Below are 115,343 nucleotides of genomic sequence, written 5' to 3' on the forward strand. Positions count from 1 at the left end.
ACTTCGTAATTCTTTGTTTTTGATTCAAATTACAAACATTTTGGTGAAAATAAATATTTTCTAAAGAATTGCATTTTTCCCTTGCATCGTATATCTTTTTTTTTATTATTTTTACCTGAGACCTTAAAGAAATTAATCGGCTCACCAGGTGAGAAAACATTTGGGAAGCAAAGGGTTTGGGTTCTACGGGAAAAAAGGTTTTCATACATTGTACTCGTAAGATTTTTGAAAATTTGATGTAATAACTGTTTTTATACTCATACCAGAAGAATTCGGTGTGGCAAGGAACTGGTAATTACTGTCCGGGAAAGAAATACCAATAACATAAGGGAGGCGGAATTGTCCGCTAAAACACCACTTCACAAACTTCAACTTTGGGCAGCACTCTCGCTTTTTGCCCTCTCCGCCTATTCATGCTCAGAACCAGCCAGCCCCTTCGGGCAGACGGCAATTACCGTTGAAGCACTTGATGCCTCCTGCACCGAGGTATGGCTTGAGCTTAAGTTCAGCAATCTTACTCAGCCAGCGGATGTGGCAATCCAGAAAGATGGCAAAGATTACCACCGGATACTCTCACTCAACCGTGACACCCTCTTGGTATTTGAAGACCTTGTACCCTCCACCAATTACTCATACCGTGCAATAATCCGCCACGAGGGGAAGGATGATAAAATAAGCAATACTGTGCAGGTCAGAACAATGGATACCACCTCCCACAATTTTACCTGGCAGACCTTTACTTTCGGAGAAGTCGGGAGCAGTTCCCTTTACGATGTTGCTATAATAGATGAAAATAATATTTGGGCAGTTGGTGAAATTTACATGAAAGACTCACTGGGGAATCCTGACCCGAATGCGTATAATGCTGTTCATTGGGATGGGACAAATTGGGAATTGAAAAAAATTTATACGGGAAGTAGCTGTAATCCAGTTGATTATTCTCCATTAAAAGCAATCTTCGCATTTTCTGATAGTAACATAGCAATAACAAGCGGAGGGAGTATTGGTTGGTTTAATGGGAAAATTAATAGAGCCGATTGTGGTATTAGACCATTATTATCCGGAGCAATCAACAAAATGTGGGGCACATCAAGCAGTGATTTATATGTGGTTGGCAACGGCGGTAATATAGCCCATTACAACGGTACAAGTTGGCAGAAAATTGAGAGTGGTATAACAAATGATATTACTGATATTTGGGGAATCAGCGATGGTAATGATGGTTTTACTAAATACTTCGCTGCTGAGAATTATCTTATTAAATTGGACAACTTTAACAATTTGACATCTCATAGCATAGAGGAGAGCGGTTATATCCGTTCGATTTGGGCAAAGCAGGATTTCCGTATCTATGCAGCGGGTGATGGTATGACAATATTTAATGGTTATTTCTGGAATCGTGCAGATAACCCTGAATTACGTTTTGTTTATAGAATAAAAGGAGAAGATAATAATTCGATTGCCGGCTTAAGTGCTAATCGTCAAGTCTATTATTTTAACGGAATTAGCTGGGTTGGAGTTGCGTCTGAAGCAAGAAATTCGTTTCTGAAGTTAGATATAAGAAATCACTTGATAGCCAGTGTTGGTAGGCAAGGTGATAAAGCAATGATTACGATCTTTAAATAAGAGAAAACGGAGTGGAAGTGGAACCACCAATAATTCCTGATGCCAATTCAATAACATAGAGTTGGTAAAATTGTTCATGAAGAGAAAACTTCACGACCTGATTTAGATAGCGGGTAGAATCTTTTTAAAATAAAACAAGGAAATTAAAATGAAAAATCTGATAATCCTCATATTAGTTGCCGTACTTGGGATCCAATCCAAATATGTGGCGCAAAATAACATCAATGCAGAGCAAACAAAACAGATTTTGAGCAAAACAGATACAAGTGCACTAATCAATATTTTTACAGACAATTTGCTACAGTTAAAGCAGAGTAAAGAGGCTGCTGTTAGATATATGGAGAGCAAAGGATATGTAATCAAAAAATCATTCCCTGATGGCTCAGGAATTGAATTTAAGGAATTTCGGGATGGACTGCCTAGATATATCAGTACGCGGAACCGAATTGCTGCAAATACAATTTCGAGCAACAAAGTGTGGGGTGAAAGTAATTTGGGGTATAATTTAACTGGTGCTGGCATAAATCTTGGGATTTGGGATGAAGGTAGTCCATACACGGGGCATACTTCATTCTGGGAAACTGTCTTGGGACCTCGACATTCTTATTATATTGATACAACCGGTTCTGAAGACCCGGGTTTAGGATTAATTAGTGACCATGCAACTCATGTTACGGGTACGATAGTTTCTGACGGCGGATACGAAGCGAAAGGAATGGCTGAAAAGGCAGTGGTTCATTCCCGTGATTGGATTTGGGATGTGAATGAGATGGCATCAGCAGCGGGTGGCTTGGATAACAACCTGCCAGAACCGCTGATATTGTCGAACCATTCTTATGGTGAACCTCTCGGTTGGCATTTTACAGATTTAAAAAATCTGGGTTCTCAAGCATGGTACTGGATGGCTGCAGCATCGGCATACACAGACAATCGGTTCTCTAGCTATGAAGAAATAACAAAAACTTATGATAATATTGCCTATTTGGCTCCTTTTTATACAATAGTTTGGGCTGCTGGCAACGATCGAGGAGAAGGAGCTGAACAAGGGGCCACTCACTATCATTATGCAAATGGTGAATGGATTTCAGCAAATGATAACCATAGTAAGGATAACGGAATTAATGGTTACTGGACTATGTCGGTTGAAGGCGGTGCAAAAAATATTATTACAGTTGGAGCTGTGGATGACATTCCAAATGGTTACTCACATGCAAATGATGTTAAACAGGTAAACACATCTTTCAGCAACTGGGGTCCAACAACAGACGGTAGGATTAAACCAGATATAGTCGCAAATGGTGCTTCAGTATATTCAACCTTATACAGAGATGGGAGTGGTTCAGGTAATAAATTTGGATATTTGAGTGGTACCTCTATGGCAGCTCCTTGTGTTACCGGCTCAATTGCCCAGCTTTTGCAGCATTATAAAGCAACTCACAATAACAGTCTTCCTGTCTCAGCAACCGTAAAAGCAATCATTATTCATACAGCAGATGAAGCAGGGCAGTATCCGGGTCCTGATTATCAATTCGGTTGGGGACTGATGAATACATATAAAGCTGCCCAACTGATTTCATTAGACCAGCAAAATCCTTCGGTTATTCAGGAGTTGACTTTGTCAAATGGTCAATCCTATACAATAAATAATTTATATAGTGATGGAACTCAGCCAATAAGGATAACATTAGTTTGGAATGATCCTACACCTCAAAGTTTACCGAGCAGCCCTGTACTTGTTAATGACCTGGATGTTCGCTTAATCAAGAATGGCTCAACAACGTATACACCATGGATATTGAATCCAAATATTCCCGAAAGTGCAGCGACAACCGGAGATAATACGAGGGATAATGTTGAGCAAATCTTCCTTCAAACACCTGGGGCTGGTTATTATACGGTAACAATTTCTCCGAAGAAGAACTTTACACAAAATTTTTCTTTAATTATGACAGGATTTGTTGAGCCATATAAAACAATCATATTAAAACAGATAGGTTCAGACGACCAGCCATTTGGTCAGGCAGCATATTGGGAGAATATGATGTGGAACTATGTTGGCCCTTCTCAGCCAGTCACACTTCCATTATTAAATAAATAATATTTTTTGTCAACCCAGAATTTTAAGCCCGAAACTGCTGAAAAATTCTGGTTTTGGACAGATAATCAAGATCGAATCAGCTATAGAAACTGGGACACCATGACTATTTTATCTTCAACAGATGAAGTACTAAGTCAATTTCAGCCAGCAGTGAATGCATATATAAAAAACAATTGGGAAAACTTCCTTTCTGTGACTGAGAACGTCGATGACTTCCTCCAATTTAAGGACCCGTGGTTTGTTGATCACGAAGAGCAGCCGTATGGATTAAGAAGCAGAGGTTTGGATGCGCTTTTGGTTACAGTTCAATCACCATTAGATATTTCACTCTCTTCTGGGCATAAAGGCGTATTCTTGAATCAAGGGGCTGACTGGCAACCACCTTACTACTCCGTTAAAGCTACAGGCAACCAATATCTCTCCGTTCCGTCTTCCGGTAGAAGCCACTACTTCTATTTTTCGGGTTGGCAGGCAAATCCATCCGTTGGTGCGGAGTTCCAGTACCCAACACAAACAGAAACTCCGGTTGTATTTAAGCAGGACAATACTACTGTTAGTGCACTATATAAAGGCATACAGCTTTCGAATAACCCCGAAACCTATACCAACAACGGACAGCAGCACTTTGTAAGGGTTAAGAATAGTTACCTCTATTCTGCTTATGAGTCAATGGGTAAACTTTTCATTGAAGAAAAGATGCCAAACGGTGCGTGGACCCTTATGAACAATGGAAAACCGATTATTCAGGAACAGGTGTTTTCTTCTTCATTGGATTTTCTTAATAACGGAGCCAACGAAGATGATAAACTGCTGCTTGCCTACACAGCTCAGAACTCAGGATACCCTGTTCTTGGCACACTACTGCTCAATGGTTACACAGATGCAGTTATTCTGAATGATTTTGCTATCTGGCAGAGTGACAATATGCACACACCTTCTGAGTTACAACCAATTGTAGCAGTTAACGGAAGCACAAAGTTTATGATAGTCTTCAGAAGAGTGGACTCTGATAAAAAAGGTCTCTTCTTCTTCCCAGGCACCATAAATGGAAATGCTGTTACCTATGCTGACAGTTCGGGCTATCCTTGGTATATACACGGAACCAATCAGTATTCCGTGAATCCCACAATTAGTGTTTCCAAATCAGCTTCTAATACACCAGTTTACTGGATCGCCTGGCAGCAAAACTCCCCGTCCGGCAGTTCCTCTGATATATATTATAAGCAGATTACCGTTCACTCAAATGGCTCATTCACTCAGTATGGAGGTATGATGTCAGGAGGAAGCGGCTACCCCTGGAACCGTTACCCCACCATCACCTCAATTGGCAACTCCGCCCGTGTTGCCTGGCAGGGTTATGTCGGCTTTATTGAGGATGGTATGAATAAAACCGGGGCTGATGAGATGGAAGAGTCCAGAATAATATTCAAAAGTACAGACTGGTGGCAGTACTGGCAGTTTGGTTATAATGTTCACAAACCAAATATCAACCGTCACGATGCAGAGAACGGCTACATTTTTGGCTGGAGCCAGAATGGTGGTCAAGGCATTTATTTTGCAAATAACACAACCCTGAGCACTATTTCAACTGTGACAGGCCTTCAAGGGTATGATGTTCAGATTTCAAACGGCACAGACAAGAGCACAATGGTTGCAAACAGCTATAAAACCACACAGCAGCCATATTTCTTTACTTCCTCAAACGGGCTTTCATCATTTATGAAGGAACAGAATCTAAGAATCGGTTCAGGCAGAGAGGGAATTATCAGAAAGGGAGATGTTATCTTCAAATATCTGGTTGGTGATATCAGCCGTAACGGGCAGGAGATTTCATTTAAGGAGATACCAGACACCATTAATCTAAATTCCCTTGGCATAATTAATTCATATCTTGAAACAGAGCCGTTTACAGTCAATAGCAATACAGAGTTGTTATACTCAGTCGGCTTTATGGTCTCCGATTCTGTGCTTGGGGCTGAAGAACTGAATGGAGGTGACGAAATAAATTTCACCCTCACGATAAATGATGCAACAAGCGGTCAGCAGATTGCACTTCTGGATGAGGTTACCTATACCAAAAACGCACTGGGCAATTATGGAAATATTGCCTTCCGGGCAACTATGGAAGGAATGCCTGAGACACCGGTTAAGCTAAAACTGACAGTCCAGAGTAATTTTGAACACATCAGTTCACTTGCAAGAAGAATTAACATTGGAGATGTGGTCGAGAAGAGCAGCACAAAAACCATAGCAGTTGCCAGCCCATTGATAGTAACCGAATATTCGCTTTCACAAAACTACCCAAACCCCTTCAATCCGGTGACTGAGATAGAATTCGCGCTCCCTGAGCAGAGTGATGTCACCCTAAAAGTCTATGACATACTCGGTAAAGAGATTGCAACACTTGCCTCAGGCAATTATTCAGCCGGCAGATATACAGTTCCCTTTGACGGCACCAGCCACGCAAGCGGAGTATATATCTATAAACTCAGTTACGGTAAGGGGCAGAGTATTACCAGAAAGATGACCCTCTTGAAATAATTATGAAGTATGAAAATTGAATTATGAATTGGTTATAATTTGTAATTCTTAATATTTAATTAAAAAAAGCCCTGGTTTGCAGCCGGGGCTTTTTTGTTTTTCCATTTTTTTAACGCAAAGGGAAGCTAAGTTTAGCGCGGAGTAACGCGGAGTTTTAAACCCAGTCTCGCGCAAAGACGCTAAGATGCAAAGAAATACTTAAAAGTAAATTAAGCATGGCCTTTCAGTTCATACTTAAACTTCATTTTTCATATCATCTCGTTTAAAAGTTCCTGCCGGGGCTGTGCTATGATGACTTTATTAACAAGCAATCCCTTTTCAGAAACCAATGCCGCGCCTGCTTCAACTGCGGCTGTTACGGCTGCTACTTCACCTGTCATGGTTACAAATGCTTTCCCTCCGAGCGCCATTGCCAGACGCACTTCAATCAGTTTAACCGATGCAGCTTTTACTGCAGCGTCTGCCGCTTCAATGAGTGAAGCAACGGAGAAAGATTCAATAATGCCAAGCGACTCAAGCAGTTGCACTCCGGTATGTCCGGCAATTGCAGGGAATATATCCGGGTGAACATTGGGAATTACGAAATGGTCAATAACCCCAAAGTTAATGGTTTCAACCGCTGCATCCACCGCGGTTTGCACTGCTGCCACTTCTCCGCCTATCAGGGTCATATATTTTCCGGAGCAGATAGTGCGGGAAAGTACCATTTCAACATTGGAGGTTTTGAGCATAATATCCGCTGCCTGCATTCCGGCGGCGATGCTGGTCATTTCAATAAGTCCGAGTGAGTTCATTTGTATCATAGTAATATCTTTTTAAGCTTTTATGGATATATAATTCTGTGTCACCTCAGTAATCCTGCCGCTAATTGAAGCGTGAATTTCACTGCCGAGTTTGCCTCCTGAGATGTGTGCAATTTTTGCTCCGCGCGAAACGGTTTCTCCTTCTGAAACAAGCGGCACTGCTATTTCACCTACATGCTGTTTTAAGGGAATTTTAACTTTTACCGGAGCAGGTGATTTATCAGTAAAGGGGGTGTGCCCGTCATACTGCTCAAGCCGCAGTTTTTTAACAAGCTGCTTTAGGGGAACTCTGCGTCCCTCTTTCATCGGGTGAACTTTAACAGGTTTTTCCTGTATATACTTCATTCCGGCAGAACGCATTTCTTTTTTACTTTTGTCACATGCTTCTTTGGGGAACAGATCTTCCGGACAGGCGTAGAGTGTGCAGAGTCCGCAGGCACAGCAAAGCTCAGCCATCTGATTCCACACGTCTGAGCCGGTTTTTGAAAAGCCGAGTGAGCGCATTACCAGATGCGGCTGCACGTTATATCCAAGCAGGTAACGCGGGCAAAATTCCGTGCAATAGCTGCATTGGTCGCAGGCAGATTTACCGATGCGGTGCCAGTTTTTCTCCGGCTGATTTTTCCGCTGAATGATGTAGTGATTCATTGGCAGGACAATAATACCCGAAGAAGTTTTTGTTACTACTTCATCAAGATCCATGGTAAGCTGCCCCATCATCACGCCTCCGTTATATATAGCAAAGTCAGAGACGGTGGTTCCTCCTGCAAACTCAATCAGTTCGCGGAAAGTTGTGCCGACCGGAGTCCAGAATGTGGAGGGTTTCTTCACCGCGCCGGCTACACAGACAAATTTATCTGTCACCCCTTGCCCCTGATGCGCAAGCCATATATTATAAAACGATTCAACATTATTCACCACGCAACCAACCTGAAGGGGAATTCCGGCGGGGGGTATCAGCCGTTTGGTGGCAGCGTAAACAAGCTCATATTCATCACCGGCGGGATAAAAATCACCCAGAAAGGTAAATTCAATATTGGTATCCTTCAGATACGGTTCAATTGCTTCAATGGCTTTTACATTTTTGGATTTAAGACCGAAGAATCCTTTTTTTGCTCCGGTGCTCTCAATCATCAGTTTCATCCCCTCAACAATTTCGCGGGGATGGGCTTTCATCAATTCGTAATCTTTATGAATTAACGGCTCACATTCGGCGCCGTTTGCCAGGACAAATTCAACCTGCGACTGTGCTTTGATGTGAGTGGGGAATCCTGCTCCGCCGGCCCCTACCACTCCGGCTTCCTGTATCTGTTGTGCTAATGACATATATCCTTTAAAAAGTAGTTACGATCCGTTTTCTGCAAAATTAGGCAGAGCCGGCGGACAAAAAAAGCGATTATTGCGGACATGGGAAGATAATCAGAGGGTACAGCACATTTCACTATAATTGCGGAAGCATTTTACAGAATTTTTAGCCGGTGCCATTTGAGCGATATTGAAAAAAAGCGTTCGAAATTGAACAAAACAATCAGTCTCACCGATGACGAGAGAGCATACCTGAAGCGGGAGCTGATTTCTGAAGAACAGATTACCGAAGGATTTTCTCCCTCGGGCAAGATTATCTGCGGTGATGCATCACGGGTTTCAGCCAAATTGCCTCCTCAGTGTGCCGGCCTGCTGATACTTGATCCCCCTTATAATTTACGGAAGGATTTTCACGGGGTCAGCTTCAAAAAGAGCACGATATCTTCCTATACGGAATATCTGGACTCCTGGCTCCCCTCACTGATACCGCTGCTTAAGCCTGGCGCCACTATATATATATGCTCTGATTATCATTCCTCCACTTCAGTTCATCTGCTGGCCGAAAAGTATTTTACCGTGAGAAACCGGATCACCTGGCAGCGCGAAAAGGGGAGAGGCGCCAAAACCAACTGGAAGAATAGTTCGGAGGATATCTGGTTTTGCACTCTGGGAAATGATTATCAGTTTCATGTTGACCGTGTAAAGGAAAAAAGGGTTGTAATTGCGCCCTACAAGCTGGATGGAAAACCAAAGGACTGGGAAGAAACTCCGGATGGAAATTTCCGGCTTACACATCCCTCCAACTTCTGGAATGATATCAGTGTGCCTTACTGGTCTATGCCCGAGAATACTGATCACCCTACTCAAAAACCGGAAAAACTGCTGGCAAAACTGATTCTTGCCTCGAGCAATCCCGGTGATCTGGTACTCGACCCCTTTTGCGGCTCCGGAACTACACCGGTTACCGCGAAAAAACTGGGGAGGAATTTCTGCGCTTATGACAGCAGCGAAGAATACTGTCTTCTCACCCTTAAGAGACTGAAGATGGCTGATTCTGATTCCTCAATTCAGGGATACCAGGACGGGGTATTCTGGGAAAGAAATAGTCTGAAATTCAGAAAGGGAAATTCTGCAATAAAGGGTAAAACTGGTAATACGCTTTTTGATGATGAACAGGATTAATCCCTCCGAACTGCCCTGGCAGGTACTCCCCTCTCAGCCGTCTAATCCGTATATTTGCACTGAATTTTTATAAAAAGAGGAACACCATGGCTTCAAATCCGATGCTAAACCGTGCTTTTAATGAGACAGCAGTCCGCGGAGAAGGTCTGATGACTTTTAACGGATTTCTGAATAAAACATTTTTTCTACTCCTGTTGGTAATTGTGCCCGGAGGGCTGGTATGGAATCAGTTTTATCTTACCGGCAATCTGAGCAATATCTCCGGATGGATGATAGGCGGGGCAATTGCGGGGCTTATCCTGGCGATCGTTACTGCTTTTTTTAAGAGGATTGCATTTATTACTGCCCCTCTTTATGCAATAGCGCAGGGGCTGTTTCTCGGAGGCATTTCAGCATTCTTTGAACTCATGTATCCCGGAATCGTAATGCAGGCGGTCATGCTCACCGGCACTATTCTGCTGATGATGCTTTTCCTCTACCGGACCGGCATTATTAAACCAACCGCAAAATTTATGATGGGTGTGGCAGCCGCAACCGGCGCAGTCGGGCTGGTATATCTGGCTTCTTTTGTTCTCGGATTTTTCAGTATCAACATTCCCTATATTCACGGCAACGGATGGATTGGCATTGGTTTCAGCGCTGTGGTTATTGTGATTGCGGCCCTTAATCTGATCGTTGATTTCGCTCTTGTTGAAGAAGGGGTAAGAAACGGAGCCCCGAAATATATTGAGTGGTATGCTGCATTCGCGCTGATGGTCACACTCATCTGGCTTTATCTTGAGATACTCCGCCTGATGAGCAAACTCCGCAGCCGCTAACGGAAGAGCCCTTATTGTCATATTCAGTTATTTTTACAGGAAGCATCGAACCGGAAAAAAGAATCCGCACACTTGATGATATCCGCAGCTATTACCGCGGGGGTGAGTATATATCTGAAGTGAGTTTACTCCTTGAGGGGCTGAAAGAAAAACTGCTTCTTTATCCTCCGGCGGAACAGGCGATCATCCTGATGGATGTGGATGAAACCGCTCTGAACAGTTTTGAATTTATTTCGGGCACTGATTTTGATTTTTACCCGCACCTGTGGGAGGAGTGGATGCTTGAGGGGAGAATCCCAGCCAATGAGCCTGTTCTTCAGTTTTATAAGGAAATGACAGGCATGGGATACCGGTTCATCTTTCTCACCGGCCGGATGCATGTCTTCCGTGATGCAACCGAGCGAAATCTCCTGGCGGCCGGCTATGGATCCTATGTGCGCCTGATTACCCGTGAAACTGAGGATGACGGTCTTGAACCGGCTGTTTTTAAGACCAGAATAAGAAAAACTTTGTCAGACGAGGGATTTCGCATACTTGCCAATATCGGAGATCAGGAGAGCGATATTGAGGGCGGACTGGCCGAACACCCCCTCCGGCTGCCTAATTTTCTGTATCAAATCTGAGTTTTTCAGAAATTTCAGGCCATTTAACATATTTTTTTGTTCGTCCTGCTCTTTAATAATTGCCCGAAAAGCACGGTTTAATTAGATTTCAATTGTCTTATATTAGTAATTCTGAAAAAATTATTTTACGTAAATAAAAAGTTTGCCGGTCCGGGCACCCCTGAGGATGCCGGAACATCAAGTAGAAATCAGATAATTATTTAATAAATTGCAGAAATTTCAGCTTCCCCGTAAATATTACAGAAAGGCGCTCAAGAAATGAAGTCCGTCTTGTTTCCAAGTGTGATTGAAAATCACGATAACGCATTGCAGAGTGCAATTAATAATCTTGTTGACGGCATCAAGATTCATCAGAATGGCAGTCAGTATATTGTCGGCAATCTTGCACTTGAGGAGGGTGTTTCCCCCCATAAAATCGTAAATGCAAATCCGCAGGATACTGATTATCAGGTACTTGCTGGTTCAGGCCTTCTTCTCCTTTCTCAGTATATGAAAGCTCCCGTAACACTCACCGTTGGATTCCCCTATGCTACCTATAAAGCAAATCAGGATGCAGCGGTTCAGTATTTCAAAGGGAAGCATGACATAATGTTTGATACCTTCTCTTTTGGTAAAACCAGAACCAACAAAGTTGCTGTAGAAGTTGACCGGGTAGAAGTAATACCTGAGATTCTGGGATGCAGCCTGGCCATCAGAAACGAAAGAAAGGGCTCTCCTGAGTTCTTTGTTGTTTCCATCGGTTACGGAACATTTGAAGCGTGCCTTACCAATAAGAATGGTATCACCGAAAGAACGCTTATCAGCGGCCCCGGTATCCGCTACGCAATCAATCAGGCTATGCGCGAACTCAAAAAACAGTATTATCTTGATCTTCGCACCGAGCATCAGTTTGATAAAAATTTCCAGATGGGCAAAATCATCATCAACAGAAGGCCGCATGATATTACTGAAATCAGAGCCAAGGCCATTCAGAGTTATTATGATGAGATAATCTCTCCTTCACTCAGAAACGTCTGGAAGGATGACGATTTTATGCACACCAATCTTCTGTTCCTGACAGGCGGCGGTTCGCTATATCCCGAACTTCTTGAGTGTTTCAGGAAGGAGTTTGACGGAATTCTTGAAACCAGTCTGGTTGATGACCCGACCACAAGCGCCAGCCGCGGTTATGCTATCTGGTCAAACAGAATTAATGATGATAAATCTGCCGCAGCCGGGATGGACATCGGCAACGCGCAGACAGTTGTAACATTCTTCGAAAACAAATCAGAAAACGAAGAGTTTTAGTTTTTCATTCCTCTCCTGTAACAGGCCCTGTCAGGTCAACTTTACGGGAGAGGATTTTTTATCCTGCGGGGAAACAGAAAAGTAAGGATTCATGAGCTTATTTAGTATTTTTAAAGACAATAGCGCCGCACCATCTTCAGGCAGTATCACACATATTGCCGCGGGTACGGTATTGTCAGGTGACCTTAACAGCGAATCGCCAGTCTATTTCTTCGGAACCATTACCGGTAGTATTATCTCAGGAGGTGATGTATATATTGGGGAGGAAGCAGAAGTTTTTGGCAATGTTAAATCCCCGAATGTATATATGGCAGGGAAGGTGCTGGGAAATTTACACTGCGCCCGTACGATTTATCTGAAAAGTACAGCAGCGGTTCTGGGAAATCTCACCTGCGCGGAAGTTACCATTGAAAAAGGCGCTTTAGTAGCAGGATATCTGACCGTTGAATCAGAAAAACTGAATGAACTGAGGGCTAAATCAATCCGCTATCTTGCGGAGAAAAAAGTTGCATCTCTTATCAGTGAAATACCTGAAACCGTAGTATCAGACGCAGAAGTAATTTCTTCGGAAGAGATTCCGGAAAACCTTGCCACTGATGCACACCGCGAAACACGTATTCCGGATAACGGACATAAGCCGAATCGCAGAGTAAGATTATCCAAAGTCACAAAGGAAGAATCAGCCAGAGAAAAACAGAATCCCTCGGCAGAGGATTCTTATGATTACCCGAAGAATATCTGGTAATCAGAACTCTAAAAGTTTCCCCTGTTCTGCCGCATGAATTTTTACATGCGGCATTTTTTTTATCAGCATACTCCCCATCGCCAGAACAGCCCCTTCATCACCATGTACCAGGATAATTCGTTCAGGATTGATTCCCGCGGCTATCTTTATCAGCCCTTCTGCTGAAGAGTGGGCGCTGAACCTGAACCGCCTGATGCTGCATTTAACCGGAAGCGCTTTTGTGTGACCAGGGTAATATATATGATCCCCTTTTTTCGCGTTTGCTACCGCGTGCCCAGGCGACTCCGGGTCCATATATCCCGCGGTAAATATGGCGGAGTCTTTCTGCTGCAGGAAAAGAGGAGCAAGAGTGTAAGAGAGCGTTCCCTCATTCATCATGCCGCTTGATGCCATAACAATGCATGGCTCCTTAAAAAGATCCTCTTTTTTGTCGAGCGTGGTTATGTTCCTGTAACCGGTAGCTGTCACCTGGAAGTTCGGGTCAACCATATTCACCAGATAGCGGTGACGATCATAAAGCCGGTTAATCTTCATCCCGATTCCGTTAATGTATATATCAGTAAATGGCACTTTCCGTTTGTGCATCAGCTGCCAGATAGTGGTCAGGAGTTCCTGCAGTTTGCCGAGGGAGAAAACCGGCATCAGAACGGACCCCCCCTTATTAAACACTTTGTTCAGTTCAGCACCGAGCCGTTCCTTTTCTTTCTGCCATGGCTTATAATCTGTATCCGGAGTAAGGCCGTAGGTTGATTCCATAATCAGCAAATCAGCACGGAACCCCTTCCAGGAAGCGCCCTTAATTACTGCCTGGTCAAAAGGATTGATATCGCCCGTATAGCATATACTTCTGCCTGCGCATTCCAGGAAAACCATTGCCGAGCCGAGTATATGCCCTGCATCCCGGAAGGTAAGGGTAATTTCTTCATTCAGCTTATGTTTATGTCCGGCAATCTCCAGCGGTTTATCATAGGGGAGTACGATAATACTTCCGGTGAGCATCTCTATTTCATCATGGGAGAAAAGCTTTTTTGCTTCAATAGGGTCAAGCTCTTCCCTCATGATGTTGAGTGCGTTATGAAGTGTCAGTTCCGCAATATCTCTTGTCGCGGGTGTGGCAATAACCTGAATGTATGGATGCAGCTTTACCAGAAAGGGGAGGGAATTAAGATGATCCTGATGAGCGTGGGTAATTATGACATAATCTACCGGGTCATTTTCGATCAGACTGAAATCAGGGAGGGAATCATAGCCCTCTTTGCGGGGATGCTGACCGCAGTCGAGGATGATGCCTGTTCCAAAGAAGTTAATATAGTAGCTGTTAGCCCCGATTTCCATTGCTCCCCCGAGCGCTTTAAATTGTATCATGCAGAAGTATTGGTAAAAAAGTTTATCAGTTCGCCGGAATTCTTTAGATTGAAGCAATAAAAATAATGAAAGTATGATGAAGATAGGAAAATATGAGATTGTTTCGGTTGAAACCGGAAGATTTTCGCTGGACGGAGGGGCAATGTTTGGCATTATCCCCCGGCCGCTGTGGGAAAAATCCAATCCGCCCGATGAAAAGAACCGTATTGCCATGGCTGCAAGGGTGCTTCTGCTGCGTTCATCATCCAGAACCATTCTGATTGATACCGGCATGGGGGTGAAATGGGAGGAAAAATCCAGAGTAATATATAACTATCATTTTGAAGAGAATCCTCTTTTCAGCGGACTGAAGCAGTATGGGGCAGCACCTGAGGATATAACCGATGTGATTCTTACTCATCTCCATTTTGACCATACGGGAGGTTCAACTCTCAGAAGAGGTGAGCAGCTTCTGCCTGCATTTCCGAACGCAGTATATCATGTGAGAAAAACCAATTTTGAATGGGGGATGAATCCTTCTGACAGGGACCGCGGCAGTTACATAAAAGAAAATTTTGAACCGCTCATGAAGGAAGGTGTTTTAAGACTGATTGATCAGGAAGAGTACCGGTTTGATGAAGAAATTTCACTCCCTGAATTTAACGGACACACTTTCGGACAGCAGCTTCCGCTGATATCGGACGGGAACACAACACTTTTCTTCTGCGGAGATCTTTTTCCTACCTCATCACATCTGCCGCTCCCGTATATCATGGGCTATGACCTTCAGCCGCTTGTGACTCTCGCCGAGAAAAAGGAGATTCTCAGGCGTGCAGCTGATGAAAACTGGATTCTTGTCTATCAGCATGATCCCTTTTTTGCCGGCTCAAATGCCGTACTCTCAGGCAAAGGATTCCATGCCGCAGAGATGCTGAAGGAGCTGTAGGAGGTGGAAGAAGGGTATATTAAAATCTGCCTACTTTCTGAACTGCAGGAGGGCAGGGGAAAACGGATATATATGGATGAACATCCTCTGGCGGTGTTTCTGGTGAAGGGCAGGGTCTATGTGACGGACAATATCTGTCCGCATCAGCATTCAAATATTTTGCATGAGGGATTTCTTGAACAGGGATTTGTCGTCTGTCCATCACACGGGTGGTCATTTTCTCTGGAAACCGGAATGCAGCCGGATGGCAGAAGGGGGATTACTTCGTATCCAGTCCATGTCAGGCAGGGGGTGATCTATGCAAAGTTTATCCCTAAAAAGTATTCCTGGTAAGTGATGGAACTCAGCCGGGAAGATATTATCCGAAGACTTGCCGCGGAATTCGGTTTTGAGTTGTGCGGTTTCGCGAATGCTGAAGAACTTGAGAAAGAATCCGTTCATCTTGGTGCATGGCTTGAGCGCGGATATCATGCCGGAATGGCGTATATGGAACGGAATCAGGACAAACGGAAAAATCCCGCGCTTGTGCATGAAGGTGTCCGTTCGGTTATCTCCCTAGGGATGATATATAACACACCCGATCAGCATGAACACAGGGAAGGGGAAGGCAAGATTTCACGGTATGCGTGGGGGGATGATTATCACTATATCATGTGGGAGCGGCTGGAAAAAATGTGTGCCGCAATCCGCGGGATATATCCGGAGTTTACCTTCCGTTATTATGTGGATACAGGTCCTGTCATGGATAAAGTATGGGCAGTGAGAGCAGGTTTAGGGTGGATGGGAAAGCATACCAACATTATCAGCCGGGAAAAAGGAAGCTGGTTTTTTATCGCGAATATTTTTACGAATCTTGTTTTAGCTCCGGACACACCTCTTGAAGATTTCTGCGGGAGCTGCACCGCCTGCATTGATGCCTGCCCCACCGGTGCTATAGTGCAGCCCTGGCAGGTAGATGCGGGCAAATGTATATCCTATCTCACCATTGAAAATAAAGGGGAAATTAGTTCGGAATTTGACGGAAAGTTTGACGGCTGGATTTTTGGCTGTGATGTCTGCCAGGATGTCTGTCCGTGGAATAATAAATTCGGGGCGCTCAGCTCAGAAAAAGGATTTCTTCCCAGACATGGTGAAACAAGTCTTTCTCTTCAATATATTTCTGATCTTGATAACGGAAAATTCCGTGACCGGTTTAGCGGCAGTCCCGTGCTGAGAACAAAACTGAAAGGTCTGAAGCGGAACGCGGATTTTCTGAGCAGGAAGGACACAAATGAAGGGGGAAGGAAGTGAATCCTTGAAACGGGTTGGGTATCATATTATCATTATATTTAATTTTTTTGAAAGATCATAATGAGCGAAAATCATCACAAAGTACTTATTATCGGTTCCGGCCCTGCCGGACTTACCGCAGCACTCTATAATGGCCGTGCTAACCTGAGTCCTGTAATCTTTGAAGGACTTCAGCCAGGCGGACAGCTTACCATTACCACTGAGGTGGAAAATTATCCCGGATTTGAGCATGGCATTCAGGGGCCCCAGTTAATGGATATTATGCGAGCCCAGGCAGCACGCTTCGGGGCAAAGTCATTTTATAAAGAAGTAACAAAAGTTGACTTCAGCAGACATCCGTTCGTGATTGAATCTTATGATGAAGTGCATACTGCTGACGCGGTTATTATCTCCACCGGGGCTTCAGCAAAACTTCTGGGACTGGAGAGCGAAAAGAAATTTATGGGTTACGGTGTTTCTGCCTGTGCTACCTGCGACGGCTTCTTTTTTAAAAACCAGAAGGTGCTTATTATTGGCGGCGGGGATACTGCAATGGAAGAAGCATCATACCTGACAAAGCATGCCGCGGAGGTTGTTCTGGTTCACCGCCGGGATGAGTTCAGAGCTTCCAAGGTTATGGTTGACAGAGTGAAGAAAAATCCGAAGATCAGAATTGTGACCAGCAAAGTTCCCGTTGAAGTTCTCGGAAGCGAAGAAAACGGACGCAAGGTTATGACCGGTGTAAAATTGAAGGATACCAAAACAGGTGAGATAACTGTTGAGGAAGCAAACGGCCTTTTTATCGCTATCGGACATCAGCCCAATACTTCGCTCTTTAAGGGTGTCCTTGATATGGATGAAAACGGCTACCTGATCGTAAAACCCGGCTCAACCGCCACCAACATTCCGGGCGTTTTTGCGGCCGGAGATGTGGCTGACAGCAAATACCGGCAGGCAATAACCGCAGCTGGTACCGGATGTATGGCTGCTCTGGATGCAGAGCGCTGGCTGGAAGCAAACGGCCTCGGCCACTAATTTTTCCCGTTTTACCTTAAAAAATGATCCCCCGCCTTGTTCAAAGAGGCAGGGGATTTTTTTATTATCCCTTATGATCTAATCATGAAGATTTTTGAGGCGGGGGAATGGTACTTGAGAAAATGTGATCTGTGAGGTACGCATCAGCTCTCTTCCGGTTTATCACTTCATTATCAAAAAAAATTATTTATATTCAATCAGTGTCTCTTTTAATTTTCTTTCAGATGGTTCATGGCGGCAGAATACACGAAACCGTTTCAGAAAGGAACTTCACCATGCAGCAGGATAAAAAATGGGTACACAGCAGAGTCTTCTGACCATACTTGCAATGATGCTGCTGACCATGCTATCAGTACGGATGAATTCAAACATCCTCCGCACGCAGGATATTACGCAGAATTCCAAATTCGGACTTACTGCCATTTCACTTGCTACATCACGGATTGAACTTGCCACGCGTCTCTCATTTGATGAAAACACCTATAATAATCCGCTGACCAGCACCGCGCTGCTTACTTTTCCGGTTTCTTTTGGCGCTGATTCGGGTGAGACGGATCACACATTGTTTGATGATATTGACGATTATCATAATTATTCCGAAACAGATTCCACGCTCCCATCTGCTGTATATACTATCATCTCCAAAGTACGCTATCTTGAGCCGGTGAATCTTACCGCTTCATCCACGCCAACCTGGCACAAGCAGTTTTCCGTTTATGTAAGCAGCCCGAGCATGCAGGATACCGTGATGATGTCAACCGTTCTCAGTTACTGGTACTTCAGGTAGCAGTATGGGTACTACAACGATTCTTGATATTATCGGCGCACTGGTGATCGGGGGAATTATGATGGCATCACTTCATTCTGTCAATCAGAATGTGCTGACCAATATGTATTATTATAACTCTGATATCATCAATCAGTCTAATCTGGTGAGTGTGGTTGATTTTCTTGAAAGAGATATAAAACGGCTTGGATACAGTTCAGATCCTGCTCTGCTGCCCACCCCCGCTAAGTCAATCCTTGTGGCAGATACCTCGCGCATAAAGTTCGCGGGCGATATAGATAACAACGGGGTGATTGATACAGTAACCTATTATATAGGGCCGCTCTCTGATCTGGCCTCAACGCCCAATCCCCGGGACAGAATTCTCTACCGCCGTATTGATCCGGGAGCCAGGGTCACACCAAATCCGGGTGTTACTGAATTTTCACTGCTGTTCTTTGATGCACTTTCAGATACGCTTCCTCTGCCCCTGCCGGCTTCAGAGACAGGAAGAATTGCCGCAATTCAGATATCGGTTCGGGTAGAGAGCGCTAATTCAGTAGATGAGCAGTATGCGCTTGCGTTCTGGAGGCAGATACGTGTATCAGCAAGAAATCTGAAGAACAGATAGGAGTATATATCTATGTTTGGCAAAGCATCCATAATCCTGGTTATTGGTTTTTCGATGATCTTCATGCTCTATCAGCAAAATCTGATTACATCGCAGTCAGGCTCAGTCATCACCTATTCAGACTATTATTCAAAAATTGCAGCAAGAGACCTTGCCGTGGCGGCGGCTAACCTTGCCTGCAATCAGATATTTATTGATCCCGAATGGGAGTCAAACTATTCAGGAACATCATTTATGGGGGGTAAAATATCCATAACGGTTAAAGATTTAAGTTCAACCAAAAAAGAAATAACAGCAATCTCACAGACCAGTGCGTATAAGGATACAATCGTAATTGTTCTAAGTACAAGTAATTTCGGAAGATTTGCCTACTATGCTGCAATTGCACCCGGTAATATCTTTTATGTAACTGGTGATACCGTGTGGGGACCAATGCATGTGCAGGGATTTCTTAACGTGAACGGTTCACCGGTATTTATGGGTAAAGTTACTGCAAGCAAAGGAATAAAATATGGTTCGCCGGGCAGTACGCCTATTTTTAACGGCGGTTATGAAGGCGGGGTGAACCTGACCATCCCGGAAGATCTTAATGATGTATATGCGGCTGCAACGGCTTCGGGCAAAGTGTTTTCCGGTTACAATGATGTGTGGCTGGAATTCCTCAGTAATGGAACTGTAAACTATAAAACTTCGCTTGCCGCGGCCTGGACAAATACTTCACTCAGCAATTTAACTGCAAACGGTGTAATTGCTGTTGATAAAGGGAATTTGCATATAAAAGGCAAGGTAAAGGGAAGAGTTACTGTTTATGCGGGAGCGAGTTCAGGAGGCGGGAGCGGTAATATATTTATTGATGATGATATCACGTATGTGGGCAACCCCCTTGATCCTTCATGCACGGATATGCTTGGAATAGTTGCATCGAACAATGTGCTTATTGCTGATAAACCGGAAACAAAAGGTGATGTAACCATTCACGGCAGCATTTTTAATTTTGGCGGGGGCATTACCGTTGAAAATTTAAACAGTATCGGCAAGCAGGGAGTAATACGGCTGGTTGGCGGGCTTATTCAAAGACAGGGTCAGGTGGTAAATATATATAACGAGAATGATAACGTTATCTTAAAGGGTTACAGTCTGAATATCAGATATGATAGCCGGTTGCTGCTCAATACGCCGCCGGAGTTCCCCGCAACGGGGAGTTATGAAATTCTCTCCTGGCGGGAATAGTCTTTAACCCGCTCTGATGCCGGGTTATTTCAGTCTGACGATTCCATTTTTTACCGTCAGAAAATTTTCCTCCTCAAGCTGCGCGAGTATATCTTCTTTTTCCGGATGCTGAATTCCCGAGAGGAGAGACTTCTTTTCTGCTGTTTTTTCTTTAAGCAGTGTTTTTAGTATATATCCCCGCGCCTCGCGTCTCGAACCCTTAAAGCTGCTTTGTTTGGTTAATGGAGGGTAGAGTTTTTTTACTCCGGCGGAAAGGGATGCACCGTAATCCATCAGTGCATTATGCCAAAGGGCTGACTTACCGCGGGGTATAAGCTGTTTCGCGATTACTCTCAGCTCATCATTACTTACGCTGTTATCCAGTCCAAGTTCGTGCAGCAAAACCCGCCGTATATTAATATCAACAACCGGAACGGGTTTATTAAACGCAAACGCAAGAATTGCAGCGGAGGTATATTCGCCTATTCCGGGGAGCTTCTGTAGCAATTTTTCCTCCTGCGGAAATTTTCCGTCATAGATTCTGAGTAATTCCTGAGCTGCCGTACGGAGCCGGAGCGCCCGTGAGTTGTATCCCAGTCCTGACCAGAGTTTCAGGAGAACAGGTGTTTTTACCCGGGCTAATGACTGAAGATCAGGGAGTTTTGAAATAAACCGTTCATAATATTCACGTACCCTGCCCGCCTGAGTCTGCTGAAGCATAAACTCTGATACCAGAATATGGTATGGGTTGTTTGTGTTCCTCCAGGGCAGATCACGCCCCTCCTTTGCGTAAAAGGAGAGGATTTTCTTCCTCAACTTCATCAGTGATGTTTTGTCTCTGACAGCGCCCTTAATTCTATGTGCGGATTTAAATTCTTTTGTGATTTTTTGCTTCATTTGGTCTTCATCACACGGGTTTTTTTATCTGAACAAATTTAAGTAACATTCCGTTGTGAAAATCTGATTTCACTGTCAGGAATTCTATCAGACTTCATGGTTAATCAGCAAAGGGGCTGACTCTCGGGTTATTTTCGTCAGTATAAATCAATCCCTTTGCCGGTACACTGCTTTCTTTCACTTGATTAAATAGGTTTTTTTCATGCAGGAACAGAAAAGCCCCGGTAAGGAGGCTTTGAAATCCGCGTATTCATATACGCTTAATTTTATGGGTTATATCACGGAAGATGAGATTCATAATCTTCCGGATAGTTCCGGTGTATTCTGTGTTTATGAGGCCTCACGGCCCGATCACAGCCCTGGTATGGTTATGGAACGGCTGCTTTATATCGGCGAGGCGGGCAATTTAAGGAACCGTTTACTTAACTGTGAACATATGAGTGTCTGGCAGTTTTCCGTTAAAGCGAAAAACCGGCTGGCTTTCTCATATGCCCTAATTGACTCTTTCAACCGGCTGCGCGTTAATGCAGCACTGGTCTTTTATCATAAACCCCCTTTTAATAAAGAATATCTGGAGAATTTTCCGTTTCATCCGACCATTGTGAGAAGCAGAGGAGAAACTTCCCTGCTTGATACGATGTTTTCGGTGGCGAGAAAGTAAGACCCCTCGACTCCGCTCGGGGACCGCCCCTCCTCCGACAAGTCGGAGCGGGGACCGGTTGAGTACGCTCGGGGACCGGTTGAGTGCACTCGGGGACCAGTTGAGTACGATTGGGGACCGGTCTTTTGACAAGCCGGGGATGTCCCTTCTTACTTATTGTGAGGGCTTTGTGTCCTGAATAAGTCTCAAACCAGATCAGAATTCCCCTTTAAGAACTCTCCGGATATTCGGATATTTACGGTTCAATTTTTTTTCATTTCAGGAAACCCACACTTTGGCAGTTGAAGTCAATAAAATAATTTACTCCATGATAGGGGTAAGCAAATATTATAACAAAAAAGCAGTCCTTAAGGATATTTACCTCTCCTACTTTTACGGGGCAAAAATCGGTGTTCTCGGTCTTAACGGCTCGGGGAAAAGCAGTCTCTTAAAAATCCTTGCCGGAGTTGATAAAGAGTTTAACGGCGAAACTACGGTTTCCCCCGGTTACACAATCGGCTATCTTGAACAGGAACCGCAGCTTGATGAAACCAAGACCGTAAAGGAAATCGTCCAGCAGAGTGTGCAGAACATTGTTGACCTGCTAAGGGAGTTTGATGAAATTAACGCAAAGTTTGCCGAGCCGATGGATGATGACGAGATGACTAGGCTCCTCGAAAAACAGGGAGAGGTTCAGGAAAAACTTGATGCAAATAACGCATGGGATCTTGATGCACGCCTTGAAATGGCGATGGATGCACTCCGCTGTCCGGACGGAGATACTCCGGTAAAAGTTTTATCAGGCGGAGAAAAGCGCCGTGTTGCACTCTGCCGTCTGCTGCTCACCAAGCCGGATATATTGCTGCTTGATGAACCAACAAACCATCTTGATGCTGAAACTGTTGCATGGCTTGAGCGCCATCTGCAGGAATATGCAGGAACAGTTATTGCAGTAACCCACGACCGTTACTTTCTTGATAATGTAGCTGGATGGATTCTTGAGCTTGATAACGGTGAGGGAATTCCATACAAAGGAAATTACTCCTCCTGGCTTGAGCAGAAGCAGCAGCGTCTTGCTCTTGAAGAGAAACGGGAGTCTGAACGCCAGCGGACGCTTGCCAGAGAGTTGGAATGGATTCGCATGGCACCAAAAGCACGTCATGCAAAATCAAAAGCAAGAATTACCGCTTATGAAAACCTGCTCGCGCAGAAAAACGAACAGCGTGAAAAAGAACTTCAGTTATATATACCGCCCGGGCCGCGCCTCGGCAATACCGTAATCAATGCCGAAGGTGTGATGAAAGCGTATGGAGATAATATCCTGGTTGAGGATATGAATTTCTCCATTCCGGCAGGAGCCATCGTTGGAATCATCGGACCTAACGGAGCAGGTAAAACAACTCTCTTTAAAATGATTAACGGTGTTGAGAAACCTGATGCAGGAAATCTTATAGTAGGTGAAACAGTAAAACTCGCTTATGCAGATCAGAACCGCGAAGCGCTTAAAGCTGATAAGTCAATCTGGGAACTGGTTTCAGGCGGTGAGGATATCATAACACTGGGAAACCGTCAGGTGAACTCTCGTGCTTATGTGGCACAGTTTAACTTTTCCGGAGCAGACCAGCAGAAAAAAGTTTCTGTGCTCTCTGGCGGAGAAAGAAACCGTGTGCAGCTTGCGCTTATGCTCAAAGAAGAAGCAAATGTACTTTTACTTGATGAGCCGACCAATGATCTGGATGTGAACACCATGCGTGCCCTTGAAGAAGGCATCGAAAACTTCGCCGGCTGCGCACTGATTATCTCTCACGACCGGTGGTTCCTTGACCGCATTGTTACTCATATTCTGGCTTTTGAAGGGGAAAGTAAAGTAGTCTTTTTTGAAGGCAGCTACTCTGAGTATGAAGCTAAGCGCAAAGAGCGGCTCGGCATTGATGCAGACCAGCCCCACAGAATAAAATACCGCCACCTCACGAGACAATAGGTCAATGAATTATGAAGTATGAAGTATGAATAGGTGAGCACAATTCACCAGATTGTCGCTAATGTCTTCGGAGTCCTTTAAGTCCTTCATTTTTAGAGCCAAGTATAAATAACAAATAATAACCCCCGGCAGCCACAGCAGTCGGGGGTTTTTATTTTGATATAAAATTTAGTGCATCCTGAACCGGCTGCGGTCAGCCCAAAACACCCCCTAATTCCATTTCCCCCTCCCTGCAAATTGAGTATATTTGCAATTCACTTTTTACGAGTTTATGGAAAATATTCGGAATTTCTGCATAATTGCCCACATTGACCATGGTAAATCCACCATTGCGGACTGTCTTCTTGAGCATACCGGCACTATAACCGCCCGGGAAGCCAAGAACCAGATTCTTGATGATATGGACCTGGAAAGGGAACGGGGGATTACCATTAAATCCCACGCTATTCAGATGCAGTACAAAGCGCGGGACGGTAAAAACTATACCCTTAACCTGATTGATACTCCGGGACACGTTGACTTCGCCTATGAGGTCTCCCGTTCTCTGGCTGCCTGTGAAGGGGCAGTTCTGATTGTGGATGCCTCTCAGGGGGTGGAAGCTCAGACCATCAGTAACCTTTATATGGCCATAAACTCCGGTCTGGAAATTGTGCCGGTTCTGAACAAAATTGACCTCCCCAGCGCTGAGCCGGAAAGAATTAAGCATCAGGTGATTGACCTGATCGGCTGTAAGGATGAGGATATCGTGCTTGCCAGCGCAAAAGCAAAGCTCGGCATTGAAGATATTCTTGAAGCAGTGGTTAAAAAAATACCCGCACCTAAGGGCGACCCGGCCGCACCGCTTCAGGCGCTGATATTTGATTCCATATTCGACTCCTACCGCGGAGCAATTGCATATATACGGATCATGAACGGTACTCTGCGCGAAAAAGACAAACTCCGTTTCTTTGCGCATGATATACAGCATGAAGCTGAAGAGGTTGGCGTACTTGGTCTTAAAAAAATCCGTACGAATGAACTGAGCGCGGGCAATGTGGGCTATCTTATTTCCGGCATTAAAGATGTTCATGATACCAAAGTGGGTGACACCATAACAACGCAAAAAGACGGTGCGCCTGCTCCTCTGCCTGGTTATCAGGAAGTAAAGCCGATGGTATATAGCGGGCTTTTCCCCACGAACTCAGAAGATTTTGAAGATTTACGTGATGCTCTCGAAAAGTTTAAACTGAATGATTCCGCTCTGGTCTCACAGCCGGAGTCATCAGCAGCACTCGGGTTTGGTTTCCGGTGCGGATTCCTTGGTCTGCTTCACATGGAAATTGTGCAGGAGCGGCTTTACCGTGAGTTTAATCAGTCCATTATCACAACACTTCCTAACGTTGAGTATATCGCGTACAAAAAAAGCGGGGAACAGGTCATAGTTGATAACCCTGCTGATATGCCCGCCGTTGGAGATCTTGAAATAATTGAAGAGCCGTATGTAAAGGCACAGATTGTGTGCCCGAGTGAATATGTGGGCAATATCATGAAGCTTGCGATGGACAAGCGGGGGCAGTATAAAAACACTTCATATCTTGATCCGACCCGTGCTGATCTGACATTTGAATTTCCGCTGGCTGAAATCATTTTTGATTTTTATGACAAACTGAAATCCACAACACGCGGTTATGCATCGTTCGATTACGAACTGATTGGCTATAAAGAATCTGATCTGGTGCGTCTTGATATACTGCTCAATGGCGAGGCGGTTGACTCCCTCTCCATGATTGTGCACCGCTCCAAAGCGTATGACTGGGGCAGGAAAGTCTGCGACAAACTGAAAGATTTGATACCCAAACAGATGTTTGAAATTTCCATTCAGGCGGCTATTGGAACTAAAGTAATATCAAAATCCACCGTTAAAGCGCTCCGTAAAAACGTTCTTGCCAAATGTTACGGCGGTGATATATCCCGTAAGCGCAAACTGCTTGAAAAACAGAAAGAAGGAAAGAAGCGGATGAAACAGGTGGGCAACGTTGAGATACCGCAGGAGGCATTCCTGGCGGTTCTGCAGATAGAGGACTGATGGAAGACCGGGCTGACCTTCCTGAAGAAAAGCCCGTCAGGAGCAGGCACTTTGGTCTGAGCGTGAGGGAATATATACGCGTGACCATTATTGCAATTATTCTGGTTATTTTCCTCAGAACATTTGTGCTTGAGGCATACCGCATTCCCACCTCTTCCATGGAAAACACACTGCTTCCCGGTGACCTTATACTTGTTGAGAAACTTTCATACGGGCATCTTAACGAATTCGAAATTCCTTTTACCAGTATTAAATTCCCCGTTTTTAACCTGCCCGATTTTTCACAGCCGGAGCGGAATGATGTGCTTGTGTTTCAGTATCCCGGTGACAGGGATGAATACATTCCCTCCCGTCAGGAAAATTATATAAAGAGAATCGCAGCACTACCGGGAGATATTGTTGTTATCCGCAAAGACACGGTTTATATTAACGGCCGGCCTCTGGAAACCCCCGAAGGTGTATTTTATAAAAGAGAAAAAAAGGAATGGCGGGATGACAGGATTTTCCCTCCGGGCAAGGAGTGGAGCAGTCTTTCCTACGGTCCTTTGTTTGTCCCAAAGTCAGGGGATACCCTTCATTTGAATCCTTTTACCATTGATGAGTGGCGTGTGTTTATTAACCGTGAACTGCGCAGACCGGCGGTCTCAGTCGAAGGGGGCAAAGTACACATTGACGGGTATGAAACAGAAGAGTATATTGTAAAGAAAAATTATTACTTTGTTCTTGGTGATAACCGTGATGACAGTATGGACAGCCGGTACTGGGGATTCGTGCCTGAAGACCATATCATTGGCAGGGCATTCATGATTTACTGGTCGCTTGACCCTTCTGCATTTTCAATTATGGATGCACTCCGGTCAGACCGGATACTAAAAAAAGTTCATTGAACGATTAAAGCAAAACAACAATGAAATCACTATTGTATTCAACTCTGCTCCTGATTCTTATATTGAGCAGCGCTGCAGAGGCGCAGAGACCGGGCGAAAAATATTTTATCTTCTTCCGTGATAAAGGGGTTGCTGAGAATACCCTTATGAAAGGTTCGGATATTTTTAATGAGGCGCTCAGCCGACTCTCCCCTGAGGCCATCGAAAGAAGGAAATTAGTTCTGGGTGAGGAAAATATCATCAGTTATGAAGACCTGCCCCTGCGATCAGAATATATACAGCAGCTTGAATCAGAAGGAATCAACATCCATCACCGGCTCAGGTGGTTTAATGCGGTGAGTGCGTATCTTACCCCTCAGCAGAGAGCCAGGGTGAGCGGTTTTTCTTTTGTTGAAAAACTTGAAAAGGTGAAATCCTTTACCTCAGTCCGGATGCCAGATACTCAGGAAGATAATGTATATCAGCCGGGATTGAATAAAAATTTTATTGAGTACGGAGAATCGTATGTGCAGCTTCAGATGAATGAAATTCCGGCAGTGCACAGAAAAGGAATTACCGGGCAGGGTGTAATGCTGGGGCTCCTTGACACCGGCTTTGACTGGCAGCTTCATAACTCGCTTAAAACCCGGAATGTTGTGAGCGAATATGACTTTGTATTTAATGATAACGTAACAGCAAATCAGGAAGGGGATGTGGCCTCGCAGCATAATCACGGCACGTATGTTTTTTCAATTGCCGGTGGTTATCAGGATAGCGTTATGATAGGAGCTGCATATAACGCATCATTCCTGTTAGCCAAGACTGAAGATGTCCGTTCAGAAAGAAATGTTGAAGAAGACAACTATGCAGCAGCACTTGAGTGGATGGAAAACCGCGGTGTAAGAATTACCTCCTCTTCACTCGGTTATAACACTTTTGATACAAACCAGGTTTCATATACATATTCTCAGATGGACGGCAAGACAACCATCGTAACCCGTGCTGCAGAACTTGCATTCAGCAAGGGAGTGCTCACTATAACTGCTGCCGGCAATGAAGGTAACGGATTATGGAAGTATATAGTTGCCCCGGCGGACGGATTTAACACGATTGCCATTGGAGCAGTTACCTCGCTCGACTCAGTTGCCTCCTTCAGCGGTATTGGTCCGACCCCGGACGGCAGAATGAAACCTGAACTTGTTGCTGTGGGGGTAAATACGTATGGTGCAAGGGCCTCTACTCCGAATCAATATCAGTCAAACAGCGGCACTTCGGCGGCTACTCCTATTGCTTCAGGAGCCGCTGCACTGGTCTGGTCAGCGTTCCCGCATCTGACTAATAAGCAGGTAAGAAATTTACTGATCAGCACGGCAGGCAGTTTTAAGCGGCCAAACTTTTACCGGGGTTACGGACTTATCAATGTAAAAAAAGCACTTGAACTTCCTGCAGTAAAAAATACACCTGGCGGCATTGTAGCCGAGAAAATATTTTTTGATTCAGTTTATGCCAATTACGGAGCATATATATTTATTTCAAAGAATAACCGAGATTTTGATTCAGTTCAAATGATTTTTGACGGAGGTTTTAAGTATCAGGCGGCACTTCCTGCGGTTGGAATTAATGATCCCCTCTATTTTTATATAAAGTATGAGTCAGCAGCAGGTGAGTTGACCACACTTCCCGCGGGCGGTACCTGGTATTCACCTGATCCGGCCGTATCTGATGTCGCTTTTGAACCCGCAGCACGGATTCAGGATTTCTCTCTTGAGCAGAATTATCCGAATCCCTTTAACGGTTCTACGGCATTTCAGTTTTATACTGCATCACCAGTCGAAGGAGAGGTTGTTGTGTATAATATCCTTGGCCAGAAAATTAAGACGATCTACTCAGGGCAAATCAGATCAGGTTATAGCACCTTCTTATGGAGCGGGCTGAATGATCATAATGTCCCTGTTTCTTCCGGAGCATATATCTATGCTGTCAGGTCAGCAAAAGCCAATGCGTATAAGAAATTAATGCTTCTTAAATGAGCGGCTTTCTTACAAAGGAAACAGAACACTATTTAGAGGAGCTTTTCAGGCAAACCGACCCTCTGCTTAAGGAGATGGAGCAGTTTGCGCATGAGAAGCGCATCCCTATTATTGAACCTGGCGGGGCTGCTTTTCTTGACATATATCTCCGCTCCCTTAAACCAAAAAACTATCTCGAACTTGGCACTGCCATTGGTTATTCAGCGATCATAGCTGCCAATGCACTGCCCGATGATGCTCAGATTGTAACAATCGAAAAGAGTGCTGATAATCTCGTTCTGGCACGCAAATATATAAACAGGTCGGGTTTTCAAAACAAAATTACCATTGCTGAAGGGGAAGCAAAAGAACTGCTGAGGGGTTATCTGGCTGAGTGGGACTGCATCTTTATTGATGCTGACAAGGAAGACTATGATGAACTCTTTGAACTTTCACTTCCGCTGCTGCGTAATGGAGGAGTGATTTTAATTGATAATCTCCTCTGGCACGGATATACAGCTTCATCTGAAGTTCCGGCTTATTATTTCAGGAGCACAGAAATCATAAGAGCATTTAATAAAAAGCTTGCCTCGGGGGACGCATATCATTTTACCATCGTTCCTGCGGGGGATGGAATTGGCGTTGTTATTAAAAAAAGCGGACAGAAATAAGCATGAGTTATACGATTACAGACAGTAAATCTTTTATGGACGGGCTTGAAACTTTTTCCGGAGGAAAGCTGAAGGAAAAAGAAATGGTTAAGTCCATGCTTCACTATTCGCTCAGTTCTGACTCACTTAAGCTCTTTGAGGATTGCTGCTTTACTACTAAATATATCAGCGGACTTATGCGTGTGTTAAAGAGTGCAGCCACCATGAGTGATGTAAAAAACACTGACAGCATTAAAAGTGATTTATCAAAAAACTTTGAACAGTTTACTTTGCAGGTAAAAGAGATTATAGGTCTGATGCCGGAGGAGACCCGGGATACAGTAACGCAAACATATCTTGAAATGACTACGGAATCATTTACAAGATTGAACAACCTGATAGCTGATCTTAACTGGGCTAAAATGTATCTTAATGACCTGAAGAGAAGCGTGTAAAATCAGGTTTGGCTGCTTAGTGAGCAGTGTGTAATCATCTTCACGACTCTTGTCATTGCTGTCCTTACTGTCCTTAAAGTTCTTCAAGGCATGAAGTTTTTTAATAATACCCAAACTCTTCCATATCTTTGAACTTTACCCGTCCGGAAAAACTTTCTGTTAGCTCAGTTCTTAAAGAATCTGTCTGGTCAGATCTTATCCAAAAAATCTGTTCTACTTCTTCAAGATATATCTCATCTTCTTTCCGGACGGAATATCTGCCCGAAATCCGGTAAAAGTTACTGATGAACTCATGCGGAAAAGTGATCCTCATTTTCGCATATAAATGATACTCCTTGGTGCCGATGGTGGAAAGGGCATCAAGTGCGGACTGGTAATATGCTTTACCGAGCGGACCGACTCCAAGTTTCGTGCCTCCGTAATACCGGGTTACCACAACCAGTACTTCAGTAAGGTCAAAATGATCAATCGCCTGAAGAATCCGGACACCTGCTGTACCGCCTGGTTCACCGTCATCCGAATATTTCACCCCCTCTTTAAGGGTTTTTACCGCAAAACAGTGGTGGGTGGCATCATAATACTTCTTCCGCAGAGCGGTAAGATGAGTCGGATAACTTTCCCCGCCGAAGAGGGGAAACACCCTTGCGATGAATTCTGACCCCTTTTCTTTCAGCGCCAGCTCAGCGAAACGATCAGCGGTGCGAAATTGTTGAGGTTGTAACGGATTTTGTAAATACTCAGACATAGAATGAAAAATTACAGAATTATTTGTTTGATTTTGATAGAATGTCTGAGTAACATATAAGTTTAAATTTTATCGCATTGAGCATTGGAACAGGAAAAAATTATAATTAAGGGGGCGCGTCAGCACAACCTGAAAAACATTGACGTGGAAATACCCCGTAACACTCTGACGGTTATCACCGGGCTTTCAGGGTCAGGCAAGTCATCGCTGGCCTTTGACACCATTTATGCCGAGGGACAGAGGCGCTATCTTGAATCACTCTCCCCTTATGCCCGGCAGTTTCTTGACATGCTTGAAAAACCCGATGTTGACCAGATTGAGGGACTAAGTCCAGCTATCTCAATCGAGCAAAAGGTGACCGGCGGAAACCCCCGCTCAACCGTAGGAACCGTCACAGAAATTTATGATTACCTCCGTCTGCTTTATGCCCGCGTGGGAACAGCCACTTGCTACAACTGCGGCAAACCGGTAAAAAAGCAGTCTGCTGCACAGATTCTCGAAAGCATACAGGATACCATGAACGGAAGCAAAGTTGCCATTCTTGCTCCGGTTATCCGAGGAAGAAAAGGACATTACCGTGAATTGTTTGAAGAGATAATGAGCGATGGCTTTACCAAAGTCCGGGTTGACGGTGAGTTCCATGAGATACACAAGGGATTTCAGGTTGACCGATATAAAGTGCACAACATTGAAATAGTGGTTGACCGCATTAAAGTGGGTAAAGAAAGTACGACCCGTCTGACTGAATCAGTTGAGGTTGCGCTCAGTCAGGGGAACGGCGTGATGATGCTTAATGACGGAAATGAAGACCGGGTGTTCAGCAGATTTCTTGCCTGCATGGAGTGCGGCATAAACTATCAGGAACTTGCTCCTAATTCATTTTCATTCAACTCTCCTTACGGTGCATGTCCGGAGTGTGACGGATTAGGTGAAAAGAAAGAGTTTGACCTAGAGCTTATCATCCCAGATTACGCAAAATCAATTGAAGAAGAAGGTATTGCTCCTTTAGGGAAGCCAAGACCAGTCTGGATATATTCGCAGCTTCAGGCGGTGGCGGATGTTTTTGGATTCGACTTTAAAACACCTCTCAAAAAGATGAGGAAAGATCAGCTTGAAGTAATTCTTCATGGCACAAAAGAAAAAATTGCATTTAAATATAAATTCGGGAGCGGCAGAGCGGTAACGTATAATCACAAGTTTAACGGCGTTATCGGTTATCTGCAGAATCATTTTAATTCAACCTCATCAAATAACATCCGCGAGTGGGTTGAGTCGTTTATGAATACCGTGCCGTGCAGGGAGTGCAAGGGCGGGCGGCTCAAGAAAGAATCTCTTTCAGTAAAGTTCAACAAACTGAATATTGGTGAGGTCTCATCACTCTCAATAACCAGATGCAGAGAATTTTTCAGCAAAATAAAACTGTACGGCAATGACAATATTATCGCCGCACCGATTCTCAAAGAAATTAATACACGGCTGGACTTTTTACTCAATGTCGGCCTTGACTATCTCACCTTGGACCGGAGTGCTCGGACGCTTTCCGGCGGGGAGTCGCAGAGGATACGGCTTGCAACACAGATTGGCACGCAGCTTTCAGGTGTGTTATATATACTTGATGAGCCGAGCATTGGTCTGCATCAGAGCGATAATATCAAACTGATAAACTCACTCAAGCGGCTGCGCGATCTGGATAACACGGTTATCGTGGTTGAACATGATAAAGAGACGATTGAGAATGCAGATTACCTGGTAGATTTGGGTCCCGCCGCAGGTGAGCATGGCGGTGAGATTTGCGCTCAGGGGACAGTACCGCAGCTGATGAAAATAAAACAAAACCGATCAATAACGCTTGATTACATGAAAAATCAGCGGCGCATTGAGCTAAAGAGCCATCAGCGGAAAGGGAGCGGAAAATTCCTTACCCTTAAAGGTGCAAGGGGAAATAATTTAAAAAATATTGAACTGAATATCCCGCTTGGCACGTTAACGTTAATCACCGGACTGAGCGGTTCAGGTAAGTCATCACTCATCAATGAGACGCTCGTTAAGATTCTGATGCGGGAGCATTATGATTCCAAGACGGTGCCGCTTCCTTATAAAAAAGTGGAAGGTCTTGAAAACATAGATAAAGTGATTGAAATTGACCAGTCACCAATTGGCAGGACTCCTCGTTCGAATCCTGCAACTTATACGGGATTATTTACACATATACGCGACCTATTTGCTCAGCTTCCTGAATCAAAAATGCGCGGATATGCTACCGGACGCTTTAGCTTTAACGTTTCCGGCGGAAGATGCGAGGCATGCGGCGGTGACGGACTTAAAAAAATTGAGATGAATTTTCTTCCCGATGTATATGTCACCTGCGACGTCTGTGCCGGCAAGCGATATAACAGGGAAACACTCGATGTTCTCTATAAACTTAAGTCAATATCCGATGTTTTGGAAATGACTGTTGAAGAAGCACTCCACTTTTTTGAAGACCTGCCGCGCATAAAAAGGAAGATTCAGGCAATAGCTGACGTCGGGCTCGGATATATACGGCTTGGTCAGCAGGCAACCACCCTTTCCGGAGGAGAGGCACAGCGGGTTAAACTGGCTACCGAACTGAGCAAAGTAAGTACAGGTAAGACGATTTATTTTCTTGATGAGCCGACAACGGGGCTGCATTTTGAAGATGTGCGTGTTCTGCTTGAAGTGTTAAACAAATTAGTGGAAAAGGGAAACACGGTTGTAATTGTAGAACATAATCTTGACGTGATTAAAACAGCGGACTGGATTATTGATATGGGGCCCGGCGGCGGTGAAGCCGGCGGAGAGATTATTGCAGAGGGAACTCCCGCACAGATTGCAAAGAATAAAAAGAGCATAACGGGAAAATACCTGGTAAAAGAATTAGTAATTAGCAGTTAGTAATTAGTAATTTTTTTTAATTTGTCATTGAATATATTGTCACTAATATAAGTGTAGTTTGGTGTCGCCCCTCTGGGGCTTGGGCTGGTTTTATCTGACTTTTCTATTGATATTTCGCCCCTGACGGGGCTGCACTTAGCGCCGTAGGTGCGTACAGTTAATAGAAACCGATATATAACAAACAATCTGAGCTCCGTTGGTGCGTTATATTAATAACAAACGCAAGTCTAAAAATATAAAGCACCATAGGTGCGACATCGCTTGCGGCTCACTATTGGCACGCAGATCTTAAACGGATGCAAAGCAGCGTGGAATATAAACGGATCAGAAGATAATTAACAATCATTAGGCAATTTGTAAAGGATTTATTTGATGACTTTTAATTTTTAATTTTTCATTTTAAATTTAACCCAGTGTCCCCAGAGTCCCCAAAAGTTAGCAAGGTAGCCAATTAAACAAAAAAGCTGCAACTAAGCTTTTTTAGTTGCAGCTTTTAATGTTTATATAAACTGTATCAATTCACACTTCATATTTCATAATTTATAATTATGAAATTACTTTGCCATCATTGCAGCAATGGCTGAGGTGTTTACGATATCTTCAACGCTGCATCCGCGGCTGAGATCGAAGCAGGGTTTTTTAAGGCCCTGCACAACCGGCCCTACCGCTTCAGCTTTTCCAAGACGCTGGGCAATTTTATATCCGATGTTTCCTGCCTGAAGATCAGGGAACACAAGCACATTTGCGTGGCCTGCAACTTCACTGCCCGGGGCTTTTTTCTTTCCGATTGATCCAACAATTGCAGCATCAAACTGCAGCTCACCGTCAACTTTAATTTCCGGCGCTTTTTGTTTAACAATATCTGTTGCTTTACGGACTTTATCAATCAGTTCATGCTCGGCGCTGCCTTTGGTGCTGAATGAGAGCATGGCAACAAACGGTTCTTCACCGGTAAGTATCTGATGATTGCGTGCAGTGGAAATGGCAATATCGGCAAGCTGCTCTGCATCCGGATTGGGGACAACCGCGCAGTCTGCAAAACTGTAGGTAATCTCAGGATAGACCATAAGGAAAAAGCTGGAGACAATCGAAATGCCGGGAGCCATTCCCACGCACTGAATAGCTGCGCGAAGCACATCACCGGTTGAGGCGAATGATCCGGCTACGGAGGCATCAGCCATTCCTTCGGAGACCATCATTGCCCCAAAGAAAAGATCCCTCTTCATTGTCTCTTTTGCCTGCTCAAAGGTAACCCCTTTTGCTTTTCTTTTATTATAGAAGATGTTGGCAAAATCGGTCAGCTTGTCGGACTTTTCATGATCTATGATTCTTACCCCCTGAAGGTTTATTCCTTTTGCTGAGGCATCATCCCTGATTTTATTCTCATTTCCAAGAATGATAACCTGCACGGTTCCGTTTTTTGTCAGGATCTCAGCGGCTCTGAGCACCCGTTCATCGTGGGACTCGGGGAGCACGACAGTTTTTTTTACTTTTGAAGCTTTTTCTCGTATTTCGGTTAATAATTTCAGTTCTTCCATGGTATTTGTCTATTAGTCTGTTAAAAATCGTTACAAATGTAGTCAATTTCACTCATTTTTTGTGCCAATAACCAGTTTACATTCATCCTCTTTTTTAGACCTTTCATCAAATCGTTATTGAAATAAAAAATCCGGCTGCTTATTTTACCTACCGGTAAGTAAGAAATTTTATGGAAAATTTAGATACGAGGCAAAAAATCCTCCAGGCAGCCGTGGATCTCATCTCTGAAAAGGGATACCACGATGTTTCTGTACGGGAAATTTGTGCCAGAGCCGGAGTCACCAAGCCGGTGCTCTACTACTATTTCAAGGATAAGGAAGATGTTCTTGCGGAACTCATACAGGAGGGAAACAGACGCTTTCATCATCTGATTGACAAACACATCCTTCCTGATTCCCCGTTTATAAAGCAACTTGAAGGATTGTTTGAGGTATATATACGCTATACCGAGGAAAATTTCTCTCATATAGCCATTGCCATTAATGTTGAACTTTCTCCCCTGCCGGAGCGGATTAAAACCCTCAGCCGTGAAAAAACCATAGAAGTTACTGAGCGTATTTTACCTGTGTTCCAGCAGGGAGTAAAAGAAGGGGTATTCAGTCCGTCCGATGATCTTAAAATGCTTGCCGTCAGCTTTACATCTCCGCTGAGTGTGTTTATCCTTCAGAGTGTCCTGCATCATGATCCAATAGCGCGGATGAAGGAAGACCTCACCGGATATTTTCAATTCTGGAAAAAACGCTTTCTCCGGGAGAAAGTGTAACAGGAGAAATATATATGCTAAAAATAACCGCCCTTCTGCTCATGCTGGCTGCCGCACTTCCGGCACAGGAGGGAAAAATAATCACGCTCACCTGGGATGCGGTGGTGAACCAGTCCCGGCAGGAAAATCTTTCACTAAGAATTAAAAAACTGCAGTATGAACAGCAGGAATATAAACTGTGGGATGCTTACGCCCTGTTTCTCCCCACGGTGAGGTATCAGGCCGCAGGTGTTTCAAATCTTGAACTGCCGACAATCGTCTTTATGGGGCAGCAGTTTACCATGGGAACCAAATATACCTTCCAGCACTCGCTTGATTTCACTCTTCCGCTTTTTACCGGCGGCTCACGGTATATAAATCTGCAGCTGCAAAAAACCCTCAGAAAATCCATGCTCGAAGAACTTAAGGGAAAAGAAGAGGAAGTTGTTCTTCAGGCTCTTCAGGCCTACTTCGGGGTAATGCTTTCGGAGGGGATATACAACGCTTCGGCTGAAGCGGTAATTACCGCGGAAGAAAATCTCAGGCAGGTTCAGATGTTTTATGATGAGGGATCAGCAACAGAGCTGGATCTGCAGAGGGCAAAAGCAATGTATTATTCGGTGCTGCCTCAGAGAGAAAGTGCTGCATCAGGGAAAGTGCTCGCCTTGCAAAATCTGAAGATGCTGCTTGATATTCCGGCTGAAGACTCTGTTATCGTACCGGACAGTCTTACTGTCAGAGATTTTATGCAGGCATTTGACGAGACGGGTCTGCCGGAGTTCAGAAAACTTTCTCTCAGCAGCCGGGCTGAGGTTTTAATGATGCAGGAACAGGTACACGCATCGCGGGAGGCTGAAAACCTTGTTATCTCATCTGCACTTCCCGTAATTGCATTATCGGGGAATCTTGCACATCAGGCATTTTCTGATGACAGCAGGATAGGTCCGGATGATTACTCCCGTTCAAAAGCGCTTACCCTTTCAATATCATGGCCTCTGTTTGAAGGGGGGCGAAGATTCATCAATTATCAGAACGCACGGCTGCAGACCGAACAGGTAGAACTTCTTCAAAAGCAGACGGAATATATGATTACCCTGGAGACTGAACAGAATTACTATAAATGGCAGGAAGCCAAAACCAGTCTCACAAGCAATGAAGAAAGCATGAAACAGGCAAAAGAAAGCCTGCGTCTTTCACACCTGCTCTACGCTGAAGGGATGAGCACACAGCTAGATGTTCTGAACGCGCAGCTTTTTTATCAGAACAGCAGGGTGCAGTATTTACAGGGGTTGTATCAGTACACTGTAAGCCAGCTTAATCTGCTCCGCTCCGCAGGAAAACTATTTACTGTATGGAATAACAATGAACGCTAAAAAATTATCACTATGTATTTTAACAGCCCTTTCGCTTGTTCTTCCCGCCGGATGCGGAGGAGAAGAAAAAGAAGAAAAAGAAATTTCCGTTCCGGTTAAGATTTATACCGTCCGCCCGGAGGATCTTTCCCAATATATAAAACTCACCGGAATGGTAACCGCAGCCAAAGACCAGATGGTGTTCAGCAAAACATCCGAACGGATTGAAGAACTGCTGGTAAAACCGGGAGACCGCATCGCTGAAGGGCAGATTATCGCAAGGCAGTACAGTGCACTATTTAAGCAGACAGCGGATGCCGCGAAAGCCGGAGCGGATAATGCAAGAGCACAATATATACTGGCTGAAGCCAACTTTAAAAGAATGGAGCGGCTCTGCTCGCAAAAGGCGATTAGTCCTCAGCAGTTTGAGCAGGCCGATATGCAGTTTAAGGCTGCAAAGGCGGGTCTTGATGCTGCTGAAGCGCAGTATCTTTCAGCAAAGGAGCAGCTTGAGAACTGCTCAGTTAAAGCACCGTTTGGCGGCATTGTTGCTGCTGTATATGTAGAGCTTAATCAGATGCTCCCAGCCGGTCAGCCGGTTGCCCAAATTATTGATCCGCGCATGATGAAGGCAAAAATACGTGTTTCGGCAAAGGATATCCAATCAGTGAAAAAAGGGTATGAGGCTGATATTGTGGTTCCTGTACTTGCGGGAAAAACTTACAAAGGGAGAGTGGTTAACCTCGATCAGGCAATAGACCCTGTGACCAAGACCTTTGAAGCTGAAATTGTGATTACCAATCCCGATGCAGATTTAAAATCAGGTCTTTATGCAGAGTTCCTCATCATCTCCCGTACAATCAAGGACGCAGTGATTGTTCCGGAAAACTCGTTACTGAGCCAGACGGCTGTAACGATTAATAAGGAAAAAGGCACCCAGCAAAACAGCCGCCGCTATTTCCTTTTTACCGTTGAGCAGGGGCGTGCAAAAATAAAAGAAGTTACAGTAGGGTTAACAAGTGCAGGCAGAGCAGAAATAACAAAAGGACTCTCGGTAAATGAACAGGTGATAGTTGTCGGCAATAATATTGTGCAGGATGGCCAGTCAGTTTCAGTGGTAGAGTAAGGAGTTAGACAAAAATGCTTCTCTCTAAATTTTCCATAAAAAGGCGTATCACGATGGTAATGTTTTATGCCATTGTGATTGCATTCTCCTTTTTTGCTTTTACTCAGCTCAAGGTTGATTTCTTTCCTGATATACAATTCCCGATCGCCGGAGTAATCACCAGTTATCAGGGAGTTGGTCCAAAAGATATAGAGACGATGGTTACCCGTCCGCTGGAAGAAGCGATATCTTCTGTTAAGAATATTGAGAAGGTTAACTCTCAGTCTTATACCGGCGGCTCGATCATAACGCTTGAGTTTAAATATGGTACCGACATGAATCAGGCGGATGCAGACATCAGGAAGAACATTGATCTGATAAGAGACTATCTGCCTGCCGAGGCTTCTGATCCGATGGTGTTTGTATTTGATCCCTCGCTCAGTCCGGTAATGTTTATGGGATTGAATTCGGATTATCTGGGTCAGTCAGAACTGCGGAATCTTGCCGTGGAAAAAATTGAGCCGATGCTGGAACGCATTCCCGGTGTAGCTTCAGTTTCCACCATGGGGGGGCTTGAGCGGCAGATAAATGTATATATGAATCCGGTCCTGCTGGCTTCATTTAATATCTCACCGAATGAAGTAACAATGGCGCTCAGATCCGGCAGAGGGATTTCGCCGGGAGGTTCACTTAAAACCGGAGAGAAAAATTACCAGCTTACCCTCATGAGCGAATATACTGATCTTGAACAGGTGAGAAAGACAACTGTTGGCATCAGAAACGGACTGCCAGTCAGAGTTGAGGATATTGCCGAGGTTGAAGATGGCTTTAAGGAATCATCTACCGAGGTGCGCGCCGACTATAAAGAGGGTATTTCAATTATCATAAATAAACAGTCTGACGCAAATACCGTACAGACCACTCAGTATATCAGGCAGGAACTTCCGAAGATTAATAAGGCGCTTCCACAGGGGACTAATCTGATGGTTATTTTTGATCAGGCGGACTTTATCTCGCGTTCGGTAAATAACCTCCGAAACTCGGCGGCAATTGCATTTGTCCTGGCATTTCTGATTATTTATATATTCCTGCGAAACGTAAGGGGCAGTATAATTATGGGGATATCCATGCCTATTTCCGTAACAGCAACATTTGCAGTACTCTATGCCAGCGATATAACACTGAATATTATATCCATGGCGGGCCTGGCACTTGCGATTGGTATGCTGGTGGATAATTCCATCGTTGTTCTTGAAAATATCTTCCGCCATAAAGAAATGAAGAAATCACGTGCTGACGCGGCAGAAGACGGAGCCAGCGAGGTAGGTATGGCTATTACTGCTTCTACACTGACTACGGTAGCGGTATTTCTTCCTGTGCTCTTTGTTCCCAATATCACCGGGCAGTTGTTTAAGGATTTGGTACTCACCATAACTTTCAGTCTTCTGGTCTCTCTTGTTGTGGCACTCACGCTGGTCCCGATGATGGCCTCAACCATGCTCGAAGTTGAGCATCCTGATAAAAATACCTTGTTTGGTCGTCTAAAGCGGAATCTCAGTGTAATCCTTGAGCGCGTTACTGAGATATATCATACTCTGCTCATGAAATCACTTTCCTTAAAGAAAACCATACTTGCTGCGGTTACCGTCCTGTTTTTTGTATCTGTGACGCTTGCATATTTTTCAGGGGGTGAATTTCTTCCTAAAAGTGATCAGGGATTTATCAGTCTGCTCATTGAGGCTCCCGCAGGTTCACCAATTGAGAAATCACGGGTGATAACCTATGAACTGGAAGATATGATTCAGGAAACAATATATCCTGAAGAAATTGACAATGTATCATTCTGGTTCGGAAGCAGGGAAGGGCTTGCAGCATTCGGGGCAACAGAAAGCACTATTGAGGCATTTATTAAACTGAAACCGGCAACTCAGAGGAGCCGCTCCCAGTTTGAAATTCAGGATAGTCTTCGTGCCCGGTTGGACCGGATTCCAGGAATTACGTATATGTTTCAGGAAGGTGGTGCCATTTCAAACGAGAAAGCGATTGAGGTGAAAGTCATCGGCTATGATATAGACGGGGCGAAAGCTGTAGCAGAACAGATCAAAGAGAAAATGGCTAAAACTGAGGGTTTCGTAGATATCGGGCTTAACGTAAAGGCCAGTACACCGGAACTGCAGGTGCATCTGAATAATGATATGCTTAACGCTTACCATCTTACCACGATGCAGGTAGCTTCCAATATATCTACTGCAATACAGGGCACGGTTGCAGCCCGGATGAGAGAAAAAGGAGATGAATACGATATCCGCGTGCAGTTTGGCAAAGAATTCCGTAACAGGAAAGAGTCCTTGCAGGAAATTCAGATCAATCTTCCGCTCGGAGGAGCAGTAAAACTGGGTGATCTGGCGGAAATCAAAGAAGAAGCCGCCGCCCCGACCATCTTCCGTGAAAACCAGAACCGGTTTGTTTCTGTCGGAGCCGGACTGTCAGGACTTGAACTTTCAAAAGCAACGGAAGAGATTGAAAAAATAATCAGTCAGACTCCTGTACCGTCTGACTTTCAGGTGGTAATAGGCGGAACCGCTGAAGATCAGCAGGAGGCATTCTTTTACCTGATGCTTGCTTTTATTGTAGCGGTTTTGCTTGTATATATGATAATGGCCGCGCAGTTTGAGTCGCTTGTCGACCCGGTCATCATCATGATAACGGTGCCTCTTGCGGTTATTGGTGTGTTTCCGTTTCTTTTCATTACGGGAACATCGGTCAGCGTTATGGCATTGGTCGGCCTGGTAATGCTTGTTGGTATTGCGGTGAACAATGGTATTGTACTGATTGATTACATCAACAAACTGAAGCGCGGAGGAATGAGCCTGCTTGATGCCGTGGAAAAGGGCGCGGTTGCAAGAGTCCGCCCGGTGCTTATGACTGCTTTGACCACCATACTCGGCATGGTTCCCCTTGCTATTGAACTTGGGGAAGGAGCGGAAACCTGGTCGCCGCTGGCCCGTGCGGTTATTGGCGGACTCACTGCCACAACGTTGCTTACGCTGATCGTGATCCCTATAATCTATATCATATTTGAACAGACAGGTGAAAAAGTGAAAGCATATATACGGCGAAAAAGAAGTATGAATTATGAATTCTGAAGTATGAATTATGAATTCTAAAGCATTGATGAGCTAAAAAATGCAGTTTACTTAAACACATTTTTGGGTGGAAGCAATTGTCATCTTTAAAACCCTGACAATTTTACGGCCCTGACCGGAGATTTTTTTACGGTCAGGGTTTTCTGTTTGGGGGAGTTTTACCCCCTAAACGGCTCTTTTTCCCCTAAAATACCCCCCTTTTTTCGTATCTTTCGCATTGCTTTTTTTATTGTTTATTAAGCCGTTAACACATACATTCACGGTTCTATTTAAATATGATACAGGAAAATTTAGTCCGTTTACGGGCTGAAATTGCAGATGCCTGCCGGAAATCGGGAAGGAATCCGGAGTCGGTTAAACTGGTCGGGGTTTCAAAAATGTTCCCTGTTCCGGTTCTTCAGGAGGCATATGATGCCGGTCTGAGAGTGTTCGGTGAAAATAAACCTCAGGAGTTCCGGGATAAACACCCTCAGCTCCCCGCAGATATCGAGTGGCATCTGATAGGCCACCTGCAGAGCAATAAAGTGAAATATGTTGCCGGCAAGGTTGAACTGATCCACTCTGTGGATTCTGTATCGCTGGCGGAAGAAATTAATAAAGTGGCGTCCAGGTCGGGCATCGTTCAGAAAATTCTGATAGAGGTGAATACCAGCGGCGAGGAGTCCAAAATAGGGCTTCACACCTTTCAGGAAGTCAGTGAATTAGCCCGGAAGATAGCCGGAATGAGTTCACTCGATTTGCGCGGACTGATGACCATTGGTCCCAATACCGCTGATGAGGATGCGATCAGAATGGCATTTGCCGGACTGAGGGGAATGACTGAGAAACTCAATCAGGACGGTTTCCGGCTGGTTGAACTTTCGATGGGGATGACGCAGGATTTTGAAATTGCAATTGAAGAAGGTGCCACCATTATCCGGATCGGTACCGCGCTCTTCGGAGCCAGAAATTATAAATAAAGGATCATGAGAACAACACCATCAAATATCAGGCAGCAGGAGTTTAATAAAACTCTGCGCGGGTATGACCCCGAGGAAGTGAAGGGCTACCTGAATGGTCTGGCTGAGGAACTTGATGAGATTCTCACCGAAAACGAGCGGCTTAAGGGGCAGCTTAACGATGCTCTGCAAAAATTAGCCGAATACCGGAAAATGGAGAAAAGTCTCCAGGAAACTGTTGTCCGAGTGCAGGAAAACTCACAGCGGGCTCTGGAATCAACCCGGAAACAGGCATCCCTGATTATGAAGGAAGCTGAGATAAAAGCTAATCAGATGGTTGAGCGGGCAAGGGAAACGGCAAATGAAATCCGGAATTCCATTATTCACCTCCGTGAGGAGCGTGATCTGATAGTTTCGCGGCTAAAGGCCATCGTTTCCTCGCAGGCTAATCTGCTTGATTTGAAGGTTGAAAAAGCGGGAGAAGAAGTAAAAACCGAAAAGAAAACTTCACAGACCCGCCAGATAGAAATTAATATTGATGATTTACTCGATAAACTGTTATGAAGCCCCTTTCACAGAAATTGGCTGACACCCTCGAGGTGATCAGAAAGCGCAGTCAGGAGTCTTTTCCCGTCGGAATCATTCTGGGCACCGGCCTTGGCGGACTGGTAAAAGAAATTACCGTTGAGCATGAGATTGATTATGCTGAACTTCCTCATTTTCCTCTTTCTACCGTTGAATCTCACAAAGGTAAACTGATTCTCGGTAAAATTCGCAGCCGTAATGTAGTTGCGATGCAGGGAAGATTCCATTATTATGAGGGATATTCCATGCAGCAAATTACTTTTCCGGTAAGGGTCATGAAGCGTCTCGGCGTTGAGAATCTTTTAGTCTCAAACGCCTGCGGCGGTATGAATCCTCTTTACCGCAGAGGGGATATCATGCTCATGAATGATCATATTAATCTTCTTGGTGATAATCCGCTTATTGGACCCAATGAAGATGAGTTTGGTCCCCGTTTCCCGGATATGAGCGAACCCTATTCTCAGAAGCTTATCGCACTTGCGGAGGAAGTCGCGCTTGAAAACAAAATTAAACTCCACAAGGGTGTCTATGTTGCAGTCCCGGGACCAAATCTTGAGACAAGAGCTGAATACCGTTTCCTGAGGACAATAGGAGCGGATGTGGTAGGAATGTCAACAGTGCCGGAAAATATTGTGGCGAATCACTCGGGTATTAAAGTTCTTGGCCTGAGTATCATTACTGATGAGTGCTTTCCTGAATCGCTGCAGCCGGTTCATCTTGAAGACGTAATTGCAGCCGCGATGAGCGCTGAACCCAAAATGACTCTGATTATGAAAGAAGTAATAAAGAGACTCTGATGGATAATAAACTGGCATCGTACGCAGCCCCTGTTGCCCTTTCTCTCCTGATGTTCTTTTCGAACTTCATGGATACGGATATATTCCGCATGGGAGAAAACAACTTTGCGATCTGGTTTGTGATGTCAGTATTCTGTTTTGTTGCCGGCTGGTTCATTGATAAAACATTTACCTGGCAGCGGGGCGGCAAACTGCTTTTCGGGCTGATTGTTGCGACTACCGTTGCAAGCAACATTCTGATTATCTGGTTTAGTGAGTATTTTACATCAGGCAGTCTGATGAGTGAAAATATCATTCTGTTCAGTCTGCGCAATGTGTTCCTCGGCTCAATGGGTTTTTTTGGAATGAGTGTGGCTGAGGTTCTGCGTATGGAGCAGGATCTGCGCATTACGCGTGAAAAACTGAAAGTATATGAAGCGACTATTAAGGATGTGAAGAAAGAATCAGAGCTGATTATTAAGGATGCAGAAATTAAGGCAATGAAAATAACAGCTGAAGCTGAACTGATTGCTAAAAGCGCCGAGCTGAAAAAAGAACGGATTGAAAAAGAACTCAGAGAGTTCATTCAGATTGAAAAAGAATTAATCAAAAAATACGAAGGTAATAGTTAAAGGTCCCTGTCCCTCTATGTTTAAGCATAACCCTGAAAAAATATCGTATCCTCAGATTGAACAGCAGATAAGCGAATTCTGGAAGAAACATAACATCTTCGAGAAGAGCATTACTGAAAGAAGCGAAGAAAAGTCATATACATTTTATGAAGGCCCTCCCACAGCAAACGGCAAGCCGGGTATTCATCATGTAATGGCACGCTCACTGAAGGATATTATCTGCCGTTATAAAACGCTGCGCGGATTTCAGGTGCACAGAAAAGCAGGTTGGGATACACACGGCCTTCCCGTTGAAATAGAAGTTGAAAAAACCCTCGGCATAAAGAGCAAGGATCAGATCCCTGCTTTTGGAGTGGATAAATATAACGCTGCCTGCCGGGAATCGGTTTTCACCTATAAGGATTTATGGGAAAAGATGACCGAACGGATGGGTTACTGGATCAACCTGGATGATGCATATATTACCTGCACCAATGAGTATATTGAATCGGTCTGGTGGTCGCTGAAGACCCTCTTTGAAAAGGGACTGATATATAAAGATTATAAGATTGTTCCGCAGTGCCCCCGTTCTGAGACCGTTCTTTCCTCTCATGAACTGGCGCTTGGTTACAAAATGACCAAGGACCCCTCAGTCTATGCACTCTTCAGAATGAAGGAGAGTGAAGACTATATCCTTGTCTGGACGACTACTCCCTGGACGCTTATTTCAAATGTCGCGCTGGCATTCGGTTCAAATGTTGATTATGTAAAAGTCCTTCACAAGGAAAAGAAAATCATCCTCGCAAAAGCCCGTCTTTCTGTACTTGACGGAGAGTATGAAATACTTGAAGAGTTCAAAGGGGCTTCAATGGAGCATAAGGAATACGAGCAGCTCCTGCCGTATATACCCGCTCAGAAGAAGGCGTTTTATATTGTTCTGGGTGATTTTGTAAGCACTGAAGACGGTACCGGTATAGTTCACATCGCACCGGCATTCGGCGCCGATGACTATGAAATCTCTAAGAAATACGGCCTGCCGATGATGCAGCCGGTACGTTCGAACGGAACGTTTAATCATGAAGTGCCTGATTTTGAAGGAGTGTTTTTTAAGGACGCAGATAGCGGCATCCTGAAGAAGATGAAAGCCGAAGGAAAGCTCTATAAGAAAGAAACCATTGAACACTCATACCCCTTCAGCTGGCGGTTTGATGATGTGCCGGTTCTCTATTACGCCAGGGAATCATGGTTTATAAGAACCACTTCGGTTGCTGACCGGATGGTTGAACTGAATGCTACAATTAACTGGTATCCTCCTGAAACCGGAAGCGGAAGATTCGGCAACTGGCTGGGGGAAAACAAGGACTGGGCTCTTTCCCGCGACCGTTTCTGGGCAACACCGCTGCCGATATGGCTGAGTGAAGACGGAGATATGTTCGCTGTCGGAAGTATAGAAGAACTGAAACAGGGTTTTATATATGAAGGCGATAAGAAGATTCCGGTCAGTGAAGTTCAGGAGATTGATCTTCACAAACCGTTTATAGACAAAGTTTTCTTTGAAAAGAACGGTAAGATTTATAAAAGAACTCCTGAACTGATTGATGTATGGTATGATTCGGGAGCAATGCCCTTTGCTCAGTACCACTATCCGTTCGAGAATAAGGAATGGTTTGAAGCCAACTTCCCGGCGGATTATATATCCGAAGGAATTGACCAGACCCGCGGATGGTTCTATACCCTCCATGCAATCTCAACCATGCTGTTTGACAAGGTTGCGTACCGCAATGTTCTGGTAAATGATCTGATACTGGATAAGGACGGACGCAAAATGTCCAAATCGAAGGGAAACACGGTTGATCCCTTTATGCTGTTTGACAAATACGGTGCTGATGCTACACGCTGGTATCTGATTATAAACAGTCCGCCATGGAAACCAACACTGTTTAATGAAGAGGACCTTGCGGAAAACCAGCGGAAGTTCTTCGGAACACTGATGAATACCTATTCTTTCTTTGCAATGTATGCAAATATTGATAAGTTTACCTTTGCGGAAGAACTGATTCCGTACGAACAGCGTCCGGAAACTGACCGTTGGATAATTTCCAAGCTCAACACGGTAACCGCTGAATATCTGCGGCTGATGGATGAGTATGATATCACCAAGGCAGCACGACTTGTCTCGAACTTTACTATAGATCAGGTTTCAAACTGGTATGTTCGCCGTTCGCGCCGCAGGTTCTGGAAATCGGAAATGAACCAGAATAAGCTTGCCGCGTATCAGACGCTGTATGAGGTTCTGGAAAGAATAACCAAACTGATCGCGCCGATTACGCCGTTTATCGCTGAGGATATATATCAGAGTTTAAACAGCATTACAAAGCATGAAAAGTATGAATCGGTTCACCTGGCATTGTTTGAGCAGCCGGAGTATTTTGATCTCGCGCTCGAAGAAAAAATGGAAACAGCACAGCAGGTGGTCTCCATGACCCGGGGTATGAGAGCAAAACTGAATTTAAAGATACGCCAGCCACTCAGGAAACTGATGGTTGCCGTTGATCCTTCAAAGGCAGACGCTCTGCGCACCATGGAAGAGGTGGTGCTGGAAGAACTGAATATCAAAGAACTTCAGATTCTTTCAGATGATTCAGGTATTGTAAGCAAATCCGCGAAGCCGAACTTTAAGGCAATCGGACCTAAATTCGGCAAACAGGTAAATCAGGTTGCAGGTATGATTAAGGAACTTCCTGCTGATCAGGTTGCAAAACTTGACAAAGGAGAAAGTATAGAGATTCTCCTGAATGGTGCTGCCATTACGGTCACTCCGGCTGATGTTGAGATTATCAGTTCGGATATTAAAGGATGGTCAGTTGAGTCGGATAACGGTGTAACCGTTGCTCTTGACACGGAACTGACTGAAGAACTTATCGCTGAAGGACTTTCACGCGAGTTTGTAAACCGCGTTCAGAATATGAGAAAGGATGCCGGTTTTGAAGTAACCGACCGCATCCGCATTATATATACTGCCGACGAACAGCTGGTGAAAGCTGTTGAGCAGTTTAAGGAAAATATTGCATCTGAAACCCTTGCCGCTGAAGTGCTGCAAAGCGCTGAAGCTAACGGCGGATACCGCCAGTCATGGGTGATTGATAAACTAAATACTGAAATAGAAATACACAGAATTTAATACAGAGGCGGCTGCAGCATAACTGCATCCGCCGGTTTATTCATTCATAATAAATAAACGGAGTTTGACATGGCTAAAAAAGCAGCTTCCTCCAAAGAGACAGTAAAATCCAAAGCAGCTAAAAGTCCCGAAAAGACTGAGGTAAAAAAATCATCGGCGGCTAAATCAGCGAAATCCGCTGCGAAAACACCGAAGTTGAAAAAAATTGCGGAGGAAACCGTCCCGAAGAAGAAGTCTGCGGTACATGCCATGGCTGAAAAAGCAAAAGGTTCAAAAACAGCAATGAAAGAGACAAAAAAAGAAACAAAGGAAACAAAGAAGAAAACTGCGGATGAGACTGAAAAGCCAAAAGCCGCAAGAGCTTCTAAGAAAACCGCTGAGCCGAAAGAAACAAAAAAATCGGCGAAGAAAACGGAAACCGCGGCAGAAGCCCCAAAGGCACCGGAACCGGTAAAATCTGAAGTTCCTCCCAAACGCCCGATCGTGCTCACCAAAAAGTATGAAAAAGAAGATCTGGAGTATTTCAGAGCTTTGATACTTGATAAACGGGCTGAGATTGTACGCCAGATTCAGAATCTGCAGGAACAGATGAAAGACCCTACAACCGGTGAATATATAAATGAGAATTCCCCCTATTCACTCCACATGGCGGAGCAGGGTACCGATGCCATGGAGCGGGAGAAAACGTATTTATATATACAGCGCGAGACAAAGTTCTTAACCTATCTGGATGATGCACTCGAAAGAATTGATGCCGGAACCTACGGCGTATGTATTGAGTGTATTGATGAGCCAAAACATCTTTGCCCGACCTGTCCTCTTATTTCAAAACAGCGGCTGGAGGCAGTGCCTCACAGCAAACTCTGCGTTGAAATAAAGAAACTGCAGGAAAAAACCAGAAGATAAGAACGGTATAAAGGGTACTTCAGCGTTTGCGTGTATTATATCTGACATTAGCCACGGTTTTTATTGACCAGGCAGCCAAATTAGCAGTTAAAGGATTCAGAATACCGTTTCTTGATTTTGAATACTTTGGTATGTATCATGGGCAGTCCATACCCGTTCTGGGTAACTTCTTCATGCTTACCTTTGTTGAAAATCCGGGAATGGCATTCGGCATTGATCTGAACTCAACAGCCAAACCATGGTTATCCATCTTCTCGGTTGTTGCCAGCATCGGTCTGTTTTTCTATCTTTACTCAGTAAGGAAACAGAGTCTGAGCATGAGAATTGCTCTGGCTCTTATCCTTGGCGGAGCGATCGGTAATCTTATAGACCGCTGTTTTTATGGAGTGTTCTATGGGTATGCACCATTACTCTATGGCAAAGTTGTGGATTTCTTCAATTTTAATTTTTTTGATGTAACGCTCTTCGGACAGACCTATGACCGCTTCCCGATATTCAATATCGCGGATGCTGCAGTATCAGTAGGAGTATTTATCCTGTTGATATTTTACAAGCAGCATCAGGAAGAACTTGAACTCCGGGAAGAAGCTGAAAAAATCCGCGCTGAAGACGCCAGAGCATCCGCTGTTGCTGATGAACCTGCACCTGAAGACGCTTATTATGACGGAGAAATTCCGGAAGATTTAAAGGAAACAAACCCGGGTATAAACTACGGAAATCCCGACCGCGAAGGCCGCGGTGAAGTAGAGATACCGACCACCTCTGACAATATACAAGTTGTGAAGCCGCAAAATGGCGAATCTGATAACAGAAAAGATATTCAGATTTAACCTCCCTGACGGAAAGAAAAAAGAAAGAATTGATCTTTTTCTTGCCAACTCCATTGAGAACGCAACACGTACCAGGATTCAGAAACTGATTGAAGCGGGCTATGTAACCGTTAACGCAAAGGTTATTAAGTCCAATTATAAAGTAGCTCCGCGAGACTATATTGAAGTCAGTATTCCGGTATCTCCCCGCCCTGAATTTCCCGAACCTGAAGATATACCCATCGAGGTAGTATTTGAAGATGAATATATTATTATTGTAAACAAAGGGCCGGGCATGGCGGTGCATCCCTCACTGGGGAATTACAGCGGAACTCTGGTGCACGCTCTGCTGCACCACACTCAGAAGCTCAGTGCTGCCAACACTCCGGGTAGACCCGGAATTGTTCACCGGATTGACAAAGATACCAGCGGACTTGTGATTGTGGCAAAGGATAATTACACCCATTCCCATCTTGCATCACAGTTCAGCCGCCATACCATTGACCGTGAGTATCAGGCGATTGTGTGGGGACTCCCCGATGCTGATTCCGGAACAATTGATACCTATATATGCCGCAGCAAAAAGGACAGGAAAAAATTTACAGCATCCGTAGATGAGGGGAAACGGGCTATTACTCATTATGAAGTTCTGCAGCGGTTTGAGTTTGCATCACTGGTTAAACTGAAATTAAAAACCGGACGTACCCATCAGATACGCGTCCATATGGCGCATATAGGCCATCCCGTCTTCGGTGATGCTTTTTACGGGGGCCGGGCTGTTATATACGGATCGCAGCTGCCAAAAATAAAGCAGCGGGTTGCCAACCTCCTTGATGTGGTTCAGAGGCAGGCGCTGCATGCTAAAACGCTTGGCTTTGTGCATCCGGTTACCAAAGAACACCTGATATTTGACTCCAGACTGCCTAAAGATATGCAATACTTGCTGGATGAAATATCATCAACCTATAAAGAAGACTATGATACAGATATATAATACCCTTACCAGAAAAAAAGAAGAGTTTCGCCCGATAACCGGCGGAGAAGTGAAGTTTTATGTTTGCGGCCCGACTGTATATGATTATTTTCACATAGGCAACGGACGTTCCTTTATCAATGCTGATTTCATCCGCCGCTACCTTGAATATCGCGGTTATAAAGTTACTTTTATCATGAATGTAACTGATGTTGATGATAAGATTATCAAAAAAGCCAATGCCGAAGGTGTGGAATCAGCCGTCATTGCGGCTAAATATACTCAGGCATTTTTTGAAGACCTGGCAAAACTGGGAGTAAAACCCGCGACTGTGCATCCTAAAGCTACCGAGCACATGAAGGAGATTATTGATATTATAAAAAGGCTTGAAGAAAAGGGAGTTGCTTATAATGTAAAGGGTGATGTGTTTTATGATATATCCAGGTTTAACGGCTACGGGAAACTCAGCGGCAAAAACATAGATGAACTTGAAGCCGGATCCCGTGTTGAAGTGAATGAAATAAAAAAGCACCCGCTGGATTTTTCACTATGGAAGAGTGCAAAACCGGGAGAGCCCTTCTGGGAAAGTCCCTGGGGAAATGGACGTCCCGGCTGGCATATTGAGTGCTCGGCAATGAGCTCGAAGCATCTTGGCGAAACGTTTGATATACACGCAGGGGGAAGTGACCTCATTTTCCCTCATCATGAAAATGAAATCGCGCAGAGCGAGGCATGCTTTGGAAAAACCTTCGCGAATTACTGGATTCACTTTGGTTTTCTGAATATTGATAATACAAAAATGTCCAAGTCGCTTGGCAACTTCTTTACCGTTCGTGAAATCCTGGAAAAGTATCCGGCCGCAGCAATCCGGCTCTTTTTTGCTCAGACACACTTTTCCGTGCAGCTCAACTTCACTCAGGAAGCACTGGAAGCCGCGGCAAAGGGAAGTGAAAAGATGCAGAATCTGAAAGACTCACTTGCTTCGTACATACAGACGGCTCCGGAAAACGGGTCAGTATTCCCGGTGGATGAATACCGCGCAAAGTTTAATGAAGCGATGGATGATAATTTTAATACGCCTAATGCTGTTGCATTACTGTTTGATTTCATCCGGGATGTAAACCGTCATCTGGACAAAGAAGAAAAGCTTTCAAAAGTTTCAGCGGCAGAAGTGCTTAAATTTTTTGATGAAACTGCAGGCGGTGTTCTCGGTCTTTTTGCTGCCAGGGAAACTGGAAACTCCGGCAGAGAGGATGATGTTATCCGTCTGCTGCTTGAGATACGCAGCGATCTGAAAAAGGAAAAAAACTACCGGCTTTCCGATGTCATCCGTGACCGGTTAAAAGAGATTGGCATAGAGATCAGAGATTCTAAAGAAGGCACCACCTTCCGTAAACTCTGAAACAGAAAATGAGCACTCAGCATATTACGCACTTTGAACTTGACGGCAGGGAACTCCCCTGCAGAATACGCCGCAGCACAAGGGCGAAGTATATATCGCTGAGAATCACTCCGGCAGGGGAACTGGAACTGATTCTCCCCGGCAAGGCCCGTCCGGAAGACGGTCTGAAACTGCTGGAAAAGAATAAGGAGTGGGTGCGTGCCAGAAAAAAGCTTCTGAAAAGCGATGCTGATGAGTATTATTACCTCGGAAAAAAACTTTCGGTGCTGCGCTCTTTTTCAGAAGACATCACTGATCATGAGATCCGACTGAAGGGAGAACAGTTTCTTATTAAAAGTCCGGCGGCATCACGGATGAGCGTGCAGTCGGTGTATAACGGATTTATCCGATACCGCGCTGAGCGTTATCTCCTTCAGAGGGCTGAGGAACTTGCCTCAAAAAATGGTTTTGAAGTAGAGCGGTTTACCCTGAGAAAACAAAAATCGCGGTGGGGAAGCTGTTCATCTTCAAAAAGAATTTCACTCAATGTGAACCTGATGAAATGTCCCGAAAACATTATAGATTATGTGATATTCCATGAACTCTGCCATCTGCGGTTTATGGATCATTCTGAAAGATTCTGGAATGAAGTGCGCAAGTATGTTCCCGATTACCGGAAACTGCGGCGTCAGTTAAAATTTTACGCGAAAGTGAATTAATCATGTCTGATATACAGGATCAGCCCAAACATAAAGCCGGTTACGCTGCCATAGTGGGGCTCCCGAATGCCGGAAAATCAACTCTGATGAATGCTCTGCTGGGACAGAAGCTTTCCATCACGAGCAAAAAACCCCAGACTACCCGGAAGAAAATTGCAGGTATTCTGAGCGAGGAGATGTATCAGATCATATTTCTTGATACACCCGGTATTCTTGATCCCAAATATCTGCTTCAGGAGAGGATGAGCCGCTTCATAGAGTATTCTGTTTCGGATGCTGATATACTTCTTTTCATCTTTGACGCGCAGGGTGTTAAATCCGCAAAGCGGCTTTTTGAAGAAAACTTTAGCGGTATTCTTGAGCGGAGCAGAAAAAAGAAAAAAATTCTGCTGCTGAATAAAACCGATCTGGTTACACCTGAGATTATACAGGATGGAATCCGTTTTGCGGAGGAGAACTATAGGTTTGATGAAATTATTCCGGTTTCAGCGCTTGAAAAAGTCGGGCTTGAACTGGTGCTTGAGAAAATTCTTCACTACCTCCCGGAACACCCGAAGTATTTTGATGATGACCGGATTGCCGAAGAAACCGAGCGGTTCTTTGTGTCGGAAATTATCCGTGAAAAGATTTTTGAGCTTTATAAGGAAGAAGTTCCCTATAGCTGCGAAGTTGGCATTGAGGAGTTCAAAGAGCGGGCTGAGGGGAAAGATTATATATCAGCCGTAATTTTTGTTGAAAAGGAGAGCCAGAAACCGATTCTGATAGGCAAGCAGGGACTCCTGATTAAAAAACTGGGAGAGCTTTCACGTGCTGATATTGAAGCGTTCCATGGCAAGCCGGTATATCTTGAACTGCGTGTGAAGGTGCGCGAAAACTGGCGTTCAGATGAGTATCTTTTAAGGCAGATGGGTTATGAACCCTGATCAGCAGCAGAAAACACCTCAGTTAAAGGCAGAGTTTTTCCTTCTGCTGACCGCGCTACTCTGGGGCGGAACATTTTCCATGATCAAGAGTGTACTGGATGATGTTTCTCCCATGGTGTTTGTCTCAATGCGCTTTGCCCTGGCATCGGTTATTCTCTTCTCTATTTTCAGGTCATCATTCACCAATCTGAAGAGGCACAACTTTACTGAAGGAGCAGTTCTCGGATTTTTGCTTTTTGCCGGTTTTATAACACAGACTATCGGACTCAAAGATACCACGGCTACTAAATCAGCATTTATCACTGGAACCTTTGTTGTGCTTACGCCAATATTTCAGGTAATCATAGAGAAAAGAATGCCTACATTGGTAAACATCATAGGCATCATTGTGGTCTTTACCGGAATTGCATTTTTATCTTCAGCCGGGGAGTCTCCACTGTCGGTATTTACTGAACTCGGCAGCAACTTTACGTTTGGTGATTTCCTGACGTTCCTCTGCGCGGTGTTTTATGCCTTATATATAGTCTATCTTGATATGATCAGCGCCCGGCACGATTACCGTTTCCTTACATTTTTCCAGATACTGGTAACCTTTGTGCTGGCAGTCTTCTCAGCATTCGTTCTTGATTTCAGCGGGATTGAAACCGCGGAACTTACACTTAATAACGGCGTTATCGGCGCGGTACTTTATACAGCTATTTTTGCAACGATTATTACCACGCTGCTCCAGACAAGATTCCAAAGGGCGGTTACTCCGACCAAAGCGGGCATTATATTTTCATTTGAACCAATTTTTGCTGCTATTTTTGCGTACTTCTTTTTGTCTGAAGTCCCCGGTATGCTGGGTGTGATCGGCGGAGCGCTGATTGTAGGCGGAATCATTTTTACTGAAGTTGCAGGCCGGAAGGAGAGCTCAGACTGATGAAAAATATTGTAGGATATACGGTTCTGGTTGAGGGGCTTGTTCAGGGTGTTGGTTTCCGCTATTTTGTGAGAACCAATGCAGAGCGTTATAACATTAAAGGATTTGTAAAAAACCTGAACAGCGGTGATGTTTATATCGAGGCAGAAGGAACGGAGCAGACAATGCAGGAGTTTCTTCAGCAGGTTAAACGCGGGCCAAGGGTAGCACATGTACGGAAAATGACGGTGGAGAAAATGGAAGAACTGAAAAATTTTACGAAGTTTGAGGTAACGTTTTGAATATACGTATTGGCAACGGATTTGATATACACCGCACGGCAGCGGGAAGAAAACTCTTCCTCGGCGGTGTGCAAATTCCATCTGAATTCGGGCTTGACGGTCACTCGGATGCGGATGCACTGCTTCATGCTTTGTGTGACTCCCTGCTCGGCGCTCTCGCGCTCGGAGATATAGGACTCCACTTTCCGAATACGGATGAACGGTACCGGGGCATCGACAGCAAAAGACTCCTCAGCCATGTCTATGAACTGGTTAAGGAAAAAGGCTACCGGCTGATAAATACCGATATTATGGTTATATGCGAGCGGCCAAAGCTTCTTCCGTATATACAGCAGATGAGGGAAACCATAGCCGCTATTCTGGAATGCACGCCTGACCGTGTATCGGTGAAAGCAACCACCAACGAAAAGCTGGGGTCGCTTGGACGGGGTGAGGGGATTGCGGTATATGCTGTATCACTCCTTGAACAGGCCTTCTGATGTTTGAGTATCTTCTCACTTCAGTCTCGCAGCTTCCACCGGCATCAATCTATCTAATCCTGTTTGCGCTTCCGCTGATTGAGAATCTTTTTCCCCCTTCCCCGAGTGATGTGATTGTTGTTCTTTGCGGATCGATAATCGCCACCGGAGGCATAGATTATCTCCCCGCGCTTATAATAACGATACTCGGAAGTGAAACGGGATTTCTTATTCTGTACTATCTCGGAGTGCAGACGGATAAAAAAATCATTCAGGCCGGTAAGCTTCGTTTTATTTCGAATGAGTCGCTTCTCAGCGCGGAGAACTGGTTCAGGCGGTTTGGTTTCTGGCTGATTATTTTTAACAGATTCTTCCCCGGGCTTCGCTCAGTGATTGCATATTTTGCCGGAGTGAGCGAACTGCCGGTGCGCAATACGGTAATCTATTCCACTATCAGCGCGTTTCTCTGGAATACCATGCTTATCACCATGGGCTTTTATCTTGGTAATAATATCGAAGCGATTGACAGCTTTTTCTCAACCTATACCAATATTTTCCTTGTACTGCTTGGCGGGGCAGTTGCTTACTGGCTGGTGAACTATATCCGCAATAAACGGAATAAAAAGGCTGGAGGAGAGGAATCGAACCATGACTGAAAACAACGTAATCAACGTTGGAAAGGAAGATAAGTCAAAACGGAAAGCAAGAATCCGGCTGGTACTTTCCGGCGCGCTTTTCGGACTGGCATTTTCGCCGGTGCCGTTTCCCTTTACTCTGTTCTTTTTTCTCTATCCCTTCCTCAGCATCATTGAAAAGGAGGAAAAGGGTAGGGAGATCTATAAATCATTTTATCTGATGATGCTCTCGGCATCGTTTGTACTGGTTTACTGGGTCGGAGCGTTTACCGAAATGAAGGATCATTTTCTGATGATATCGGGAGTGGTTCTTTTCTTTTTTAACGCGATGTATCTTTCTTTTCAGGCACTGCTTTATATACCCGTGAGAAAGCGGTTCGGCAGCAGAACCGCAATTCTGCTTCTGCCGGTATTCTGGTCGGTGAATGATCTTTTTTATATGTGGGGGGATTTTAGTTTTCCCTGGATAAGCGCCGGACACGCCGCCTCGAATTTTAATTCCTTTATTCAGATCGCGGATATTATCGGCTCTCCCGGCATCGGACTGCTGGTGCTGTATATCAACGTATTTTTCTACTTTGCCGTAAAGAAATTCAGAGAAGGGGGAGGATACGCCAACCGTTTCTCCTGGGCGACGGGGGTTCTGATTATTATTCCGCTTCTCTATTCTGCGTTTCCTCTGCCTCAGTCATCAGGAAAAACACTTTCGGTCGGTTTAATTCAGCCGGATTTAGACCCCTATGATAAATGGGCTGGTGATAATCTGGATGCTATTATGGAAGATTATTTCTCCCTGTCCGACCAGGCAATTCAGGGGGGGGCTGAGATGCTCGTCTGGCCGGAGACAGCACTGCCGGCTTATATATTCAGCGGTGCGTATCCCGCTGAAGCACAGAAGATTTATGATTATGTTGAGCGGACGCAAATACCCCTTCTGACCGGTATGCCTGACCTGGTTTATTACGGAAAAGAAAACGCGCCGCCTCATTCGAAGTTTAATGAACAGATGGATTATTACTACCGTACGCACAACGCGGCGTTTCTGATTCAGCCCGGAGGCAAACCGGTGCAGCGTTACGGTAAGATGAAGTTGGTCCCCTTTGGCGAGAAAATACCCCTGGCGGATAAAATTCCTATTATCGGAAAATTCATTAAGTGGGGGGTAGGTATCTCCGGCTGGAACGAGGGGATAGATACCACCCTTCTGACAGTAACACGGGAATCTGAATCAGGCAAAGAACTTTTGTCTGATTCAGTATCAATCACCCCCCTGATCTGCTATGAGTCTGTCTATCCGGTGCATACTGCTGAGTTTTCGAAGAGGGGTGCAAATCTCATAGCTGTGGTGACTAATGACTCCTGGTACGGCAATACCAGCGGACCCTATCAGCACCGGGATTTTGCAAAACTACGCGCTGTGGAAAACCGCCTTCCGGTGATCCGGGCCGCAAACGGGGGAATAAGCTGCCTGATAAACAGCAGAGGTGAACTGAAAGCTTCCCTTTCCATGTACACACGTGACTACCTGGTCGTGGACGCAGAACTGGGTGCAGGAGGCACCATTTACAACCGATACGCTGAAGTTATCCCTTGGATGCTCTGGATTATTGCGATATCAGCGGTTCTGATGAGTTTTTTCAGCCGGAAGAAGGCGGAATAATAAGGATTTTAAGAAAAAAAACAGCATTTTTAGCGGGCTACCCCCTCTTGATTACGAGTCAAAAACTTTGTAGTTTCGCTAAGTTAAAACAGAAAAAAGGGTTCATTTTTTACTGTTTTAGAGTTTTCAAAAGAAAATGTAAATAGCGGTGAATCACCCGTAAACTGGTTCTCCCCCGGCAAGGTTCAGGCCGGGAAAACAGACTCTCCGCAGATTTACACTTAACATATTTTATATACACTTTTTCCGCAGAGAGGTTCGGATGAAGAAGTTTTTATTTATAGTTGTTGCTTTATTCTCTAGTCTTTACCCCCAGTGGGGTCTTTTTGACTTAGACCGTAGTTGGATAAGTATTAACTTTGACGGATCGGTAAGTGCTTATCGTATGTGGAATGGTGGAGTAGCCAATCCTGGATTTAACGAAGCCAATCTTGGTACATTCACATCAAATACACAAACTTTAGCAATTGCTAACTGGGATATCAAGACTTGGAGAAATTTTGGTAGCGATGTAACGGGTGTAGATATGAAATATAGAGTTTATAAGCAAGGATCTACTCCTGGTAGTTACTCTAGTACTGGGGGGGGGTGGATTCAGGATATAAATAGTTCAGATCAGAAATGGGGAAAATTGACTAGCACATCGATTAACATTTCGAGCTTGGAATCCAGTGCTACTTACGTAATCGAAGTATATATTGAAGTTTATGGAACGAATCCAAATGAAACAAAATATGATAATGGTACAAGTGGTAGTAACTATAAAGCTACATTTACCACTACCTCTGCTTTTCCCGTTGAACTCACTTCCTTTAATGGCAAAGTTGTAAACGGAAAAATTAACCTCAACTGGAATACAGCAACCGAAGTGAACAACTACGGATTTGAAGTTGAACGTGCTAAGGCAGTAAGCGGCAGCCAGAATGTGCAGTTTGCAAAGGTTGGATTTGTTGAAGGCAACGGCAACAGCAACTCACCAAAGAGTTATTCCTTCACTGATGCAAATGTTACCGCAGGCAAATATATCTACCGTCTGAAACAGATTGACACAGATGGCCAGTTTGAATACAGCCAGGAAATTGAAGTATCGGTTGATAATCTTATTAACGGCTATGTGCTTGAGCAGAATTTTCCGAATCCGTTTAACCCGTCAACCAGCATTAAGTTTGGTTTCCAGACGGACACCAGAGCAGAGGTCAAGGTATATAACGTAATCGGAGCTGAGGTTGCAACCCTCTTCAACGGTATGGCAGATGCAGGCAGAATTTACGAAGTAACCTTTGACGCAAGCGGTCTGGCAAGCGGAACCTACTTCTATAAATTAGTCACACCGGACAAAACCGATGTCCGCAAGATGATTTTAATGAAGTGATATTATTCATATAAACAGAAAACCCCGCCAATAAGAGCGGGGTTTTTTGTTTTATAGGGTGCCAACTCTTGGCGCTTTGTGCGAGTTCTTAAATTTAGTCAATTCATACTTCATACTTCAAAATTGATACTTGTTTTTCAGGTACTGCGTTCTGTAAGTGAAGATCTGTTCAACCTGTTTCTTTACAAACCAGCCGCCGAAAAGGTCGCCGATAAATCCGAGCGGTAACTTATAATGCACAATGTCAGTCATTTCCACACCGCCTTCAACCGGTTTAAAAATGTGCTGATGATGCCAGAATGCATAAGGCCCAAAGCGCTGTTCATCAACAAAGAATTTCCTGTCCTCAATGTGAGTAATCTCGGTTACCCAGTGAAGCGGTATGCCGAGTACGGGGTGGACTTTATACTCGATAATCAGTCCCTGATACATTTTATCAGGTACTTCTGATAGTATCTTGAAATTTAGATGTTTTGGGGTTACTTCGTTAAGATTTCTCGGGGTGGCGAAGAACTCCCATGCTTCCTCAAGGGAAACCGGAATAGTGATAGTTGATTTTAGTTTGTGAATTTTCATTGCGTTTCTAATTATTGTAATAGCTATCGATGTAACATTTTGATGCGGAAGAAGGTTTCAGAAGAAGAGATTTTTAACGCAAAGTCCGCTAAGTTTCATTTTGTTTTCGTACAGACAGATGACAATCTGTCTTTGAGTTATGAAGTATGAATTTATCCACTTTAATTCGTACAGACAAATGACAATCTGTCTCACCAGCGCCATGATTTTTAAGCTCGCAAAATGGAATGCGGATTATACGAATGCTTCTCAGCGCGGATTTATACGGATCGAACCCCGGGAAAATCTCCCGCAGATTTCGCAGATGACCGCAGATAAAAGATTGATTCGAACAGACAGATGATAATCTGTCTCCCCCCGAAAAAATAGCACAAAGACGCGATGCAAACAAAAAAGCCGGAGCGTTTTACGGCTCCGGCTTCATTGATTCTATTATCAGTGGGTCAGATTAATAGCGGTAGTATTCCGGCTTGTATGGTCCGTCAACAGTTACTCCGATATATTCTGCCTGCTTGGGGTTCAGCTCTTCGAGCTCAACTCCGATCTTTTTCAGATGGAGGCGTGCAACCTGCTCATCCAGCTTCTTTGGAAGAGTATATACTTTATTCTCATAAGAAGCGTGGTTCTTCCACAGTTCAAGCTGTGCAAGCACCTGATTGGTGAATGAGTTGCTCATCACGAATGAGGGATGCCCCATTGCGCAGCCAAGGTTTACCAGGCGGCCTTCAGCAAGCACGATGATATCCTTGCCGTCAACGGTGTATTTATCAACCTGCGGCTTGATGGTATCTTTAGTGTTACCGTAGTTCTCGTTCAGCCATGCCATGTCAATCTCATTGTCAAAGTGACCGATGTTGCAGACAACAGCTTTATCTTTCATTGCCTTGAAGTGCTCTCCGGTAACGATATCACAGTTTCCGGTAGCGGTAACAATGATGTCGCATTCAGGAATAGCGGTGGAAAGTTTCTTTACTTCATAACCTTCCATTGCTGCCTGCAGAGCGCAGATGGGGTCAATTTCGGTAACGATAACGCGGACACCTGCATGACGCAGTGAGTCAGCGGAACCTTTGCCTACATCACCGTAACCGCAGACAACGGCGACTTTGCCTGCAAGCATCAGGTCGGTAGCGCGTCTGATAGCATCAACCAGTGACTCGCGGCAGCCGTATTTGTTGTCGAACTTTGACTTGGTCACGGAATCGTTAACATTGAATGCCGGCATCGGGAGGGTGCCGTTTTTCATTCTTTCATACAGGCGGTGAACACCGGTGGTGGTTTCTTCGCTGAGTCCTTTAATACCTGCAACCAGTTCCGGATATTTGTCCAGAACCATATTGGTCAGATCGCCGCCGTCATCCAGAATCATGTTCAGGGGTTTGCGGTCTGGCCCGAAGAAAAGGGTCTGCTCAATGCACCAGTCAAACTCTTCAGCGTTCATACCTTTCCAGGCATAAACGGGAATGCCTTTTGCAGCCAGAGCGGCAGCGGCATGATCCTGAGTTGAGAAAATGTTGCATGATGACCAGGTTACATCAGCGCCGAGCTCGATGAGGGTCTCAATCAGGACGGCTGTCTGAATGGTCATGTGGAGGCATCCGGCAATGCGGGCGCCCTTAAGGGGTTTAATCTTTCCGTATTCTTCGCGCAGAGCCATCAGGCCGGGCATTTCAGCTTCTGCCAGAGTGATTTCCTTGCGGCCCCACTCTGCCAGGGAGATATCCTTCACCTTATATGGCAGATAGGTTACTTCTTTATCGAGTGTTGAACTCATTTCTGTCCTTCTTTTTCGTTGTTATTAAGCATATTTTCTAAACACCGGAACAAGGTCAAGTTGTTCCCAGGTGAAGTCTTTATCGTTTCTTCCGAAGTGTCCATAAGCAACTGTCTTCTGGTAAATCGGTCTTCTCAACTTTAATCTGGTGATAATTCCTTTCGGAGTCAGATCAACTTCTTTGTCAATCATTTTAGCGATTTCAGTATCGGGGATAACTCCGGTGCCTTTGGTATCAACAAAGATGGAAACCGGCTGTGCAACTCCGATAGCATAAGCAAGCTGAACCAGGCACTCTTTTGCGAGTCCGGCAGCTACTACGTTCTTTGCAACGTGGCGTGCTGCGTAGGTTGCGCTTCTGTCCACTTTTGAGGGGTCTTTACCTGAGAATGCACCGCCGCCGTGGGGAGCCCATCCGCCGTAGGTATCAACAATGATTTTTCTTCCGGTCAGGCCGCTGTCTCCGTGAGGTCCGCCGATGACGAAGTTTCCGGTCGGGTTTACAAAGTATTTTGTCTTTTTGTCGAGCAGGCGGGCAGGGATTACTTTCTTGATGATGTTTTCGATCACATCAGCTTTAATCTGTTTCTGCTTTACTGAAGGGTCATGCTGGGTTGATACTACAACCGCATCAACACGGACCGGCTTTTTATTATCATCATACTCAACGGTCACCTGTGATTTTGAGTCAGGACGGAGGTATGGCATGGGGGAGTTTTTCATGCGGCGTACATCAGCAAGCTTTTTTACGATCTGATGTGCGTAGGTAATCGGCATCGGCATCAGTTCTTTTGTCTGATCGCATGCATAACCGAACATGATACCCTGGTCTCCTGCTCCGCCGGTGTCAACGCCCATGGCGATATCGGGGGACTGAGTGTGAAGGGTATTGATAATACCGCAGGAATCAGCTTCAAACATATATTCAGCTTTTGTGTAGCCTATTTTTTTAACGGTATCGCGTACGATCTGCTGCAGATCAATCCATGCTTTGGTTGTAACCTCACCGCCCACAACTACAAGGCCTGTGGTCACGAAGGTTTCGCATGCGACGCGCGCTGCCGGATCCTGCGCCAGGATGGCATCAAGCACGCCGTCTGATATTGCATCACTTACTTTATCGGGATGTCCTTCAGAGACCGACTCAGAGGTGAAGAGAAATGACATGTGTTTTCCTTTTTGTTATATATATTAATTGAAATCTATCTCGGTGGAATCGCCTGAATTCAGCTTGCGATACCGCCCTTTAATAATACTGTTTGAGCCGAGCAGGGAGTCCGTAAGGATGGAACTTCTGATCTCGGCATTGTCCGCCACGATGGAATTTTTTACGATCGAATCGGAGATGGTAACTCCGTCCCCGATAGAAACATAAGGTCCGATAACCGAGTTTGTTACCATGGCTGATTCGGATATATAAACCGGTTCATTGATGACCACCCCCGGCAGTGCATATTGTTTTTCATTCTGTGAAAGCAAGAAGCGATTGGTTTCAAGCAGAGTTTCCGGCTTTCCGCAGTCATACCATCCTTCAACGGCAAAAGCGCCCATCGGCTCACCCCGGTCAATCATCATCATCAGTGCATCGGTAAGCTGAAACTCACCCCGGGTGCGGATATTGTTGACGATAAGATTGTGCAGGCACTCCGCCAGCAGTTTAGGATTCTTAATGTAATAAAGTCCTACAAGAGCAAGATTAGAAACCGGCTCCTGAGGTTTTTCAACAAGTTTATAAATCCTCCCGCTGTTCATCAGGGCAACACCAAAGCGGCGGGGGTCTTCAACGGATTTAACTCCAAGCGCGCTGGTCTTTAAGCTGAACACATTCGCCAGATTCACATCAAAGATGGTATCGCCGAGGATGATAAAAAGCTCTTCATCATCAAAGGTCGGAGCGGCTGTATATATAGCATGCCCCAGCCCCTCAGGCACTTTCTGCTCAACGAATGCAGCATCTATCTGCGGGTAGTTTTTACTCACGTAGTCCTGTATCATATCACCCAGATGGCCCCAGATAAAGGTTGCTCTGGTTATTCCTTCAGCCAGCAGCTTGTCAAGGATATGACCAAGTATCGGCTTACCCCCTACATTGAGGAGAACCTTCGGCGTGGTATGGGTATGTGGCTTTAATCTGCTGCCGATTCCGGCAACCGGTATGATAGCCCGCATGCGCTCCTTTATAATAAAGACAAAACTCAAATTTACCGAAATTCCCAGTCAGGAACAAGACAGCTTTCATTAGTAATTAGGAGTGAGTAATTAGTAATTCAGGTATGTACAATTAACAATGTACAATGTACACGGAGCCGGGAAAGGTCTTAAGCAAGTAAGCGGGAATTCCTTTTCAAATACCGGCTACTAAGCAAACCAAAGATATTGAATTATCATTCACGCCACCATCCCAGGAGTGTCCCCACTGTCCCCAACTATAATCTTCTGCTGAATTTCTCAACTTTTTCTCATTTCCTGAAAAAGAAAATAAGGCGAAAAGAGGTAAAAATGCCCGTTTTTTGAAGATTTTATACTTGGTACAATAATTGCACTCAGGGTGCAGATAATGAACTAACTTATTAACCGGATGATGAAATGGACAGAAAAAAAGTAACCATTGACGGTAATGAAGCCGCGGCGTACGTGGCTTACAATACCAATGAAGTAATAGCAATTTACCCGATCACCCCCTCCTCAAATATGGGCGAGTGGTGCGATCAGTGGTCCTCAGAAAACAAACAGAATATTTGGGGTGAAGTACCATCAGTAACCGAAATGCAGTCAGAAGGGGGAGCAGCCGGAGCAGTTCACGGAGCACTCCAGAGCGGCGCACTCACCACTACCTTCACTGCATCACAAGGCCTCCTCCTGATGATTCCAAACATGTACAAGATTGCCGGCGAGCTAACCCCGACCGTTTTTCATGTATCAGCAAGAGCCCTCGCTGCCCAGGCCCTTTCAATCTTTGGCGATCACAGTGACGTAATGTCAACCCGCCAGACCGGATTTGCAATGCTCGCCTCCAACTCAGTACAGGAAGTTATGGACTTCGCTCTGATTGCTCAGGCAGCTACCTTAAAAGCACGCATTCCATTTCTTCACTTCTTCGATGGATTCCGCACCTCCCATGAAGTGATGAAAATTGAACAGCTCACCAAAGAAGACATGAAATTCATGATGGATGAGCAGCTTATCTTTGAGCATCGTCAGAGAGCACTCAGCCCTGACCATCCGGTTATGCGCGGTACCGCACAGAACCCTGATGTCTATTTCCAGGGAAGGGAAACCGTTAATCCGTTCTACAATGCATGCCCCGGCATCGTTCAGGAAACTATGGATAAGTTCGCCGGACTTACCGGAAGACAGTATAACCTGTTCGAATACTATGGTCCGCAGGATGCTGAACGCATCATTATCGTTATGGGATCAGGGGCAACCGCGATCGAAGAAGTGGTTGATTATATGAGCGCGCGGGAAGAAAAAGTCGGTGTACTTAAAGTCCGTCTTTACAGACCTTTCTCAATCAAACATTTTATTAACACACTCCCCAAGACCACAAAGTTCATCACCGTACTCGACCGCTGCAAAGAGCCGGGCGCTGCTGAACCTCTCTATCTTGATGTGGTGAATGCAGTAACAGAATCATTCAACGAAGGAACCCTCCCGTTTGCATTCCCGAAAATCACCGGCGGCAGATACGGCCTCTCATCAAAGGAATTTACTCCTGCGATGATTAAAGCTGTTTATGATGAAATGAAAAAACCGGCACCGAAGAATCACTTCACGGTTGGTATCATTGATGATGTTACCTTCACCAGTCTTGATTTTGATCCTGCATTCTCCGTTGAAGCTCCTGAAACATTCAGAGGCAAGTTCTACGGACTCGGCGCTGATGGTACCGTCGGTGCTAACAAGAACTCAATCAAAATCATAGGCGAGGGCACTGACTACTATGCTCAGGGTTACTTCGTCTATGACTCAAAGAAATCAGGATCAACAACTGTATCACATCTCCGTTTCGGTCCTAAGGAAATCAAATCATCCTATCTGATCAGCACATCAAACTTTGTTGCATGCCATCAGCAGGTATTCCTCGAGAAGATGGATATGCTCAGCGATGCCATGGAAGGCGCAACATTCCTTCTTAATACAAAAGTTGCTCCTGAGCATGTCTGGGAAACACTTCCTGAAAAAGTTCAGACTGATCTCATCAATAAAAAAATGAAGCTCTTTGTAATTGATGCTTATAAAGTTGCTGATGAAGTAGGACTCGGCGGAAGAATCAATTCCGTGATGCAGACATGCTTCTTTGCTATATCAAAGATTTTTGATAAAGAAGCCGCAATAGAACTGATTAAAACTGCTATCAAGAAAACCTATGGCGCAAAAGGCGATAAGGTTGTTCAAATGAACTTCATGGCGGTTGATAAAACGATTGAACATCTCTTTGAAGTTCCGGTACCTGAAAAAGTAACCAGCAAGATTGCTCTTCTGCCGGCAGTATCCGGGAAGAATGTTCCATCATTTGTAATGGATGTAACCGCAAAGATTATCGAAGGCAAGGGTGACCTGCTGCCGGTAAGCAAAATGCCGATAGACGGTACATATCCTCTTGCAACTTCAAAGTGGGAAAAAAGAAATATCGCTCTCGAAGTTCCTGAATGGGATGCAGATGTATGTATACAGTGTAACAAATGCGTTATCGTTTGCCCGCATGCAACCATCCGCTCCAAGGTATATGATCCGGCAGCACTTGAAGGTGCTCCTGAAACATTCAAGGCAGTGAACTTCAAGTCAAAGGAATACGGCGAAGGCATGAAGTATTCGCTTCAGGTAGCAGTTGAAGACTGTACCGGATGCGGACTCTGCGTTGATGTCTGCCCTGCAAAGAATAAGAGAGAGCCGAAGTATAAAGCAATCAACATGGTTGAACAGCTTCCGCTGCGTGAAAAAGAGCGTGCTAACTGGGACTTCTTCCTCTCCATTCCTGATATTGACAGACGGCATATCAATACAGCCAATGTCAAAGATTCACAGTTCCTCGAGCCGCTGTTTGAGTTCTCAGGCGCATGTTCCGGCTGCGGAGAAACTCCTTATGTAAAACTGGTGAGCCAGCTGTTCGGTGACCGTGCGCTTATAGCAAACGCAACCGGATGTTCCTCTATTTACGGAGGCAACCTGCCAACAACTCCCTGGGCAGTGAATAAAGACGGCAGAGGCCCTGCATGGTCAAACTCACTCTTTGAGGATAACGCTGAATTCGGACTTGGTTTCAGACTCGCGGTTGACAAACACAACCTGCAGGCACAAAACCTTCTCAAAAAGCACGCATCACTGCTGGGCGAAGCCCTTGTTCAGTCAATTCTGGATGCTCCGCAGAAAACCGAATCCGATATATATGAGCAGAGGGAACGCGTTGCTGAACTCAAAGGCAAACTCGCCGGCATCCTCAGCAACGGTTACGATCCGGCAATAAAAGGCGAACTGGAGCACATTGTTTCTCTTGCTGATTATCTGGTGAAGAAATCAGTCTGGATCATGGGCGGTGACGGATGGGCTTATGACATCGGTTACGGCGGACTTGATCATGTGATTGCATCCGGCAAGAATGTAAACATCCTCGTCCTTGATACTGAAGTATACAGCAACACCGGCGGACAGTGCTCAAAGGCAACCCCGCGCGGAGCAGTCGCCAAGTTCGCTGCAGGCGGCAAGCCCGGCAACAAGAAAGACCTGGCTCTGATGGCAATGAACTACGGCAATGTATATGTTGCCAAGATTGCAATGGGTTCAAACGATGCGCAGACCGTAAAGGCAATCCTTGAAGCTGAAGCATACGACGGACCTTCCATCATCATCGCATACAGTCACTGTATTGCTCACGGTATCAACATGGCAACCGCTATGAAGAATCAGAAAGCCGCAGTTGACACTGGCTACTGGCCGCTCTTCAGATATAATCCTGAAACCGAAGAAGGAAAGAATCCGTTTAAGCTGGATTCAAAAGCTCCGAAGATGGCATTCAGAGATTATGCATACATGGAAACCCGCTATAAGATGCTCACCAAGAGTCATCCTCAGGTAGCTGAACAGCTTATGAAGGAAGCTCAGGAGGATGTCGTCCGTAAGTGGAAGATCTATGAAGAGATGGCTGCAGAACCGGCCGCAAAAAAAGATGAAGTTAAATAAGTAAATCATTTGTCCGGACAACGGGGCATCCATCATCATCCGGAGCCCCGTTCCGGAGATATATAAAACTATTGCGAGGAAACAATGAGTGATCTTAAAACAACATATCTGGGACTGGACCTGAAAAATCCGCTGGTCCCTTCGGCCGGGCCTCTTTCACGCGATCTGCAGAATATCCGCCACATGGAAGATGCAGGAGCGGCAGCCGTGGTCTTTTATTCCATTTTTGAGGAACAGCTTGAGCACGAAAGTCTTGAACTCTTCCACCACACAACACATCATGCTGAAAGCTATGCTGAGGCGACATCCTATTTCCCTGAAACCGTAGAGTTCAAGTTTGGTCCGGATGAATATCTGAATCAGATCCGCCGCGCAAAGGAATCGGTTTCGATTCCGGTGATCGGCTCTCTGAACGGAAAATCAGTCGGCGGCTGGGTTGAATACGCAAAGCAGATTCAGCAGGCAGGCGCTGATGCTCTTGAACTGAATATATACCGCCTTGCAGCGGATATGAACCTGAGCGGTGCTGAGGTTGAAAAAGAATATGTGGAAATCGTAAAAGCTGTAGCCGGAGGAGTAACCATCCCTGTTTCAGTTAAGATAGGCCCGTTCTTCAGCAGCATACCGAATATGGCAAAGCAGCTTGAAGAGGCAGGTGCTAAAGGACTGGTGCTCTTTAACCGTTTCTATCAGCCGGATATTGATCTGGAAAATCTTGAAGTAGTGCCGAATGTACTGCTCAGCACCCCGATGGCAATGCGACTTCCGCTCAGATGGATTGCGCTGCTGCATGGCAGAGTAGGTCTTGATCTGGCTGCAACCAGCGGTATCTATACCGAAAAAGACGTGCTGAAGATGCTCATGGCTGGTGCTAATGTAACCATGATGCTCTCTTCACTGCTCAAATTTGGTATTCATCATATTGCTGATGTTCTGGCAAAGATGAAATACTGGATGGAAGTAAATGAGTATGAATCAGTAGAACAGATGAGAGGCAGCATGAGTTATATCAAGTCTCCTGATCCGTCACAGTTTGAACGTGCTAACTATATGAAAGCGCTTCAGTCATATAAATAATCATAGCTGATTATTTTAGGAGCCCCTGGCGTTAACACATCCGTCAGGGGCATTTTTATTTAATGAACAATTTACAATGAAAAATGAAGAATGCTCGAAGCTGGCTTTAGCCGGCAGGTTAAAATTAATGCCTGATCTCATTTATAAGATTTATCCCCATAGCCCCAAGTTTCCTCACTGTTCCCATAAGTTTTCGCACCCACCCAGTTATAAACAAAAAACCCGCCTTATTGAGGGGCGGGTTTTGAGCTCAATATATTAAGAAACTTTACTTCTTCCACTCAGCAAGAAGTTTTTTCATATCTTCAAAATCAAACGGAGCCGGTTTCATTGCTTCACCCATGCGGATTGCTTTTTCCATAAACATAACCGCATCTCCTTTTTTGCCCATCTTCTCAAGGATTCTTGCCTTCATCCGTACATTCCAGTAGCTTTCCTGAACGCCGATAGATTTATCAATCCAGTTGAGTGCTTCATTCAGGTCCATTCCGTTGTTGAATATATATGATGCATAAGAAAGGGGAGTGTTGGCTGAGAAATTTTTATTCACTCTTTCTTTGATAAGATCTCTTGTCTTAAACTGAACAGTGAAACTCACTTTCAGCTTTTCCCATGAAAGACTGATCTCGGCAGTGCTGTCGGTCAGTTCAGCCACATCAAAAGCGAGGCGCTCGGTGTGGTCGGCAGTAACTACCGGAACAGCGGTCAGGCGCATGGCATCATTTTCCTGTTTGTAGCCGTAACTGCCATTCAGATTATTGTCTTTGCTGAGGATAAGAGTCCACTCTTTTTCACCGGGTATGGTGTGGAATCCGTAAGTAGCCGCGGGAAGTTCTTTGCCATTGATGGTTACCGGATCGGAGAACTTAATAGTGGTGTTGGCATTAGCTCCGGCACGCCACATCTGGCCGTAAGGTACCAGTCCGCCCCAGATTTTGCGTCCTTTTACAGCAGGCCGGGACCAGGTAACAACTACCTCAGAAACTCCAACATTCTGGCTTAAAGTGGCTTTTGGGCTGGAAGCAGGAGTAATAAGCTGAGCAAAGGATGGGTCAGCTGCCAGAACGATCAACGCCAGCAGCACTCCGGAAAAAAGATTTTTCATGTGTGCACCTTCTTTTAGTTTTAAAAATTTCAGGCGGAAATATAGCCCTAAAATAGCTTTTTCCTAAGGTCATTGGGGAGAACCATGCATGGTTAGTAAGTTCATCAGGTTCTATAACAAGGTACGTTTTATACTAATTCCTTGGATAAGCACCAGCCGGTCAGTGATTGAACTTTGCGTTCCTTTGCGATGTACTCTGCGTACTTTGCGTTGAAACTCTTTTAGTGTCTCGGATTGCGGGTTTAGAATCCCATAGTTTGCATTTCATTCATACCCCATTTTCCGTAAATTGAGCCATTCATTTTTCACTTATTGAGGGCACACGATGCTTTTGCGTTTTTTTATCGCTTTGTTACTTATTCCGTTTTTCTCCGCATCCGGACAGGTTCAGCAGAGAGTTCTTGAATCTAACGGGACCAAATATCTCAGCGGAGAGCTTATTATTAAATTAAAAGTTGCACCGGTTTCCTCAATGGGTAAGGTTCAGCTGCCGCTAAGTATTGCTGAACGGTTCAGCGTGCTGGGAGTTAAGGATGCGGCTCAATTTTACCGGGGGAGCGGAATTGAAGCAAAGAACTCCGGATTTGACCGGATTGTGGTTATCCGCTATGAGAACACTTCAATTGACCCGCTTTATTTTGCGCAGAAGATAAAATCGCTTCCGGAAATTGAATGGGCAGAACCACGGTACATATACGAAACCTCCTACACTCCTAACGATCCTTCCCTCAATAATCAGTATGCTCTCACACGGATTCAGGCGGCCGCTGCATGGGATATTTCCAAAGGAGATACCTCAGTTTTTGTTGGCATTGTTGACACCGGAGTTGACTGGGATCATCCCGATCTTCAGGCAAATATGAAAATCAACTGGAATGAAATTCCCAATAACGGGCTGGATGATGATAATAATGGTTTTGTGGATGACCGCATCGGCTGGGACTTTGGCGGACTGAACGGAACTCCTGATAATAATCCGATGGAAGACCGCCCCGACCATGGGTCTCACGTTGCCGGTATATCAGCAGCGGTTACTGATAACGGAGTTGGCATTGCATCTATCGGCTTTAAGGTAAATTGGCTCGCGGTAAAAACATCACAGGATGATAACCGTAATCCGCAGGGGCAGCCATATGTAGTTTACGGCTATGAAGGAATTACTTATGCCGCTGATATGGGGGCTCAGGTGATAAACTGCAGCTGGGGCGGAAGCGGTTATTCAATACTGGGACAGGAAGTGATTAACTATGCCATGATAAAAGGTTCTCTGGTGGTTGCTGCTGCCGGTAACAGCAACTCCCCGGCTGCTCATTATCCTTCAGGATACCGGGGCGTTCTCTCGGTTGCATCAACCGGTTCAAGCGATCTGAAATCCGGTTTCTCCAATTACGGAACCACGGTGGATGTTTCAGCCCCCGGTGAGGGTATATACAACACCTGGCAGAATGACGGTTATGCATATTTAAGCGGTACATCAATGGCTTCTCCGCTTGCGGCCGGACTTGCAGCGCTGGTCTTCTCACACTTCCCGGGTATCACCCCGGAGCAGGTGGGTGAACGGCTCCGCGTAACAGGTGATGATATCAGCACGCAGAATCCTTCATATATAAACCAGCTTGGCAGAAGAATTAATGCCCTTAAAGCACTGAATACGGCAAACCCTGTTTCCGCGCGCTCAGTATCATATATATTTGAGGATGCTTCGGGTGACGGTATTATTACCAGCGGTGAGCAGGTAACTCTTCGTGTGGCATTTAAAAATATTCTTTCTGCAGCTTCATCACTCGTTATTGGTCTTGAAAATAAAAACGGCACGGCAAACGTGGTAAATACCACACTCTTTGCAGGTAGCGTTGGTGCAGGAGTTGAATTCACTACCGGAACAACGCCCTATACTTTTACCGTAAATAATGTTGGGGCAAATGCCGAGCTGTTATTTGTGCTTAATTATCTTGAAAACAATCAGGTTATCGGATATGAATGGCTGAGCGTTACGGCAAACCCGACTTATGCAACTCAGGCAGTAAATAATATCGCTCTCACCGTAACCAGCAAAGGCACCCTCGCCTATAACAACTATCCGACCAACACCCAGGGGAACGGATTTAAATATATGGGGAGCCAGAATCATATGTTTGAGGGAGCATTGATTCTTGGGACAAGTGCAACAAAAATTTCAGACGCAGCACGAAACAGTTCCGGCAGCGTGCAGGTTGCAGATTTTGCTGTGGAATCCCCGTTCATTATGCAGATACCCGGCGCTGCCGCGGATGCACAGGGGAGCTCACGATTTAATGACAACAATGCCGGCGCTAATAAAATCGGTATCACCACAACGCTTACTTCATTCTCCTATTCAACAGCTCCCCACGATGATTATATCATCCTGCGTTATGAACTGAAAAATACCAATGCTTCAGCGGTCACGGGACTTTACGCAGGACTATTCTTTGACTGGGATATGGTTGACGGCAGCGGCGCGGATGATTATACCGCATGGGATACCGCCGGCTCTCTCGGTTATGTATATCATATCGGAGGGAACCCAAATACCTATACCGGCGTGGGGCTTGTTTCAGCAGGCAGTGCCGGCTTCCGGGGTATTCTGAACCCTGGCGGTGACCCGGGCGGCTTCAGTATATATGACGGTTTCACGGATGCTGAAAAATGGCAGTCAATTTCAGGCGGACTCGCAAAGCCCCAGGCAGGAGGGGGTGATATTTCCCATGTCATCTCTGCCGGTCCTTATAATATACCTGCAGGAGAAAGCGTTACCGTTGCCTTTGCGATAGCAGCCGGACAGAATGTAACTGATCTTCGCAACGAACTTGCTTTAGCAAGGAGCAAGTATCAGGAGATTCTGACCTCAGCAGAGGAAGTGATTACTCAGCCGCTTACTTATGAACTGAGTCAGAATTACCCGAATCCTTTTAATCCTTCAACGGTTATACAATTTCAGATTCCTGAAGCCGGAAATGTATCATTAAAAGTATATGATATCACCGGAAGGGAAGTAAAAACGCTGGTAAATGAATATATGCAATCCGGAACCTGGCAGGCATCATTTGACGGAACCGGTCTTGCAAGCGGAGTGTACTTTTATGAAATTAAAGTCAATAGCTTCATTCAAAACAGAAAGATGATTCTGTTGAAATAATTTTTAGGTTGCTCTTTTAAGAGATGTTGCAATCGCTCAGGTGGATGAGTTTATATATCCGGAAACTTTTGCGGTTGCAACATTTCGGGGAGGTAAGGAAGGATGGGTATACAATATTAACAGCAAGGGCATGAATGATTGAGACAAATTATCCATTTACTATTCGTCAGTTGGTATACAACTCCTCAGACGCAGGTACTTTTCAAATGGTAAATAATCTTTATCCTTATGAAGCAACTCAAAATTGTGTTGTATACAAAAGGTGGCAATTATAACGTCCACAGTTTTCCTGATGGTAATTCCTTGTTTTCTTAAAAATCTGAAATTTTTGGCGCTTTTGATTGCCATTTTAGTACCACCTATTGAATAGACCGGGAAGCTTGAAAGTGCTCGGAGGGCGGTGTTATAAGCCCTGTCTTCTTTGAATCCCTGCAAAACCTCAAGTAATACGTAGTCGCCCAAACAAACAACTCCTGATTCAAGTAGTGAATCCAAAAAATCAGTGTGAAGGTTAGAGTTTCCATTGAAATAATCTATCCAGACTGAGGAGTCAACAAAAATCATTTTGCTGATCTCATATCGTCAAGATCACCTTCCCAATGTAATTTACCTCTAAGTTCCCTTATTTTGGATTGTGCTTTAACTGATATGAGGAGTTTTAGTGCCTGCTCAACGACCTCTCTCTTAGTTTTTAAACCAGTACTTTTAAGTGCACGCTCCATCAGTTTGTCGTCAATAACAATATTTGTTCTCATGATTCTACTTCCTTGTGTGTATTAATTGACGAAATATACACATCCTGTTTAATTCATGCAAATCCTTAATTTTACTCCAAACAAAAAACCCCGGCTCACACAGGTGACCGGGGTTTTCTGTTTATTGTATTTTAATCAGTTTAGTTTGCCTGAACGATATCCCTCACACGGTCGGTGATGGTCTTAAAGTCAATCTTTCCGCTGCCGAGTTTTGGCATTTCCGGAAGGACGACAAACCGGCTTGGCATTTCAATATTGGAAAGATGCTCAGCCATTTTTTTCAGGGTTTCTTTCTCATCAATCTGCTGTGTTACTGCAGCAACGATCCTTGCTCCGCGTATCGGGTCTGGTACTTCCACTACGCAGCACTCGGTATCAGGCGGCAGGAGTTTTTCGAGAACGCTTTCAACCTTGATGAGTGATACTATCTCTCCGCCTATTTTAAGGAAGCGTTTCAGGCGGCCTACATGCCAGATATATCCGTCGGAATCCATGTAGCCCATGTCACCCGTATCATACCAGCCATGGCGGATGCTGAGTGAGGTTTGTTCAAAATCATCGAAATATCCTTTCATCACATTGTCCCCTTTAACAAGGATTTTTCCGATTTCGCCTACTTTGCACTCCTCTCCGGTTTCATAGTGCTCAATGCGGACTTTTACTCCGTCAATCGGTCTGCCCACACTGCCGGGTCTGTTAAACTCGTGGGTATTTACGGTAATCGCCGGTGAGGTTTCTGTAGCGCCGTAAGCTTCCAGCAGAACTTTATTATGCTTGGTCATGAATGCTTCACGGAGAGCATCGGGGCATTTATCAGCGCCTGAGAGCATTATTCTTACGGTATCAAAATCACCCGGTTTTGAGGCACGCAGATAACCCCAGAAGAAGGTCGGGGTTCCTGCCATAAGAGTGACTTTTTCTTCGCGGACGATATCGCACACTGTTTTGAAGTCCAGCGGGTTTGCGTAGGTAACAAGAGTGATTCCCATAGAAAGCGGAACCCAAAGGTTTGCGGTCTGACCGAATACATGGAAGTAGGGGAGATTCGCAAGGAAGATATCATCCGATGAGAAGGTATATGCTTTTATGAGAGCGTTATAATTCTGGCTGATATTCTTGTGGGTAAGCTGCACACCCTTCGGATCTTTTTCGCTTCCTGAGGTGAAGAGAATCATCAGATTATCATCTTCACTTCCCTGATGGATGCTCTTGATTATTGCTTCTGCAGGCATGGCTGCTTTGAGTGCAGCGCCAAGTTTATCAAAAAGTGAAATGCCATCCCGGATGTCCTCTAGGTAAACCATTCCGTCTATGTGCGGGCATTTTATTTTTTCAAGAAGCGCGCGGGAAGTGATAATGGTCTTAAATGCGCATTTCTTCTGTGCGTATTCGCAGTTTTTATCTGCCTTTGTTGAATAATTAATCATCACCGGCACTCTTCCGCTCATGAGCGTTCCAAGTATGGCAAGAACTGATCCGGCTGAATTCGGGAGCATAATCCCCAGGAACCCGGGATCGTACTGCTGGAATTTTTTAGCAAAGATGAGAGAACCAATAAGCGCCCGTTTATATGGCACCCGTGCATTGGTTGTACGGTCGGCTATTGCCAGCTTTTTTTCATATTTCTTGGCAACTCTGACGAATTGGTGGTGGAATAACATTCCTCGACTCCTTTTTATTATTTTTGTTAAAGTTCATCTGACAACTGAACTACATGAGAGGGGCGGACATAGCTATCCTATTGAAAGAAGACCCTCCTGCCGGAAATCTTCAAATCCGGCACAGCCATATTACTTATTTCGGCTGAATTACCAAAAATAATAGTGCAAAACAGCCAAAGTGAATAAAAAAATTATCCTGACAGGGGTAATGTCATTAATTATATCTGCCCGGCATTGCCTTTGTTTATTATCAAAGGCGATATGGTATTTTTTATCAACTGCCCGTTTTTTAATTAAAAGCGATCTCTTATAAAACCTTGATTTACAAAGACTTATGGGCTCCCATCAGCTTTCGTCATATTGCCGATTTAACTTTTATTTAACGCAAAAATTTCTTAAATAGTAATCATTGATTACGTAAATAATGAGGTTTTTCTATGAACAATATTAAATATGAAATAAAGACCCGTACCGGAGAAATCCGCTTACCGGAATCACTCGGTTTTGGACAGATTTTTACCGACCACGTCTTTGAAATGGATTACTCCCCCGCCAGCGGCTGGCATAATGCAGTTATAAGACCCCTCTCTGAAATGTCTATTCATCCTGCCACGATGTTCATCCATTATGGACAGGCACTCTTCGAAGGAATGAAAGCATTCCGTCATAAAAATAATGACGTTATGCTCTTCCGTCCGGACAAGCACTTTATCCGGCTTAACAATTCTGCAAGAAGACTTTGCATGCCGGAGATTGATGTTAATTTCGCGACTGACGCTCTCAAGGAGCTGGTTTCCATTGAGAAGGAATGGATTCCCAGAAAAGAAGGAGAAGCCCTGTATATCCGTCCCTTTATGTTCGGGCTTGATCCGGTACTCGGTGTTAAACCGGCACAGAACTATAAGTTTATCATAATGCTTTCTCCGGTTGGTGCTTACTATCCGGAAGGATTCAAACCGGTAAAGATTCTTGTGCAGGATGACTACGTCCGCGCGGTTCGTAAAGGTATGGGTGAAGTAAAAACACCCGGAAATTATGCTGCAAGTCTTCTCGCAAGTGAAATGGCCCGCAAGCAGGGCTACACACAGGTGCTTTGGCTTGACGGTGTTGAGCAAAAGTACATTGAAGAAGTCGGAACCATGAATATCTTCATCACCTTTAAGGATGAAGTAGCAACACCAAAATTAACCGGAGGAATACTGCCCGGCATAACAAGAATGTCTGTTCTTCACATGCTCAGAGACTGGGGCATGAATGTTAATGAACGGCTGATAAGTCTGGATGAATTTATCACCCGCTTTGACAAAGGTGAGGTTGAGGGTGTATTTGGCACCGGAACAGCCGCAATTATTTCATCAGTCGGTGAACTGAAATATAAAGACCGGAAAATGGTTATTAATAACGGTGAACCCGGCACATTAGCACATAAGCTGTTTGACACTCTTACCGGCATGCACTCCGGAAAAATTGCAGACCCATACGGATGGCTGGTACCGGTTCAGCAGGAGGTTACCGTCTCTTAATGCGATTTCGTTTTTTTGTTGTTCTTGTTTTTTTTGTTGCGGTTGCATACAGCATAAATGCCCAGCAGCAAAAGAAACCTAAAAATATCATAATTATCATCGGGGACGGCATGGGGCTGAATCAGGTAACTTCGGAAATCATCTTTAACAGAGAGGATACTCCTTTCAAGAAGTTTACGGATGTTGGAATGTCAGTTACCTGTGCAGCCGATGCTTTAATTACTGATTCCGCTGCCGGCGGTACGGCAATCGCGACCGGTCATAAAACCTATAATGGGGCCATTGCGGTTGATACCATTAAACAGCCGGTTGAATCCGTTTTTACGTATGCTGTCATGAATAAGAAAAAAGCAGCAGGACTGGTTACCACGGCCCCTATTACCGATGCAACACCGGCGGTATTTTTCGCCCATGCTGAAAGCAGAAAAATGCATACCGATATTGCTCAGCAGCTGGTGAATGCTCCCGCTCACGTAGTCATTGGCGGAGGAAGAAAATACTTCCTGCCCAAAGATCAGGGCGGGGTGAGAACTGACGGAGTGAATCTTATTCAATCCCTTAGCGATAAAGGATATTTTTATTCCTCAGAGTATATCACCGAAGGATATAAACCAAACTCAAAACTCTGGATGCTGCTTGATACCAATTCCATTTCAAAAGCTGGCACCCGGCCTTACAAACTTGGTGATCTTGCTATGACCGCTATAGGACAGTTAAAAAATCACAAAGATGGTTTTGTCCTGATGGTGGAAAGCACACACACCGATTATGCAGGGCACGCAAATGATCCTGTTCATCTGAAAGCAGAGATGGAAGAGTTCGCGGACCTGGTTAACCGGATGCTTGCATATATCGAGAAGGATGGAAACACTCTGCTGGTTGTAACTGCTGATCATGAAACGGGCGGAATGTCACTGGTGCATCCGAAAGATAAATCCCAGCCGATTGAATATGCTTATACCACAAAAGGTCATTCAGCCGGAATGGTTGGCGTCTGGGCAAAAGGACCGGGGAGTGATATCTTCAGGGGAGTCTATGAGAACAACGAAATAGGAAAAAAACTCTTCTCCATCGCCAGAAGCTGGAAATAATTCTTTAACGGAGGCCGCACCCCGCGGTCTCCGGTATTATTATTTGCCCGGCAGTACACATAACTTTATACCCTTTGTCCTAATAACAAATCAGCATTTACCTGATTTAACCCCTTCTTCTCTTAGCTCCCCGGCTTGAATTAACGCTTGCCTAATTTGTTTTTGCAGTAAAACCGTTAATCACAAAATTCACAAACGATTTATTTATTTATAATTAAGTTATGTAGAGTTTGATGGTTAAGTGGTTTGAACTGCGTCCGATTTCCACTCAAGTCTTTAATAAGTACTTAATCTCCTTTCTGATAATAATGATAATTATTATCGGGATTCTCTATGCGCTCAAAGTTAACGGATTCAAATCGTTTTCAGAGAGTACTTTTCTCTCTTATCAAAAGCAAACATCACTTCTCGATTCTCTTTCTTCCGCTGAAAAGTCATTGTTCAGCGAATACCTCAGAGCAGCAATAGTAGAAGGCAAGGCTGATATTTCACAAACCAAACCAGCCATGATCAGTGATCTGGATAAGATTGACAGTTTGCTGGCTCAGATTTCTGTAAAATTAAATAAAGAATATGCGCGGACGTTACATAAGAAGATAAAGAGTTCTTTTACTGATTTCAGAGCGAATATCGGAACTTTGGATTCTCCTGCTAATGATATCCAGAGTAAGGAGATTCTAAGATTACATTATGCTGAACTTTCAAAAAATTATCTGTCCCGCCAAATCAGCCTGAATTACCTCAAAAAAGAATTTCTTTCAGAATGCTTACAGGAACATTCCAGCGCGAATGCATCATACATGGTATCCTCCCTGTGGTTTCTTTTACTTGCGGCATTTATCATTTTGATCTTCTTATTTCTTGTATTCTTAATCGGGAAATTGCATGCTGAAATGCAGCAATTAAGTTCAATCCTTAAAAATGAAGTTGTAAAAAGAAAAAGAGATCAGGAGGAAAATCTTAAAACCAGAGAAAACTATGAGAAAACAGACCGGCAAAGAACAGAATTTATTGAAAAGTTTTGCGGGTCTTTAACAAAGTCCTTAGCTGAAGATTCAGCACAATCAAGGACTGTAACCGGCTTTACAAGAACAGAAAAAACCGGAAAAATAAAAGAAACCGCGCACCCGTCAAATCAAAGATTAATACATACCATTAATCTTGTTTCGAAAATATACAGGAAAAACACATCGTTCTTTCTCGCAAAATTCGTATCACAGGATATTGTGCCCATCTTGAACGAACTTGCCCATAATTTCAGAAAAGCTGCAGAAGAAATGTCGCTGCAGTTTACTTATAAAACCGATTATTCAGAAGTCATCATTGAGACGGATAAAGAAATTTTCACTCTGGTTTTCGAAAGTCTGATACATAATGTGTTTTATCAGATGAGGGAGGGGAGTGTCATACTTGAAGTACAATCCGCAAGAACATACCGGGGAGGCTGTGAGATAATCATTTCAGTTACAGCCGCCGGGGCTCAAATTGACAATTTTCATGGGGATGGTCTTTGGAGCGGCAAAACGGAGGTAAGCAATAATGCAGGAAGCCTGAGCAGTGATCTAGGAGTGGGACTGCCTGTAATTAAAAAATTTGTTAAAAGACTGGGGGGTAATGTGACTATGACGCGGAAGGAAAACCAAAGTATTGTTTTTAATGTGAGGTTTGATGTTAAGGAAGAAAATCTGACTGCGTCAGATGAAACAGTAACTCATATTAACCCGGATCAATGGCAGATCCTTGAACCCAGGGATTATAAAAAACTGTCCATCCTTTATGTTGAGGATGACGAATTAATCGGAAATTATGTCGCATCGCTTCTATCCGGTATATCGAATATTGATCTTGCGCCAGATTCACAGACCGCACTCAGCCTTATCAGAAGTTCAATATACGATATTATCCTTATGGATATACATCTTGGAAATGATTCCGCGGACGGATTAACGCTCACAAAAAAATTACGGAATTTAGAGGCCTATAAAAACACACCGATTATTTGTATCACCGCTTTTACCATGCAGGGCGACAAAGAAGCATTTCTTGAGCAGGGATGTTCCCAGTATCTGGCCAAGCCATTCAGCCCGGAACAGTTATTCCGTGAGATTGATAAGGCAGTAAGACAAATGGCGCTGGTGCATAGCAAATAATATGATGCCGGGTGTGTAAATAAAATTCGCTGATATCAGTATAAAAATGTTATGTCATTTCTCGTAGTGAATGATTATTTGCGGAGTATTTTTCCCGTTTACCTCTCTCAAAGATGCGTTCATTATTTGTCGCAACATGCTGTTGCCTGCATCATCCTGTGACACTTTACCTGCTTTCTTTTTGAAAACGTGACAATTCCTGTTTTTTTAACATTAATCCTTAAGGTTTGTGTGTGCTTGCACTTCCATCGTATTTTAGAACGTTGATGGGTAATACCCGTCTGCTTAAATATTCATATGTCCTGCTTGGTCTGTTAATTATGACTTTGTCAGCCCTGCTGATCTTCTATACAAATAGTGTAAGTGATCATAATAAAGCCGGGAGTATGGAAATACAAATAAACTCCAGATTAATGGATTCCCTCGAATACTATGAAGATCTTACCTTCCAAAGGGCTCTGAATGCTTTGCTCGAGAAGGATAGCGGCATTTCATTACTTTTTGACGGGGTGTTTGAAAACTATTTTATAAGTATGGAAAATCTTTTACGGGATTTTACAGACGCGGAATTAAAGGATGAAACGAGATCCTTTTTACAAAATACTCAAAGTAATCAGAAGCAATTGAGAGAAAAAATATTTGCTTTATTGCTTGAGCAGCAGTTTTCGAATGACAAATCATCAGTAGGATATTATGTCGGCAGATTATCCGAAATACATTTTACGCATAAAGCTGCAACGGAAGAACTGCGCGGAAATTATCTGGCCAAATTTTCTGAATTAAATGCAAAATCCGCTGATATGTTCACATTGTTATCGGCATTTTTGTATGTGATCGGTGTTCTCATCTTATTGCTTTTCATAATTACCGGACTTCTGTTAAGACGGATATTGATCGCAAATCAACAGCAGAATATACTTCTGGTCAATGAAAAGTTGAAACTGAAAAACATTCAAAGAGAATTAATTGAGGCTAAATCTGATTTACTCGAAACAGAACGCTATAAATCTGTTTTTTCGACAATCATCAGCAGTGAATTCAGGATAAAGATGGCGGAAATTCTTGAATGCTCGGAGCAATTAATTAATGATACGGACAGTAAAACAACTGAAACCGGGCAATTAATAAGACATTCTGCAAGCAGCTTAGTTCAAAAATTTAACCACAATCTAAGAGTATGGCAGATAAGTTCAAATTACCGGAAAATTACCTATGCAATGCAAGATGTAATTGAGATCGTTAAAGAAGTAAAAATCAAACATGAGGATTTTGCCAGGAGTAAGCACCTGCAATTTTCTCTGATTACAGATTACCGCGAAGTGAATCTGGATACCGACAGAGAAATGCTTTCTCTAGTGATCGAGAATCTTGTTCATAATGCCATCAATTATACAACCTCTGGCAGTGTGGAACTTGGGGTTAAAACGGCCAAATCACTCAGAGGCGGTATCGAAGTTATACTATCAGTCAGAGACACGGGAATGGGGATATCACCGTCTGTTCTGAGCAGCATATTCGATAATGTCCCAAACAAAAATGCGGATGATGATAATCTGATTTTTGGTTTGCAGTTAAGCAAAAAACTGGTGGAATATCTCGGAGGGAAATTTCTCATCAAAAGCATCCCGGATTTCGGGTCACTTTTTGAGGTCAGATTCGGTGTCAGCCCCGAGGGTATTATCCCTGATAACAAGCCTGTAACTCATCTTGAACCTGAAATTACACTGCTTCTTGAACCGCTCAATAACCGGAAACTACGAATACTTTATGTTGAGGATGAAAGCTTAATCGGAGATTTTGTTTCAAAAATTATTGCTCCGATTGCATCAATTGATATTGCCGTTGATTCTAAGACTGCATTGCAGTTTGCCTTAAGAAAAAAGTATGATATGATTTTTATGGATATCAATCTTGGACCCGACTCGCTTGATGGCATGTCTGTTACACGCGAAATCCGTGAATATGAATATTATAAACATACTCCGGTTATTTGTATTACTGCCTTTGATCAGCCGGGGGATAAAGCTGCCTTTCTTGAGTTTGGGTTCTCTCAGTATTTGCCCAAACCCTTTACAGCCCCGCAACTATTTGCGGAAATTGAAAAGGCAATAGAAGTTATTAAAAGACATGAACAGGAACTGAAAATGGAAAGCGCATTTTTACGTATCTCTGCCGGAACAGAATGACTTAACAAATTATAATAGTGACGTAACCGGTTTATCTGACTCTGTAAATGATGTTTATTACTAAAAGAGGTTTATTATGTCCGATCTGTTAAAGCTGTTTAAATATTCGCGCATCGTTAAGTACTCTTATCTCACCGTTCTTGCTTTGGTGCTTGTAAGTTATACCGCTTCTTACCTTGCGGTGTCGGGGATAGAAGAGCATCATAATGAGCAGGAATTAATGTATGCGACGATTCCTGAAATTCTTACTAAGGCAGAACAGTCTGAGGAGCAAGTATATATGATTGCTCTCTGCGAGCTGATGGAGGGACATACTACATACAGCGAGAACAACAGACAAATGATTACTATTGAGTTTGAACGCCAGGCGAACCTCTGGTCGCAGATTTACACACTGTCGGGTTCATTGCATTTACAAAAAATATCAGACTCAACTCAAACAGCAAGGGTTTCATACAGAGAAACTATAAGACAGCTTTTAGCCAAGAATACTCCGGGAATAGATGCTGATCAACGTATAATGCTCGCAGGAAGCCTTTCTGCAAAATATTCCGAGATGCGCAAAACTTCGGAAGATTTACGAAGTCTTTATCAGGTTAAACTTGCCTCGCTTCATGAGAGTGAAAGAGAACATCTCGCGGGACATATAGCATGGTATAACGTGCTTGTACTGATCACTATTCCGGTACTTATTTATCTCGGATTTGTACTCAGGAGTGTGTTCAGGGGTCTTGAGATGCAAAATCAAAAACTGACAGGTGAGATATCAGAAAGGAAAAAAATTCAGGATGAACTTACAATTGCAAAAGAAACTGCCGAAGAAGCAAACCGCCTTAAAACTGCAATACTGGCAAATATGAGCCATGAGTTAAGGATACCCATGACCGGAATTCTGGGATACGCGGAACTTATTCTGATGGAAGCACCGAATGACGATATTTGTGAAATGGCTGAAAGACTGAAGTACTCAGCAAACCGCCTTATGACAACTCTCAATCTGATAATAAATCTTTCCCGTGTTGAATCCGGCAGACAGGTGGTAATACATACAAAAGAAGACCTTTTGGAAATTATTCGTCTTGTCTGTAAGAAGCAAAATGATTTTGCCTCAGGCAAATCACTCTATCTCACAATTAAAACTGATTTTATTGCTGTATTCTGCGAAATTGACCGGCAGATGGTTTTCCAGATTATTGAAAACCTGGTCAATAATGCCATTAAATATACTGAGAAAGGAGGAGTGGTAGTTGAATTATCGTCCGAACAAATTACTGATAATTTTCATGAGGTAATTATCAGGGTCACAGATACCGGTATTGGTATCAAACCGGAACATATTAATCAAATTTGGGAGCACTTCAGGCAGGCCAGTGAAGGTTACACCAGAAGTTATGAGGGTAACGGTCTGGGTCTGACATTGAGTAGAAAATATACTGAGCGCCTTAACGGACGGATATCGGTAAAAAGTACCCCTGGTGAGGGTTCAACATTCGAACTGCGTTTTCCTGCTCTTAAGGAAAATATCGTAAAAAGAATAGTTATGCGTCCTGTATTTAAGGAAACTGATACCGGTCTGAAAGTGAACCGGAAACCGCTCCTTCTTCTGGTGGAGGACGATCAAATGTGTGCTGATCTGGCGGCAAGAACTGTTGCTCAAATTTGCAGGATTGATCTTGCTCCTGACTCAGTGACCGCCCTGACGCTTATCAAGAAACATAAGTATGATATTATCATTATGGATATTAATCTTGGTTTTAAATCTCTTGACGGAATTACCACTACGCAGTTAATCCGGCAAATTGAGGGCTATCAGGAAACACCCATCATTTGTGTTACAGCGTTCACCATGCCTGGAGACAAAGAAGCATTTCTTGAAAGCGGATGCACGCAATATCTTGCAAAACCTTATACATCAGAACAACTCCTTGCCGAAATTGAAGCCGCAATGGGTATAATAAAGGCACAAGAACAATATCAGGGAAGCAGCCGGAGAATCGCGAAGGATTAAACAGGTGATGCTGTTTTTTGCCGGAGGCCGCACTCCGCGGTCTCCGGGTTTTAGATAATTTTTATGTATCTGCCCTATTTATTCTTCTTTAGTCTTCTGTTACTATCGCCTGCCTCATATGTCTTGCCTTATAGAAGCCGAAAAATTAGTTTAAGTAAGCTCGTATTAAATTTATAATGCAAAGGTCAGTTCAGGGACTGAACTGCTCTCATAATCGTGATAGGCATGAAGACAAGAATTTTCCTTAACGCTTCCAGCTCCATTAAATATTCTTATTTGCTCCTCCTCCTGATGATTCTGGCGGCAGGCCTTCTTTCTTTCTATATCCTGAAAGAATTTGATAAACATATCACTGAGCATGATCAGTTATCAGTAACCCATTTTGAGCTGTTTCATTCTCTTGCCAGATCGGAAGAGCAGGTTTACCTCATGAGTTTTAATGCGATGACGGACAGCGTAGGGTTTCACTCGGGCATTTATGAGGAACAAATTGCAAATGAATTTCTCCGGCAGAGTGAAATTATACGGCAGCTTTCAGCAATTACCTCTACCACGGCGAAAATAAAACTGCTTCGTGAGAGCAAACTGCTGATCAGCTCTTACCGGGAAGAGATATATACGATCCTCAGAAAATTCCGGGAGAAGAAATCAGGTAATCAGCCGGAGGATTTCACAGGGGATTTGTTTTCTATATATAACAAGCATAAGATGGCATCCGCGGATATCAGGAAGGAATATGCACTGCAGCTTGCTGAAATGAATAGAGCTGAAGGGAAGGATCTTTCCCGGCTTTATTACTGGCATCTTGCTTCGGGTGCTCTCCTGATCATTCTGATTGTACTTTTCGGTAATTTCCTCAGAAAGATATACACCGGAATGCAGACGCAGAACAGGATGCTCCTTAACGAGATTGAAAACAGGGAAAAAATAGAAGAGAGACTCATCAGCGCGAAAGAAGCTGCTGAGGAGGCTAACAGGCTTAAAACCTCTTTTCTGGCCAATATGAGCCATGAACTAAGAACACCTATGACCGGCATTCTTGGGTATTCCGAACTGCTTGTTCTTGAAGCGCATACAAACGAACTTAAAGAGATGGCCCTTACGGTAAGAGATTCAGCTCAGCGTCTGATGCGTACACTGAACCTTATTCTTGATCTTTCACGTATTGATTCAGGGAAGCTGAATATAACCCGCACTCACGCAGATCTGGTGGAAATGATCAATGCCGTATGCGTTAAAATGGACACTATGGCAAGAAAAAAATCTCTGTACCTTCGTGTCAGGTCAGACTATGAATCAGTTTATTGCGAAACAGATCAGCAGATGTTTACCCAGATTATTGAAAACCTGATAAATAACGCGATAAAATATACTGAGGTTGGAGGCGTTGAGGTTGAAATAACATCTGAGGATATTGCCGGCGGAAGACGTGATGCGGTTATTACCGTTAAGGATACCGGCATTGGCATTGATGAAAAACATCTTGACCTGATTTGGGAAGATTTCAGGCAGGCAAGCGAAGGGCATGACAGAAGTTTTGAGGGGACAGGACTCGGGCTTTCGATAACGAAAAAATTTGTTGAGCGGCTTAACGGAAAAATTCAGGTTACAAGCACTCCCGGCGTCGGATCAAAGTTTGAGATTCGTTTCGGAGTCTTTGCTGAAAACCTGATTCTCCGCAGTCCGGTAAGGCATGCACTGGCAGAACAGCGCGGTGATTTTACTACAGGCAATGGCAGCAAACATAACATCCTCTATGTGGAGGATGATGATGGAATAGCGACTCTTGTTGCCAGATGTCTTGCGTCTGATTATCATGTTGATCATGCACGCAATTCTGAGACAGCACTCAGACTGGTTAAGCAGAACAAGTATGACATAATCCTAATGGATATCAATCTTGGTATTGCCTCACAGGATGGCATTACAACTACGCAGATGATCCGCAAACTGGACAGTTACAAAAATACTCCGGTTATTTGTATCACTGCATTTTCCATGTCAGGTGACCGGGAAGCATTCCTTGCTGCCGGATGCACGCAGTATATATCAAAGCCCTTTACCAACGATCAGCTCATCGCGGAGGTGGAGAAGGCAGCAAAAACCATCCGTTCTTAGCAGCACAGTGGGATTATGTACACGCCGATGCAGGTCTCAGTAAGGAGGTTCTTGTACCGCTGTTATATGCAGATTACCCGAAGCACGGAACTGCTTTTCTAAATTACTATCATCTCGAAACCTGAATGATGCAGGTTGAGCCAGGGACAAAACTTTTCTATTCTTTTTAATCTCTTGGCATCATTCCGGATTTCACCACCTGCGGCTTCTGAGGTCTCGCTCCGGTTTTGTAATACTCCGGGGGATCCGGCCGCTGAACTGATCTCATCTGATTTAAGGCCTGCAGTCATTTGCTACGGTTTTCCCTTTTCAATGTCAGCTTTCATCCGGGATATTTTTCCTGAAAGCAAACGCCAGCTCTGAGCATACATCCTCTTCAGAGTTCATAAAGACCCACTCCTTGATTACCGTTTTAAGATTCCGCTCCGAATGAGAGGTTAAACCTAGGCGGGTTCCATACCTTCGGACCGGTCTTGTTCCCTTTCCATTCGCTGGCAGTTCAGTCCGCAAAAAAATAAAAATTTATTTTAAAAAGACTTGACAGGTGTACATCTGTTCACTATGTTAGTGGTGAACAAATTATCACTATTGGAATGAAACAGGAAATAACACTTCGTCAGAAAGAAATTCTCGGATTCATCGCAGAATTCGGCCAGGAAAACGGATATCCCCCTTCGCTGAGGGATATTGCAAATCATTTTGGCATTGCCTCAACCAATGGAGTTTCAGGTCATCTGGAAGCATTGGTAAATAAGAATTTTCTCTCGAAGGAGAGCAATTCCAGCCGGGCACTCGCTATTACCGATAAAGGATGGCAGGTTCTTGGTTTGGAAAATCAGCAGACCGAGCGGGATGAAGAAAACCCTTATAGTCTGCCTCTGCTCGGCCGTGTTGCAGCAGGTTTCCCGATAATGCATTATGATAATATAGAAGGTTCCGTGGTGGTTGATCCCTCCATGATGCGGGAACGGAAAGACAGCTTTGCTCTTAAAGTTAAGGGCGATAGTATGATTAACGCCGGGATATTTGAAGGTGATATCGTTGTGGTTCACAAACAGCTCTTCGCCTCAAATGGTGATATCGTAGTAGCACAGATTGACGGTGAGGTGACCGTTAAAACCTATTTAAGAAAAAATAATCAGATCATACTGCTCCCCGCTAACGAGAAGTATGAACCGATTGTAATCGGTCAGAACAGTAATTTTACCCTGATTGGCAAGGTTACCGGCGTAACCCGGTGCCTGAATTAAGGAAGGAGAAGGCAATGAAGTCAATGATTTTTTCAGAAGCAATTGAGAAAAGGAGAAAAGTAAACTTCTTTTATGATGATCTGCTGATTGAAATTGAGCCATATTTTCTGGCAATGGACAAGTTTGGCCACAAAGTGGTGTATGGTAAAGTAACTGGCACGGATGCGGTTAGGAAGTTTGAATTTTTCAAAATCAGCAATCTGCGTGTTCTGCTCCAGGGTTTTGCTCCGGCACTGCCGCTCTACACCGGCACATATAATTGAAAAAGAGGTGTGACATGAATAATTCAAGAGACCGTTTCAGAGTTGTTTTTTCAGTACCAAAGAAGGACAGGATTGATGATCTTGCCTGGCATTTGATGACCAGAGGATACATTATTACCCAAAGAAAATTCGGCAGATACCTTTCCGATCCCCCGAAGGTTGCCGGTTATGATGTGGATCTGATCGGCAAAAAGGGAAAGGACTATTTGATTGGGCTGATTGTGGACTCGGATGATAACTTCACAAAAGAGTTTATCGAAAAAGTTGAGATACTTTGCGCCAGGAAGACAAAATACACCTATCGCCCGGTTCCGCTCTATCTTTCGGTTGCCACGGACCGGCTTAATGAACTGAGGAAAGCACTCTCAGCAATCAGCGAGGAATTACGGAAGAACATCAGAATCCACGTTTATACTTCCGCGCAGCTTCCGAGCCTGTTTTCAGAAGAAAGCCAGCGTTCCAAGGCATTCATCAACTAAACTTCACATACCCGGTCCGCCGGAATTCTCCACAACCGGCGGGCCTCTCCTCTTATCCCGAACCCCCGAAGGCCGTTTTTCGTCCGCAAAAGCGGTTTTTCAGGGGGCTTTTTTCCCTTCAAAAATTAGCCGAAGTTCCGTAATTTAAAAGTTTGATTAGAGTATTTTGGCAAAGTATCATCAGTCGGTTTCTAAAGCCAGTTAATGAAAAATAAGACAGAAGAACAACAGAAGTACGGGCTGCCTCGTGACGCGGTTATCCCGGAACATATAGCCATCATAATGGATGGAAACGGAAGATGGGCCAAAAGCAAAGGTCTTCCGAGAATCGCCGGTCACCATGCCGGGGTTGACTCAGTCAGGGAAATTGTTGAAGTGGCTGCTGAAATCGGGGTAAAATACCTTACTCTCTATACCTTTTCTACAGAAAACTGGAAGCGTCCGAAGGATGAAGTTTCTACACTTATGACCCTCCTTGTCCGGACTCTGAGAAAAGAAATAAATGAACTTCACAAGAATAATGTCCGTCTTAATACCATCGGAGATTTCAGCATGCTCCCTGAAAAGGTGCAGGAGGAATTCACTGATGCAATTGAGAGAACTGCCGGTAACAGCCGGTTAAATCTTAATCTCGCCCTCAGTTACAGCGGAAGATGGGAGATCATCGAAGCAGTAAGAAAAATTGCTGCTGATGCCGCGGCCGGTACTATCACACCGGCGCAGGTTAACGATCAGCTTTTTTCTTCTTATCTGACAACAAGCGGAATGCCTGATCCTGAACTTCTGATCCGCACCAGCGGTGAATTCAGGGTGAGCAATTTCCTCCTCTGGCAGATAGCGTATTCTGAGATATATATATGCAGCACCTACTGGCCTGAATTCAGAAAACAGAACCTGATAGAGGCCATTCTCGATTTCCAGAAGCGGGAAAGAAGGTTCGGCAAGGTAAGCGAGCAGTTACAGAATGAAACTAAAAGGAATTGAATGTTTTTAAACTTTTCTAAACGTGCAGTGTTTTTGATTGTGCTGCTGATGTTCAGTGCAGCGGAAACAAACGCTCAGAAAGTATATAAAATACTCGGCGTCTCTGTGCAGGGGAACAAAAGTGCCGACGCAAAAACCATTATTGCTAATACCGGACTCCGGGTCGGAGATGAAATCCGTATTCCGGGAGATCAGACTCTCAATGCAATCAAGCAGCTTTGGTCACTCAATATTTTCAGTGATGTGCAGATTATCATTGAGAAAGAAGTTGGTGACGGCGTTTTTCTGGTAGTCAAAGTTGATGAATATCCCCGTATCGAAAAAGTTGCTTTCGAGGGGTATGACCATTTTGATGAAGATGAACTTCAGACCAAAGTAACCTTCATCAGAGGCCAGATTCTTAAGCCGCAGGAAGTTGAACGCCTTAAACTCCGCCTCAATGCTTATTATGAAGAAGACGGATTTTTTAACGCCCAGTTCACCACCAAATATTACAGTTACTTCACTGCTGATACATCAAAAAACTATATTAATGTAGTCTGGCGCAACGATGCAGACCTCTCAGAAGAATATGTTGTTGAATATGAGAGAGATGACATAACGTACTCAAATCTTATTGAACGAATTAAAGACAGAAAACTGCTTATGGTTGTGGTTGATGAAAACAGCCGCAGCACCGTAAGAAAAATTCTGTTTGAAGGAAATGATTTTTTCGCGGACGATGATCTGAAAGCTGAACTTGAAGAAACCGTTGAAGCAAGATGGTGGAAGTTCTGGTCCCTTTCACGGTTTGACAAGAAAAAATATGAAGAGGATAAAACCAAAATTCTTCAGTTCTATCAGAGGAACGGATTCAGGGACGCTGAAGTACTGGGAGACAGTATTATCTATTCTGATGATAAAGAAGATGTTCAGATTATTATCCGGGTTTATGAAGGTCCCCAGTATAAAATCCGCAATATTACCTGGGAAGGCAATAAAATATATACCACTGAAACGCTTAATGAACGGCTCGCCTTTAAGCCGGGAGATATTTACGATCTCGAACGCTTTAACCAGAATCTTCGTCAGAATGAAAAGCAGAATGACATCGCCTCTCTCTATCTGGACAATGGTTACCTGACATTCAACCTGCGCACAACCGAAACAAAAATTGGCGCGGATTCCATAGATATTCTTATCCAGGTAAGTGAGCGCAATCAGTTTAAGATCGGCCGTGTTGACATAACCGGCAATGATAAGACAAAGGATAAAGTTATCCGCCGTGAATTATATACCGTACCCGGAGACTTTTTCAACCGCGCAATGATGCTCCGCAGCCTGCAGCAGCTTGCAAACCTGCAGTATTTTAATGTGGAAAAGATTTATCAGGAAGGTGTTGATTATAACCTGGCTAATGACAGCACGGTGAATGTTTCCTTTAAGGTTGAGGAAAAATCAAGCGATTATCTGAATGCATCGGTTGGTTACAGCGGCAGTTTCGGATTCAGCGGAGCGGTAGGAGTAACCCTTACGAACTTCTCTATTGCTGAACCTTTCAGTCTTGGCGGAGGACAGATCCTCAGCTTTAACTGGCAGTTTGGTGTGGGAAGCATATATCGTACATTCTCCCTTGGATTCACTGAACCATGGCTGATGGATTCACCTACGCTTATCGGGGCGGATATATTTGACACACGCCAGCAGTATATCTATGATCTGCGGCAGTCAGGTGCAACTGTGCGCCTCGGCAGACGCCTGAGATGGCCGGATGATTACTTCTATGCAAGCACATTCTTCCGCTTCCAGGGTAATAATGTTATAGATGGCGGAGGATATTACCGTATCGGTAAAACCAATCAGTTTACCCTTGGATTCGGATTGCAGCGTAAGAACGTAGATAATCCTATCTTTCCGTCGCTTGGTTCCTCCATGTCTCTGGATGCTGAAATTTCAGGCGGACCATTTCTGCCGGGAAGCGTTGATTTTTACAAAGTCAACTTTAAGCTTGAATGGTATAAGCGCCTCTTTAACTCAAACAAGTTTGCATTTTATACTGTTGCTGATTTAGGTTATCTGGAAGAAATTGTAGCAGGTACTCCTATTCAGCCGTTTGAATTTTTCTACATGGGAGGCAACGGGCTTGTAATTGCAACCGTGCCGCTCCGCGGATATGATGACCGGAGCATTGGTCCCAAAGATATTAACGGAAACGTAAGAGACGGCCGAGTCTATTCAAGATATACTGCTGAACTCCGTTTCGCTGTTGCTCTTGAACCGATTCCGCTCTATCTCCTCACCTTTGCCGAAGCGGGTAATGTGTATGAGGATATCAACAGCGCTGATATTTTTAATCTGAAGCGCTCTATCGGCTTCGGAGCCCGTCTGCTTATCAATCCGATTGGACTGATCGGTTTTGATATGGGTTATGGTTTTGACAGAAAAGCAATTGACGGTAAAGATCCGGCATGGCTTTTCCACTTCCAGTTTGGCAAAGCATTTTAATACAATAACAATAAGGAACTCATTCGTGAAAAACACAATTAAACTGGTTCTCCTGACTGTTCTGCTTTCCGCAGGATCATTGTTCGCACAGACCCAGAAAACAGGATATGTTGATTCTGAAGTAATCCTGAAACAGTTCTCTGAAGCTATTAAAGCTCAGGGTGAACTTGATGCAATTATCGAAAAGTGGAATGCTGAAATTGACAGCATGACCTATAATCTTCAGCAGGCATATCAGAACTATCAGAAGCAGTCCGGCAATATGAAAGAAGATAAAAAGCTTGAAGAACAGCAGAAACTGGTTCAGCAGCAGCAGATGATTGAGGAATACAGAAGATCAAAATTTGCACAGGGAACCGGAGAAATCTACAAAAAACAGGATGAGCTTCTGAAACCGGTGAAGGAAAAAATCTTTAAGGCAATCGAAGGTGTAGCAAAAGATGAAGGAATGCACTTTGTGTTTGACAAGACCGGTGAGATTCTGCTTCTTTATGCAGATTCCCAGTTCGATATTACCTATAAAGTACTCGACCGCCTTAAGAGAGGCAAATAAGTTTAACCATACAGGAATATTCCTATGAAAACTTTGTCATATATTACCGCGCTCCTGTTCGTGTGGACAGGACTTCTCTCAGCTCAGATTACCATCGGCTATGTTGATTCAGATACCGTTCTGGATAAACTCCCCGATGCGCAGGATGCCCGCCAGCAGCTTGATCAGATTATACAGGAATGGCAGGGGGAACTGCAAAAACTTGAACGGGAGTGGAAGACAAAGTATGAAGATTATGACAAGCGCCGCCTGATTCTTACTGATGACGCACGGATGCAGATTGAGGCGGAGCTTGTAAAAATGGAACAGAAGATTGTTGAATACCGCGAAAAGAAATTCGGTACCAACGGCGAACTTTTCACCAAACAGGATGAACTGATGAAACCGGTACAAAACAGGGTATTTAATGCAATCACCCAGGTCGCCAAAGAACTGGATCTGGATTTTGTATTTGACCGGAGCGGAGGTGTTCTGGTTCTCTATGCTAAAGAAGAGCATGACATTACCGCTAAAGTGCTGGAAAAATTAAAATAAGGAGTTGAAGTATGATCACCGCGGGCCAGGCTGCTGAACTAACCGGTGCGGTTATTACAGGTTCGGCTGAAACAGTAATTCACAGGCTTGCTAAAATTGAAGATGCCGGGAGCGGTGATCTCTCCTTTCTTGAAAGGGATATATACGCAAAGTACCATGAAACCACCGGTGCTTCTGTCCTTTTTGTTAAGCCCGGCTTTACAAAATCCCGTCCTGAAATAACCTATCTTGAGGTTAAAAATCCTTATCTTTCATTTGTAGCCGTCCTTAACCGGTTTTTTGCTCCGGAGTTTAAGCTGACAGGAATTTCTCCCTCCGCATATATTGATCCAACGGCGAAAATTGGTGCAAACTGTGCAATAGGCCAGAATGTAGTAATTGAAGCAAATTGTGTTATCGGAGATAACACAAAGATTTTTCACAATACGGTTATCAGCCGTGATACAAAAATCGGAAATAATGCTCTTATATTCCAAAATGTTTCTATACGGGAAGAATGCATCATAGGAAACAATGTCATTCTGCAGCCCGGAGTGGTGATCGGCGGAGACGGCTTCGGATTTGTTCCTGACAGCAAAGGCGTATATAATAAAGTCTGGCAAAAAGGTAATGTCATCATTGAAGATGATGTTGAAATTGGCGCGAATACCTGCATTGACCGTGCGGCAATGGGTTCAACCATAGTCCGCAAAGGAGTGAAAATGGATAACATGGTCCAGATTGCTCACGGTGCTGAAATTGGCGAAAACTCAGTCCTCTCCGCGTTGTCAGGTGTTGCCGGAAGTTCAATTCTCGGAAAGAATTGTATAGTGGCGGCACAGGTTGGTATAGCCGATCATCTGCGAGTAACCGATGGAGCTATTATCCTGGCTCAGTCGGGGGTATCAAGATCTATAGACAAACCGGGAATGTACTTTGGATATCCGGCCAAGGAGCATCGTCTGGCACAGAGACTCGAAGTACATACCAGAAATCTTCCTGAGTATGCTGACCGGATTAAAGCTCTTGAAAAGAAAATAGCAGAACTTGAAGAGAAACTGGGAAGCAAATAATTGCAAACCTGTCAGAAATAGTACCATAAAAATGAAAAAAGTAGTTAAGAAACTTACAAGAGAAGAAGCGGAGCAGGAAGAAATCAGATTCTACAAAAGTCTGACTCCTGAAGAGAGAGTATACATGGTTCAGGATTTACGGGAACAGTATATAAGAGAAAACAATTTAGAGGAAGAATATGTAATAGCAAAAAAGTGATTACGGAAATTGTACAGAGTAACTAAAAAACCAGGGAAGTTCTAACGAGTTTGATTGTACGCGGATCTTAAACAGATGCTGAAGCAGCGCGGATTTTAGCGGATCGGAAATCAAATTTACAATAAACAGTTTACACGGAGGAATAATAATGCAGTGACATTAAAAACTTTCCGCTATACTTCGGGGATTTTTATTCTTTCTGCTATCTGCTTTTATATTTTTACTCCAATGAAATTCAATCAATCCGGAACAGCGGCTTGAATTCCGGTTCAGTCATATCCTCAGTATAATATACTTTCTCTAAAAACAATCCTGATGGAGGTGCTGTATATGGAGCTACCACCTGGGCATCCCTGTTGGCCATCGCATCCTTAAGAAAAGTAACTCCCGCATTTCCTCTTCCCACTTCAACTGCAGCGCCGATAATCCTTCTGACCATTTTCCAGAGAAAGTGATCAGCTTTCAGCCGGATGATAATCATCTCTCCGAATTTACCTGTCTGAATATCCAGTATCTCCGCCCGTGAATCTTCTCCCTCGGTATCAACCTGCGAGAAGGCAAAAAAATCATGACGGCCCTTAAGAAAATTGAGTGATTCGGCAATCCTTTCGTGATTCAGCGGATCCTTCACCCACCAGATGTAATCCTTGTAAAAACCGCTCGGACGGGAAGAAATCTGATATATATAGCTGCGGGCTACGGCACTGTAACGGGCATGAAATTTAGGCGATACGGGTTCTATGGATCTCACCACAATATCAGCGGGAAGAAGATCATTCACTCTGAAAAGGAAATTTCTCATGTCAGGGCCTTTCAGAATTTCCAGATGTGCTATCTGCGCAAGAGCATGAACACCTGCGTCAGTGCGGCCTGAGCCCTGCATGTCAATCTTATCCTTCGGGAAGAGCTTGCGAAGCGCTTCAAATAATGTGCCTTGCACTGTTTTTACATCTTTTTGCACCTGCCATCCCTGATAGCGTGTCCCCTTATATTCTATGGTCAGTTTATATCTCATGGTAACTCAGAATTCAACAGATGCTGTTGCAGAGGCATCGGCAGTTTCATAAATACTGACTCCTATGCCGTTAATATTAGCAGGCAGTCCGGACTTTCTGAGTTCTTCGATAAAATAGAGAGCAAGATTTTCTGCAGTGGAGTGAAAAGGCACCACTTCATGTTTCGAATTGAGTTTTTTGAAGAACTGAATAACTTCGGTATCCGAGTCAGCAAGAATGAATGCATGATCAAGCCGGTTAAGCAGCGGCTGCATAACCTTATCAATATCATAAAAATCAATCAGGATGCCGTTTTCATCCGGAGTTCCTTCAAGTGTTATATATGCTTTGTATGAGTGACCGTGCAGGTTTTTGCATAAACCGGGATGAAACGGCAGCCGGTGCCCCATTTCCCAGTGATATTCTTTGGTGATTTTCATTATACTCCTTTGAGAGAGGGATCCCAGATATATTTATGCATCTGCAATTGAAATCTGACGGGAAGATTGTCCCGCAGAATCAGATCAACCAGTTCCTTTGGGGTAAAGGAAGAAAAGACGGTTGAAAAAAGCAGTCTGCACTTATCTGTAAGTTGGTGTTGCTGAATGGTTTCTTTTGCCCAGGTATAGTCCTCTTCAGAGCCTATGACAAACTTCAGTTCATCTGTCTGCTTCAGATATTTGAGATTCTCATACCTGTTCTTATGCATCATGCCGCTTGAAGGACATTTTAAGTCCATTATCACTGTGACACGGGGATCAATATCCTGAATAGGTAGACTACCTCCGGTTTCAATAAGCACAGTGTAACCTTCATCCGAGAGTTCTGTCATCAGCTGATGAACACGTTTCTGTACGAGCGGTTCGCCTCCGGTAATTTCAACAAGGCGGCAGTCATACTTTTTAATCTCATCTTTTATTTGCTGAAAGGTCATCTCTTTCCCTTCATAAAAAGCGTATTCCGTATCGCAGTAGGTACAGCGCAGGTTACACCAGGTCAGACGGATAAAGATGCAGGGAAATCCTGCATAGGTACTTTCCCCCTGAACTGAATAATAGATTTCGTTGATATTGAGTGAGTGCATAATAATTGGTTTTTCCGGTGCAAAGATACGGAAAAAGAGGATAAAGAGCCGGCAGAATGCCTGCAGACAATGATAATTACCCTGAGAGGATTTTCTTAAGTTTGGGCACCTGCCTGCCTCTCTACCAAATGCAGGCCCCAGATAACTGCCGCAAGTGACACAGTTATGAACAGGGGAATCAAGAAGGCAGACTCAGCGATGAAAGCAGTCATCCTCAAGTAATGGGGAAGTGCGCCCACAGCAATGGCAAGTCCGAATGCTATTGAAGCGGTCAGACCAGCACGGCCGGGGAGTCCTGAAGCAAGAATTCTTATGGCTGCCGGAGAGGAGGCCTGCAGAAAAAATATTCCGGCGTAAAGACTGATTCTTGACTGCTCATGAAAGGTAAGCAGGATAATGGCCGCAATAAGTGAGGTATAGAGCCAGATTTTTTTGCCGGCAAAATCCGCCAGAAAACCGCCGGCAAGTTTACCCGAAGCGGCACTAAGGGCAAGAGGTATCAATATGGCGATTTCACCTGCTGTAATATACTGAAAGATATTCCACACTGCAGAGCGAAAAGCAATGGCAAGCAGCACGGCAATCATAATGATATCATGCCCGTCAGGAATAAAGGATTGCTTTGGAGGCGGTTCCTGAATTTTTCCGTTTTTCAGGACACCTGTCAGTGCAGCTGAGAGCAAAAAGAGGACTATCAGTTCGGCGGTGGGAAAAAGTCCGAGCCACGATATATACCCGCCGAGTGCAAGCCCCAGTACACCCGGAGAGGAGAATAAACCGATATAACCGGATTTATGATCATCCGCCGTTATAGACAGGGAGCCGCCTCCGACATGGAACACTGAAGACCCCAACCCGCTCAGAATGATTGCAGTCCATGGAGAAAAAGTGAAAACAATAAGCCCGCCAATAGCAGAGAGAATACCTGCATACACATATACTCTGCTCAGCTGATATTTGTCCGAGAGCAGCCCGGCAAGCGGCTGCGAACCAAATGCAAGTACATTATATACAAGCACCATCATGCTCAGGTCTTTCCCGGTCGCTGCGGAGGCAGCGGTTCCTATTAACATTCCCGCGGTCAGATCGTTCAGCAGGTGAATAAAGCCAAGCAGTGCCGGCAGATGCCATACTGACTGCTTAAACCTGATACCGGGGAATGTCGCACTATTCATAAAAGCATCTCATAGATAAGCAATCCCGCCCCTGCAGAAAAGATATTAGCAAGAAGGGAAATCCTCAGCGCTTCCCTGTAATCACTTCTCAGGAGAAAGCGGAGCAGAAACATCTCAGCTGTTATGACAAGAAGTTCAACCGCAGTGAAGAATGGAAAAAACCCCAGACTTTCGTAATAAGATGAGTAATAAAATTTATAAAACGCAAGCTGGGCAAGCGGCTGTGTTATTATATTGACTATTACAGCGTATCCGGCTGATTGCATCAAAGGGCGTTTAACGGCAAAGATATATACTGCAAATTCAAGCAGCAGAGTAAGCAGCAGTGTGCCGATATTCATTCGTTTTTCTTTGCCCGTCTTCTGCGAATAATGATGATCAGTAGTGCGGTAACTCCGGCAAGCGGCAGCAGGAAGTAAAAGATATCACCGGCAAACAACCCCTCCGGTTCCGGTGCTACATCACCAAGGAGTAAATTTTCTGAATGAAAAAGCCCTGCTTCCGGCTTAAAAGGCATTTCCTTGATTAACTCAGAATCTTCATAGATCTTAACGGCTGTTATCGCTGCTTCAAAGCTGCTGTCTTTTAACATGGTAAAAGAAACCGTAAAATACACCTCATCAAAACTGCCGTATTTTTTCTTAAACACTTTACTTATATCAAGTTCTGTTTTGTGATAACTTATCCCTGATTTTTTAAGCCTGCTGAGAACAGCACTGAGTTCTTCACCTGTTAAGATAAAATCACTGACGAGGCTGTCCCTGTTAAATACATATATCACGGGCTTTGCTGAGTTCTTTTTTATCTGAATGTATCTCTGATCAAACAGATTAGTGATTTCATCTGCTGATGTATAGTACTCCCTGAATAAATTTGATAATAGAAATATTTTACCGGGGAAAGAATCAACGGCGGAAAAATCAAGAAAATATCTTTTTTCTTCCGGCTCCCGGGGACGGATGATCACATCCGGCAGCAGAGTGGCGGAAATGAGCAGAAAAAGAAGGATAAATCTGGGCATACAAATCTCAGGATTATGATGAAGTTTATACCCTATGTTAAGGAAAAAGTTTCAAATAGAATAAGGGGAATGCCGCAGGGGAAACAATTTCCGGCTATTGATCAGCGGGAATGGCGTACTTTTTTTAGTTCAGAGAAATCTGAGGGAACGCTGTGGTTATGGTGTTATGGAAGGCCAGTTCAACAATTTTGGCATCCATAAACCGGCGCATGGGGAAAGTGGCAAGCAAACGGAAAACATCACCGTCAGATTTGGCGCTCAGAATAATCCAGAGCTTAGTACGGTCCATTGACAACGTATAGCTGTTAATCTTCCCTTCGAGCATCAGTTTATTTACCTGTTCACGCTGCTGCGGGATAAGAGTCATAAATTCTTCCGTGATGGTGTCCGGCAGATCTATGTCAACCATGTATTGTTTCATCAGACTGAGTATGTTTCCTTTATTGAGAAATTTTGCTTTGTTTCTGAAACAATTTACAGCGAATAATGATTCCCTCAAAATCAGAGACAAAAAAAAGCCCTGAGAAAACCGCTTCTTTATTCAAAAAGCCATTCAAAAAAGGATTTTCTTTCCTTTTTATTTGCTTTCCAGTAGTCCTGATATCGTTTCTGGGTGATCAGCCCGACAGGGCCGTCATAAATTCCGCCATCCTGAAATCCGTCATAAACCCTTACAGCAACCACATTTTCTCCCGGCTTAAGGACTCCTGCCGGGATGTAATAACCTCTGAGCTGCTGCCACTCCTGGTCAATTGAGCTGGAGGAAGGATTATTATTGATTAAACCGGTACTGCCAACTTTTACACCGTTTATGAAAGCTTCATCAAGATCATCTATTCTGCCAAGAAGCAGCACAAGCGAGCTGCCCTGGAGTTTTTCCGGTAAGGTAAATCTCTTTCTGTACCACGCCATTCCATTGTATTCAGCGTAACCCTGAGACTCCCATTTAGCGGGAACAACAATCTGCTTCCAGCCGGCTTCGCGGAACGAGGGGGCTGCCCATTCGGGCTGATCTCCGGTTGTGAATGACCAGTATCCTTCAAGACTGTATTCAGGTAGCAGGGCGCCTTCAAGAATGGTAACCCGAAGAGGCCCTTCAATAATCCCGCCGGAAAGCTGTGCGTCATACACTCGTACCGCAATCACGTTCTTACCATTATAATTAAGAAAGTGGCCGGGTATCTTGTAAGTTCTGAACTGGTCATAGGCGGTTTGATATTCAGGAGGAAAAAACCCTGTTGCCCCTATCAGCCGGCCGTTGCAATAAACCTGGTCAGCATCATCAATTCTCCCAAGTTCAATATAAACCGGACGCCCTTTGGCATCCTGGGGTATGGTGAAACTCTTTCTGTACCATGCGTAGCCGTTGTATCCGTGAAATCCCTCGTCTTCCCAGGAAGCCGGAGCATAAATTGATTCCCACTGGCTGTCATCAAAAGAGGGCTGTGCCCAGGTCTGATCATCACCGATGGAGAATTTCCAGCTGCCCTTCAGGTCAAGTGACAAGAATTTCTTCTGAGGGTAAACTGCGGTGCAGATGAGAAGGAAGAGAACAACAATTTGCAATTTTTTCATGGCGTAAAATACTTCAGGACGTAATTCAAATTAAGTTAAAAAGAAAGCCGGAGGGGATTAATCCTCCGGTTCTGTTCTGCAGATTACCGGTCAGAAGGTATTCTGAGCCGCAATGTGGTTTTTATAGTCCTGATAAATGTTGATGAACATTCTCTTTGCTTTAGGATCTTTCTCATTGTGAGAGAAGTTCAGGATTGCTTCCATTCCGGAAGGTTCGCCTATGTTGCAGATTGAGAGCGCGATCAGAATTCTGGTAGAAGGATCTTTTTCTGATTTCATAACTTCAATAAGGACATCATTTACTTCCGTGATCCGATATTTTCCTGCCATATAAACTGAGCTTCTTCTGAGGCCGCAATTTTCTGAACGGATACCTTCAATAAGATTCTGCACATAAAGTTTTTCGCTGAAGTAGCGGATTCTGCTGGTGTCCTGTGCCAGGGTGAAAGCTGACTGAAGCAGAAGGACTGCGAGGGTAACAATGCTTAACGATTTCATGACGGACTCCTTTTGTGATGCTGGTTATTACTGATTACTAATTTTTACGGTGTTATATGAAACAGCCGGTGAAGCGGGAAGCTCGGCTTTTGGGTTCTGCCCGCCGGATATTTTCAGCCCTGCTATTGCGGCGACTGTTGTTACGATCCATACCGCGATGACCGGGTAGAGCTGTTGTTTTTTCTGCTGTTTCATTTTGTTTTCACTTACCGTGTTGTTGTTAATTTCTGATTCAAAACTATGGGGAATGATTGTAAAGGGTGTCACGGATTTGTAACGAATTGTAAAAGTTTTGTAAAGGATTTGGGGGATACAAATCGGCGGCCGGCAGCCGGGTTTTCGGCTCTCAGGGGTGGTCCGGAGGGGGAGGGATGAAATTGTTCCGGTAAAGCCGCCGCCGCGTCATATATACACGTTTTTCAAATCGTATATATAGCTGCTCCGTGGAGAGAATGCTGCCCTCTAAACATGGTTTTCCCCTGTCTGCCGCGGAGGTCAGGATTGGTGGATTTTTATTTTGGAGGGACTTTTGCAGATTTGTACCATGAAAAGAAAAGATTTTTTACTTACAATTGCAGGAGCGGGTATAATGGCCGGATTAGGCAGTCTCAGAACATTTGCGGAAGATTTCAAGGAACGGGACAAAAAGATGCCGGTTTATTTTTTCGGGCACGGCTCCCCGATGAACGGTATTGAAGATAATGAATTCAGCCGGGGATGGCGTGAGGTTGGTAAATCCTTGGATTACCCTTCGGCTGTATTGTGTATTTCGGCTCACTGGCTGACCCATGGTACACACGTAACAGCGATGAACAAGCCAAGAACCATTCATGATTTTGGCGGATTTCCCAAGGCATTGTATGAAATTCAGTACCCTGCTCCGGGCTACCCTGAACTTGCCGAAGAGGTTGGCAAAACAATCACTTCTGTTAAGGTGGGAATGGATCACGAATGGGGTCTCGACCACGGCTGCTGGGTTGTGGTGAAAGAGATGTTTCCTGATGCAAATATTCCTGTCCTGCAGTTAAGCATTGATTACAATAAACCGGCGGAATATCATTATAAACTTGCCAAAGAACTTGCTTCCCTCAGAAAAAAAGGGGTTCTGATTATGGGAAGCGGTAATATGGTGCATAATCTCAGGATGATCGGCTGGGATATGCCGGATAGCGGGTTTGACTGGGCTGAAGAGATGAATCAGATATTTAAGAAGAAGATCGCATCCAGAGAGCATTCCTCCCTGATAAACTATGACTCGTTAAATCCTGCTGCCAGACTGGCAATTCCGACTCCGGATCACTATTACCCTCTCCTCTATTCACTCGGCTTGCAGGAGGAAAAAGAGGAAACTGAATTCTTTAATGATAAGGCAGTGATGGGGTCGGTGACCATGACATCAGTAAAAATCAGCTGAGGGGATGTTGTTTCTCCCTACATCCTGAATTGAATGCCGGACCCGGAGTTCTCTCCTACCGGAGAATAATCGAAGATTGCATAGGTAAACTCATTGTAGTTTAACCGCTTTATTTATTGTTAATCCCGTGTTTTCTGCGTAAGTTTTGCAATAACTTAGCAGAAATATGGATGTAACGAATTCTGCAGAAATTTTCAGGGGCACAAGTATAAGGTTTACGACCCTCCCTATTTTTATGCCTTTTGCTGTTACAGCATGGGACGATTTTTTGTTCAGATTATTCACCCACTCAGGTATTCAGTTTACAGCAGATAACTGCAATTTCAGACAGCGGAAAAGAGGTTGGGGATAATTATGCAGCGGGGATTCATGGAAATTTGCTGTTCTGAAAAAGGAAGTAATGTCCTAAGGGAAATATACTTACGATTCTTAATTCCGTTTGAAGTTTCTGTATTCTTGCCCAGGTGTTCCGGTCTCCTTCCGATAGTTCTCTCAATCCTTTGGTTTAACCTGGTTTACAAAATACCATGAACATAAAGATTAAAAGCATACGCTCCAAACTGCTGCTCTCAATAATACCGGTTATAGTAATTCTCTCCCTTCTTACCGGATATATAACCAACCGCTTTGTCATAGAATCACAGAAAGAATCAATTGACCGCTTTATGAGCGTCTATTGCGAGGATTATGCCCGGCAGATAGAAGATAATATCACTCAGATTGCCTTAATTGCTGAATATACTGCCGAGTTTGTCAGCCACTCTGACAGGCTCTCCGAGCAGGATGCATATTTATATCTGGAAGGAAATATCGGGAAAAATTATCTGCTTCTGGGTTCAAGGATTACGCTTGAGCCATCCGCCAATGGCGGGATAAAGCGGCTCTATTCTGTCAGCCAGATTGACGGAAAGTTTGTCAGGAGCGAGCTCTCCTCAGAGATTGATTATACACAGTCGGAGGAAACCTGGTATCAGGTGCCTAAAAAGGAGGGGAGGGCAATCTGGGGAGAACCTTTCGTTGACCGGGAAACCGGCAAACTTTGTTCAAGGTATTCTGTCCCCATATACAAAAATGGAAAGTTTTTTGGCGTCGCTTCAACAAGAATAGACCTGACACACTTCAGGGATTTTACCAGAGAAACATTTTACAAGACAACGAACTTTGTCATTATATCGCAGAAGGGGCAGTTTATCTATCATCCAAGTCTGAAACGGATTCTCAAGGATAATATGCTCACCGTTCAGGGGAGTTCTGTTAATCCGGGCCAGCTTCATGCGCAGGCAGAAAAGATGATCAGAGGAGAGAAAGGCAAGGTATTGCTTGATATTGATGATGAGGTCGATCAGCGGCTTTGGGCATATTACCATCCCATTGTAATCGGAAAAGACCAGCACTGGAGCATATCCATTTCGGTGCGTGAGGATGAAATTCTTAAGGAAATCCGTAAAAACAGCAGAAATATCCTGATTGCAAATCTGGCTTTTTCTGTGCTTATGTTTATTATTGTCCTGTATATCTCCTCTGGCATAACGCGGCCGGTCAATCTTTTTATACAAGGCGTGAACAAAATACGGGCAAGCAGAATTAAAAGGCCGGTTGAGATCAAATCCAATGACGAAATCGGGGAACTTGCTTCTGCCTTTAATGAAATGATAACGGATGTTGCGCATAAAGAACAGGAGCTTGCAGAGCTTACCCACCGGTTTAATTTTGCGTTTCAGGCAACAAATGAAGGGATATATGACTGGGATATTCATACTGGCCAGATATACTTTAGTGACCGGATGTATGCAATGTACGGATATGAGCCGGGTGAATTTCAACCGACGGTCGAGCGCTGGAAGTCCCTGAGCCATCCTTCCTCTGTTGATGTGGTTCAGAAAGCGATTCATGATGCACTTGACGGCTCTGGTACATTTGAGGTTGAATATCAGGCCGTTAAGAAAAGCGGAGAACTGTTCTGGGTTTTAATCAGAGGAATGGTTGTCGAAACAAATGAAATTGGAAAAGCCAGAAGAATTGTCGGAACACATGCAGATATCACTGCAAGAAAAAAAGCTGAAATTGAACTGCTCGCTCTTAATACATCCCTTGAGCAGAGGATAGCTGAAAGAACAAGATCGCTGGAAGAAACTCTGCGAAGTCTTAATGACAGTACCGCAAGTCTGCATTCAGTAAATATCGCACTCAACGACGCTGCAATAGTTTCAAAGTCTGATCTTAAAGGAACCATCATTGATGTAAATGATGAGTTTTGCAGAGTCTCATTATACACCCGCGATGAACTTATTGGCAAAAATCATAATATCATTAATTCAGGATATCATCCGTCTGAATTCTTCAAAGAGATGTGGGCGACTATCGGAAGAGGACAGGTTTGGAGAGGCCAAATCCGTAACAAGCGCAAAGACGGAACATTCTACTGGGTTGACTCGGTGATTTCGCCGATTCTGGGCGAAAATGGAAAACCAGAGAGTTATCTCGGAATCCGTTTTGATATAACGGAAATTAAACTGGCAGAGATGGCCCTCTTTGAGGCTGAAGCTAAAAGCCGTTCTCTTCTGACCTCAGCAAGTGAGGGAATTTTCGGCTGCGATATATATGGAAATGTCACCTTTATCAATCCTTCCGCCCTGAAAATGCTGGGTTATGCTGAGGATGAGGTAATGGGAAAAAGTATTCATGAACTGGCGCATCATTCTTACAGTGACGGTTCAAAATACTTTAAGGAACATTGTCCTATGCATAAGTCATTTACTGAGGGATTGGCATCCAAAGTTGATGATGAGGTGCTGTGGCGAAAGGATGGTTCAAAGTTCTTTGCTGCATATACCAGCACTCCTCTCCGTAAAGGGGAAGAAATAGCCGGATCGGTTGTTATTTTTAATGATATAACTGCGAAAAAGGAACTTGATAAAAAACTGAAGCTGATTCAGTACGGAATTGACAATGCTAAGGACAGTATCTGTTTCATTGATCCCAGCACAGGTATAATTCTGGATGCCAATATTCATGCCTATGGATCACTTGGTTTCAGCAGGGAAGAAATTATCGGAAGGAAGTTCTGGTATTTTGATATCAACTTTGTCAGGGAAAATTGGCATGCGTTCATTGACAGGCTTAAGTCGGGTGAAAAGATTACCTATGAATCATCACTCTGCAGCAAAGATGAAGTTATCATTCCCGTTGAAATAAATTGCTCCTATTTTGAGTTTGAGGGATCAGGATATTTTGTTGCCTTCACTCATGATATCACAGAAAGGAAAAAAGCTGAACTGCTGCTGAGGAGTTCAAAAGAAGCCGCCGACAGAATTGTTGATGCAATTCCTATCCCGACGGCGGTTACCCGGATAGCTGACGGAGCTATTCAGCGTGCAAATACAGCAATGGCGGAGTTCCATAAAGTGAAGCCTGAGGACTTTGAAGGTATGAAGTCCATTTCATGGTATGTTAATCCTGATGCGCGCAAGATGCTTGTGGCAAAGCTTCTGGCAGACGGATATCTTGAGAACTATGAGGTTACTTTCAAGAGGTATGGAACAGGTGAACCACGGGAATGCCTGGTATCGTTTATTCCGATAATGTATAATGATCAGGATTGTCTTGTCGGATCAATCATTGATATCACCGATCTGAAACGCATTCAGGAAGAACTTGCGGTAGCAAAGCAGAATGCCGAAGCCGCAACGGTGGCAAAGAGCCAGTTCCTTGCAACCATGTCCCATGAAATCAGAACTCCGATGAATGCTATCATCGGACTTTCACATCTCGCACTGAAAACCAGCCTGAATCCAAAACAGCTTGACTACCTTATTAAAATTGAGAGATCAGCTCAGGCACTGCTTGGTATTATTAATGATATCCTTGATTTCTCAAAAATTGAAGCAGGCCGTCTTTCTATTGAACACGCGGACTTTGATCTTGAACACGTCATGGACTCAGTTGCAAACCTTGTTTCGCAGAAGGCACAGGAAAAAGGGCTTGAGTTCAGTATTCATATCGCCAATGAGGTACCGCTCAATCTTGTTGGTGACTCGCTGCGCATAGGACAAATAATTACCAACTATTGCAGCAACGCTGTCAAATTTACACCGGCGGGAGATATCATCGTCTCCGCGGAAGTGCATGAATGGATTGATGAGGAAACAGTCAAACTGAAATTCTTTGTAAAAGATACCGGAATCGGCATGACGCCGGATCAGAAGGCAAAGATGTTTCAGAAGTTTTCTCAGGCGGACAGTTCAACAACCAGGAAATTTGGCGGAACGGGTCTTGGACTTGCGATTTCAAAATCGCTTGCCGAACTGATGGGGGGTGAGGTCTGGCTTGAAAGTGAATTCGGTGGCGGCAGCACTTTTTACTTTACCGCTGTGCTCGGTGTCCAGAAAGAACAGAAGCGTGATGAATATATACCATCAGTTGACCTGAGAGGCTTAAATGTTCTTGTTGTGGATGATAATCAGACATCACGCGAAATTCTGTACGAAGCTCTTGAATCGTTCTCTTTCAAAGTGACGCTTGCTACTTCCGGAAAAGAAGCGCTCGGGCTTATTGCTGCAAACAGACAGCATCCTTTTGATCTCGTTATTATGGACTGGATTATGCCTGAGATGGACGGACTTGAAACCTCTAAGGCAATTTTTGAACATGCATCAACCAAGATTCCTACCATTATTATGGTGACCGCATTTGGCAGGGAAGAGGTTGCTGAGAAAGCTCACCAGATTGGCATCAAAGGATTTCTTAATAAGCCGGTAAGCCATTCACACCTGTTCGATACTATTATGGAGGTATTTGGCAAGGAAGTTCGCACAACGCGTAAACGTTCTGAAAAAGGAATGAAGCACAAAGAAGCGCTTGAAAAGATCAAGGGTGCGCTTATTCTGCTTACGGAGGACAATGAAATTAATCAGCAGGTGGCTGTTGAACTGTTCGAGCAGGCAGGACTCCGCGTTGATATTGCCAACAATGGCAGGGAGGCACTGGAGAAAATCTCAGAGTCAGGCAGTCCGTCAAAATATGATATTGTTCTGATGGATCTCCAGATGCCTGTTATGGATGGATATACAGCAACAACCGAAATAAGAAAGCTTAATGGCTATAAAGATCTTCCTATTGTTGCCATGACGGCTGATGCAATGGTAGGCATCAGGGAAAAATGCCTTGATGTTGGGATGATGGATTTTGTTACAAAACCAATTGATCCCGATGAGGTATTTGGCTGTCTGGTTAAATGGATAAAACCCGGTGAGCGCGATGTTTCAGATCTGCCGGACATGACAAAGCGGCAAGATGTATATCTGGAAATTCCTGACTTTAAGAACATCAATATTGTAAACGGTCTGCACCGCGTTGGAGGAAACAGAAAATTATACATTGAACTGCTGGAGAAATTCTTTAATAACAACAGTAATGTAGTTGTTCAGATTACTGAAGCGATACAACAGGGCAACCAGGAACTTGCTGTAAGGCTTGCGCACACGGTGAAGGGTGTTGCCGGTAATCTTGGAGCTGAAAAACTGCAGCAGAGAGCAATGGAACTGGAATCTTCACTGAAGCGTGAACTGAATGGAAGCCAGGAGATTCTGCAGGCTTTTGAGCAGGAACTCCGGCCTGTGCTGGCTGAACTGAACGAATGGATTTCGGGTAAGGCAAGTGAAGTCCAGGAAGATGACACCATTCAGCTTGATATGAGCAAACTGACTGAAAAGCTCAGAGAGCTAAAATCGCTTCTTGATGACAATGAGGTTCTGGCAAAGGATAAGATAGATGAAATCAACCATATTTCCGGAGCGGGCCATATCCGCAAGCAGCTTGATGCGATGACAGCAAATATTAAAAACTATGATTTTGATGAGGCGGTTTCACAGTTTGACTCCCTGACTAAGGAATTACAAATCACATTGTAAAAAACCCGGTAACACATATATACATTACAAGAACAAAATAAGGATAACGATCATGGCACTGGTAGAATGGAAGAATGCATACTCAACGAATATTGAGGTTGTGGATAATCAGCATAAGCGGCTGGTTGGATTTGTGAATGAAATGCATGAAGCGATTCTCATGGGTAAAGGGCAGGCGGTTATGGGGACAATTCTTAATAACCTGGTTGAATATACCGTCTATCATTTCTCAACAGAAGAAAAATTCTTTGATGAGTACAATTATCCGGATGCTGAGCTTCATAAGAAGCAGCACAGAGATCTTGTTGAACAGGTGAGCGCTATCAAAGCAAAGTTTGACGCAGGAGAAAAAGTGCTTACTCTTGATGTTATGAATTTTCTGCGTGACTGGCTTCATGACCACATTCTTGGTTCGGATGTTCATTTCGGACCTTTTTTAAATAGCAAAGGCGTTCATTAATTTTAGCCGGAGGGTAATCCGGCGTTCTCAATGTAATTAGCAGACGATTAATATCAGCCCAGGAGATATTCATCGGTGGCTTAACATATTTTTTAAGCAGAAGGTGAAAGAGTTATGTCTGATATTTCCGGTTCCAGAATTCTCATTGTTGATGATGCTCCAGAGAATATTGATATTCTCAGCAACGCGCTTCAGAGCTTTAAATGTATTGCTGCCCTGAACGGGGAAAAGGCTCTAAAAATCGCGAAGGGAAGCAATCCGCCTGATCTGATCCTGCTGGACATCATGATGCCGGGCATGGATGGTTTTGAGGTTTGCCGCCAGCTAAAGGAGAATCCTGATACACAGGATATACCGGTGATCTTCATTACTGGGAAGACGGATGTTGAAGATGAGACCCGGGGGCTGGATCTTGGTGCCACCGATTTCATTCCAAAGCCGATCAGCACGCCGGTTGTCTATGCACGGGTAAAGAACCATCTTGAGTTTTCCCAGGCGAAAAAGAAGCTCAAAATTCAGTATGAAGAATCAGTTCTGCAGAATAAATTCATTACTGACAGCATCAACTATGCAAAAAGAATTCAGACTGCCATACTTCCCAGCGCGGGGGATTTCCAGAATCTTTTTCCTGACAGTTTTCTTCTCTTTCTGCCGAAAGATATCGTCAGCGGTGATTTCTACTGGTGCGGCGAGCATGAGGGGAAAAAGATTGTAGCGGTTGCTGACTGTACCGGGCATGGCGTGCCGGGGGCGTTCATGTCCATGATCGGCAACACCCTCCTGAATGATATTGTATATGCCAAACAAATCTCCAAGCCTGACAGTATCCTGGCAGAGCTTGATTCCGGAATTATTGATGAACTCAATAAAGATTTACATGAAGGAACGCTGGACGGCATGGATATATCCGTATGTATGATAGACCAGCAGACTGAAAAAATATATTTTGCCGGTGCTTACCGTCCCTTGTATTATCAGTATAATGGTGAACTCTTCGAAGTTAAAGGAACAAAAAAATCAATCGGTGATAACAGAAAATCGGTGGTTTTTGAACTGCATGAAATTCCGTTTCAGAAGAATTTGTTGTTATATCTCTTTTCGGATGGATTTACGGACCAGAATGACTCAGAAGGAAAAAAATTCGGTTCAGGAAAGCTAAAGCAGATTCTTTCAGAGCATGCCGATAAAGCTATTCAGGAGCAATTTCAGATTCTGCATAAGGCATTTCTTGAACATAAGAGTTCTGAAGCTCAGAGGGATGATGTGACCTTTCTCGGAATTCGTATATAAGTCTTCCGGCAGTTACGGGATTGGTGCCTCGCTCGCGGCGGCATTTCCCGCAATCCAGCCGGTAGTCCAGCATGCCTGGAAGTTGAATCCTCCGGTAACCGCGTCTATATCAAGCAGTTCGCCCGTGAAATAGATATTCTTGTGAAGTCTGCTTTCCATAGTTGAAAAGTTGATCTGTTTTAAGGAAACTCCGCCGCAGGTTACAAACTCTTCCTTAAAGGTGCTTTTGCCGTTTGCCTGCAGTTTCTGGCAGCAGAGCAGACCGGAAAGAACATGCAGTTTTTTCTGTGATATATCTTTCAGCTGCAGCGATTCGGAAATCTCCGCACTTTCAAGAAACCGTTTCCAGAGTTTTATCGCCAGTCCGTAAGGTGACCTGGCGGAGAGCTTTTGCACCGGCTGATCCTCTTTCAGCTTAAGCAGTTCAGAATATACCTGATCCTGGTTTCTTCCGCTGAGCCAGTTTACGGAAAGAGTGAACTGGTAATTTATTTCATTCAGAATTCTTGCACCCCAGGCAGAAAGTTTAAGAACGGCCGGTCCGCTTAAGCCCCAGTGAGTGATTAGCAGCGGTCCGGATTGTTTCAGTCTGGTTCCCTCGACCGAGACGACTGCATCTGGCACAGAAATACCCTGAAGTCCTTCAAGGAATGGAGCGGTAATGTTAAAGGTGAATAATGAAGGAACCGGGGGTTCAATTTGATAACCAATCTCAGCCAGAATTACCATCAGACCGGAAGAACTTCCGGCTGACAAAATTACCCGGTCTGCTGAAAATTTTTTACCGCCGGTAAACTCTAATTCCCAGCCCGATTTTCCTCCGTCCAGCGGGGTTAGGCATGATAACTCCTGTTGTGTTTGAACTGGTACGGACAAATTTTCTGTTCTTTCCAAAAAACAATTGATAATCTCTGCCGAAGTGTTTCCGGATGGAAACATTCTGCCGTCGGATTCGGCAACGATCTTTACCCCAAACCTGCCAAACCATTCGATGGTGTCTTTGGGCTGAAACCGGGTAAAGGGGGAGAGCAGCTCTTTACCGCCTCTGGGGTAGAATCCGGTCAGCTGGCGCGGGTCAAAACAGGCATGGGTTACATTGCATCTGCCTCCTCCTGAAATCCTCACTTTTGAGAGCAGTTTGGTGGTTTTTTCGAATAGTGCTACCTCGCTAGCCGGACTGGCCTCTTTTGCGGTAATTGCCGCAAAAAAGCCTGAAGCTCCTCCTCCGATGACGGCTATTTTTGGCATACTCTGCTCAACACGGAAAAACCTGAAATTTCATGCAACAAATATAACCCCGCCAATCAGGAATTGAATCCGGATGCCGGAGGATAACGGATTGAGTTTTTATGTAATTTAGAGTATTAGAAATAATCTGCTTTGGCAGTCTGTCACCTTTATGAAAAGGAGAATAATCATGAAAAAAGTTTTCCTGTTCCTGCTATTAACCGGAGCCTTGTTTGCACAAAACACACTTACCGGACAAATCCATGGTAAAGTTATTGCGGGCAATTCATATGTCTCCGGTGCTTTGGTGGAAGCATTCGGGCTCAGCCCTGCTTCGGGGGACTCTATGCTGTTTACTGCAACTTCGGGAAACACCGGTGATTATAGTTTCCCGGCACTTCCTTCGGGTATATATTATCTGAAGGCAAGATATAACGGCGCATCTTCCCAGCAGGCCGGACCTTTTGCCATTCAGCCTGGTATAATACTTCAGAATATAAATCTCTATCTCTCCTCAACCGGAGTAATCACCAATTCCGTTTCAGGTATCATCTTTGATGCTGTTACAAATACCCCAATACCGGGTGCGGCTGTTACCTTAACCGGTAATGCTGCAGGTATTATATATAGAACGCAGGCAAATATTTCAGGGGAATACAAATTTCAGAACATCACCCCGGGAAGCTATCTGCTTGAAGCTTCAGCGCCTGGATATCAGACAACTTCACTTCTTGCCTACCTGAATATCCAGAACGGCACGTTTCTGACCGGTGTTAATATGGCCCTGATGCCTGTTACTACAACAGGTGTTTTTTTCGGAGGGCATGTAAGAGAAGGCGGGATGATTACTGTGGTTATTCCTATTCCCGGTGCACACATCTCTCTCATGCGGCTGAGCACAACGCCCGACTCAATTACCTTCCATGCTGTATCTGATTCAACCGGCAGATTCAGATTTCCGGTAGTTCCGACAGGGACCTACCGCTTGGTTGCTGAGAAGTCGGGGTATCTGAGGAAAGTGGTTGAAAATCTGCAGATAACACAGAATACTGATAATTATATCATTCCTCTGGAACCGCAGGGAACCAATACCGGCGGAAAAGTTAAAGGAACGGTTTCTTTTGACGGCACTAACCTTCCGGTCGCACAGGCAAAAATTGAATTTCTTCCTCTGAACATGCCTCCGGCCGCAACGAATTTTGTTGCCTTTACAGGACCTGAGGGAAGATATGAAAAACAGCTTCCTGCAGGAGCGTATGTTGTCTCCTGTTCATATATCAACTCTGCGGGGGTTGTATATAAAGAGTATTTCGACAATAAACTGCAGGTAACCGAAGCTGATATTGTAAGTGTTCTCCCGGGGCAGGTGAAGGAAAACATCAATTTCGGAATTCCGGGTGTTCAGAATCCGCCAATGGTTGTTCTGAAAGGTACTGTGCGTGACACGGTAAATAATCCTGTTCCTCAGGCAATGGTTACTCTCTGGATACTTAATGATTCTCTGCGTCTGACTACCATGAGCGGACCTGACGGCAATTATCATTTTTCACTGACTAATCACCCCGCAATGAATGTCGGCTACAGAGTTTCCGCGCAGAAAGAAGGATTCAAAGCAGAGTTTTATAATAACAAGCCAACTTTTGCTCTGGCCGATGTTATTGTCATTCATGGCGATACCGTTGTTGCCGGAATAGACTTCTCACTTGAGCCGCTTCTGAGTCCTGGCCCATCATCAATAAGCGGATTTGTTTATCAGGAGGACGGAACAACCCCGATTGCAAATGCTTTTGTGATTGCATCAAAACGCCCGACAGGCGAAATTCTGTTTACCTTCTCAGGCGGAAACGGTTCATACAGTTTTGCCAATGTAAGCCCGGGAGGATATTATATACTCTTTGCCGCGACAGGATTTGTTCCCGAGTTTTATAATAATGCACAGATGTGGGAACAGGCAGCCCTTATACCGGCATCAGGTGCTGTTACAGGAATTAACGGAACACTCGCGGCTATTGTTTCGAATAATAACCCTGGTATTGTTGCCGGCACGATCACTACAGCTGAGGGGCAGCCTCTTTCTGAAGTCTATGTCTCAGTCGTGAATGAAACCGGACAAGTGATCGGATACGCATTCAGTGATGCTTCCGGAAATTATTCTGTGACCGGACTTGCTCAGGGTACCTATACGGTTCAGGCAAGCAAGGTACAGTTTAACAGTTTCAGCCAGAATATGGTATATAATCCTGATGCAGGTCTGACCCATCTTATGAATATATCACTGAGCTCTTCACCGGCAGATATTGGTTCAGATGATGGTGATATTCCGGAGAAATTCACTCTGCTCAGCAACTATCCGAATCCCTTCAATCCGTCAACGGTAATTGAGTTCACGCTTGCCGGGAGGAGTGATATTACCCTTACGGTATATGATCTTTTTGGAAGAGAAATCGCAGTACTCGCTTCAGGCAGTTATTCAGCAGGCAGACATACTGTTTCATTTGACGGCAGCAATCTTTCAAGCGGAGTATATATCTATAAGCTTAGCAATGGCAAGGGACAGAATATAACGAGAAAGATGACACTGCTGAAATAATTATGAATTATTAAGTATTAGATAACGAGTTAAATTCTTTGCAAAAGTGAAAGAAAAATTATATGAGTTTAGGCAACCTTACTGAGAATAGCCGGTAACTCTAATTCCCGTATATAAAGACCACAAGGAATCGTGCTGAGTCCCAGTTTTGTTATATGGTAACAATGGGTATTCGGCACTTTTTCTATAAGGTTGTGTTTTCTCAGACGAGTTAGTATACGTGATACTTTTGCAGAACTGTAGTTATCACCGAGATTCTCACGCAAGGTTTTGTTTCTGATTCCATTGAGGGCATTACTACCACAATGAACAGCAATAAGCACATCCTGTTCCTGCTTGTCAAAGAAGTTTATCCCTTTAACTGAGCGGCCATTATCTTTGAGGGGATTGCTGAGTTGTTCTAAATTCATTCTCCCGGCTGAGGTATCATCGAAGGAGGCAAGAAAATCAAGGTATCTGCTGTTTACCGCTGTACACTCTTTCCTGAGCGGATGGATACTGTAAATACTCTTTTTCATCTCTGCTTTTTTCCAGGTGATTGTTCCCTGACGGGTTTTCACCATGCGATAGATTCTAAATGCTTTGATATTATTCACCGTCGTCTCAATGCGGAGAACTCCTGGAGCTTTATCATACATTTTAACACTATTTGCACCAATAGCGTGCTTAACGCGAGTTCCATGAATCATTTTATTATAATGAGTAGTGACTTCCTGTTCATAATGAGCAGCAAGCGACCGGTTAAAAAAGGTAGCTATGTTACCTGGTTTGACCAAATGAATACATCTGAGGATTAATTCGTCGTAAAGATGTTTCATTCGATGCTTGTCCTTGAAGACAATATCGGTGGCATATTCTGCCTGAGTAAAAGTCCACTCCGGCCACTGGCGATATTCGGCAAAAACCGGGAGATATCGCCGCATAAATGCTTTCAGCCCGGAGTGTAAATTACCTGCACTGATTTTATCACTGAGTTTTTGTGCTTTCTGAAAATCACTTAGGTAGGTAAAGACATTATCCTGAAGAATATACATGATCCGGTTCTTACGGAGTTTATAAGCCAGAAGATTATGACCGTTAAAATACAACTGAACTTTGCAAGGCAGCCAGGTAGGAATACGAATAAAGCAAAGTCCAAGATATTTATCTAAGAAATACAAATAATAATGCAGGCATTTTGAGGATCGCGCACGAACATCTCCGGTATGAGTGATCTTGTTCCAGGTGGTCTGATATCCGTCGCAAGATTCCATAATTGAGAAAATCGCAACAATGCCTTGCTTGAGGTTCTTTTCAGAAATGATTTTTTTGACTGTATTTTCTTTGTTGACCAGTCTCGGACTCCTGATATAGACAATAGGAACCCGGGTTTTTGCACTAAGAGTCTCCATTTGTGCATTAATTTTATCACGGACGGATTTAGCAAATTTCGTATAGTCCACAAACTTGATCTTGTGTTTGAGCAAAAAAAATTTCATTGCTCCCGGATATCTCCAGCCTGGCATTGTTCCACTGATAATAATCCGGTCAAAACAACTTACAACACCGAGAATATTGTCTTTATATTTTTCCAGAAAAGCCGAGAACATGAGAATCCTTTTGCAATTGAGTTCTCTATATTACGAAAATTACCGTGAATTTACGTGCTTACCATTTTGGTTCTGGCTACGCCAGCGTATGAATTATGAATTGCTCTAATCGGTAATTTCTAATTCAAAAAAAGCCCTGGCTTTGCAGCCGGGGCTTTTTGTTTTGCTTAATTTAAGATAAAGACGATGCAAATACTGACCGGATGTTTTACTGGCCGCAGATTTTTTGCATTTGCGTCGTCTCAGGGGGCTAAGGGGAAAGCGGCTTTTGGGTTTTACGCAGGTACTCGCTTAGACGACGCAATGGCATGAACTTCGATAAAAATAAGAGTTGCGTTAAGCGATTGCATCGTCTTTACTTTTATACTCAGCAACCTTCTGTAAAGACGATGCAAATGCTAACCGGATGTTTTACTGGCCGCAGATTTTTTGCATTTGCGTCGTCTCAGGGAAGAGCGCGGAAGGGGGCTTTTGATGCATCTCAGGGAAGAATGAGAGGAGCTGCTTTTTAATGGTTGACACGTACGCGCGTAGACGACGCAATCGCATGAACTACAATAAAAATAAGAGTTGCGTTAAGCGATTGCATCGTCTTTACAATTTATTACAGGTATTCTATGAAACACCGATGAATATGAAATGAGTAATCTCTTTAAATCTGCAATTCATAATTCATACTTCATAATTCATTTGTCGTATGTAATCCGGTATATTTTATTAGCGTAATCATCGGAAACCAGGATAGAGCCATCCGGCAGCTGTTGAATATCAACCGGCCGTCCGGTTGTTTTTTCATTCTGCATCCAGCCGTCAGCAAATGTTGTATATCCCGTGGATTTGTTCCCATCCAGAGTTACTAAAGTAACCCTATAGCCAATCTTTTTGCTCCGGTTC

Annotated in this window: 94 protein-coding genes and 1 pseudogene (1 of these 95 running past the window's edge); 67 read left to right on the forward strand and 28 right to left on the reverse strand. The window is 44.2% G+C overall.

Annotated features, from left to right (window positions below):
- Positions 1-339 precede the first annotated feature (339 nt).
- The 3 genes and pseudogenes from HRU80_05760 (at position 340) to HRU80_05770 (ending at position 6,265) form a co-directional block, all read left to right on the forward strand.
- Positions 340-1,626: a glucosyl transferase gene (locus HRU80_05760; GenBank protein QOJ28405.1), complete on the forward strand. Its 1,287-nt coding sequence runs from the start codon at positions 340-342 to the stop codon at positions 1,624-1,626.
- Positions 1,627-1,774: 148 nt separating this feature from the next.
- A pseudogene (locus HRU80_05765) lies at positions 1,775-4,315 on the forward strand (S8 family serine peptidase).
- 78 nt (positions 4,316-4,393) lie between these two features.
- Positions 4,394-6,265: a T9SS type A sorting domain-containing protein gene (locus HRU80_05770; protein QOJ30469.1), complete on the forward strand. Its 1,872-nt coding sequence runs from the start codon at positions 4,394-4,396 to the stop codon at positions 6,263-6,265.
- Between the two features lie 248 nt (positions 6,266-6,513).
- Here HRU80_05770 and HRU80_05775 read toward each other — a convergent pair whose 3' ends face one another.
- Positions 6,514-7,059, reverse strand: coding sequence for a BMC domain-containing protein (locus HRU80_05775; protein ID QOJ30470.1), 546 nt, complete (start codon positions 7,057-7,059; stop codon positions 6,514-6,516).
- Between the two features lie 21 nt (positions 7,060-7,080).
- On the reverse strand, positions 7,081-8,394 hold the full coding sequence (locus HRU80_05780) for an SLBB domain-containing protein (protein ID QOJ28406.1): 1,314 nt from the start codon (positions 8,392-8,394) through the stop codon (positions 7,081-7,083).
- 159 nt (positions 8,395-8,553) lie between these two features.
- Between HRU80_05780 and HRU80_05785 the strand changes: the two genes are divergently transcribed.
- The 5 genes from HRU80_05785 to HRU80_05805 all read left to right on the forward strand — a co-directional run bounded on the left by HRU80_05785 (position 8,554) and on the right by HRU80_05805 (position 13,028).
- Positions 8,554-9,555, forward strand: a complete 1,002-nt coding sequence (locus HRU80_05785) for a site-specific DNA-methyltransferase (GenBank protein QOJ28407.1) — start codon at positions 8,554-8,556, stop codon at positions 9,553-9,555.
- Between the two features lie 86 nt (positions 9,556-9,641).
- The gene (locus HRU80_05790) at positions 9,642-10,373 is read left to right on the forward strand and encodes a Bax inhibitor-1/YccA family protein (protein QOJ28408.1); all 732 of its coding nucleotides are present in this window, start codon (positions 9,642-9,644) and stop codon (positions 10,371-10,373) included.
- 14 nt (positions 10,374-10,387) lie between these two features.
- Positions 10,388-10,996 (forward strand): hypothetical protein, encoded by a 609-nt coding sequence (locus HRU80_05795; GenBank protein ID QOJ28409.1) that lies wholly within the window; start codon positions 10,388-10,390, stop codon positions 10,994-10,996.
- 258 nt (positions 10,997-11,254) lie between these two features.
- Positions 11,255-12,283, forward strand: coding sequence for a ParM/StbA family protein (locus HRU80_05800; protein QOJ28410.1), 1,029 nt, complete (start codon positions 11,255-11,257; stop codon positions 12,281-12,283).
- Between the two features lie 91 nt (positions 12,284-12,374).
- A complete protein-coding gene (locus tag HRU80_05805; protein QOJ28411.1) occupies positions 12,375-13,028 on the forward strand; it encodes a polymer-forming cytoskeletal protein in 654 nt (217 codons plus the stop codon).
- On the opposite strand, the gene HRU80_05810 is transcribed toward HRU80_05805, so the two are convergent.
- Positions 13,029-14,393, reverse strand: a complete 1,365-nt coding sequence (locus HRU80_05810) for an MBL fold metallo-hydrolase (GenBank protein QOJ28412.1) — start codon at positions 14,391-14,393, stop codon at positions 13,029-13,031.
- 76 nt (positions 14,394-14,469) lie between these two features.
- Here HRU80_05810 and HRU80_05815 point away from each other — a divergent pair, with 76 nt between their 5' ends.
- From HRU80_05815 to HRU80_05845, 7 genes are all read left to right on the forward strand, one after another.
- Positions 14,470-15,318, forward strand: coding sequence for an MBL fold metallo-hydrolase (locus tag HRU80_05815; GenBank protein QOJ30471.1), 849 nt, complete (start codon positions 14,470-14,472; stop codon positions 15,316-15,318).
- Positions 15,319-15,321: 3 nt separating this feature from the next.
- Positions 15,322-15,651: a Rieske (2Fe-2S) protein gene (locus tag HRU80_05820; GenBank protein QOJ28413.1), complete on the forward strand. Its 330-nt coding sequence runs from the start codon at positions 15,322-15,324 to the stop codon at positions 15,649-15,651.
- Positions 15,652-15,654: 3 nt separating this feature from the next.
- Positions 15,655-16,608, forward strand: coding sequence for a tRNA epoxyqueuosine(34) reductase QueG (gene queG, locus HRU80_05825; GenBank protein ID QOJ28414.1), 954 nt, complete (start codon positions 15,655-15,657; stop codon positions 16,606-16,608).
- A 60-nt stretch (positions 16,609-16,668) separates the two neighbouring features.
- Positions 16,669-17,622, forward strand: a complete 954-nt coding sequence (trxB, locus tag HRU80_05830; GenBank protein QOJ28415.1) for a thioredoxin-disulfide reductase — start codon at positions 16,669-16,671, stop codon at positions 17,620-17,622.
- A gap of 292 nt (positions 17,623-17,914) precedes the next feature.
- Entirely contained in the window at positions 17,915-18,409 is a 495-nt protein-coding gene (locus tag HRU80_05835; protein QOJ28416.1) for a hypothetical protein, read from the forward strand.
- 4 nt (positions 18,410-18,413) lie between these two features.
- Positions 18,414-19,019 carry a hypothetical protein gene (locus HRU80_05840; GenBank protein ID QOJ28417.1) on the forward strand — a complete coding sequence of 202 codons (606 nt, stop codon included), beginning with the start codon at positions 18,414-18,416 and terminating at the stop codon, positions 19,017-19,019.
- A gap of 12 nt (positions 19,020-19,031) precedes the next feature.
- Positions 19,032-20,249, forward strand: coding sequence for a hypothetical protein (locus HRU80_05845; GenBank protein QOJ28418.1), 1,218 nt, complete (start codon positions 19,032-19,034; stop codon positions 20,247-20,249).
- 24 nt (positions 20,250-20,273) lie between these two features.
- On the opposite strand, the gene HRU80_05850 is transcribed toward HRU80_05845, so the two are convergent.
- On the reverse strand, positions 20,274-21,125 hold the full coding sequence (locus HRU80_05850; GenBank protein QOJ28419.1) for a Fe-S cluster assembly protein HesB: 852 nt from the start codon (positions 21,123-21,125) through the stop codon (positions 20,274-20,276).
- 235 nt (positions 21,126-21,360) lie between these two features.
- Between HRU80_05850 and HRU80_05855 the strand changes: the two genes are divergently transcribed.
- The 7 genes from HRU80_05855 to HRU80_05885 all read left to right on the forward strand — a co-directional run bounded on the left by HRU80_05855 (position 21,361) and on the right by HRU80_05885 (position 29,791).
- Entirely contained in the window at positions 21,361-21,786 is a 426-nt protein-coding gene (locus HRU80_05855; protein ID QOJ28420.1) for a GIY-YIG nuclease family protein, read from the forward strand.
- Between the two features lie 274 nt (positions 21,787-22,060).
- Positions 22,061-23,746, forward strand: coding sequence for an energy-dependent translational throttle protein EttA (gene ettA / locus HRU80_05860; GenBank protein QOJ28421.1), 1,686 nt, complete (start codon positions 22,061-22,063; stop codon positions 23,744-23,746).
- Between the two features lie 271 nt (positions 23,747-24,017).
- The gene (lepA, locus tag HRU80_05865; GenBank protein QOJ28422.1) at positions 24,018-25,811 is read left to right on the forward strand and encodes an elongation factor 4; all 1,794 of its coding nucleotides are present in this window, start codon (positions 24,018-24,020) and stop codon (positions 25,809-25,811) included.
- Positions 25,811-26,698, forward strand: coding sequence for a signal peptidase I (gene lepB / locus HRU80_05870; GenBank protein QOJ28423.1), 888 nt, complete (start codon positions 25,811-25,813; stop codon positions 26,696-26,698). The genes lepA and lepB overlap by 1 nt, the downstream gene beginning before the upstream one ends.
- Before the next feature lie 20 nt (positions 26,699-26,718).
- Positions 26,719-28,707: a S8 family serine peptidase gene (locus HRU80_05875; GenBank protein QOJ28424.1), complete on the forward strand. Its 1,989-nt coding sequence runs from the start codon at positions 26,719-26,721 to the stop codon at positions 28,705-28,707.
- Complete coding sequence (locus HRU80_05880) at positions 28,704-29,357, forward strand: O-methyltransferase (GenBank protein QOJ28425.1); 654 nt, start codon at positions 28,704-28,706, stop codon at positions 29,355-29,357. Before HRU80_05875 ends, HRU80_05880 begins: the two co-directional genes overlap by 4 nt.
- Before the next feature lie 2 nt (positions 29,358-29,359).
- A complete protein-coding gene (locus HRU80_05885; GenBank protein ID QOJ28426.1) occupies positions 29,360-29,791 on the forward strand; it encodes a hypothetical protein in 432 nt (143 codons plus the stop codon).
- Between the two features lie 100 nt (positions 29,792-29,891).
- On the opposite strand, the gene HRU80_05890 is transcribed toward HRU80_05885, so the two are convergent.
- Entirely contained in the window at positions 29,892-30,536 is a 645-nt protein-coding gene (locus HRU80_05890; protein ID QOJ28427.1) for a YigZ family protein, read from the reverse strand.
- Between the two features lie 84 nt (positions 30,537-30,620).
- Here HRU80_05890 and uvrA point away from each other — a divergent pair, with 84 nt between their 5' ends.
- On the forward strand, positions 30,621-33,449 hold the full coding sequence (uvrA, locus tag HRU80_05895) for an excinuclease ABC subunit UvrA (protein ID QOJ28428.1): 2,829 nt from the start codon (positions 30,621-30,623) through the stop codon (positions 33,447-33,449).
- A 554-nt stretch (positions 33,450-34,003) separates the two neighbouring features.
- Here the strand turns inward: uvrA and pta are convergent.
- On the reverse strand, positions 34,004-34,978 hold the full coding sequence (gene pta, locus HRU80_05900; protein ID QOJ30472.1) for a phosphate acetyltransferase: 975 nt from the start codon (positions 34,976-34,978) through the stop codon (positions 34,004-34,006).
- 179 nt (positions 34,979-35,157) lie between these two features.
- On the opposite strand from pta, the gene HRU80_05905 reads away from it, so the two are divergent.
- The 21 genes from HRU80_05905 (at position 35,158) to HRU80_06005 (ending at position 58,463) form a co-directional block, all read left to right on the forward strand.
- Positions 35,158-35,751: a TetR/AcrR family transcriptional regulator gene (locus tag HRU80_05905; protein QOJ28429.1), complete on the forward strand. Its 594-nt coding sequence runs from the start codon at positions 35,158-35,160 to the stop codon at positions 35,749-35,751.
- A gap of 14 nt (positions 35,752-35,765) precedes the next feature.
- Positions 35,766-37,103, forward strand: coding sequence for a TolC family protein (locus HRU80_05910; protein ID QOJ28430.1), 1,338 nt, complete (start codon positions 35,766-35,768; stop codon positions 37,101-37,103).
- The gene (locus tag HRU80_05915; protein ID QOJ28431.1) at positions 37,093-38,208 is read left to right on the forward strand and encodes an efflux RND transporter periplasmic adaptor subunit; all 1,116 of its coding nucleotides are present in this window, start codon (positions 37,093-37,095) and stop codon (positions 38,206-38,208) included. The genes HRU80_05910 and HRU80_05915 overlap by 11 nt, the downstream gene beginning before the upstream one ends.
- A gap of 14 nt (positions 38,209-38,222) precedes the next feature.
- Complete coding sequence (locus HRU80_05920) at positions 38,223-41,333, forward strand: efflux RND transporter permease subunit (protein ID QOJ28432.1); 3,111 nt, start codon at positions 38,223-38,225, stop codon at positions 41,331-41,333.
- Between the two features lie 275 nt (positions 41,334-41,608).
- Positions 41,609-42,292, forward strand: a complete 684-nt coding sequence (locus HRU80_05925) for a YggS family pyridoxal phosphate-dependent enzyme (GenBank protein QOJ28433.1) — start codon at positions 41,609-41,611, stop codon at positions 42,290-42,292.
- A gap of 6 nt (positions 42,293-42,298) precedes the next feature.
- A complete protein-coding gene (locus tag HRU80_05930) occupies positions 42,299-42,835 on the forward strand; it encodes a DivIVA domain-containing protein (GenBank protein ID QOJ28434.1) in 537 nt (178 codons plus the stop codon).
- Positions 42,832-43,653, forward strand: coding sequence for a purine-nucleoside phosphorylase (locus HRU80_05935; protein ID QOJ28435.1), 822 nt, complete (start codon positions 42,832-42,834; stop codon positions 43,651-43,653). The genes HRU80_05930 and HRU80_05935 overlap by 4 nt, the downstream gene beginning before the upstream one ends.
- A complete protein-coding gene (locus HRU80_05940; protein ID QOJ28436.1) occupies positions 43,653-44,264 on the forward strand; it encodes a hypothetical protein in 612 nt (203 codons plus the stop codon). The genes HRU80_05935 and HRU80_05940 overlap by 1 nt, the downstream gene beginning before the upstream one ends.
- A 16-nt stretch (positions 44,265-44,280) precedes the next feature.
- Positions 44,281-47,424, forward strand: coding sequence for an isoleucine--tRNA ligase (locus HRU80_05945; protein ID QOJ28437.1), 3,144 nt, complete (start codon positions 44,281-44,283; stop codon positions 47,422-47,424).
- 69 nt (positions 47,425-47,493) lie between these two features.
- Complete coding sequence (locus HRU80_05950; GenBank protein QOJ28438.1) at positions 47,494-48,330, forward strand: conjugal transfer protein TraR; 837 nt, start codon at positions 47,494-47,496, stop codon at positions 48,328-48,330.
- 26 nt (positions 48,331-48,356) lie between these two features.
- A complete protein-coding gene (gene lspA, locus HRU80_05955; GenBank protein ID QOJ28439.1) occupies positions 48,357-49,160 on the forward strand; it encodes a signal peptidase II in 804 nt (267 codons plus the stop codon).
- Positions 49,123-50,133, forward strand: coding sequence for an RluA family pseudouridine synthase (locus HRU80_05960; GenBank protein QOJ28440.1), 1,011 nt, complete (start codon positions 49,123-49,125; stop codon positions 50,131-50,133). The genes lspA and HRU80_05960 overlap by 38 nt, the downstream gene beginning before the upstream one ends.
- The gene (locus HRU80_05965; GenBank protein QOJ30473.1) at positions 50,120-51,514 is read left to right on the forward strand and encodes a cysteine--tRNA ligase; all 1,395 of its coding nucleotides are present in this window, start codon (positions 50,120-50,122) and stop codon (positions 51,512-51,514) included. The genes HRU80_05960 and HRU80_05965 overlap by 14 nt, the downstream gene beginning before the upstream one ends.
- 8 nt (positions 51,515-51,522) lie before the next feature.
- Positions 51,523-52,212, forward strand: coding sequence for a M48 family metallopeptidase (locus HRU80_05970; protein ID QOJ28441.1), 690 nt, complete (start codon positions 51,523-51,525; stop codon positions 52,210-52,212).
- 2 nt (positions 52,213-52,214) lie between these two features.
- Positions 52,215-53,135 (forward strand): GTPase Era, encoded by a 921-nt coding sequence (gene era / locus HRU80_05975; protein QOJ28442.1) that lies wholly within the window; start codon positions 52,215-52,217, stop codon positions 53,133-53,135.
- Entirely contained in the window at positions 53,125-54,057 is a 933-nt protein-coding gene (locus HRU80_05980) for a DMT family transporter (GenBank protein ID QOJ28443.1), read from the forward strand. Before era ends, HRU80_05980 begins: the two co-directional genes overlap by 11 nt.
- A gap of 8 nt (positions 54,058-54,065) precedes the next feature.
- On the forward strand, positions 54,066-54,338 hold the full coding sequence (locus HRU80_05985; protein QOJ30474.1) for an acylphosphatase: 273 nt from the start codon (positions 54,066-54,068) through the stop codon (positions 54,336-54,338).
- A 2-nt stretch (positions 54,339-54,340) separates the two neighbouring features.
- Positions 54,341-54,817 carry a 2-C-methyl-D-erythritol 2,4-cyclodiphosphate synthase gene (locus HRU80_05990; GenBank protein QOJ30475.1) on the forward strand — a complete coding sequence of 159 codons (477 nt, stop codon included), beginning with the start codon at positions 54,341-54,343 and terminating at the stop codon, positions 54,815-54,817.
- Positions 54,817-55,452, forward strand: coding sequence for a DedA family protein (locus HRU80_05995; protein QOJ28444.1), 636 nt, complete (start codon positions 54,817-54,819; stop codon positions 55,450-55,452). Before HRU80_05990 ends, HRU80_05995 begins: the two co-directional genes overlap by 1 nt.
- Positions 55,445-57,091 carry an apolipoprotein N-acyltransferase gene (gene lnt, locus HRU80_06000; protein QOJ28445.1) on the forward strand — a complete coding sequence of 549 codons (1,647 nt, stop codon included), beginning with the start codon at positions 55,445-55,447 and terminating at the stop codon, positions 57,089-57,091. The genes HRU80_05995 and lnt overlap by 8 nt, the downstream gene beginning before the upstream one ends.
- A 262-nt stretch (positions 57,092-57,353) precedes the next feature.
- Entirely contained in the window at positions 57,354-58,463 is a 1,110-nt protein-coding gene (locus HRU80_06005) for a T9SS type A sorting domain-containing protein (protein ID QOJ28446.1), read from the forward strand.
- Between the two features lie 117 nt (positions 58,464-58,580).
- On the opposite strand, the gene HRU80_06010 is transcribed toward HRU80_06005, so the two are convergent.
- From HRU80_06010 to HRU80_06025, 4 genes are all read right to left on the reverse strand, one after another.
- Complete coding sequence (locus HRU80_06010) at positions 58,581-59,039, reverse strand: SRPBCC family protein (protein QOJ28447.1); 459 nt, start codon at positions 59,037-59,039, stop codon at positions 58,581-58,583.
- 448 nt (positions 59,040-59,487) lie between these two features.
- Positions 59,488-60,813, reverse strand: coding sequence for an adenosylhomocysteinase (locus tag HRU80_06015; protein QOJ28448.1), 1,326 nt, complete (start codon positions 60,811-60,813; stop codon positions 59,488-59,490).
- A gap of 24 nt (positions 60,814-60,837) precedes the next feature.
- Entirely contained in the window at positions 60,838-61,980 is a 1,143-nt protein-coding gene (locus HRU80_06020; GenBank protein ID QOJ28449.1) for a methionine adenosyltransferase, read from the reverse strand.
- Between the two features lie 24 nt (positions 61,981-62,004).
- A complete protein-coding gene (locus tag HRU80_06025; protein ID QOJ28450.1) occupies positions 62,005-62,982 on the reverse strand; it encodes an NTP transferase domain-containing protein in 978 nt (325 codons plus the stop codon).
- A gap of 417 nt (positions 62,983-63,399) precedes the next feature.
- Between HRU80_06025 and nifJ the strand changes: the two genes are divergently transcribed.
- Together nifJ and HRU80_06035 are read left to right on the forward strand one after the other, a co-directional pair.
- Complete coding sequence (gene nifJ, locus HRU80_06030; protein QOJ28451.1) at positions 63,400-66,993, forward strand: pyruvate:ferredoxin (flavodoxin) oxidoreductase; 3,594 nt, start codon at positions 63,400-63,402, stop codon at positions 66,991-66,993.
- Between the two features lie 84 nt (positions 66,994-67,077).
- On the forward strand, positions 67,078-68,070 hold the full coding sequence (locus tag HRU80_06035) for a dihydroorotate dehydrogenase-like protein (protein QOJ28452.1): 993 nt from the start codon (positions 67,078-67,080) through the stop codon (positions 68,068-68,070).
- Between the two features lie 268 nt (positions 68,071-68,338).
- Here HRU80_06035 and HRU80_06040 read toward each other — a convergent pair whose 3' ends face one another.
- A complete protein-coding gene (locus HRU80_06040) occupies positions 68,339-69,175 on the reverse strand; it encodes a DUF2911 domain-containing protein (GenBank protein ID QOJ28453.1) in 837 nt (278 codons plus the stop codon).
- 325 nt (positions 69,176-69,500) lie between these two features.
- Between HRU80_06040 and HRU80_06045 the strand changes: the two genes are divergently transcribed.
- A complete protein-coding gene (locus HRU80_06045) occupies positions 69,501-72,332 on the forward strand; it encodes a S8 family serine peptidase (protein QOJ28454.1) in 2,832 nt (943 codons plus the stop codon).
- Positions 72,333-72,491: 159 nt separating this feature from the next.
- Here the strand turns inward: HRU80_06045 and HRU80_06050 are convergent, their stop codons facing one another.
- From HRU80_06050 to HRU80_06060, 3 genes are all read right to left on the reverse strand, one after another.
- Positions 72,492-72,896, reverse strand: a complete 405-nt coding sequence (locus tag HRU80_06050) for a PIN domain nuclease (GenBank protein ID QOJ28455.1) — start codon at positions 72,894-72,896, stop codon at positions 72,492-72,494.
- On the reverse strand, positions 72,893-73,087 hold the full coding sequence (locus HRU80_06055) for a type II toxin-antitoxin system VapB family antitoxin (GenBank protein QOJ28456.1): 195 nt from the start codon (positions 73,085-73,087) through the stop codon (positions 72,893-72,895). The genes HRU80_06050 and HRU80_06055 overlap by 4 nt, the downstream gene beginning before the upstream one ends.
- Before the next feature lie 140 nt (positions 73,088-73,227).
- Positions 73,228-74,748 carry an AMP-binding protein gene (locus HRU80_06060; protein QOJ28457.1) on the reverse strand — a complete coding sequence of 507 codons (1,521 nt, stop codon included), beginning with the start codon at positions 74,746-74,748 and terminating at the stop codon, positions 73,228-73,230.
- Between the two features lie 437 nt (positions 74,749-75,185).
- Here HRU80_06060 and HRU80_06065 point away from each other — a divergent pair, with 437 nt between their 5' ends.
- From HRU80_06065 to HRU80_06090, 6 genes are all read left to right on the forward strand, one after another.
- The gene (locus HRU80_06065; protein QOJ28458.1) at positions 75,186-76,271 is read left to right on the forward strand and encodes a branched-chain amino acid aminotransferase; all 1,086 of its coding nucleotides are present in this window, start codon (positions 75,186-75,188) and stop codon (positions 76,269-76,271) included.
- The gene (locus tag HRU80_06070) at positions 76,271-77,362 is read left to right on the forward strand and encodes an alkaline phosphatase (GenBank protein ID QOJ28459.1); all 1,092 of its coding nucleotides are present in this window, start codon (positions 76,271-76,273) and stop codon (positions 77,360-77,362) included. The genes HRU80_06065 and HRU80_06070 overlap by 1 nt, the downstream gene beginning before the upstream one ends.
- A gap of 308 nt (positions 77,363-77,670) precedes the next feature.
- Positions 77,671-79,512 carry a response regulator gene (locus HRU80_06075; protein QOJ28460.1) on the forward strand — a complete coding sequence of 614 codons (1,842 nt, stop codon included), beginning with the start codon at positions 77,671-77,673 and terminating at the stop codon, positions 79,510-79,512.
- A gap of 233 nt (positions 79,513-79,745) precedes the next feature.
- Positions 79,746-81,698: a response regulator gene (locus tag HRU80_06080; GenBank protein QOJ28461.1), complete on the forward strand. Its 1,953-nt coding sequence runs from the start codon at positions 79,746-79,748 to the stop codon at positions 81,696-81,698.
- A gap of 76 nt (positions 81,699-81,774) precedes the next feature.
- A complete protein-coding gene (locus HRU80_06085; protein ID QOJ28462.1) occupies positions 81,775-83,706 on the forward strand; it encodes a response regulator in 1,932 nt (643 codons plus the stop codon).
- Between the two features lie 225 nt (positions 83,707-83,931).
- Positions 83,932-85,824, forward strand: coding sequence for a response regulator (locus tag HRU80_06090; protein ID QOJ28463.1), 1,893 nt, complete (start codon positions 83,932-83,934; stop codon positions 85,822-85,824).
- Positions 85,825-85,922: 98 nt separating this feature from the next.
- On the opposite strand, the gene HRU80_06095 is transcribed toward HRU80_06090, so the two are convergent.
- The gene (locus HRU80_06095; protein QOJ28464.1) at positions 85,923-86,114 is read right to left on the reverse strand and encodes a hypothetical protein; all 192 of its coding nucleotides are present in this window, start codon (positions 86,112-86,114) and stop codon (positions 85,923-85,925) included.
- Positions 86,115-86,417: 303 nt separating this feature from the next.
- Between HRU80_06095 and lexA the strand changes: the two genes are divergently transcribed.
- The 9 genes from lexA (at position 86,418) to HRU80_06140 (ending at position 93,622) form a co-directional block, all read left to right on the forward strand.
- A complete protein-coding gene (gene lexA / locus HRU80_06100) occupies positions 86,418-87,074 on the forward strand; it encodes a transcriptional repressor LexA (GenBank protein QOJ28465.1) in 657 nt (218 codons plus the stop codon).
- Positions 87,075-87,088: 14 nt separating this feature from the next.
- Positions 87,089-87,337 carry a hypothetical protein gene (locus HRU80_06105; GenBank protein QOJ28466.1) on the forward strand — a complete coding sequence of 83 codons (249 nt, stop codon included), beginning with the start codon at positions 87,089-87,091 and terminating at the stop codon, positions 87,335-87,337.
- A 14-nt stretch (positions 87,338-87,351) separates the two neighbouring features.
- Entirely contained in the window at positions 87,352-87,816 is a 465-nt protein-coding gene (locus HRU80_06110) for a hypothetical protein (protein ID QOJ28467.1), read from the forward strand.
- 204 nt (positions 87,817-88,020) lie between these two features.
- Positions 88,021-88,800 carry an isoprenyl transferase gene (locus HRU80_06115; GenBank protein QOJ28468.1) on the forward strand — a complete coding sequence of 260 codons (780 nt, stop codon included), beginning with the start codon at positions 88,021-88,023 and terminating at the stop codon, positions 88,798-88,800.
- Positions 88,801-91,284, forward strand: a complete 2,484-nt coding sequence (bamA, locus tag HRU80_06120; protein QOJ28469.1) for an outer membrane protein assembly factor BamA — start codon at positions 88,801-88,803, stop codon at positions 91,282-91,284.
- Positions 91,208-91,837, forward strand: coding sequence for an OmpH family outer membrane protein (locus tag HRU80_06125; protein QOJ28470.1), 630 nt, complete (start codon positions 91,208-91,210; stop codon positions 91,835-91,837). Before bamA ends, HRU80_06125 begins: the two co-directional genes overlap by 77 nt.
- A gap of 24 nt (positions 91,838-91,861) precedes the next feature.
- The gene (locus HRU80_06130) at positions 91,862-92,371 is read left to right on the forward strand and encodes an OmpH family outer membrane protein (GenBank protein QOJ28471.1); all 510 of its coding nucleotides are present in this window, start codon (positions 91,862-91,864) and stop codon (positions 92,369-92,371) included.
- An 11-nt stretch (positions 92,372-92,382) separates the two neighbouring features.
- Positions 92,383-93,423, forward strand: coding sequence for a UDP-3-O-(3-hydroxymyristoyl)glucosamine N-acyltransferase (gene lpxD / locus HRU80_06135; protein ID QOJ28472.1), 1,041 nt, complete (start codon positions 92,383-92,385; stop codon positions 93,421-93,423).
- 31 nt (positions 93,424-93,454) lie between these two features.
- Positions 93,455-93,622, forward strand: a complete 168-nt coding sequence (locus tag HRU80_06140) for a hypothetical protein (protein ID QOJ28473.1) — start codon at positions 93,455-93,457, stop codon at positions 93,620-93,622.
- Between the two features lie 235 nt (positions 93,623-93,857).
- Here HRU80_06140 and truA read toward each other — a convergent pair whose 3' ends face one another.
- The 10 genes from truA to HRU80_06190 form a co-directional block, all read right to left on the reverse strand.
- A complete protein-coding gene (gene truA, locus HRU80_06145) occupies positions 93,858-94,637 on the reverse strand; it encodes a tRNA pseudouridine(38-40) synthase TruA (GenBank protein ID QOJ28474.1) in 780 nt (259 codons plus the stop codon).
- A 6-nt stretch (positions 94,638-94,643) separates the two neighbouring features.
- Positions 94,644-95,057, reverse strand: coding sequence for a 6-carboxytetrahydropterin synthase (locus HRU80_06150; protein ID QOJ28475.1), 414 nt, complete (start codon positions 95,055-95,057; stop codon positions 94,644-94,646).
- Positions 95,057-95,701 carry a radical SAM protein gene (locus HRU80_06155; protein ID QOJ28476.1) on the reverse strand — a complete coding sequence of 215 codons (645 nt, stop codon included), beginning with the start codon at positions 95,699-95,701 and terminating at the stop codon, positions 95,057-95,059. The genes HRU80_06150 and HRU80_06155 overlap by 1 nt, the downstream gene beginning before the upstream one ends.
- Before the next feature lie 95 nt (positions 95,702-95,796).
- A complete protein-coding gene (locus HRU80_06160; protein ID QOJ28477.1) occupies positions 95,797-96,876 on the reverse strand; it encodes a hypothetical protein in 1,080 nt (359 codons plus the stop codon).
- A complete protein-coding gene (locus HRU80_06165; protein QOJ28478.1) occupies positions 96,873-97,217 on the reverse strand; it encodes a hypothetical protein in 345 nt (114 codons plus the stop codon). The genes HRU80_06160 and HRU80_06165 overlap by 4 nt, the downstream gene beginning before the upstream one ends.
- Positions 97,214-97,897 carry a hypothetical protein gene (locus HRU80_06170; protein QOJ28479.1) on the reverse strand — a complete coding sequence of 228 codons (684 nt, stop codon included), beginning with the start codon at positions 97,895-97,897 and terminating at the stop codon, positions 97,214-97,216. The genes HRU80_06165 and HRU80_06170 overlap by 4 nt, the downstream gene beginning before the upstream one ends.
- A 124-nt stretch (positions 97,898-98,021) precedes the next feature.
- Positions 98,022-98,318 carry a hypothetical protein gene (locus HRU80_06175; GenBank protein QOJ28480.1) on the reverse strand — a complete coding sequence of 99 codons (297 nt, stop codon included), beginning with the start codon at positions 98,316-98,318 and terminating at the stop codon, positions 98,022-98,024.
- Positions 98,319-98,434: 116 nt separating this feature from the next.
- The gene (locus HRU80_06180; protein ID QOJ28481.1) at positions 98,435-99,472 is read right to left on the reverse strand and encodes a beta galactosidase jelly roll domain-containing protein; all 1,038 of its coding nucleotides are present in this window, start codon (positions 99,470-99,472) and stop codon (positions 98,435-98,437) included.
- Positions 99,473-99,562: 90 nt separating this feature from the next.
- Entirely contained in the window at positions 99,563-99,970 is a 408-nt protein-coding gene (locus tag HRU80_06185; GenBank protein ID QOJ28482.1) for a HEAT repeat domain-containing protein, read from the reverse strand.
- 27 nt (positions 99,971-99,997) lie between these two features.
- Positions 99,998-100,165, reverse strand: coding sequence for a hypothetical protein (locus HRU80_06190; protein ID QOJ28483.1), 168 nt, complete (start codon positions 100,163-100,165; stop codon positions 99,998-100,000).
- Positions 100,166-100,514: 349 nt separating this feature from the next.
- On the opposite strand from HRU80_06190, the gene ygiD reads away from it, so the two are divergent.
- The 4 genes from ygiD to HRU80_06210 all read left to right on the forward strand — a co-directional run bounded on the left by ygiD (position 100,515) and on the right by HRU80_06210 (position 109,043).
- A complete protein-coding gene (gene ygiD / locus HRU80_06195) occupies positions 100,515-101,384 on the forward strand; it encodes a 4,5-DOPA dioxygenase extradiol (protein ID QOJ28484.1) in 870 nt (289 codons plus the stop codon).
- A 527-nt stretch (positions 101,385-101,911) separates the two neighbouring features.
- The gene (locus HRU80_06200) at positions 101,912-107,293 is read left to right on the forward strand and encodes a PAS domain S-box protein (protein ID QOJ28485.1); all 5,382 of its coding nucleotides are present in this window, start codon (positions 101,912-101,914) and stop codon (positions 107,291-107,293) included.
- Positions 107,294-107,345: 52 nt separating this feature from the next.
- A complete protein-coding gene (locus HRU80_06205; GenBank protein ID QOJ28486.1) occupies positions 107,346-107,753 on the forward strand; it encodes a hemerythrin family protein in 408 nt (135 codons plus the stop codon).
- 114 nt (positions 107,754-107,867) lie between these two features.
- Positions 107,868-109,043, forward strand: a complete 1,176-nt coding sequence (locus HRU80_06210; protein QOJ28487.1) for a response regulator — start codon at positions 107,868-107,870, stop codon at positions 109,041-109,043.
- Positions 109,044-109,055: 12 nt separating this feature from the next.
- On the opposite strand, the gene HRU80_06215 is transcribed toward HRU80_06210, so the two are convergent.
- The gene (locus HRU80_06215) at positions 109,056-110,291 is read right to left on the reverse strand and encodes an NAD(P)/FAD-dependent oxidoreductase (protein ID QOJ28488.1); all 1,236 of its coding nucleotides are present in this window, start codon (positions 110,289-110,291) and stop codon (positions 109,056-109,058) included.
- A 169-nt stretch (positions 110,292-110,460) separates the two neighbouring features.
- Between HRU80_06215 and HRU80_06220 the strand changes: the two genes are divergently transcribed.
- A complete protein-coding gene (locus HRU80_06220; GenBank protein ID QOJ28489.1) occupies positions 110,461-112,860 on the forward strand; it encodes a carboxypeptidase regulatory-like domain-containing protein in 2,400 nt (799 codons plus the stop codon).
- Positions 112,861-112,928: 68 nt separating this feature from the next.
- Here HRU80_06220 and HRU80_06225 read toward each other — a convergent pair whose 3' ends face one another.
- Complete coding sequence (locus HRU80_06225; protein ID QOJ28490.1) at positions 112,929-114,449, reverse strand: MarR family transcriptional regulator; 1,521 nt, start codon at positions 114,447-114,449, stop codon at positions 112,929-112,931.
- A gap of 686 nt (positions 114,450-115,135) precedes the next feature.
- A protein-coding gene (locus tag HRU80_06230) for a sorbosone dehydrogenase family protein (GenBank protein QOJ28491.1) crosses the window boundary here: on the reverse strand, positions 115,136-115,343 show its final stretch. 911 nt of this gene lie beyond the right edge of the window; 208 of the gene's 1,119 nt are visible here — the last part of the coding sequence; the start codon falls outside the window, past its right edge; the stop codon is at positions 115,136-115,138.

It is taken from the genome of Ignavibacteriales bacterium, assembly GCA_015709675.1.
Lineage (GTDB): Bacteria > Bacteroidota > Ignavibacteria > Ignavibacteriales > Ignavibacteriaceae > H2-BAC3.

Bases quoted from the DNA above. Each gene is read 5' to 3' on its own strand.
- HRU80_05770 (QOJ30469.1), top strand. From the start codon at position 4,394: ATGGGTAAACTTTTCATTGAAGAAAAGATGCCAAACGGTGCGTGGACC.
- HRU80_05775 (QOJ30470.1), bottom strand. From the start codon at position 7,059: ATGAACTCACTCGGACTTATTGAAATGACCAGCATCGCCGCCGGAATG.
- HRU80_05780 (QOJ28406.1), bottom strand. From the start codon at position 8,394: ATGTCATTAGCACAACAGATACAGGAAGCCGGAGTGGTAGGGGCCGGC.
- HRU80_05790 (QOJ28408.1), top strand. From the start codon at position 9,642: ATGGCTTCAAATCCGATGCTAAACCGTGCTTTTAATGAGACAGCAGTC.
- HRU80_05800 (QOJ28410.1), top strand. From the start codon at position 11,255: ATGAAGTCCGTCTTGTTTCCAAGTGTGATTGAAAATCACGATAACGCA.
- HRU80_05805 (QOJ28411.1), top strand. From the start codon at position 12,375: ATGAGCTTATTTAGTATTTTTAAAGACAATAGCGCCGCACCATCTTCA.
- HRU80_05810 (QOJ28412.1), bottom strand. From the start codon at position 14,393: ATGATACAATTTAAAGCGCTCGGGGGAGCAATGGAAATCGGGGCTAAC.
- HRU80_05815 (QOJ30471.1), top strand. From the start codon at position 14,470: ATGAAGATAGGAAAATATGAGATTGTTTCGGTTGAAACCGGAAGATTT.
- queG (QOJ28414.1), top strand. From the start codon at position 15,655: ATGGAACTCAGCCGGGAAGATATTATCCGAAGACTTGCCGCGGAATTC.
- trxB (QOJ28415.1), top strand. From the start codon at position 16,669: ATGAGCGAAAATCATCACAAAGTACTTATTATCGGTTCCGGCCCTGCC.
- HRU80_05835 (QOJ28416.1), top strand. From the start codon at position 17,915: ATGGGTACACAGCAGAGTCTTCTGACCATACTTGCAATGATGCTGCTG.
- HRU80_05840 (QOJ28417.1), top strand. From the start codon at position 18,414: ATGGGTACTACAACGATTCTTGATATTATCGGCGCACTGGTGATCGGG.
- HRU80_05845 (QOJ28418.1), top strand. From the start codon at position 19,032: ATGTTTGGCAAAGCATCCATAATCCTGGTTATTGGTTTTTCGATGATC.
- HRU80_05850 (QOJ28419.1), bottom strand. From the start codon at position 21,125: ATGAAGCAAAAAATCACAAAAGAATTTAAATCCGCACATAGAATTAAG.
- lepA (QOJ28422.1), top strand. From the start codon at position 24,018: ATGGAAAATATTCGGAATTTCTGCATAATTGCCCACATTGACCATGGT.
- lepB (QOJ28423.1), top strand. From the start codon at position 25,811: ATGGAAGACCGGGCTGACCTTCCTGAAGAAAAGCCCGTCAGGAGCAGG.
- HRU80_05875 (QOJ28424.1), top strand. From the start codon at position 26,719: ATGAAATCACTATTGTATTCAACTCTGCTCCTGATTCTTATATTGAGC.
- HRU80_05880 (QOJ28425.1), top strand. From the start codon at position 28,704: ATGAGCGGCTTTCTTACAAAGGAAACAGAACACTATTTAGAGGAGCTT.
- HRU80_05885 (QOJ28426.1), top strand. From the start codon at position 29,360: ATGAGTTATACGATTACAGACAGTAAATCTTTTATGGACGGGCTTGAA.
- HRU80_05890 (QOJ28427.1), bottom strand. From the start codon at position 30,536: ATGTCTGAGTATTTACAAAATCCGTTACAACCTCAACAATTTCGCACC.
- HRU80_05905 (QOJ28429.1), top strand. From the start codon at position 35,158: ATGGAAAATTTAGATACGAGGCAAAAAATCCTCCAGGCAGCCGTGGAT.
- HRU80_05910 (QOJ28430.1), top strand. From the start codon at position 35,766: ATGCTAAAAATAACCGCCCTTCTGCTCATGCTGGCTGCCGCACTTCCG.
- HRU80_05915 (QOJ28431.1), top strand. From the start codon at position 37,093: ATGAACGCTAAAAAATTATCACTATGTATTTTAACAGCCCTTTCGCTT.
- HRU80_05920 (QOJ28432.1), top strand. From the start codon at position 38,223: ATGCTTCTCTCTAAATTTTCCATAAAAAGGCGTATCACGATGGTAATG.
- HRU80_05925 (QOJ28433.1), top strand. From the start codon at position 41,609: ATGATACAGGAAAATTTAGTCCGTTTACGGGCTGAAATTGCAGATGCC.
- HRU80_05930 (QOJ28434.1), top strand. From the start codon at position 42,299: ATGAGAACAACACCATCAAATATCAGGCAGCAGGAGTTTAATAAAACT.
- HRU80_05935 (QOJ28435.1), top strand. From the start codon at position 42,832: ATGAAGCCCCTTTCACAGAAATTGGCTGACACCCTCGAGGTGATCAGA.
- HRU80_05940 (QOJ28436.1), top strand. From the start codon at position 43,653: ATGGATAATAAACTGGCATCGTACGCAGCCCCTGTTGCCCTTTCTCTC.
- HRU80_05945 (QOJ28437.1), top strand. From the start codon at position 44,281: ATGTTTAAGCATAACCCTGAAAAAATATCGTATCCTCAGATTGAACAG.
- HRU80_05950 (QOJ28438.1), top strand. From the start codon at position 47,494: ATGGCTAAAAAAGCAGCTTCCTCCAAAGAGACAGTAAAATCCAAAGCA.
- HRU80_05960 (QOJ28440.1), top strand. From the start codon at position 49,123: ATGGCGAATCTGATAACAGAAAAGATATTCAGATTTAACCTCCCTGAC.
- HRU80_05970 (QOJ28441.1), top strand. From the start codon at position 51,523: ATGAGCACTCAGCATATTACGCACTTTGAACTTGACGGCAGGGAACTC.
- era (QOJ28442.1), top strand. From the start codon at position 52,215: ATGTCTGATATACAGGATCAGCCCAAACATAAAGCCGGTTACGCTGCC.
- HRU80_05980 (QOJ28443.1), top strand. From the start codon at position 53,125: ATGAACCCTGATCAGCAGCAGAAAACACCTCAGTTAAAGGCAGAGTTT.
- HRU80_05995 (QOJ28444.1), top strand. From the start codon at position 54,817: ATGTTTGAGTATCTTCTCACTTCAGTCTCGCAGCTTCCACCGGCATCA.
- lnt (QOJ28445.1), top strand. From the start codon at position 55,445: ATGACTGAAAACAACGTAATCAACGTTGGAAAGGAAGATAAGTCAAAA.
- HRU80_06005 (QOJ28446.1), top strand. From the start codon at position 57,354: ATGAAGAAGTTTTTATTTATAGTTGTTGCTTTATTCTCTAGTCTTTAC.
- HRU80_06010 (QOJ28447.1), bottom strand. From the start codon at position 59,039: ATGAAAATTCACAAACTAAAATCAACTATCACTATTCCGGTTTCCCTT.
- HRU80_06015 (QOJ28448.1), bottom strand. From the start codon at position 60,813: ATGAGTTCAACACTCGATAAAGAAGTAACCTATCTGCCATATAAGGTG.
- HRU80_06020 (QOJ28449.1), bottom strand. From the start codon at position 61,980: ATGTCATTTCTCTTCACCTCTGAGTCGGTCTCTGAAGGACATCCCGAT.
- HRU80_06025 (QOJ28450.1), bottom strand. From the start codon at position 62,982: ATGCGGGCTATCATACCGGTTGCCGGAATCGGCAGCAGATTAAAGCCA.
- nifJ (QOJ28451.1), top strand. From the start codon at position 63,400: ATGGACAGAAAAAAAGTAACCATTGACGGTAATGAAGCCGCGGCGTAC.
- HRU80_06035 (QOJ28452.1), top strand. From the start codon at position 67,078: ATGAGTGATCTTAAAACAACATATCTGGGACTGGACCTGAAAAATCCG.
- HRU80_06040 (QOJ28453.1), bottom strand. From the start codon at position 69,175: ATGAAAAATCTTTTTTCCGGAGTGCTGCTGGCGTTGATCGTTCTGGCA.
- HRU80_06045 (QOJ28454.1), top strand. From the start codon at position 69,501: ATGCTTTTGCGTTTTTTTATCGCTTTGTTACTTATTCCGTTTTTCTCC.
- HRU80_06050 (QOJ28455.1), bottom strand. From the start codon at position 72,896: ATGATTTTTGTTGACTCCTCAGTCTGGATAGATTATTTCAATGGAAAC.
- HRU80_06055 (QOJ28456.1), bottom strand. From the start codon at position 73,087: ATGAGAACAAATATTGTTATTGACGACAAACTGATGGAGCGTGCACTT.
- HRU80_06060 (QOJ28457.1), bottom strand. From the start codon at position 74,748: ATGTTATTCCACCACCAATTCGTCAGAGTTGCCAAGAAATATGAAAAA.
- HRU80_06065 (QOJ28458.1), top strand. From the start codon at position 75,186: ATGAACAATATTAAATATGAAATAAAGACCCGTACCGGAGAAATCCGC.
- HRU80_06070 (QOJ28459.1), top strand. From the start codon at position 76,271: ATGCGATTTCGTTTTTTTGTTGTTCTTGTTTTTTTTGTTGCGGTTGCA.
- HRU80_06075 (QOJ28460.1), top strand. From the start codon at position 77,671: ATGATAATTATTATCGGGATTCTCTATGCGCTCAAAGTTAACGGATTC.
- HRU80_06085 (QOJ28462.1), top strand. From the start codon at position 81,775: ATGTCCGATCTGTTAAAGCTGTTTAAATATTCGCGCATCGTTAAGTAC.
- HRU80_06090 (QOJ28463.1), top strand. From the start codon at position 83,932: ATGAAGACAAGAATTTTCCTTAACGCTTCCAGCTCCATTAAATATTCT.
- HRU80_06095 (QOJ28464.1), bottom strand. From the start codon at position 86,114: ATGACTGCAGGCCTTAAATCAGATGAGATCAGTTCAGCGGCCGGATCC.
- lexA (QOJ28465.1), top strand. From the start codon at position 86,418: ATGAAACAGGAAATAACACTTCGTCAGAAAGAAATTCTCGGATTCATC.
- HRU80_06105 (QOJ28466.1), top strand. From the start codon at position 87,089: ATGAAGTCAATGATTTTTTCAGAAGCAATTGAGAAAAGGAGAAAAGTA.
- HRU80_06110 (QOJ28467.1), top strand. From the start codon at position 87,352: ATGAATAATTCAAGAGACCGTTTCAGAGTTGTTTTTTCAGTACCAAAG.
- HRU80_06115 (QOJ28468.1), top strand. From the start codon at position 88,021: ATGAAAAATAAGACAGAAGAACAACAGAAGTACGGGCTGCCTCGTGAC.
- bamA (QOJ28469.1), top strand. From the start codon at position 88,801: ATGTTTTTAAACTTTTCTAAACGTGCAGTGTTTTTGATTGTGCTGCTG.
- HRU80_06125 (QOJ28470.1), top strand. From the start codon at position 91,208: ATGGTTTTGACAGAAAAGCAATTGACGGTAAAGATCCGGCATGGCTTT.
- HRU80_06130 (QOJ28471.1), top strand. From the start codon at position 91,862: ATGAAAACTTTGTCATATATTACCGCGCTCCTGTTCGTGTGGACAGGA.
- lpxD (QOJ28472.1), top strand. From the start codon at position 92,383: ATGATCACCGCGGGCCAGGCTGCTGAACTAACCGGTGCGGTTATTACA.
- HRU80_06140 (QOJ28473.1), top strand. From the start codon at position 93,455: ATGAAAAAAGTAGTTAAGAAACTTACAAGAGAAGAAGCGGAGCAGGAA.
- truA (QOJ28474.1), bottom strand. From the start codon at position 94,637: ATGAGATATAAACTGACCATAGAATATAAGGGGACACGCTATCAGGGA.
- HRU80_06150 (QOJ28475.1), bottom strand. From the start codon at position 95,057: ATGAAAATCACCAAAGAATATCACTGGGAAATGGGGCACCGGCTGCCG.
- HRU80_06155 (QOJ28476.1), bottom strand. From the start codon at position 95,701: ATGCACTCACTCAATATCAACGAAATCTATTATTCAGTTCAGGGGGAA.
- HRU80_06160 (QOJ28477.1), bottom strand. From the start codon at position 96,876: ATGAATAGTGCGACATTCCCCGGTATCAGGTTTAAGCAGTCAGTATGG.
- HRU80_06165 (QOJ28478.1), bottom strand. From the start codon at position 97,217: ATGAATATCGGCACACTGCTGCTTACTCTGCTGCTTGAATTTGCAGTA.
- HRU80_06170 (QOJ28479.1), bottom strand. From the start codon at position 97,897: ATGCCCAGATTTATCCTTCTTTTTCTGCTCATTTCCGCCACTCTGCTG.
- HRU80_06175 (QOJ28480.1), bottom strand. From the start codon at position 98,318: ATGAAACAATACATGGTTGACATAGATCTGCCGGACACCATCACGGAA.
- HRU80_06180 (QOJ28481.1), bottom strand. From the start codon at position 99,472: ATGAAAAAATTGCAAATTGTTGTTCTCTTCCTTCTCATCTGCACCGCA.
- HRU80_06185 (QOJ28482.1), bottom strand. From the start codon at position 99,970: ATGAAATCGTTAAGCATTGTTACCCTCGCAGTCCTTCTGCTTCAGTCA.
- HRU80_06190 (QOJ28483.1), bottom strand. From the start codon at position 100,165: ATGAAACAGCAGAAAAAACAACAGCTCTACCCGGTCATCGCGGTATGG.
- ygiD (QOJ28484.1), top strand. From the start codon at position 100,515: ATGAAAAGAAAAGATTTTTTACTTACAATTGCAGGAGCGGGTATAATG.
- HRU80_06200 (QOJ28485.1), top strand. From the start codon at position 101,912: ATGAACATAAAGATTAAAAGCATACGCTCCAAACTGCTGCTCTCAATA.
- HRU80_06205 (QOJ28486.1), top strand. From the start codon at position 107,346: ATGGCACTGGTAGAATGGAAGAATGCATACTCAACGAATATTGAGGTT.
- HRU80_06210 (QOJ28487.1), top strand. From the start codon at position 107,868: ATGTCTGATATTTCCGGTTCCAGAATTCTCATTGTTGATGATGCTCCA.
- HRU80_06215 (QOJ28488.1), bottom strand. From the start codon at position 110,291: ATGCCAAAAATAGCCGTCATCGGAGGAGGAGCTTCAGGCTTTTTTGCG.
- HRU80_06220 (QOJ28489.1), top strand. From the start codon at position 110,461: ATGAAAAAAGTTTTCCTGTTCCTGCTATTAACCGGAGCCTTGTTTGCA.
- HRU80_06225 (QOJ28490.1), bottom strand. From the start codon at position 114,449: ATGTTCTCGGCTTTTCTGGAAAAATATAAAGACAATATTCTCGGTGTT.